A 113,473-nucleotide genomic window follows, 5' to 3' on the forward strand; every position below is an offset into this window, starting at 1 on the left:
GCAAGGGCGAAGCGGACATAGGCCCGCCCCGTCGCGCCGAATGCGCCCGGACCGCCGCCCGCCGATTCGGCCGCGGCGCGCTGTGCCTCGCCCAGTTTCTCGATCCCCGCGCCCGCCAGCGCCACCAGCAGCGCGCGCTTGTCGGGGAAGTGGCGATAGACCGCAGTGGCGGAAACGCCCACGTCGCGGGCGATCTGGCGCAGCGAAATGTCGCCGATTTCCGTGGTTTCCAGCGCGCGCAAGCCGGCCTCGACCAGCGCGCTGCGCAAGTCGCCGTGGTGATAAGTGCGGACCATTTCGGCTGATGTTGACACTGTTACCATTTGGGTTATGTTTACAGCATAAACATTAAAGGGAGATACGCGCCGTGGCAAGCAACGTCGAAACCGTCATCCGCGCCGTCGTGACCAAGGGGATCGAGAAGGTCGCCAATTTCAACCGCGCCCGCATGGACGAAACCCGCGCCCATCCGTTCCTGACCGGCATTCACGCGCCGATGACCGAGGAACGCACGCTGACCGATCTGGCCGTGACCGGCACGATCCCGCCGGAGCTGTCGGGCCGCTATGTCCGCATCGGGCCGAACCCGTTCAAACCGGATCCGCGCGGGCATCACTGGTTCATCGGCGATGGCATGGTCCACGGGGTGCGGATCGAGGGCGGCAAGGCGCTGTGGTATCGCAACCGCTACATCCGCTCGCAGATGCTGGAGGCCAAGGGCGGCCCGGCTGCCGCGCCTGGACCCCGGCGCGGGCGGCGCGATCTGGTCAATACCAACGTCATCCAGCATCGCGGGCAGACGCTCGCCATTGTCGAGGCCGGGTCGTTCCCGGCGCGGCTTAATGACGAGCTGGAAACGGTTGCCTACACCGATTTCGGCGGCACGCTGCAAACCTCGTTCAGCGCGCATCCGCATGAAGACCCGCTGACCGGCGAACTCCACGCGATCTGCTATGACGGCATGACGCAGGACACCGTGTGGCACGTGGTCGTCTCGCCCGAGGGCAAGGTCGTGCGGCAGGAGCCGATCCCGGTCGAGCATGGGCCGTCGATCCATGAATGCAGCATCACGCAGAAGTATGTGCTGGTGTTCGACCTGCCGGTGACGTTCTCGATGAAGGCGCTGATCGCGGGCGAGCAGTTCCCCTATCACTGGAACCCGGACCACCAGGCCCGCGTCGGCCTGCTGCCGCGCGCTGGCACGGCGGAGGACGTGATCTGGTGCGATGTCGATCCGTGCTATGTCTTCCACGTCGCCAACAGTTATGACACGGCGGACGGCAAGGTGATTGTCGATCTGTCGGCCTATCAGACGATGTTCGCGGGCGGGCCGGACGGGCCGAACGGCAAGTCGCTGGGGATGGAGCGCTGGGAAATCGACCCCGCCGCGCGCCGCGTGACGCGCACCACGGTCGATGCCGCGCCGCAGGAATTCCACCGCCCGGATGAACGCTTCTTCGGCCAGCCCTACCGCTACGCCTGGTCGCTGGGCCTGCCGGAACACGCCGAACAGGCGTTCCTGGGGACGACGCCGATCTATCGCTATGACCTGCACACCGGAGAGCGGCAGGCGCATGACTTCGGGCCGAACCGCGTGCCCGGTGAATTCGTGTTCGTGCCCCGCAGCGCCGATGCCCCGGAAGGTGACGGCTGGGTCATGGGCTATGTGATCGACGCCGCGAACGAGACGACGGACCTCGTTATCCTCGATGCGTCCGACATGGCCGCGCCCCCGGTCGCCAGCATCCATATCCCGCACCGCATCCCGCCGGGCTTCCACGGCAACTGGCTGCCCGACGCTGGTTGATGGGCGCGGTTTGATCGCGCGCAAGACAGGCCCCTCCGCGCCGTGCTAGCCCGTCACCGGGAAAACGGATGCGAGGAGGGGCCATGTCGCGCGAACGACAGGCGGCAGTCGATGCAGCGCTGGAACGCGCGGCCGAACGGCTGGGCGATGTGGTGCCACTCGTCATGGCCGAATTCTATGCGCACCACCCCGCTGCCCGCGCCGCGTTCGATCTGCATTCGCCGCACGGCAATCCGCACCGGCTGGAAGCGGAAATGGTCGATAACGCGCTCTATTTCGTGATGACCTGGTTCGAACGCCGCGCGGAGGTGGAGATCATCGCCTACACCTCGGTCCCGCACCATGCCGAAACGCTGCATGTGCCGGCCGCGTGGTATGCGGGGCTGCTGGATGCCACCATCACCGTCCTGCGCCGCGCCACCCCGCCGGACGATACGGCCGAACTCGCGCTGTGGGATGAACTGCGCGAAAAGCTGTGCGGGCTGGTTCTTTCCGCGCAAGACGGCTAACCGCACGGGCCATGACTGCCCCCCGCTTCCAGTTCACCATCCACGCCACCGATGGCAAGGCCCGCACCGGCACGATTGCCATGCGCCGGGGCGAAATCCGCACGCCTGCGTTCATGCCGGTCGGCACGGCGGCGACCGTCAAGGCGATGAAGCCCGAAACCGTCCGCGCGACGGGGGCCGATATCCTGCTGGGCAACACCTATCACCTGATGCTGCGCCCCGGCGCAGAGCGGGTGGCGCGGCTGGGCGGGCTCCACAAGTTCATGAATTGGGACCGCCCGATCCTGACCGACAGCGGCGGCTATCAGGTGATGAGCCTGTCGGACCTGCGCAAGATCACCGAGGATGGCGTGACCTTCAAAAGCCACCTCGATGGCTCGAAGCATTTGCTCACCCCCGAACGCTCGATGGAAATCCAGCGGCTGCTGGGCAGCGATATCGTGATGGCGTTCGACGAATGCCCGCGCGCCGACGCGCCCTATGACGTGATCGCCGCCTCTATGCGGATGTCGATGCGCTGGGCGCAGCGCAGCCGCGACGGTTTCGACAGCGGCGAGGAACACGCCGAACGCTCCGCCCTGTTCGGCATCCAGCAGGGCGCGCTCGACCAGACGCTGCGCGGCGAAAGCGCCGCCGCCCTGCGCGAGATCGGGTTCGATGGCTATGCCATCGGTGGGCTGGCTGTGGGCGAGGGGCAGGAGGCGATGTTCGCCACGCTCGACTTCGCGCCGGGCCAGCTGCCCGAAGACCGCCCGCGCTACCTGATGGGGGTGGGCAAGCCCGACGATCTGGTCGGCGCGGTGGAGCGCGGGGTCGACATGTTCGATTGCGTGCTGCCCAGCCGCTCTGGCCGCAATGGGCAGGGCTTTACGTGGAACGGCCCGGTCAACTTGCGCAACGCCCGCCATGCCGAGAATATGAGCCCGCTGGACGAGCGCTGCCCCGGCGATTGCTGCACCAAATACAGCCGCGCCTATATCCACCACCTGCACAAGAGCGGCGAGATCCTGGGCGCGATGCTGCTGACCGAACACAACCTGACGTTCTATCAGCAGCTGATGCAGGCGATGCGCGATGCGATTGCTGCGGGCACGTTCGCCGCGTTTTCGGCGGAGTTCCGGCGGGGGTATCTCAAGGGTTAGGTGGTTTGGGCAGATTTTGCCCGGGAAGGGTGGGCGCTTTTGGTAGGCGCTGATGTCAGGTGGGATGGCTGGAATGGCTGTCTGTTGGGATAGCGGAATGGAAAAGCCTTTCGCCCCTCCTCCCCGTCGCCCCGGACTTGATCCGGGGCTTGGCTTTGCGGTTCGCGCAGTGCTGGGGCAAATTTCGTTCCGTGCGGAATACCCGCCCGACCGAAAAATGCCGCGCGACCCAGCCGGTTGTTCTCCAAAATAATCCAGCTTTGACTTGCACTTGCTCACCCCGGCTGCATGATCTTCGCACGATTACGGGCAGGGGCATGGAATGAAGCGCAGGGTATTGGGTGTGGTGGCGGTGCTGATGGCCGGCGTTTCGGCGGTTCCGGCGGCCGCGCAGGATGGGCTCGCGCTGGCGCAGCGGTTTGGGGCGCTGGAGGCGATTCGCTCGATCAGCCTGTCGCCCGATGGTACGAAGATCGCCTATGTCACCCCGCATCCCACGGTCGGCACGGCGGTCTATGTCGCGGACCTGACGACGGGCGCGGCGCCGGTGCGGATCATTGCCTCGGCCAGCAAGGATGAGCAGATCTATTGGTGCGGCTGGCCCACGGCGGCGCGGCTGGTGTGCAAGGTCAGCGTCGATTTCAACCTGGCCGGGCGCTGGATCAAGGTTGCGCGGGCCTATGCGCTGAATGCCGATGGCAGCGATGCCAAGCTGCTGACAGCGGTCAACAGCCGCCAGCTGGGGCTGGATGGCAGCGGCGGGAACGTGCTGGACTGGGACGTGGCGAGCAAGCCCGGCGCGGTGCTGATGTCGCGCTACTTCATCCAGGAAGACCGCGCCGGATCGCTGAAGGCGGAGCAGCGCCAGGGGCTGGGGGTGGAGGAAGTCGATACCGTCACGCTCAAGCGCCGCAACGTCGAGCCGGCGCGCGGCGATGCGCGCGAGTACATCACGGACGGACATGGCACGGTGCGGATATTGGGGACGATTGCCTCCAACCCGGACGGCTACATCCGCGAGGAAATGAGCTATTTCTATCGCAAGCAGGGCGCGCGGGAGTGGCTGCCGCTGTCGAAGCTCAAGCTGGCTGACACCGGCGGGGTGGGGGGCTTCAACCCTTATGCGGTCGATCCGGCGAAGAACGTGGTCTATGGCTTTGACGATCACGAAGGCCGGGCGGCGCTGTTCAGCATTGCGTTGGACGGCACGGAAACGCGGCAACTGCTGCTTAGCCGTGACGACGTCGACGTGGACGGACTGGTGCGGATCGGGCGCGACAACCGCGTGGTCGGGGCCAGTTATGCCACCGAAATGCGGGTGGTCGATTACTTCGATCCGGAGCTGAAGAAGCTGGCGGGGGCGCTCAGCCGGTCCTTGCCGGGCAAGCCCAGCATCGGGTTCGTCGATGCCAGCAGCGGGGAAACCAAGCTGTTGATGGTCGCCGCCAGCGATGTCGATCCGGGGCGCTATTACCTGTTCGACAAGACCACCCGCCAGCTGGGTGAAGTGCTGCCGGTGCGCCCGGAACTGGCCGGGATCACGCTCGCGCCGATGAAGCCGGTGACCTATCCGGCTGCCGACGGTACGCAGGTGCCCGGCTACCTGACGCTGCCGCCGGGCAGCAGCGGCAAGGGGCTGCCCGCCATCGTCATGCCCCACGGCGGACCGGGATCGCGCGACGAATGGGGCTTTGACTGGCTGGTCCAGTTCTATGCCCAGCGCGGTTATGCGGTGCTGCAACCCAATTTCCGGGGCTCCACCGGCTATGGCTCGGCATGGTATCGCAAGAACGGGTTCCAGTCGTGGCGCGATGCGATTGGCGATGTGAACGACGCCGGGCGCTGGCTGGTGGCGCACGGCATCGCCGCGCCGGACAAGCTGGCGATCGTCGGCTGGTCCTATGGCGGCTATGCGGCGCTGCAAAGCCAGGTGCTGGACCCGTCGCTCTACAAGGCGGTCGTCGCCGTCGCCCCGGTGACCGATCTGGAGCGGCTGCGCGCCGGTGCGGCTGGCGCATATAACCAGACGTTGATCCAGAAATTCATCGGGCAGGGGCCGCACATCAAGGAAGGTTCGCCCGCGCAGAACCCCGGCAGCTTCAAGGCCCCGGTGCTGATGTTCCACGGCGACCGCGACCTGAATGTCGATATCGGGCAGGCGCGGTTCATGGCCGAGCGCCTGCGCGGCGCGGGCAAGCCGGTGGAACTGGTGGAGTTTCCGGGGCTCGCCCACAGCCTCACCGATGCCGCCGCGCGCACCCGTCTGCTCAGCGAAAGCGATGCCTTCCTGCGCAAGTCTCTGGGCCTGCCGGCGAACTGAACTTTCCTACACGGCGCGCGGCTGTCATGCTGGGCTTCGCTCCTTGACCGCGTGAACCCCGTTTCCCTTCAGGCCGCATTCCCCGGATGCGGCCTGATCTGCTTTCGCGCGCCCGCCAAAACTTTTCGGCAAAGACCCTCGCGGTTGCACTTCATCAACTAACGTCCGCCGGGCCCAAACGAAAAGGGCGGCCCCGAAGGACCGCCCTTTGCAATTTCGGTATGAAAACCCGAAACTTAGCGCGAATAGAATTCGACGACCAGGTTCGGTTCCATCTTCACCGGATAGGGCACTTCGTCCAGCGTGGGAACGCGAACGAAGGTGACCTTGTCGGTGCCGTCCTGCGCGACATAATCGGGCACTTCGCGTTCCGGCAGGCCCTGTGCTTCGGCGATCAGGGCCATTTCCTTGGCCTTCTTGCCCAGCGACACGACGTCGCCCGGACGCACGCGGCGGCTGGCGATGTTGCACTTCACGCCGTTCACATAGATGTGGCCGTGCGAAACGATCTGGCGGGCCGAGAAGATGGTCGGCGCGAACTTGGCGCGGTACACCACCATGTCCAGGCGCTGTTCGAGCAGGCCGATCAGGTTCTGACCGGTGTCACCCTTCATGCTCGACGCTTCCTGATAGGTGCGCTTGAACTGCTTTTCGGTGACGTCGCCGTAATAGCCCTTCAGCTTCTGCTTGGCGCGCAGCTGGATGCCGAAGTCCGACACCTTGCTCTTGCGGCGCTGGCCGTGCTGACCGGGGCCATAGCTGCGGCGGTTGACCGAGCTCTTGGGACGACCCCAGATGTTTTCGCCCATGCGGCGGTCAATTTTGTACTTAGACGACTTGCGCTTCGACATGACGCATCGTTCCTTCAATTTGCTGGGGGCTGGCGACAACCGCTGGCCCTACTGGTCCGGAACCGCACCATTCCGCCACTTGTGCGGAATGCGACCACCGCTTCACCGGAGTGCGAGGTCAATTGCGAAGGCGCGCCCTTGGCCGGGAATCGCCCGCAAGTCAAGCTTTCGGCGCGCGTTTCTCCAGCGTGGAGAGGATTCCGCGCATGGTCCGCACTTCCAGGTGGTTCCAGCCCGGCTTGGTCAGCATGTTGCGCACGGTCAGCCGCGTGGCCTCGGCGCGGGCCGGGGGGAAGAAATAGTTGCGGGCGTCCAGCATGGCCTCCAGCTGGCCCAGCATCCCCTCCAGCTCCTCCTGCGGGGCGGGGGGCAGCAGGTCCTCGGCCGTGGGCTGGACCAGATTGGCCTGTTTTGACCATTCATAGGCGCACAGGATCACCGCCTGCGCGAGGTTGAGGCTGGCGAAGTCCGGGTTGATCGGCACCGTCAGGATCGCGCGGGCGAGCGCGACGTCCTCGGTTTCCAGGCCGGAGCGTTCCGGGCCGAACACCAGTGCGGAGCGGCCCGCGTCGGCATGGATTGCGCGGGCGGCTTGCTCCGGCGTGACGACCGGCTTGGTCACCCCGCGCTTGCGCACGGTCGTTGCATAGACATGGGCGCAATCGGCCACGGCATCGGCCAGCGTTTCGAACACGGCGGCGTGTTCCAGCACTTCGTCTGCGCCGGCCGCCGCCGGACCGGCGCTGGGGTTGGGCCAGCCATCGCGCGGAGTGACCAGCCGCAGCTCGGTCAGCCCGAAGTTCAGCATCGCGCGGGCCGCCTTGCCGATATTCTCGCCCAGTTGCGGCCGGACGAGGACGATGACCGGCTTGCGCTCAGGACTTGTCGGCATCAAGCCCACCGACGTTCTGGCCACCGACGTCCTGAATCGTGCTGGCGAATTCCTCGAAGTCGCGCGCTTCGGTGAAGTCGCGATAGACGCTGGCGAAGCGGATATAGGCGACCGCGTCCAGCTGGCGCAGGCCGTCCATCACCATTTCGCCGATGTCGCGGGCCTGGACTTCGCTCTCGCCCAGCGTTTCGATCTGGCGCTGCACGCCGGAGACCAGCTGGTCGATCCGTTCCTGCGGCACCCCGCGCTTGCGGCAGGCAAGCGAGACGGACTGTTCGATCTTCCCCCGGTCGAACGGTTCGCGCTTATCGCCGCTTTTGACGACGATGACTTCGCGCAGCTGCACCCGCTCGAACGTGGTGAAGCGCGCGCCGCAGCCTTCGCACTGGCGGCGACGGCGGATCGCGGTGTTGTCCTCGGTGGGGCGCGAATCCTTCACCTGACTGTTGTCATGCGCACAGAACGGACAGCGCATTCAGGGGCGCAACCGCTTGTAAAGCGCGAACCCGGCCCCGGCGAGCAGGCCCAGCGGCCAGCTTACCACCGGGAGCACGGCCCCGGCCACCGCGCCAATGGCCGCGCCGGTCAGCACCGGCTTGGTCGACGGGTGGGCGAGCCCTTCCTTGGCCATGCCGACGATCTCCTCGCGGGCGTTGTCGATCAGGTTATCACCGCGCTTGGGATCGTTCATGGCGTCAAAGCTCCGGATAGATCGGGAATCGGCTGCACAGTTCCTCGACACGGGCGCGGACGCGGGCCTCAACCTGGCCATCGCCTTCCTCGCCGTTGCGCGACAGCCCGTCTACCACTTCCGCGATCAGCGCGCCAATCGTGCGGAACTCTTCCTCGCGGAAGCCGCGCGTGGTGCCGGCCGGAGTGCCAAGGCGGATACCCGAAGTGACGAACGGCGAGCGCGTGTCATACGGGATGCCGTTCTTGTTGCAGGTGAGGTAGGCCCGGTCGAGCCCCTTTTCGGCGGCCTTGCCGGTCACGTCCTTGGCGGTCAGGTCAACCAGCATCAGGTGGTTGTCGGTCCCGCCGGACACGATCCGCAGGCCATTGTCGGCCAGGCTGCTCGCCAGCGCGCGGGCGTTGGCGACGATCTGGGCGGCATAGGCCTTGAATTCTGGCTGGAGCGCTTCCTTGAAGGCCACGGCCTTCGCCGCGATCACGTGAACCAGCGGCCCGCCCTGCAGGCCGGGGAACACGGCAGTGTTGAACTTCTTGGCCAGCGCTTCGTCGTTGGTCAGGATGATGCCGCTGCGCGGGCCGCGCAGGCTCTTGTGCGTGGTGCTGGTGACGACATGGGCATGCGGGAAGGGCGAGGGGTGCGCGCCGCCCGCGACCAGGCCGGAGAAGTGCGACATGTCGACCAGCAGGTAGGCGCCGACCGCATCGGCGATCTCGCGGAACTTCTGGAAGTCCCACACCCGCGAATAGGCCGTGCCGCCGGCGATGATCAGCTTGGGCTTGTGCTCATGCGCCAGCCGTTCGACCGCTTCCATGTCCAGCTGTTCGTCGTCCTTGCGCACGCCATAGGCGACCGGGTTGAACCACTTGCCGCTCATGTTCACGGGGCTGCCGTGAGTCAGGTGGCCGCCGGAGTTGAGGTCCAGCCCCATGAAGGTATCGCCGGGATTGAGCAGTGCCAGGAACACCGCCTGGTTCATCTGGCTGCCCGAATTGGGCTGGACGTTGGCGAACTGGCAGCCGAACAGCTGCTTCGCCCGCTCGATCGCCAGGTTTTCGACGACGTCGGCATATTCGCAGCCGCCGTAATAGCGCTTGCCCGGATAGCCTTCGGCATACTTGTTGGTGAAGACCGAGCCGGTCGCCTCCAGCACGGCCAGGCTGGTGATGTTCTCGGACGCGATCAGTTCGATCTTGTGCTGCTGGCGGCCCAGTTCACCGCGAATGGCGGCGTGCACTTCGGGGTCGGTTTCGGCCAGATGCGCGGTGAAGAAGCCTTTCGACCGGATTTCCGGCTGGGCGTCGGCGATCACGGTCATGCGGTTGCTCCTTCAAGGTCAGGGTTGGATAGCTTGTCGACCCGGGGGCCATGGCGGCCACCGGCAAAATCGGTGTTCAGGAAGGCGTCGATACAGGCCTTGGCCATGTCGACGCCGGTCAGTCGGGCCCCCATGGCAATGGCGTTGGCATCGTTGTGTTCACGGGCCAGCGCGGCCGACAGCGGTTCCGACACCAGCGCGCAGCGCAGCGCCGGGTTGCGGTTGACCGCGATGGAAATGCCGATGCCCGAACCGCACAGCGCCACGCCGCGCTCTGCGGTGCCGTCAGCCACGATGGCGGCCAGCTTGTAGCCATAGTCCGGGTAATCGACCCGGTCGGCAGTATCGGGGCCAAGATCGGCCACCTGATGACCCAGGCCAATCAGGTACTCGCGCAATTCGGCCTTGAGGTCGATTGCGGCGTGGTCAGAGGCAATGGCAATGCGCATGGGCAGGCGCCGTCCTTCCGGGGGAGGGTAGAATCGCGTGCGCCCCCCTTAGTCGCGGATCGCCCGATTTGCCAGCGCCGAGGGCACCGTCCTTTGGTCCAGTGTCGCGGGTTTGACTTTCCGGCAGACGCAGCGCAGCTTTTCGGCAACACACGGTTTGCAGTGCTGACGAAATGCGGGGGAATGGATGAGCAAGGGCCTGGGAACGCTGGTGGCGCTGCTGGCCGCCGTGGTGCTGGCGATCATGGCTACCACCCCGCCGATGCCCCAGGGGCCGCAAACCCCGCCGAGCGAATTCGCCGTGGCCCGGGCGATGCCGGACGTGGTGGCCATCGCGCGCGAACCCCACATCACCGGCACGCCCGAAAATGCCAGGATGCGTGAATACATCGCGGCACGGATGCAGGCGCTGGGAATGGAAGTATCGACCAGTTCCGGCACGGTGGGAGAGCGCGGCACGGCCAAGCGCGACCGATGGACCGGACGCAGCGATCCGCCGCCGACCCTGACCAACGTGATCGGTGTGCTGCCGGGACGAAACCGCTCCCTGCCCGCCGTCCTGTTGATGTCGCACCACGATACGGTCTGGGGCTCGCCCGGCGCGGCTGACGATACGGCCGGAATTGCCGTCAGCCTGGAAGTCGCCCGCGCGATCAAGGCCGGGGGCGGGGCAGAGCGCGATCTGGTGGTGCTGGTCACCGATGCGGAAGAACTGGGTCTGGAAGGGGCAAAGCAGTTCTTCGCCGAACATCCGTTGCGCACCCGCGTTGGTGCCGTGATCAATATGGAGGCACGCGGGGGCGGCGGTCGCACAACCCTGTTCCAGACATCGAGCGACAATGGCAATGCGGTGGCCTTGTTCGCGGATGTCGCACGGCGGCCCGGTGGCAGCTCGCTCGCTGCTTATATCTACAGTGTCCTGCCCAACGATACCGATCTGACCCCGGTGCTGGCCGGATCTTATACGGCCTACAATTTCGCCTTTATCGGCCGGTCGGGCCTGTATCACTCGCCGCTGGCCACCCCGGCGCGGCTGGATCAGGGCGCGGTGCAGGACATGGGCGCGCAAGTGCTGGAGCTGTCGCGCGCGTTGCTCAATTCCCCCGCGATGCCCGCGCCCGCGCCCGATGCGGTGTTTTTCGACCTGTTCGGGCGGATCATGCTGACCTATCCGGTCTGGGCGGGATGGATCATGCTGATCGTGGCGGCGGGTGCGCTGGGGCTGACCGTGCGGGAGCAGCCGGATCTGCGCGCGCTGGGTAGCGGTGCCGGGCGGATGGCGGGCCTGCTGCTGGTGGCTGCTGCCCTCTATTACCTGCTCAACCTGCTGTCCGGCGCGGACGGTCCGACCAATTACTATGACCGGCTGGCCGCGATTCCCCGGCTCGAGGCGATGGCCGCGCTGGGCGGGATGGCAGCGGCACTGGTCCTGCTGGGCGGGGCGCTGTCTCCGGCCGGAAAGGTCGGCGCGGCGTTGCCATTGTTGCTGATAGCGGCAGCGGCGCAAGCGATTGCTCCGACAGCGGCCTACTTCATTGTGATCCCGGTCATGCTGGCGGCCTTGGCCCTGTTGTCGTTGCAGCGGTCAGGCGGCACGGCGGCTCGGGCCTTCGCGGGGGCCGTTGCCGCCTCGGTCGTGGGGTACATGCTCGCGCTGGGGCATCAGGTGATGCAGGGCGTGGGGCCGACCATGCCGATGGCGGCGGCCCTGCCGCTGGCGCTGGGCGCGCTGGGATTGCTGCCCGTCTGGCATGGGGTGACGAGCCGGACGGCACGCATTAGTGCGGCCGGTCTGCTGATCCTGGCCATGGCGGTGGCACTGTGGGTGCGGCTGGATCCGGTAGCGGAAACGGTCGCAGTTTATGCCGACACCAAGCGCTGATGCAGAAAGGCCCCGGATTTACCGGGGCCTTTCGCGTTACTGGTCGAGGAAACTGCGCATCTTGCGCGACCGGCTCGGGTGCTTGAGCTTGCGCAGCGCCTTTGCTTCGATCTGACGGATACGTTCGCGCGTCACCGAGAACTGCTGGCCGACTTCTTCCAGCGTGTGATCGGTGTTCATGCCAATGCCGAAACGCATGCGCAGCACACGTTCCTCACGCGGGGTGAGGCTGGCCAGCACGCGGGTGACCGTTTCCTTGAGGTTCGCCTGAATCGCGGCATCCACCGGGATGATCGCATTCTTGTCCTCGATGAAATCGCCGAGGTGCGAATCTTCCTCGTCGCCAATCGGCGTTTCGAGGGAGATCGGCTCCTTGGCGATCTTCATCACCTTGCGGACCTTTTCGAGCGGCATCGACAGACGCTCGGCCATTTCTTCCGGCGTCGGTTCGCGGCCCTGCTCGTGCAGGAACTGGCGGCTGGTGCGGACCAGCTTGTTGATCGTCTCGATCATGTGGACCGGGATGCGGATCGTGCGGGCCTGGTCGGCAATCGAGCGGGTGATTGCCTGACGAATCCACCACGTCGCATAGGTGCTGAACTTGTAGCCGCGGCGGTATTCGAACTTGTCGACCGCCTTCATCAGCCCGATGTTGCCTTCCTGGATCAGGTCGAGGAACTGCAAGCCGCGATTGGTGTATTTCTTGGCGATGGAGATCACCAGTCGCAGGTTCGCCTCGACCATTTCCTTCTTGGCGATGCGCGCTTCGCGTTCACCCTTCTGGACCATGTTGACGATGCGGCGGAATTCGGTGAGCGCCATGCCGGTGGCCGACGCGATGTCCGCCACTTCGGAACGGATACGTTCAACCGCATCGGCTTCGTTCTCGGCAAAGGCGGCCCACTTTTTGTCGCGCTTCGACATCGTGGCCAGCCAGGTGTCATCCAGCTCGTTGCCGACGTACGTGTCGAGGAAGTCCTTGCGGCTGACCTTGTGACGCTCTGCCAGGCGCAGCATCTGCCCGCCCAGCGCGGTCAGGCGGCGGTTGAAGGCGTAGAGGTTGTCGACCAGGTACTCGATCTTGCTGGCGTGGAACTGCACGCTTTCGACCTGTGCGGTGAGTTCCTCGCGCAGTTCCTGGTACTGCTTTTCCTTCGCAGCCGGGAAGTCCAGCCCCAGGCTCATGGATTCGAGGCGATTGGCCTGAAGCTTTTCGAACTTGCGGAACAGCTCCGTGATCAGCGCGAACTTTTCCAGCGCTTCCGGCTTCAGCTGCGCTTCCATCTGCGCGAGCGAGAGAGTGTTGTCTTCCTCTTCTTCCTCGGCCGGACGGCGGGCGCGGCGTTCGATGCCGTCCTCGTCCTCTTCGTCGGCGGATTCCTCCTCGACGTCTTCTTCTTCCTTGAAGGAGGGGCCGGCGGTGGCTTCGCTGATTTCGCCGTCGCCTTCTTCCTCACCGTCTTCGGTCAGGTTCTCGGGCGCCGGTTCCTTCGACAGCATCGCATCGAGGTCGAGGATTTCGCGCAGCTGCATTTCGCCCGCGTTCAGGGCCTCGGACCACTGGATGATCGCGTGGAACGTGATCGGGCTTTCGCACAGGCCCAGAATCATCGTGTCGCGGCCGGCTTCGATCCGCTTGGCGATGGCGATTTCGCCTTCGCGGCTGAGCAGTTCCACCGCGCCCATTTCGCGCAGGTACATGCGCACCGGGTCATCGGTCCGCTCGACCGTTTCCTTCTTCTTGATCAGGTCGGGGCGTTCGCCAACCGGATCCGGCTCGTCGATTTCATCGACTTCCCGCTCTTCCGGATCGACCGCGTCCTCGTCGCTCTCGACGATGTTGACGCCCATCTCGCTGATCGCGGCCATGATGTCCTCGATCTGCTCGGAGGTCATCTGGTCTTGCGGCAGCGCCTCGTTCAGCTCGTCATAAGTGATCACGCCGCGCTTCTTGGCGCGCGCGATCAGCTTCTTGATCGAGGCTTCGTTGAGATCGATCAGGGGGGCGTCGCCGCCTTCCTTTTCGCCGCCGTTCAGTTCTTCGTCCATCAATCCGCCATGTTCCGTGTTACGCCGCTCCCCCCGGAGCGGCGGATCGCGCGCTGGCCATTTGCCGCAGACGCGAATCGAATTCCAGCTTTCTCTTTAGCAAGCGCTGCTGTTCGGCATATGCCCCTTCCGAAAGGTCCTGCTCGAACCGGGCCGTGGCTGCCGCCAGCGCGGCTTCCAGCGCGGGGCGTTCGACCAGCAGACCAATCGCCTGGGCCAGCTCGGCGCGGGCCTGTTCGGGCGGAATCTCGTCGGCCAGAAAGCCAAATCGCAGCGAGGCGTATTCTTCGGGGGCCGGGGCTGCTAGACCCCGCCCGGCCAATATGGTGGCAAGCGCCGCCATTTCAAGCGGTTCGCCGTTTTCCGCCGCATCGACCAACGCATCAAAGCGCGGATCGGCCAGCTGGGCCTGCACAAGTGCATCGCCATTGCGCAGGATCTCATCCGGGAAACGCAGCAGTCCGGCAATAACGGCCGCCGCCAGTGCATCGCGCGCGCCGCCGGAAACAGAGCGCCGCAACCGCCCGGTCTGCTCTGGATCGGAGCGGGGGGGCGGGGCCTTGCCGCCAAAGCGCGGATTGCCGCCACCGCGCGCGGCAGGCTGCCATGCACGCTCCTCGCGCCGGGGAAAGGCGAAGGCGGAAAACTTTTCCATCAGGTCGCGGCGATAGAGCGCCTTGATGTCCGGGTCCTGGATTGTTTCCACGTGGGCCATCAGCCGTGCCTTGAGGCCTGCCTTGTCTTCCGGCGTTTCGAGGGGGGCGGCCTCGCGCTCGTGCTCCCACAAGAGGTCGAGCAGGGTCTGCGGGCTGGCGAGCAGCGCTTCCATCGCGCGCGCGCCGTCGCGCTTGATCAGATCGTCGGGATCCATGCCGGTCGGCAGGCGGACGATTCGCAGCGAATGGGCGGGGCGCAGCAGTGGCAGGGCGCGGGTCACGGCGCGCATTGCCGCGCGCTGCCCGGCGGCGTCGCCATCGAAACAGAGTACTGGCGTTTCAACCAGCCGCCACAGCATCTCGATCTGCCGCTCGGTCAGCGCGGTGCCCAGCGGTGCGACCGCATCCGCGATCCCCGCCGCCGCCAGCGCGATCACGTCCATATAGCCTTCGACCACCACGATCCGCCCGGTCTGGCGGCTCGCCGGTCCGGCCCGGTGCAGGTTGTAAAGCGTCCGCCCCTTGTCGAACAGCGGGGTGTCGGGGGAGTTCAGATACTTCGGCGCATCGGTCTTTTTCGCATCCAGAATGCGCCCGCCAAACGCGATCACCCGCCCGCGCGCATCCTCGATCGGCAGCATCAGGCGGCCCCGGAACCGGTCGTACGGCTCCTTTTCATCCACCGCGATTCGCAGCCCGGCCTCGATCAGCTTGGCTTCGGGAAATTTCTTCAGCGCCTCTTTCAGCGCCTGCCGCCCATCGGGGGCAAAGCCGAAGCCGAAGCGCTGCAACGTGTGCGCATCGAACCCGCGCGTGGCGAGGTAGGCGCGGGCGCGCTCACCCTCTGGAGCGGCGAGGCGCTCCACGAACCAGGCCTGCGCCGCCGCCATCACGTCGTGCAGCGAATCGCGAACTTGCGCCTGCAGGGCGGCGCGCGGATCGGGTGCGGGTACTTCCATGCCGGCTTCGGCCGCCAGTTCCTTCACCGCGTCCATGAACGACAGCCCGCGCTGGTCGGTCATCCAGCGAATCACATCGCCGTGCGCGCCGCAGCCAAAGCAGTGGTAGAACCCCTTGACGTCGTTGACGGTGAAGCTCGGCGATTTCTCATTGTGAAACGGGCAGCACGCCTTCCACTCATGCCCCGCCTTGATGAGCCGCGTCGTCCGCCCGATCACGCCGGACAGCGTGACGCGGGCGCGCAGTTCATCAAGCCATTGCGGGGTCAGCGCCACGTCAGGCCAGCGCCGCCTTCACCAGGCCGCTGGCCTTGCCCATGTCCAGTTGCGTGCCGTGGCGCGCCTTGAGCTCGGCGATGACCTTGCCCATGTCCTTGATCGAGGTCGCGCCAAGCTCGGCCTTGATCGCCTCGATCGCGGCCTTCGTCTCGTCCTCGCCCATCTGCTGGGGCAGGAATTCCTCGATCACGGCCAGTTCGGCCTTTTCCTGCTCGGCCAGCTCCTGGCGGCCGCCCTGTTCATAAAGCGTGATCGATTCGCGGCGCTGCTTCGCCATTTTCTGCAGGACATCGACGACAATGGCGTCATCATCGGGCAGCTGGCTGGCGGTGCGCAGTTCGATGTCCTTGTCCTTCAGCTTGGCCAGGATCAGGCGGACGGCGGCCAGGCGCGGCTTGTCGCCGGATTTCATGGACGAAATTTGCGCGGCCTTGATCGAATCGCGAAGCATTTTGCGGGGTTTCCTGTGAATACGGTTTCGGTGCTGGGGAAAGGAGACGCCCTAGCCGGAATTTTCCGGTTTTCATAGGTTGACGCTGCGGCTCGACAGGTCTAGCCGCGGAGCCTTAGCAACATCGCCAGAACACCTGCCAACGGAGCGCCTCCCCATGGCCGACGCCGCCACTTTGCACGCACCTCAACCACAGGGTGCGACGGGAGTCCTTGTGCTTGCCGACGGCCACGTGGCCTGGGGCCGCGGTTTCGGGGCCGAGGGCGAGGCCGTGGGCGAAGTGTGCTTCAACACCGCCATGACCGGCTATCAGGAAGTGATGACCGACCCGTCCTATGCCGGGCAGATCGTGACGTTCACGTTCCCGCACATCGGCAACGTCGGCGTGAACGACGAAGACCTGGAAGCCCGCGTCGACGGCGCGGTCGGCTGCGTGGTGCGCGAGGACGTGACGCAATCGTCCAATTTCCGCGCGCAGGGCGAATTCGGCGCGTGGCTGGCGGCCAAGGGCAAGATCGGCCTGGCCGGCATCGACACCCGCGCGCTGACCCGCCGCATCCGCCTGTCGGGCGCGCCCAATGCCGTGATCGCGCATTCGCCCAGCGGCAAGTTCGACATTCCCGCCCTGATCAAGCGCGCCGCCGCCTGGCCGGGGCTGGAGGGGATGGACCTTGCCCGCGTGGTCAGCCGCCACGAAGTGGAAAGCTGGGAAGGCGGTGTCTGGACGCTGGGCAAGGGCTATGCCCGCAGTCCGCGTGACGCGCGCCCGCACGTCGTGGCGATGGATTTCGGCGCGAAGGACAACATCTTCCGCAATCTGGTGCAGGCCGGTGCGCGCGTGACCGTCGTTCCCGCCCAGACCCCGCTCGACGGCGTGCTGGCGCTGGAGCCGGACGGCGTGTTCCTCTCCAATGGCCCCGGCGATCCCGCCGCGACCGGCGCCTATGCCGTGCCGGTGATCCAGGGCCTGCTGCAACGCGACATTCCGATTTTCGGGATCTGCCTGGGCCACCAGATGCTGGCGCTCGCCGCTGGCGCGAAGACCACCAAGATGCACCAGGGGCATCGCGGCGCAAACCATCCGGTCAAGCGGCTGGATGACGGCGTGGTCGAAATCACCAGCATGAACCACGGTTTCGCAGTCGATAACACCGCGCTGCCCGACACCGTGATCGAAACCCACGTCAGCCTGTTCGACGGCTCCAACTGCGGCATCGCGGTGAAGGGCAAGAAGGCGTTCAGCGTGCAATATCACCCCGAAGCCAGTCCCGGCCCGATGGATAGCTTCTACCTGTTCCAGAAATTCATCGAGAGCCTCGCGTAATGCCCAAACGCACTGACATCTCCTCGATCCTCGTCATTGGCGCCGGTCCGATTGTTATCGGGCAGGCTTGCGAGTTCGACTATTCCGGCACCCAGGCGATCAAGGCCCTGAAGGAGGAGGGCTACCGCGTGGTCCTCGTCAACTCCAACCCCGCCACGATCATGACCGATCCGGACATGGCCGACGCGACCTATGTCGAGCCGATCACGCCCGAAATCGTCGCCCGGATCATCGAGAAGGAGCGGCCTGACGCCGTGCTGCCGACGATGGGCGGGCAGACCGCGCTGAACACCGCGCTGGCGCTGTTTAACGACGGGACGCTGGAAAAGTATGGCGTGAAGATGATCGGCGCGGATGCCGATGCCATCGACAAGGCCGAAGACCGCCAGCGGTTCCGCGAGGCAATGGACAAGATCGGGCTGGAATCGGCGCGGTCGGGCGTCGCCCACACGGTGGAGGAAGCCTTTGCCGTGCTGGAACGCACCGGGCTGCCCTCGATCATCCGCCCCAGCTTCACGCTGGGCGGCACCGGCGGCGGCGTGGCCTATAACAAGGCCGAGTTCGAGGCGATTGTCCGTTCCGGCCTCGACGCATCGCCCACCACCGAAGTGCTGATCGAAGAATCGCTGCTGGGGTGGAAAGAGTATGAGATGGAAGTCGTGCGTGATCGCAACGACAACGCCATCATCATCTGTTCCATCGAAAACGTCGATCCGATGGGCGTCCACACGGGCGATTCCATCACCGTCGCGCCCGCGCTGACGCTGACCGACAAGGAATACCAGATCATGCGCTCGGCCAGCATTGCCGTGCTGCGTGAGATTGGCGTCGAAACCGGCGGGTCGAACGTGCAGTTCGCGGTCAATCCGGCGGACGGCCGCCTGATCGTGATCGAAATGAACCCGCGCGTGTCGCGTTCGTCGGCGCTGGCATCGAAGGCCACCGGCTTCCCCATCGCGCGCGTCGCGGCGAAGCTGGCCGTGGGCTACACGCTGGACGAGCTGACCAACGAAATCACCGGGGCCACCCCGGCCAGTTTCGAACCGTCGATCGACTATGTCGTTACCAAGATTCCGCGCTTTGCCTTTGAAAAGTTCAAGGGTGCGGAGCCGCTGCTCTCGACCGCGATGAAGTCGGTCGGCGAAGTCATGGCGATTGGCCGCAACTTCAAGGAATCGATGCAGAAGGCGCTGCGCGGGCTGGAGACCGGGCTGGACGGGTTCAACCGCGTCCTGCACCTGGAAGGCGCGGGCCGGGATGAAATCACCGCGGCGCTTTCACGCCAGACGCCGGACCGGCTGCTGATCGTCGGCCAAGCCTTCCGCGAAGGCTTCACTGTCGATGAAGTCCACGCGATCACGCATTACGACAAGTGGTTCCTGCGCCACATCGCCGAGATCATCGCTGAAGAAGCGAAGATCATGGAAGACGGCCTGCCGACCGATGCGGCCGGGCTGCGCCGCCTGAAGGCGATGGGCTTTTCCGACAAGCGGCTGGCAGTGCTGGCCGTGCGCGGCATCCACGTGGCGGGCGGTCTGGGTGAGACCAACGCGCGCCGTTCGGGCCTGCTCCACGATGCGCTCCGCGCGATGGCGGGCGCCACCAGCGAGGACGAAGTGCGCGCGCTGCGCCAGAAGCTGGGCGTCCACCCGGTGTTCAAGCGGATCGATAGCTGCGCGGCGGAATTTGAAGCCGTCACGCCCTATATGTATTCAACCTACGAAGCGCCCATGTTCGGCGCTCCGGAGGACGAGGCGCGCCCGTCCGACCGCCGCAAGATCGTGATCCTGGGTGGCGGTCCGAACCGGATCGGGCAGGGGATCGAGTTCGACTATTGCTGCTGCCACGCGTGTTTCGCGCTGGAAGACGCCGGGTTCGAAACGATCATGATCAACTGCAACCCGGAAACGGTTAGCACCGATTACGACACCTCGGACCGTCTCTACTTCGAGCCGCTGACGGCCGAGGACGTGCTGGAAATCCTGCGGGTGGAACAGCAGAACGGCGAACTGGTCGGCGTGATCGTGCAGTTCGGCGGTCAGACCCCGCTGAAGCTGGCGCAGGCGCTGGAAGATGCGGGCATTCCGATCCTCGGCACCTCACCCGACGCGATCGACCTGGCTGAAGACCGTGAGCGGTTCTCCGCCCTGGTCGAGAAATTGAACCTCAAGCAGCCGGCCAATGGCATTGCCCGCAGCCGCGACGAGGCCGTGGCGGTGGCGAACCGCATCGGCTTCCCCGTGCTGATCCGTCCCAGCTATGTGCTGGGCGGCCGCGCGATGGAGATCGTCGACAGCGTGGCGCAGCTGGATGACTACATCGCGACTGCAGTGCAGGTGTCGGGTGATTCGCCGGTGCTGATCGACCAGTACCTGCGCGATGCCATCGAGTGTGATGTCGATGCGCTGTGCGACGGTGAACAGGTCGTCGTCGCGGGCGTGATGCAGCACATCGAGGAGGCCGGCATCCACTCTGGCGACTCTGCCTGCACTCTGCCGCCCTACAGCCTGCCCGCCGAAGTGATCGCCGAAATGGAACGTCAGGCCGAAGCGCTGGCGCTGGCGCTGGGCGTCAAGGGGCTGATGAACATCCAGTTCGCGGTGAAGGATGGCGACGTTTACCTGATCGAGGTGAACCCGCGTGCCAGCCGCACGGTGCCGTTCGTCGCCAAGGCCATCGGCCAGCCGGTCGCCAAGATCGCCGCGCGGGTAATGGCGGGCGAAAAGCTCTCCACGTTCCCGCCGTTCAAGCGCGAACTGGATTACATGGCGGTGAAGGAAGCCGTGTTCCCGTTCGCCCGCTTCCCCGGCGTCGATCCGGTGCTGTCGCCGGAAATGAAGTCGACCGGCGAAGTGATGGGCATCGACCGCGATTTCGCGACCGCTTTTGCCAAGTCCCAGCTGGGCGCGGGCATGAAGCTGCCGCAGGGCGGGGTGGTGTTTGTCTCGGTCAAGGATACCGACAAGCCGGTGATCCTGCCGGCGGCAAAGAAGCTTGTGGAACTGGGCTTCCGCCTGATCGCCACCGGCGGGACGGCCAAGTTCCTCGCCGAAATGGGCGTGCCGGTGGAACCCGTGAACAAGGTGGCCGAAGGTCGCCCGCATATCGTCGACAAGATCATCGACGGCGATGTCGCGCTGATCTTCAACACCACCGAAGGCTGGCAGAGCCTGAAGGATTCGCAGTCGATCCGCGCCTCCGCGCTGTCGGGCAAGGTGCCGTACTTCACCACGGCGGCGGCATCGGTTGCGGCTGTGGAAGCCATCGCCGCGCTGCGCGGCGCCCCGCTTGAAGTGCGCTCGCTCCAGGCCTATTATGGATAAGTAATCGCGCTTTCCCCCCTGCCATCGCGATCGTCGCTGCCCGTTGCCATCCTGGCACTGGGGGGCGGGGTAGTCGCCAAGGGGGGCGGCGGAAGGAAGGAAGTGAAGACATGGCGAGCGTTGAAAAGCTGCCGATGCTGGCGGAAGGCTACGAACGGCTGGTCGCCGAGCTGAAGGCGCTGCGCGAGGAACGACCCAAGATCGTGGACGCGATCGAGGAAGCCCGTGCGCACGGCGACCTGTCGGAAAACGCCGAGTATCATGCCGCCAAGGAACGCCAGGGTCAGGTTGAGGCCACCATTGGTGACCTTGAGGACCGGATCAGCCGCGCCCAGATCATCGATCCGACCACCTTGTCGGGCGACAAGATCATCTTTGGTGCGACGGTGACCCTGCTGGACGACGATGACAAGCCGGTGCGCTACCAGATCGTCGGCCCTTACGAGGCTGACGCCAAGGTTGGCCGGATCAGCTACAACTCGCCGCTGGGCCGGGCCCTGATCGGCCGGCAGGTGGGGGACGAGGTGGAAGTCTCGGTCCCGGCCGGAGATCGTTGCTACGCGGTCGAGAAGATCGAGTTCATCTGATCCCGGTCTTTCCCAGACCCATAGCAAAAGGCCCCGCAATCGCGGGGCCTTTTTCGTTGAAGTCTCAGCGCTTCAGCATGTCGGGCTGGAGCAGGCGGTGCAGGTGCACCACCACGTACTTCATCTCCGCGTCGTCCACGGTGCGCTGGGCGGCGGCGCGCCAGGCATCTTCGGCGGCGGCATAATCGGGGAACACCCCGACGACTTCGATCTGGGACAGGTCGGCAAATTCAAGGCCCTGCGGATCCTTGACGCGCCCACCCATGACAAGGTGGAGTTTCTGTTCGCTCATGTCAGTTCCTGGGAGAGAGGAAGCCCGCCAATAGGCATAACGTTACGGCATCGCAAGGCTGCGCATGTCCGAAATCGTTACTTTTGTGCGGTGAGGCGAGTGTTACTTTCCGCGCGCGCGGGCCACCAGCCGAATAGCCTCGCCGGCCAGCATCATTCCGGTCGCACGCGCCGAACCGGCCGTGCGTGTGACGCCGTCCTTAAGCCGGTCGGCAGTGCTCCCACCGTGGGCCGTTTCGGCCGCTTCGGCCGGTCGCGGCGCTGTTCCGGCCTGCTTACTGATGGCCATGCCCAGTTCAGCAGCCAGCGCTGCGGCGGTCATCAGGCGTCCGCCCAGCTTGCTGCCGAACCGCTTGGGCACCAGCGCACCGGCCAGCATGCCCAGTCCGGCACCGGTCGCCACCACCAGCCAGGGATATTCCGCTGCCAGCGATCGATAGCTTTCCGGCGGATAGGCATCGGGCAAGACCGGACGGGCAGGGATCGGGGGCAGGGTATCGGCCCCTTGACGCAGCCGTTCCTGCGAAGCGGCAATTTTGCCGCGAATGCGTTCGCTGCGGGCCTTGGCTTCGCTCACTCGGACGGCTCCTCGGTTGATGGGCTGGTGGCGGTGCTAGCGGCATCATCCTGAACGGCGGCTGGCCGGAGCAAGGCACCAATGGTGCGGCTTACCTGATCGCGAAAGGTCCACAGCGCCAGCGCGCCAATCGCCCCGGCAATGATGCCCTTGCTGTTTTTCGCCACGGTCAGCGCCTGGTCGGCCAGATCCAGTGCATCGCCGGTGACCTTGTCGACCACCCGCCCGCCGACGCTGCGCGCGGCGAGGTCGGCCTTGATCTGGGCCACATGGCCATCGACCAGCTGGCGCGCGGCATTGCGGTTTGCCCGGTCTGCGGCGAGCCGTTCCTCGGCCTCGGTCATGGGGTTTCATCCGGCTGAGAGAGTTGCCCGGCCACATGCTTCCAGCGCCGGGCCGCCGCGGCACCGCACAGCGCAGCGGCGATCAGCAGCGCCACCACGGTCACCAGGGTCGCCAGCCACGGCCCGATCACGCTGGCCAGGCCCAGCACCAGCCCGAAGGTCAGCGCCATCAGCGCAAAGCAGACAAGCACCACCGCCAGCCCGCCCCAGGCCGCGACCGACTTCGCGCCTTGCCCAGCCACTGCCGCACGCGACTTCTGGTAGGCCAGTTCTGCCTCCAGCAGGGTACGGCCATCCGTGATCAACTGCTGGACATCATCCAGCAGTGATCGGTCTGCCGCGTCATCGGCGGCGGGCTTGACCAGCGGAGGGGCCTGATCTTCCATGAGCGGAGGCAACGCGGGCGATTGCGTGGTGATCAATCTTCCGACGAACCGCCCTTGAACAGGCGCGAAAGCATGAAGCCCGCGACAGCGGCGAGGCCAATCGCCAGGCCGGGGCTCTTGCGGACGAATTCCTTGGCGTCCTCGCCCAATTCGGCAAGCTCCTTGGATTCGATCTTCGCGGCGGTTTCCTGCATCGAACGCGCTGCGGTGCGGGCATAGTCGCCGTATTTCGCGCCAAGCTTTTCGTCGATGGTCGGCGCGCTGTCGGCCACCAGCTTGCCCAGGGTGCCGATCGCATCGCTGGCCTTGGCCTTGCCATCATGCGCCAGAACGGTCGCCCGCTCCTTTGCCTGACCGGCAAGATCCTTCGCCTCTTCCACCCAGTCGCCGCTGCGGGCGGCCAGCTGATCCTTGTATTCGCCGGCCCGGGCCTGCGCCTCTACCGTCAGGGCCTTGGCCCCGGCGCGGGCATCCTCGATCGCCTTGCTGAACTTTGCCTTGGCATCAGCGGCGGTGGTGGTTTCGGCTGCGGCAGCCGCGGCCTTGGGCTTGCGGGCGGCGGGCTTCTTGGCCGCAGGTGCCTTTTCGGTTGCAGTCGGGGTCTTCGCCATGGGTCATGCCCTCTTTTCTATGCCACGAAACGTGGGCCTTAAATCGATGTGGTGCCACAATAGACGGCGCGCAAGTGCCTGTCATGCCACAAAGCACGGTGTTTCCGTCCGTCATGCTGCATTGCAACTTGTCTGGCTGCCTTGCGCTGCTAAGGAACGCCGCAATTGACCCCGCAGGAGATGAACCCGCCATGACCGCGATCATTGATATTCACGCCCGCGAAATTCTCGACAGCCGTGGCAACCCCACTGTTGAAGTCGACGTGCTGCTGGAAGACGGCAGCTTTGGCCGCGCGGCGGTGCCGTCGGGCGCGTCGACGGGTGCGCACGAAGCGGTTGAACTGCGCGATGGCGACACGAGCCGCTACCTGGGAAAGGGCGTGCGCAAGGCCGTGGACGCGGTGAACGGCGAACTGCGCGAGGAACTGCTGGGCCTCGACGCTGAAGACCAGCGTGACATCGACCTGACGATGATCGCCATCGACGGGACCGACAACAAGGGACGCCTGGGCGCCAACGCGATCCTCGGCACTTCGCTGGCCGTGGCAAAGGCTGCGGCGGCCGCGCGCGGCCTGCCGCTCTATGCCTATGTTGGCGGGGTTTCGGCCCATGTGCTGCCGGTGCCGATGATGAACATCATCAACGGCGGCGAACATGCCGACAATCCGATCGATTTCCAGGAATTCATGATCATGCCGGTGGGCGCGCCCAGCCTGACGGAAGCGGTGCGCTGGGGCGCGGAAGTGTTCCACACCCTGAAGAAGGGCCTGCACGACAAGGGTCTGGCGACTGCGGTGGGCGATGAAGGCGGTTTCGCGCCGAACCTGTCGAGCACCCGGGCCGCGCTCGATTTCGTGATGGCATCGATCGAAAAGGCCGGCTTCAAGCCCGGCACCGAAATCGCCCTGGCGCTGGACTGCGCCGCGACGGAGTTCTTCAAGAACGGCAAGTACGAGATCAGCGGCGAAGGCCTGTCGCTCAGCCCGGTCGAAATGGCCGATTACCTGGCCGACCTGTGCGCCGGCTACCCGATCCGCTCGATCGAGGACGGGATGAGCGAGGATGACTTCGAGGGCTGGAAGGCGCTGACGGACAAGATCGGCGACAAGGTCCAGCTGGTGGGCGACGATCTGTTCGTGACCAATCCCAAGCGTCTGACGATGGGCATTGGCAAGGGACTGGCGAACTCGCTGCTGGTCAAGGTCAACCAGATCGGTTCGCTCTCTGAAACGCTGGACGCGGTTAGCATTGCCAACCGCAACGGCTATACCGCTGTCATGTCGCACCGTTCGGGCGAAACCGAGGACTCGACCATTGCCGATCTGGCGGTCGCCACCAACTGCGGCCAGATCAAGACCGGCAGCCTGGCCCGGTCCGACCGGTTGGCCAAGTACAACCAGCTGATCCGCATCGAGGAAGAGCTTGGCGATGCCGCCCACTATGCTGGCGAAGGTGCGTTTGGCCGCCTTTCGGCCTGATCGCGCCAAACTGGCCTGAACTAGCGGGGCGCGAGGGGATGACCTTCGCGCCCCGTTTCGTTTCAGATGGTGATCGTTTCGCGATGCAACTGAAGGAAATAGGTCGTCAGCCTGCGCAGCCCGTCTTCCGTCAGGTGCAGGAACACCCGGCGCGCGTCAGCCGGATCATTCTCGCGCCGGACAAGGCCGCGTGATTCCAGAATCACGATCCAGCGCAGCGCCGTGCTGGTCGGCACGGCCGCGCCGATGCAGGCGGCCGTAACCGACAGGCGCTTGCCTTCAACCTCGGCGATGAACAGGTCCAGCAACAAGTCCCACGCCGGTTCACCGAACAGGCCATCGTCACCCAGGATCTGGGCCCGCAGGCGGCGTCCGCGATAAATTGCGCGGGCCTGATCCGCCATTTGCATCAATTCATGGGATGAGACCGACGCTGCCGCATCTGCGAGTGCGACGTTCACATCATCGTCGGCAAACGCATACCCGCCCAGATCCTCGCGCTCGTTCGGGAACAGCGCGTTCTGGTCCAGATCTGCTTTCAGCGCGGATGCGATGGATTCCAGTTTATCGGCAATCGATCGCAATCGCAGCGCCTTGTTGTCACGCGCCACAGCTTCCCTTTCCGACCGGAATCGACCCTTCGACCCCAAAACATTGTGCGACCAAGGGTTAATATGGAACCGGTACGGCTACGTGTCTTTCCGCAAAACGTCGGAAATGAACCAAAGTGAAGCTGACTATACCATTTTGGATCAAGATTTTCTAGAGCTCCGCGGAGACTCCAGTGCCTGGATCGCGGCGTCGAGATGGGCGGCTGCAACAGTCGCGCCAAGCCGGTCCAGTTGGGACAGGCAGCAGACGAGGATAAATCTGACGAGTCTCACTTTTACCACTTCTGTCACTTAACGCCGTTAGCGCGTCACCCGGAAGAATGATTAACACGAAGTTACCCGTATTGACAGCGTTGTCAGCCCAATTTTCCGCCGTTTTCGCTCGTGCGCCATATCGGGACGCTCCGAGGCGGATTCATTGCTTCGCAATCCCGGTTTCACGGCAGTTGCCAGTCCTTCCGATCTGCTTTAACCGTTCGCTTAAATAATAACGGAAGAGGATCAGAATGGCGGATTTTCCGGCACATCCGGATGCCATTACGGCTGGCTGGCTGACCGAACGTCTGCGTGCCGCCGGACAGCTTGCCCAGGGTGAGGTCATCGCGCTGGCATGGCAGCCGATCGGCACGGGGCAAGTTGGCGACAGCGCCCGGATCAGCCTGACTTATGACCGGCCGGGTGCCGGACCAGCCACTATCGCGGGGAAGTTTCCCGCTGCGGATGCCATGAGTCGTCAGACGGCGGGGGCGTTCGGGCTCTATGCCAAGGAAGTGGGATTCTATCGCGAGATTGCACCACATCTTGGCGTGCGGGCACCGCAGGTGCTGGCCGCCGAAATAGCCTCAGACGGGGTCGATTTCATCCTGCTGTTCGAGGATCTGGGGCCGGCGCGCGGGGGGAACCAGCTGGCCAGCTGCTCGGCCGCGGATGCCCGCGCCGGGGTGAAGCAGGCCGCCGCGATCCACGCGCCCAGCTGGGACAACGCCGACCTGCTTGCCACGCCCTGGCTGCAGCCGAACCCGGCGCAAGTCGAGCAGATCAGGGCGCTTTATCCCAATGCTCAGGCGATCTTCCGCGAGCGCTATGCCGATACGCTGGAGCCTGAGTTCATGGCTGTCTGCGAGGCATTGAACGACGCAGGCGAGCTGTGGTTCGGGCGCGAGCCGCGCACGCGGTGCATCGTTCATGGCGATTTCCGGCTGGATAACATGCTGTTCGACATCAAGGGCGGGGCCGAGGAAATCGCGGTGCTCGACTGGCAGACCGTCGCCATCGGCAGCGGGCTGACCGATATCGGCTACTTCCTCGGCACCGGTATCGGCGACGCCCTTCGCCGGGCGCACGAGGGGGAGTTGCTGGACCTTTACTGCGCTGAAATGACGGCGCGCGGTGTGCCGCTGACGCGGGATGCGATCTGGGATGACTATGTGATTGGCGCGCTCCACGGGGTCTCCACCGCCGTGTTCAGTGCCGCCTATGTCGAGCGCACGGCGCGCGGGGACGAAAACTTCCTCTCCATGGCGCGCGGCGGTTGCGCGCTGGCGCTGCAACACGGCAGCATTGCCAAGCTGAAGGGATAAGACGCGATGACTTTGACCAAGGGCGACGATTATCCGCTGCACCAGACGCCCGAGCCGGTGGCCTACGCCGGCACGGACCGGAATTTCTATGACCGCTATTTCTTCAACGGGTATGCCCCGGACGGGTCCGGCTTCTTTGCCGTCGCGTTCGGGATCTATCCGCACCTGAACGTGGCGGACGCGCACTTTTCGGTGATCCGCGACGGGGTGCAGCACAACCTGCACGCGTCCAAGGAACTGGGCATGGAGCGGCTGGACCTGGTGGTTGGGGCGATCCGGATCGAGATCATCGAGCCGCTGAAAGTGCTGCGCGTGACGGTGGACGGGGAAGGGCTGAAGGCGGACCTGACCTTCACCGGCCGCGCGTTTCCAATTGAGGAGCCGCGCTTCATCCACCGGATCGGGCCGCGCACGTTCATGGATTACACCCGGATGACCCAGAACGGGCACTACACCGGCTGGATCGAAGTGGACGGCGTGCGACAGGATTGTGCGCCCGGCACCGCCGGAACGCGTGACCGCAGCTGGGGCGTGCGGCCCGTTGGTGCGCGCGATGAGCAGCCGCACGGCACCGGCGTGGTCCCCGGCTTTTTCTGGCAATGGACGCCGATCAACTTCGGGGATCGCAGCGTGTTCTTCCACGTCAATGCCGATGCCAAGGGCAACAAGTGGAACACCCGCGCCGTGATTGCGCCCGATGGCAGCACTGCCGACGGCTTGTTCGACACCGACGGCGAAATGGTTTCGCCGCTGGAGCCGGGCACCCGCTGGCCCAAGGACGGGATCCTGACCATCGACGGCCCAGATGGCCCCGAAACCCTGCGGCTGGAGCCGGTCGGCCGGTTCCAGATGCGCGGGATCGGCTATACCTCGCCCAAATGGGGGCATGGACTGCACCACGGCCCGCTGGATGTGGAACGCGAAGACTTCGGTCTGGCCCAGTGCAGCCCCGGCCAGATGGACAACTATCACGTCCAGCTGCCGTGCAAGGTCTATAGCGACAAGCACGGGGAAGGCTTTGGCGTGTTCGAGCAGCTGATCCTGGGGCCTTACAAGCCCTATGGCCTGAAGGAGTTCATGGATCTTGGCTAAGCACTGGAAACTGGCGCTGACCATCGTGGCAGGACTGGCGGTTGGCGCCGGGTCCGCCGCATGGAGCATGAAGCGCGGTGGGCTCAGCGGTGTGGGCGCAGGCGGCTGGTATGGCAATTCGGTGACGGGTTCGGTCGATGCCGATCCCTGGACCCGTGCGCGCGTGGCGCTGACCGGGCTGCTGGCGCTGAACAAGAGCCAGGCGATCTACTTCACCACCAACGTCGATGCGGCAGGCGCGCGGCTGCGCGAGGATTGCCGGTATCGTGTGGCGGGGGCGGCGCTGCCCGCGCGGTGGTGGTCGGTCACGGTCTATGCCGACGACGATTACCTGCCGCTCAACGATGACGACGCGCTGTCGTTTGACGCAACCGAAGTGAAGCCCGATGCAGCCGGCCAATGGACCGCGCTGGTCGCGCCGCAACGGGCGGGTGAGGGCGCGTGGGCCTCCAGCCGCAAGGCGGGTGATTACTCGTTGACGCTGCGGCTCTACCAGCCGGCCAAATCCGCGCAGGACGATTATGCATCGATCCCGATGCCCTCGGTCACGCGGATCGATTGTGGAGGTGCGGCATGAACGCGGGCCTGAAGTATGCGCTGGCCTTTGCGTTGGCGGCTGGTGCCGGGCATGTCGGCACGATTGTCGCGGCGCCCTTTGCCATCATGCACGTCGTGACCGGCAAGATGTCGCAGGACCGCACCGCGATAAACCGCTTCGTGTTTGGTGAACGGGTTACCCAGAATTCCCGCAACGTGGTCCGGCCATCGCCGGACCTGGCCTATTCCAGCTGCGTCTATGACCTGTCGGAAGGCCCGCTGCTGGTCACTGCGCCGCCGTCGCCAGACAATGGCTATGTCTCGCTATCGGTGTTCGACGCGCGGACGGACAACACCGCGGTGTTCGACAGCAGCCAGTTCCCGCAAGGCATCCGCTTCGTGCTGGCGCGCGAAGGCCAAGCCGTGGCGGGTGGCGACCCGGTCGTCCGCACAAGCCATGACACGGGCGTGATCCTTGACCGGCGTCTGGCGCCAACGGCGGAACGGTTCGCCGCGGTCGACAAGGCTCGCCGGATGAACAGCTGCGCGCCGCTTTAGGCTCCGCCTAGCCGCGCCAGCTGTTCTTCGCTGAGTTCGAGCGAGGCCGAGGCGCAGAGCTCGGTCACCTGGGCCGCGCTCGTCGCGCTGGCGATCGGCGCACTGATGCCGGGCTGGACCCGCAGCCACGCCAGCGCCACTTGCGCATGGGTTGCGCCGGTTTCGCGCACGATATCGTCCATGACAGCCAGCAGCGGCTGGCCAGTCTCGATCAGCTTGGCCATTTGCGCGCCGCGCACGGATTTGCCCATGTCGGCCGCAGTGCGATACTTGCCCGTCAGGAAGCCGGAGGCCAGCCCGAAGAACGGCAGCATCGGAATGCCCCGCGCTGTGCAGAGCTGTTGCAGGTCAGGCCCATAGGCCGTCCGCACCACCAGGTTGTATTCGTTTTGCAGCACGCTGAAGGGCATGGCCCCCTGTTGCTCCGCCGCATCGAGCGCGGCCGTCAGGCGGGCGGCTGAAAAGTTGGACGCGCCCAGCGCCCGCACCTTGCCAGTCTTCGCCGCCCCATCGAACGCGGCGACGATATCGGCCATCGCCAGTTCTTCGTAATCGCGGTGTGCGTAATAGAGGTCGACATAGTCGGTCTGGAGCCGTTCCAGCGAGGCGTCGAGCGAGGCCAGCACGCGGGCGGGCTGATACAGTTCGCTGCCCCCCAGCATCCCGGTCTTGGTGTGCAGCCGCATTTCGGCGCGCTTGCCGCTGGCGGCGAACCATTTGCCCAGCACCGTTTCACTCTCGCCACCCTTGTGGCCCGGCACCCACGCGGAATAGACGTCGGCGGTGTCGATCATCCGCCCGCCAGCCGCGTAGAACGCGTCGAGCACGGCAAAGCTGGCGTCCTCGTCCGCCGTCATGCCAAAGACGTTGCCGCCCAGAACCAGCGGAATGCCGGCGATTGCGGGGGCGGCTGCCGGGCTCAGGCTCATGCGAACTTTTCCCGCAGCTTGAGCAGGGCCAGCGCGGCGAGCGCCGCTTCCCCGCCCTTGTCCTTCTGCGCCGGATCTGCGCGGACGAGGGCCTGGGCTTCGTTTTCGACCGTCAGGATGCCGTTGCCGATGGCGAGGCCATCCATGGTCAGCGCCATGATCCCGCGCGCGCTTTCGCCCGCGACGATTTCGAAGTGATAGGTTTCCCCGCGGATCACCACGCCGATGGCGACATAACCGTCATAGATCTGCGCGGTGTCGGCCAGGTTGATTGCGCCGGGAATTTCCAGTGCACCGGGAACGGTGATGACATCCACTTCATGACCGGCCTTGGTCAGTGCGGCCTTGGCGCCCGCGACCAGCATGTCGTTGAGGTGGTCATAAAAGCGGGCTTCGACGATCAGGAACTTGGCCATGCGGAATTATCCTTCAAGGATGGGGCGTTCGCCCACGATGTTCAGGCCATAGCCTTCGATTGCGACGATGTTGCGGTGCGAATTGGTCAGCAGGATCATGTCGTGAATGCCCAGGTCCGCCAGGATCTGTGCGCCGATGCCATAGCTGCGCAAGTCCATCGTGGGGCCTTTCACGCCGCCGATCTCATCGGACAGCTGCTCGCCGCTCGACGGCATCAGCAGCACGATCACGCCGGAGCCTTCCTCGCCCACGGTCGCCATCGCGCGTTGCAGCACGCGCTTGCGCGGTCCCGGCTGACCGAGGACGTCCGAGAAGATCGACATCCCGTGCATACGCACCAGCGTCGGCTGGCCGGGTACGACATGACCCTTTTGCAGGACGATATGCGCGGACCCGTCGATCTTGTTGCGATAGGTCTTGGCCGTCCAGTCGCCGCCGTAGTCGGAGGTGAAGGGGGCTTCCGATACGCATTCGACCAGGTGGTCGTTGCGGCGGCGGTATTCGATCAGGTCGCGGATCGTACCCATTTTCAGGCCGTGGCGACGCGCGAACGGAATCAGATCGTCCATCCGGGCCATCGTGCCGTCGTCGTTCATGATCTCGCAGATCACGCCCGCCGGGTTGAGGCCAGCAAGGCGCGCAATGTCGACCGAGGCTTCGGTATGACCGGCGCGGACCAGTACGCCGCCATCGCGGGCGATCAGCGGAAAGACATGGCCGGGCGTGACGATGTCATCGCGGGTCTTGCCCGCATCGATGGCCACCGCGACGGTACGGGCGCGGTCACCGGCAGAAATGCCGGTGGTGACGCCTTCGCGCGCCTCGATTGAGACGGTGAAGGCGGTTTCGTGGCGTGTGCCGTTGTTGCGGCTCATCAGTTCCAGGCCCAGCTGGTCGGTCCGCGCCTTGGTCAGCGTCAGGCAGATCAGTCCGCGCCCGTGCGTGGCCATGAAGTTGACCGCATCGGGCGTGGCCATCTGCGCGGGGATCACCAGATCGCCCTCGTTCTCGCGGTCCTCGTCATCGACCAGGATGAACATCCGGCCATTGCGGGCTTCCTCGATGATGTCCTCGATCGGCACCAGCACGCGCTCGTCCTCGGCATCGGCGAGGAAGCGTTCCAGCTTGCGCAGGGTTTCCGCCGTGGGGTTCCAGTCCTCCTCGGTGCAGTCCCGCAAGGTATTGGCGTGAAGACCCGCAGCCCGCGCCAGTCCGGCGCGCGACATCCCCCCGTCATTCACGAGGCGGCGGACGCGATCAATGATGTTCGTGCTCATGATTCGCGAAGTATCACACTCCGATGTGATTTCCATAGCGGGAAATCACATCGGTGTGAAATTGCTGTGGATCAGTCGCCCTTGAACACCGGGCTGCGCTTTTCGAGGAAAGCACTGACGGCTTCTTCGTGGTCCTTGGTCGCGTGGGCCACGGCCTGCATCGCGGCGGACATTTCCAGCACGGTGGCCAGATCGCTGCGGCGGCCTTCCCACAGCAGGCGCTTGGTCATGCGCACGGCAAAGGGCGGATTGGCGGCGATTTTGGCGGCCAGCGCGCGGGCGGTTTCCATCAGCTGATCGTCGGGGACCACCCGCGAGACCAGCCCGCAGGCCAGCGCTTCGGCGGCGTCCAGCATGTCGCCCGTCAGCGACATTTCCGCCGCCTTGGAAAAGCCCACGACCCGCTGCAGCAGCCACGCGCCGCCATCGCCGGGGATGATCCCCAGCTTGACGAAGCTTTCGGCAAATTTCGCACTTTCGCCCGCGACGCGCAGGTCGCACATGCAGGCGAGGTCAAGCCCGGCGCCGATGGTTGGGCCGTTGACCGCAGCGATGACCGGCACTTCCAGCGCCGCGAAGGCGAGCGGAAGCAGCTGGATTCCGCGCTTGTAATTGCCGCGCGTTTTCGCCGGCAGGCCCGCATTCAGCCCTGCGCCGGGCTTCATCTTGTTGATGTTGCCGCCAGACGAGAACGCCTTGCCCGCGCCGGTCAGGATCGCCACGCGCGCGGTGGGATCGCCTTCCAGTCGGTGGAGCGCGTCCAGCAGCGCCTCGACCACGTCCTGATCGGAAATCGGATTGCGCATTTCCGGCTGGTTGAGCGTGATGGTGACAATGCCGTTGGCATCGGCGTCATACAGGACGGGGCTTTCCATTTGAGCGTTCTCCTGGGTCGGTTTGGCATCGCCATGCGGCGGAAGTACAGGCGCCATGCGGCGGGGTTGGGGCTTTGTCCAGCGTCAGGCGAGCATCCGCTCGATGAACCAGAAGCTGGAGACGATCCCGATGGCGTAAGTTGCGGCCAGTGTGGCGGGGCGCAATCCGCGCGGTGCGGCGCGGCGGATCAGCGCCAGCACTGCGAGCGTGGCCGCGATGATCACCAACTGGCCCAGCTCGACGCCCAGATTGAACGTCAGCAGCGCCAGCGGCACATCGGTTTCCGGCAGGCCGATCTCGCGCAGGGCACCGGCAAAGCCGAAGCCGTGCAGCAACCCGAACAGGAATGCGACGACCCACGGCAAGCGTTCCGATAGGCGCGGCGCGCCTTCGCGCTGCTTGGCAATCTCGACCGCGAGGAAGATCAGCGACAGGGCAATCGTCGCCTCGACCGGTTGCTGCGCCAGCCCGATCAGGCCCAAGCTGGTGCCGACCAGTGTGATCGAATGGGCGAGGGTGAAGGCGGTGGCAGCCTTCACGATCGGGCCCAGCCGGCCGAGCAGCAGCACCAGTGCCACGACGAACAGCAGGTGATCATACCCTTCAAGGATATGGATCACGCCGAGGTGCAGATAGGTCTGCGCCACCTGCCAGCGGTCCGGCACGGCCGTGACTTCGGCGGTCGGGCTGTCATAGGTCAGGCGATAGGCCTGCACCGGGCGGCCCAGCGGTGCAACGCGCAGCAGCGCGTCGGTCATGCTGGTTTCCATGCCCTTCAGGCCGATTACCTGCCCGTCGAGCGGGCGGGTGCAGGTGAAGGTGCCGGTGGCGATCACCGCCGCTCCGACCAGCCGGGTGTCGCCCGGTTCGAGAGAGCAGAAATCGGGCAGCAGCGGCTGGGCGCGGGTGGCGAGGCCGCCTAGCACCGGGGCCTTCCAGACCAGCTTCCACGTCGCCGCGTCCTGCTGGGTCAGTTCCAGATAGCCCGGGCGCAGGTCATCCGCCGCCGCCGGAGCAGCGGGCAGCAGCAGCGCCAGCAAGGCCAGCAGGCAGGCGCGCAGCAAGGTCATGGACGTTCGATCACCACATCGTAGCCTTCGAGCAGCTTCACGTAGGCTTCGCCCACCGCCTTTTGCGTTGCGGCGCTGCGCCAGTCGTTCTCCACCTTTTGGCGGACATCGGCCAGGCGGGGGGCGGGCGGGGGATCGCGCCGGTCGATCCGCACGAGGTGCAATCCGGCACCAGAGGCCACCGGCCCGCTCCACTGGCCGACCGGCAACTTGCCCAGCGCGGCCACGAAGTCATCGCCCAGCACGGCGCTGACGTCGCTGGCGGGAGTGCGGCTGAACGTGGCCGGGATCGGCGCGGGCTGGCGATAGGCATCCGCAGCCCCGCCACCTTGCAACGCCCCGAGTGCCTGAGCCGCTGCCGCGCGGGACGCCGGGGTGTCGCTGCCCAGATAGACCTGGGTGAAATCGAGCAGCGGTTCGGCGGCATAGCGTGCCGGATCGGCGTCAATCAGCGCCTGCAACTGCGCGTCGGTCGGTGTCGCGGCCTCGGCCTCGCTGGCGGCGAGTGCGACCATCTTGTTGCGCAGGCGGCGAATGATCACCTCGTCGTCCTGGTCCAGCCCCAGCCGCAGCGCTTCGCGGTAATAGACCTGGTCCATCACGTAATCGCGGATCAGGCCGTCGATCTCGTCGGCCGTGGGGGCGCGGCGAAAGCTTTGCATCCAGCGCTCGACCAGCCGGTTGGCGACCGCTTCGCTGACCACGATCCGGCGCTCGCCCGGGTCGGGTGGGCGTCCGGACAGGACGGCAAACACCAGCGCGCCCGCCAGCATGAAGTGCACCAGAGGCTCGCGCAGCAGCGTGGCTGCGCGGGATCGCAAGGTCATCGGCAGGGTCCTCAGGCCGTCGGCGTATACCAGATGGCCGAGCTGTAGGCGCGTTCCTGCTGCTTCACCCGCACATCCGGGTTCAGCTTCACCTTGAAGCGCACGGCGTCATAGGCCGGCCAGCTGGGCGTCGGGATCTCCAGCACGCGCACGTAATAGAACGCGCGCTGCTTGGGATCGAATTCCGGATCTGTCCAGACGGTTGCCAGTGTCGGTGCGCCGATGGTGTTCTGGTAGGTAGCGGTCGCCACGTTCACCGTATCGCCCACGGCCGGGACCTTGCCGCCCGCAGCCTTGCGCTTGCCGCCCATGTCGCTCCACACGACGTCGAAGACTTTTTCCTGCGCCTTGCCCGCCTTGTCGACCCAGCCCTTGACCACTTGCACCCGGTCAAGGTTGGCCCCCAGCGGGTCCTTCAGCGCCGAGACGATGAATGTGGGGCGCGCGCCCGGCTTGCCCGCCAGTTCGCCGCCCATGGGCACGCCGCGCTTGTAGCCGGCGCGAACCCAGTCGCCCTTCAGGTCGTCGGCCTTGAAATCCCAGCCGCCAAAGAAGCGCACGGTCATGCGCGGGCCGGTGGTGGCATAGACCTCGCGCCGGGCCATGGCATCCCAGATCGCGGCGCGGGTGTTGGCCTTGGCCCAGACGGCGGCATAACCGCCGGCCAGATAGTGCCAGCCGAACCGGCCCTTGCCGGTGCCCAGGTTCTGCGCCTCGTTCGCACGCAGCGCATTCGGTTCGTTGCCGGTATGCTTGCCGAAGAAGTTGTCCTCGTCGGCGGTGGCAAGGCCCGTATGGCTGTCGGTCGAACCGATCACGCCGAACTTGTAGGGGTTGGCACCGGTCTGCGCCTCGATCAGCAGGCCGCGCTTCAGCGCTTCGCGGACATACTCGCCCGCGAACATTTCGTTTTTCTTGGGCTCCTGCATCAGCAGGTTGTTGAGTTCCCACCCGGCCACGCCGAACCCGGCGAATTCATCGTTGGAAGACAGGAACGGATGGGCCTCGCTGTCACCCTTGATCTGGGTGATTTCGACCACCGGCTCCAGCCGCGCGCGCCGCCGGGCGTATTCAGCGGTCATCGGCCCGCCGCCGGGCGCGGTCAGTTCGAACATCAACCCGTTGGACAAGTTGGAATTGTGCGGAATGGCCAGCACCTTGCCCCCGGTGCTCTTTTCATAGGCCTCCATATAGGCCCAGATCTCGTCCGGGGTGTTCTTGTAGGTCGGGTCAATCGGGGCGACCTTGCCGACCTTGTCGATCCCATCGCGGAAAATGACGTTGCGGTGCAGGTTGTTGCCGCCCTGCATCAGCGTGTATTCGAACCCGGCAAAGGCGGTGAACTTGCCCGGTTCGTTATAGCGCTCGACCGTCTTGAGGTGATCCTTCCAGATCGACTGCGTGCGCTCTGCCGCGGCGTCGGCGTCGGTCAGTGCTTGCGGCAGGTCGTTGCGGCCGCGCGCGTCAAGCAGTTCGGCCATGGCCTGTTGCGATCCGGCCGGCCCTTCGTGCATCAGGTCGTACCAGCGCTTCATCCGTTCGTCGCGGATCAGCAGGCGCGGGGCATCATAGAGCGCCTTGGTTGCGCCCATCGCCTCGGCATGGTCGGCAATCACCAGGAAGTCGAGCGGGCGGGCCAGCTTGGCCTTCATGCCCGTGGTCGCGGTCACTTCCTCGCCCCGGGCAAAGCGCAGCGCTTCTTCCGGCCCAAGCCGCACGCCAAAGCCGAAGGCATCGACCGAATTGGATGTGTGAAGGTGCGTGTCGCCCCAGAACACACGCTCCGGAAACTCCGTTTCCTCGACTGCAACTTCGCTACCACCAGTGACCTGCTTGATCTGGTCGCAACCGGCGGTCAGCATGGTGCCCGCCAACAAGGCAGCCGCCAACGCGATCTTGTGCCGCATCCCGTTCCCCTCCATCACTTTGCCATCGACCCTTGAACGGGTTGTTTTCTGCAATGCGTTACAATGCCATGCGGGAAGCTGGCGTCAACCTGCGGTTTCCATGCCGTGATAAAGCTGATTGCGCTGGGCCGATTCCCCTGCCAATCGACCGGGCATGACTGTAACGCGCGTCCTTCCGCTCACCGGTATCCACAACTTCCGCGATTACGGGCTCTACCCGGTCGCGGGCGGCGGACGGGTGCGCCCCGGCTTGCTGTGGCGCTCTGCCCAGCATGGCGATGCCACCGATGCGGACCTGTCCGTGGTCAGGGATCTGGGGATCGGCACGGTGGTGGACCTGCGCGGCAACAGCGAGCGCGATGCCAAGCCCTGTCGCCGCTACCCCGGCTTTGCCGCCGAAGTGCTGTTCCACGATGGCGAGACGGCGGGGCTGCACGTGCAGGCCGCCGCCAGCAATCCATCCGCCGCCGAAGCCCGCGCCGCGATGCAGCGCCTGTATGAAGGGATCGCCTTCCGCCCCACGCTGGTGCCGATGATCCAGCGCTATTTCGCGGCCTTGCAGGATCGGGATGGGGCGAGCCTGGTCCACTGCGTCGCGGGCAAGGATCGCACCGGGTTTGCCGTGGCGCTGCTGCACCACGTGCTGGGCGTGCACCCGGACGACATCATGGCCGATTACCTGCTGACCAACGTTGCGGGCAACATCGACCAGCGGATTGCCACCGGGGCAGAGCAGATCCGCGCGAAATATGGCGCGATCGATGAGGACACGATCCGCACGCTGATGGGGGTGGAGCCGGAATACCTCGAAGCCGCGTTCGCCGCGATCCGCGACGCGCACGGCACCATGGACGCCTATTTGGCCGACGTGATCGGCCTGGATGACGCCGCGCAGGACAAGCTGCGCGCGCGGTTCATCGCGTAAGGATCCTTACAGGAACGCGCGGATTTCCGCCATGAACCGGTCAAACTGGTCATGGTGCAGCCAGTGGCCCGCGTTCTCGAACTCGATCACGCGCGGGTTGTTGGTAAAGGTCTGCAACCGGCCATCGCGCTCCGGGTTGGAAGCCCAGCTGTCCGCGCCATAGAGCAGCAGCATCGGGCAGGTAATCGCCCGCCACAGCTCGTCCGTGCGCTCTTGCGGCACATCCTCGAACGGCCAGTTGTTGAGGTAGGGGTCGAACTTCCAGCTGAAGGTGCCGTCCTCGTTCCGGCTGGCGCCGTGGATCGTCAGGTGGCGGGCCTGTTCATCGGTAAGGAACGCGTTTTCCTCTTTCATGCGGGCATAGGCCGCCTCGATGCTGGGATACTTGCGCGGCACGCGGCCAGCCGCCTTGCGGCGGTTTTCGATCCATTCGCGGAACCGGTTGGCATAGCCTTCCGCCTCGCGCTCGGCCCGGCGGGCGGGGGAGGGGCCAAGCCCTTCGATGTTGACGAACTTGCGGACCTTTTCCGGATACAGCCCGACGAACCGGGTGGAGATGTTGCCACCCAGCGAATGCGCGACGATCGTTACCTGATCGTGGCCCAGTGTGTGGACCAGCTGCGCGAAGTCATAGACGAACGCGGGCATTTCATAGTTGCCGTCCGGCGCCCAGGCACTGTCGCCATGGCCGCGCAGGTCTGGCGCGATCACGTGCCAGTCTTTCGCCAGCTCCTGCGCCACCCAGTCCCAGCTGCGGCAATGGTCGCGTCCACCGTGCTGCAGGATCAGCGGCGGGGCATCGGGGTTGCCCCAATCGACGTAGTGGAGCCGCAGGCGCTGCGAAATGAAGCTGTTCGATGTGGGTCCGTGTGCTTGCATGACATGGCTTTGCTACCATCGAGGCCCCTCGTCAACTTGTGGGCAACCCCGGCCAAACCGTTTGCAACTGCGGCCCCGCGTTCCTAGATGCCCCGGCAGTTTCTGGCAGGATATGGCAATGACCACGCATACCACGCGCATGTTGATCATCGGTTCGGGCCCGGCGGGCCTTTCGGCAGCGATCTATGGCGCGCGCGCCGGGATGCGGCCGATCGTGGTGCAGGGGCTTCAGCCCGGCGGTCAGCTGACCATCACCACCGACGTGGAAAACTATCCCGGTTTCCGCGACGTGATCCAGGGCCCGTGGCTGATGCAGGAAATGCAGGCCCAGGCCGAACATGTCGGCACGCGGATGCTGTGGGACACCATCACCGAGGTCGATTTCAGCGGCCCGCCGTTCCGCGCCATCGGGGATTCGGGCGATATCTATGAGGGCGAAACGCTGGTGATTGCCACCGGCGCGCAGGCCCGCTGGCTGGGCGCGCCGGGCGAACAGGAACTGTCGGGCAAGGGCGTTTCGGCCTGCGCCACGTGTGACGGGTTCTTCTATCGCGGCAAGAAGGTCGTCGTGATCGGCGGTGGCAACACCGCGGTCGAGGAAGCGCTCTACCTCACCAACCATTCGCAGGACGTGACCCTGATCCATCGCCGCGATTCGCTGCGCGCGGAAAAGATCCTGCAGGACCGTCTGCTGGCGCATCCCAACATCAAGGTGCTGTGGAACAAGGCGGTCGAACGCTTTGTCGGCGAAGGCACCGGCCTGACCGGCGTGGAACTGAAGGACACCGTTACCGGCGAAACGATGATCGAGCCGACCGACGGTGCGTTCGTCGCAATTGGCCACGCCCCCGCGACCGAGCTGTTCAAGGGCAAGCTGGAACTCGACGCGGGCGGCTATATTGTCGTCCAGCCCGGCACCCCCAAGACGGCGATCCCCGGCGTGTTCGCGTGCGGGGACGTGATGGACCACACCTATCGCCAGGCCGTGACGGCCGCCGGCACCGGCTGCATGGCGGCGCTGGATGCGGAACGGTTCCTCGCCGAGCGGGAATTCCTCGCCGCGCGCTAGGCGCGCAGGGCTGCCAGCAACTGCCCCTGCAGCCAGATCCGGGCCTGAGGCTCCACAAAGCTGTGGGTCGCATCCGGGCACGTGCGCAGGCGCGGGTCGGTCTTGTCCCAGTTGGCGCGGAAGGCTTGCGCGGTGCGGTCGCGCTCTGCCAGCAGGATCGTGACCGGGCCGGGAAACGCGGCCATTCCCTCCGCCATCTCCCGGGCGAGTGAGGTGGGGGCGGCATCGGCCTTCGCGGCCTGCGCCAGACTGCCCGCCAGTTGCCCGACCGCGACCTTGCCGGTCAGCAGCCGCCACACGGCGCGCGGGTCGGTCAGTCGCTTCAGGTAGTGGCGGCGCAGCACCGAAGGCGGCATCGGCGTGGGCTCGGGCGTGCTTGGCGCATCCTCGGTGGCTGGCGTTTCCGGCTCGAACGTCCAGGGGTTGGCCAGCACCAGCGCATCCGCGCCTCCGCCGCCCGCCAGCATCAGCGCGCTCGCCCCGTCGCAATTGCCGAAGGCCACCACCCGCTTCAGCGTCGGCACGTGAGACCGAAACGCCCGAAGCGCGGCCGCGATGTCATCGGCGCTGCCGGCAAACCCGGTGTTCTGCCCCTCGCTGTCCCCCACGCCGCGCCGGTCGAACCGCAGCACGGGAAAGCCCGCCGCCGCGATCCGCTCGGCCAGCAGGGCCTGGCTTTGCCAGGGGCCAGAGCGCACCTCGTTGCCACCGCTGACGATCAGCAACCCGGTCGTCGCCGGGGCCAGATCGACTGTCCCGGCCAGCATAGTGCCCTTGCAGCTGAAGGTGAAATGCCGCCGGGTCATGCGTTCAAACTCATCGCAATCACGGCGGCGAGCGCATCGGCTTGCCCCGCATCCTCATCCGGCTCGGCCCGCAGCCACAGCGGGCTGCCGCCCAGCAGGTCCTGATCGATCACTTGCACATTGCTGCGCGGAGTGGGGGCGAGTGCGGACAATTCGCGCACCATCGCGGCGGATAGCGGATAGCCGGCCAGTTCGATCCCGCGTTCGTTGGCCTCTGCCAGCAGCGCCTCAGCGGTTTCCTCGCGCCCCGCTTCGCGCGCGGCGATTACGCGGGCGCGCAGCAGCGTGCGCAGCAGGCTGGCGCCCTTGACCGCACCATAATGCCAGCCGGGCAAGTCCTCGGGCCACAGCAGCCCGCCGCCACGAATGGCCAGCACATGGGTTGCGCCGAACGCGCTGGCAGCGGCCGCGGTGGCGCTGTGCCAGTCTGACGGTGCGACGCTGGCCAGATCGACTGTGCTTTCGTTGGTGCCGGGCAGGTCGGGCAGGAAGCAATCGAACCCCGCGCCGTCCAGCCGCCGCATCACTTCCACGCTGAACCGGCGCATCCGGTTGCCCTCGTCCAGCAGCGCGGGGATCAGCAGGATCCGCCGCATCCGACCGGAATCGAATGCAAGCGCGTATTCGGTGGAACTGCCGCAATGCGGCAGCGGGCAGGGATAACTGGCTGCCTTCACCCGGCGCGCTTCGCCTCGGCAAAGGTGAGCAGCGCGCCATAGCTTTCCAGCAACTCGCCGTCGATTTCATCGTCTTCGATCACGATTTCGAGACGGTCCTCCATCTCGGTCAGCAGGCCGGCAACAGCCATCGAATCGAGTTCGGGCAGATGGCCGAACAGACCGGTATCGGCGTCGAACGAATCCGCCTGTCCGGGCTTGAGGCCCAGCACGTCGGTCAGGATCTTGCGCAGCAGGGTATCGGTTTCGGAACGCATCGTGTCCTCTGGTCAAATAGACGGGTTCGGCCCTACCCGCGCGAAGGGCGGGGGGCAAGCTTGCGCAGGCAATGCCGCGCGATGATCGGCCAGTTTCCCGGCCAGAGCGGGCGAACGGCCTCCAGCCGGAAGCGCGGACGAACCTCTTCCATCCAGTCGCGCTTGTAGCCATCGTTGCCGGTCCCGAAGTCGACGAGGTCCACGCCATCGCGGTCGATCACGTGCTCGAACAGCGCGGCGCTGAGCGTGGTGCCGGGGGAGAGGGGTTTTGATTCCTCGGTATGGGCCAGCTTGTGGATGAAGGCCGTGCCATGCTCCACGGTCCAGAACTGTGCGGCAACCGGCACGCCGTCTGCCCGCGCGATGCCCAGCCGTAGCCGGCCCGCCGCGCCTTCTTCCTGCGCAAAACGGCGCAGGAAGGCCGGGTTGCCCTCTTCGGGCTTCCAGCTGCTTGCGTAGATGGCTTCATACGCCGCCCAGCTTTCGGGATTGAAAGTGGTCTCAATGGTGACGGCCACTTTCGCGGCCTTGCGCTTCAGCGTGGTGCGCAACTGGCCGGGGCGGGTGGCGAGGTATTCGGCGTAGCGGCGCCCGCGCACGTGCAGCACGTGGTTGACGTCGCACGGTTCGATGAACACCAGCCACCCGGCGCGGCGGAATGACGCCGCCAGTTCGGCGGTTTCGCCCTGCTCATCGGGCAGCGGGGAGAGGGTGATGTGGGGCGCCTGTCCGGCGAGATCGGCGGCAAGCTCGCTCAGCAGTGCCACACGGTCCGCCCCCGGCGAAACGATCGGCGCGACACGGAACGAATACCAGTTCGCCAGCGCCTCCATCCGGCGCTTCACGCGGTAGAACGCCAGGGCGGCGCGCTCGTTCCCGTCGCGGGCAACCGCGATCACCGGAAAGTAACCGCATTCCTCCACCAGACCGCGCCACCAGTCCAGCCGGTCGAACGGCGCTGCGGCCGCAGGTGCGCAAAGCAGCGCGGCGAGGTGCGCGTCTTCTTGCACTTCCTTAAGATCATCGTGATAGTCGACGGCAACCAAACGCGAATTTCCCACCCCTGGAGTAAGCCCAACCCGTGCGTGCAGAGCCTGAAACCGCGATCCGGCCGCTTGACCATCTGGCCCTGACCGGGGCGGATGAAGCCCCCGCGCTCGTGCTGCGCGAAGGCACTCTTAACTACAAGGACTTAAGGGATCGTGTCGGTCGGCTGGCGGGCTGGCTGGCGGCGCAGGTGCCGGCGCCGGGCGCTCGCGTCGCGACCTGGGCGGCGAAAGGCGCGCTCACCTGCCTGATGCCGCTGGCGGCGGCGCGTGCCGGGCTGGTCCACGTCCCGATCAACCCCCTGCTCAAGCGCGCGCAAGTGGCGCATATCCTGGCGGATAGCGGCGCGGCGCTGCTGATCGGCACGCCCGCGCGGCTGGCCACGCTGGAGCCGGGCGACGCACCGTGTCTGGCGGTGGCCGAAGCAGATGCCATGACGGCGGCGCTGGGTGCCGATCCCCTGCCGCCCTCCGCAGCCGATCCGCAGGAACTGGCCGCGATTCTCTACACCAGCGGCTCCACCGGGCGGCCCAAGGGCGTGATGCTTAGCCATGCGAACATGTGGCTGGGGGCGGAAAGCGTCGCCAGCTATCTGGAGCTGGGGCCTGATGACCGCGCGCTGGCGGTGCTGCCGCTGTCGTTCGATTACGGCCAGAACCAGTTGCTGTCGCACTGGTTTGCGGGGGGCAGCGCCGTGCCGCTGGACTACCTGACCCCGCGTGACGTCGTGAAGGCGATTGAGCGGCACGATGTGACTACGCTTGCCGCCGTGCCGCCGTTGTGGGTGCAACTGACCGAGCTCGACTGGCCCGCCGAAACCGCCGCGAAACTGCGCCGCCTGACCAACAGCGGCGGAGCCTTGACGCCGGATCTGGTGGGGCGCCTGCGCGCCCTGTTCCCGGATGCCAGGCTGTTCGCGATGTACGGGTTGACCGAGGCGTTTCGTTCCACCTTCCTCGATCCCGCGCTGATCGACACCCATCCGACCTCGATGGGCAAGGCCATTCCCCACGCCGAAATTCTCGTGGTGGCCGATAATGGCGAAATCGCCGCGGATAACGAGGAGGGCGAACTGGTCCATTGCGGGCCGCTTGTCGCCCACGGGTATTGGCAGGACCCGGAGCGCACCGCCGAACGCTACAAGCCCGCGCCCGCCGCCTCGCGCTATGGCGGCATGGCGGTGTGGTCGGGCGACCGGGTGCGGCGCGATGCGGACGGGCTGCTCTATTTCGTCGGGCGGCGCGATGCGATGATCAAGAGCGCGGGGAACCGGATCAGCCCGGCCGAGATCGAGGAAGCCGCGCTGGCCAGCGGCCTCGTCGCCGAAGCGGTCGCGCTGGGCATCCCCGATGTGCGGCTGGGGCAGGCGGTGCATCTGGTCGTGCGCGCGGCCCCTACAGCTTCAGATGCAGTGGAAGCATTGCCGCGTATCCTTATGCAGGAATTGCCAAACTTTATGCAGCCGAAACAGATTCACTGGCGCGATGCGATGCCGATCTCGCCCAATGGCAAGATCGACCGGACCGGCCTCTACGCGGAGTTGACGGCATGAAACCGCTTGGCCCGATTCCCCCCGGTTTTGCGGCGCTGGACGGCGAACTGGCGATTGCCGGGCGCAAGGCGTCCGAACTGGTGGCGCAGGCGGGATCGACTCCGCTGTTCGTATACAGCGCCGATCTGATCCGCGCCCGCGTAACGCAGCTGCGCGCGGCGATGCCGCAGCGGCTGGCGCTGAACTATGCGATGAAGGCCAACCCCTATCAGCCGATTCTTCGGTTGTTCAATGGCTTGATCGATGGGTTTGACATCGCTTCGGGGGGTGAACTGGCGATGCTGCAAGCCGCCGGGATCGATCCGGCGAAAGTCAGCTTTGCCGGTCCCGGCAAGCGCGATGCCGAGTTGGAAGCGGCGATTGCTGCCGGGGTGACGCTCAACCTGGAGTCCGAAGGTGAGGCAGCCCGCGCGCTGACCATCGCGGAGCGGTTGGGGATCACGCCCCAGCTGGCAATTCGGGTCAATCCCGATTTCGACCTCAAAGGGTCGGGCATGAAGATGGGTGGCGGGGCCAAGCCGTTTGGGGTGGATGCCGATCGGGTGCCCGCACTGTCCCGGCAGATCATCGCCAGCGGCGCGGTGTGGCGGGGCTTTCACATTTTCGCGGGCAGTCAGGCGCTAGATGCAGAGGCGATTGCCGATACCCAGCGCCAGACGCTGGAACTGGCCGCGCGATTGGCCGAGGCAAGCGGCGCGGCGCTGCCGCATTGCAATCTGGGCGGCGGGATCGGCATTCCCTATTTTCCCGGCGATGTCCCGGCCGACCTGCCCCGGATCGGCGCGGCGCTGGCGGAACGGTTCGAGCAGCTCCCCGACGTGCTGGCTGACACCCATTTCTGCATGGAAATGGGCCGGTTTCTGGTCGGCGAATCCGGGGTTTACCTGACCCGGATCGTCGATCGCAAAGTCAGCCACGGCGAGGTCTATCTGGTCACCGACGGGGGCCTGCATCACCAGCTGGCCGCTTCGGGCAACTTCGGCACGGTGGTGCGCCGCAACTATCCGGTGGCCATCGCCTCGCGCTTTGACGCACCGGTGGAGGAGGAGGCCTCGGTCGTCGGGTGCTTGTGCACGCCGCTCGACCGGCTGGCCGACAAGGGCGGCTTCCCGCGCGCCGATGTGGGCGATCTGGTCGCGGTGTTCTGCGCCGGGGCCTACGGCGCCAGCGCCAGCCCGGCGATGTTCCTGGGGCAGGGTCCGGCGGCGGAAATGCTGGTTTAACCCATCGCTTGCCGCTCGTCCCGTTTCGAGACTGCGCCCAAGATTTCCGCTCGATTCCGGGAATCTGCGATCAAGGCTAACGCAATATTCACCCTTTTTACCGATAGCGGAGCCTGAATAGCCGGGCCTGCGTGCGGGATCGATGCCCTCAGCGGCGGCGCGGCGATGAATGAAGGACCGCCCGATGCCGATCGACCGCTTTTCCCGACTGCTGGCCGGAAGCGCCATGCTCAGCCTGACGCTGGGTGGCTGCGCGGGCAGCGCCGCCGGACCGCAGTTGCCGCCCGCGACCTTCGTGGCGATGCAGGAAGGGCCGGGCGAGGAATACGTGATCGGCCCGCTCGATGAACTGACGATCTTCGTCTGGCGCAACCCCGAACTGGGCGCGCAAGTGCAGGTTCGCCCCGACGGGCGGATCACCACGCCGCTGATCACGGATATGCCCGCCGTGGGCAAGACGCCGTCGATGCTGGCCGAAGACCTGAAGCTGCAACTGTCGCAGTACATCCAGGAACCGCTGGTGTCGGTGATCGTGAACAAGTTCGCGGGCACCTACAGCCAGCAGGTCCGCGTGGTCGGCGCGACGGAAAAGCCGGCATCGATCCCCTACCGTGCCAACATGACGCTGCTCGACGCGATGATCGCGGTCGGCGGTTTGTCCGAATACGCGGCGGGCAACCGCGCGCGGCTGATCCGGTTCGACAAGGAAAGCGGCAGCCAGAAGGAATACGCCGTCAAGCTGGCCGACCTGCTGCGCAAGGGCGACAGCAAGGCCAACGTGATGCTGATGCCGGGCGATGTGATCATCATCCCCGAAAGCTCGTTCTGATCGCGGGGCGGGGCCGGGGCACCAGATGAACAACATTTACGACGAACTGCGCTCGGCGCTCTATTCGGTCTGGCACCGCCGCTGGCTGGCGCTGGGGGTGGCCTGGGGCGTCTGCCTTCTCGGCTGGCTGGTCGTGGCGATGGTGCCGAACACGTATGAGTCCAAGGCGCGCATCTATGTGAAGCTGGACGACGTGCTGGCCGAACAGATCGGCATTCGCGGCAACCGCAAGGGCGACATCGAGCGCGTGCAGCAGACGCTGACCAGCGCGATCAACCTGGAAAAGGTGATTCGCGGCACCAGCCTGGGGCAGGAAGTGACCAGCCCCAAGCAGATGGAAGGCGCGATCCTCTCGCTCGGGCGCAAGATCAAGGTCGAAAGCGCGCAGGAAAACCTGTTCGAGATCACCGCGCACTATGGCGACGGCAGCAATTCCGATGCCGCCAATGCCAAGCTGGCGCAGGACATCGTCCAGAAGATGATCGACATCTTCCGTGAGGAAAACCTGGCCGGCAATCGCGGCGAAATGTCGCAGTCGCTGGAATTCATGGACCAGCAGCTGGCCCAGCGCCAAAAGGAGCTGGAAGCGGCCGAACAGAAGCGTCTGGCGTTCGAGGCGCAGAACCCCGAACTCGCGCAGGGCGGGATGTCGGTGATGCAGCGGCTGGAATCGAGCCGCGCCGAACTGCGCGGACTGGATGCTGATCTGGCGGCGGCGCAGAGCGCGCTCGCGGCGATCAATGGCCAGCTGGCGGGCACCCCGCGCACGCTGGCGGGCGGCGGCATGGCGGGCGGGGCGCGCGGCGCGCTGGCCGAGGCTCAGGCCGTGCTGGCGGGCATGCGCGCGCGCGGCCTGACCGAAAACCACCCGGACGTGATCGCGGCGAAGAACCAGGTCAACGCGCTGAAAGGCCCGGCGGCCGCACAGGGCGACGCGGGCGGGATGCCCAACCCGGCCTATACCTCGCTGGAATCGATCAAGGCCGAACGCGCCGCCAACGTCCAGTCGCTGATGGCGCGGCGCGCGGCGGTACAGGCAGAGCTGTCGCGCATCACCACCCAGCAGATTTCCAACCCGCAGGTGGCGGCCGAACAGCAGCGGATCAACCGCGACTATGACGTGCTGAAACAGCAGTATGACAAGCTGCTCCAGGACCGCGAACAGCTGCGCTTGCGCGGCGAAGTGGAAACCGAAGCCAACGCGGTGAAGTTCCAGGTCATCGACCCGCCGACGACCCCGCGCGCACCCGCCGCGCCCAACCGCCCGGTGCTGCTGTTTGGCGTGCTGGTAGTGGGGCTGGGCGCGGGCGTGGCGGCGGCCTTTGCGGTGGGCCAGCTGCGCTCCACCTTTGCGACCACGGCCAAGCTGGAACGGGCCATCGGCTTGCCGGTGCTGGGCGCGATCACCACGACGCTGACCGATGCCGGGCGCGAGCTGCGCAAGAAGCGGATGAAGCTGTTCTACGCGGCCACGGCGGCGCTGGGCGGCGTGTTCGTGCTGCTGCTGGTGGTCGAGATCATCCAGGTCAGCATGGTGGCTTGAGGGATATTGCAATGACCGAACACACCAAGATCCCCTTGCCGACCGGGACTGACGGAGCGACCGCAGCGGAGGGTGCGCCCGACAGCGCGACCCTGATCGAGCGCGTCGTGCGCAATTACGATCTGGTCAAGCTGGCCCCGGCGCCGATCCCGGAAAACCTGATTCCCCCAGCCAAGCAGCGCCGCCGCTATCGCAAGGCGCATGAGGTGGAGGATGCGGAAGTTTCGCCCGTGGCAGATGCGCCTTCCGCTTCGCCGCCACCGCCGCCCGCGGCTGCCCAGCCGGTGCAGGAACGGCCCGAAGTGGTCGTGCCCGAAGTGCTGCAGGATGCGCCTGCGCCAGTTCCCGCAGTGGCCGAGCAGCCTGCGCTGCCCGCCGCCCAGCCAGTGCAGTTCACGGGCAAGCGCCACCCGGTCAAGCGGGCGCACTTGCGCGAACAGGGCCTGATCGTGCCGGAAGGCAGCGTCACCGGGCTGCTGGAGGAGTTCCGCATCGTCAAGCGCACGCTGCTGCTCAACGCTTCGCAGCTGCGCCAACAGGGCATGGGCTATGAAAGCCAGCGCGTGCTGATCTGCTCGCCCCATCCGGGCGAGGGCAAGAGCTTTACCTCGGTCAACCTGGCGCTCGCCATTGCGGCCGAAAAGGAATGCGAAGTGCTGCTGGTGGACGCCGATTTCGCCAAGCCGTCGATCCTGTCGATGCTCGGCCTGCCGGGCGGTCCGGGGCTGATGGATGCATTGGCCAAGCCGGACATCGACGTCGCCGATTGCGTGATCGGCACCGACATTCCGGGCCTGTGGGTGCTGCCTGCCGGCAATGCCACCACATCGGACACCGAATGGCTGTCGCACACCCGCGCGCGGGAAGTGCTCGACCGGCTGGTCATGGGCGCGCCCAATCGCTTCGTCATTTTCGATTCACCGCCCGCACTGGCCGCGTCCCCGGCTGCGGAACTGGCCAAGTATGTTGGGCAGGCCGTGGTCGTCGCCCGCGCCGACCGGACCGGGCAGGGCGCGCTGGAAGACGCGATCTCGCTGCTCTCGGCCTGCCCGAACATCCAGTTGCTGCTCAACGCCGTTCACTTCAGCCCCAGCGGTCGCCGCTTCGGCTCGTACTATGGATATGGAGGCTGACCATGTCGTCACCCCGCCTTGCCCGTTATGCCGCGCTGGCCGCCGTGCTGGCGCTGTGGCCGCATGCCGGCCACGCGCAGTCGCTGCCTTATGGCGATGTCTCGGACGGCGACAGCGCGTCGTCTGCCGATAGCGCCGCACCGCGCGGCAGTGGCCGCGCGCCGCGCGTCAAGGTTACGCCCTATATCGAGGCGCAGCAGGTGGTCTTTGCCGAACTGCGGCCGGGTGACGAGGTCGTCACCTATTCGATCATCGCCGCCGGGGTGGATGCCGCGATCCGGGGGCGGAACAACGAAGGTTCCGTCTCGGTCCGGTATGAGCGCCGGTTCGGCTGGGGCAACAACGCGCAGGACAGCGACGCGATCAGCGGCGTGGCGCGGTTCTCCTCTGCCGTGATCCCCAACACCCTGTCGATTGAGGCCGGGGCGCTGGCCGCCCGCAATTCGATCGAAAACAACGGCGCCGCGCTCAACAACGGGCTGAACTTCGGCGATTCGGTGACCCAGATCTACTCGGTCTATGCCGGACCGTCGCTGCGCACGAATGTCGACGATGTGCAGGTCAGCGGATCTTACCGCCTGGGCTATTCGCGGGTGGAATCTCCCAATGCGATCCCTGTCGCGGCGGGGCAGCCGGCGATCGACCTGTTCGATGAAAGCGTGGTCCACAGCGCCGCGATCCGGGCTGGCACGCGCCCCGGCGATTACCTGCCGGTCGGCGTGGGCGTGGGCGCGGGTTATAACCGCGAGGACATTTCCAACCTCGACCAGCGGGTCGAGGACCTGCACGTGCGCGGCGATGTGACGCTGCCGGTGGGCAATGACCTGTCGCTGGTGGGCGGCGTGGGCTGGGAAAAGGTCGAGGTATCCAGCCGCGACGCGGTGCGCGATCCGGTCACCGGCGATCCGGTGGTCGGCAGCGATGGCCGCTTCGTGACCGACAAGTCGGCCCCGCGCATCCTGTCCTACCAGGCCGAAGGGCTGATCTGGGATGCGGGTGTGGTCTGGCGGCCCAGCCGCCGCACCGCACTGGAAGCGCATGTGGGCCGCCGCTATGGCTCCACCACCTATTACGGCAGCTTCGCCTACGCGCCCAGCGCGCGCACCAGCCTGAACGTATCGGTCTATGACACGATCTCCGGCTTTGGCGGGCAGCTGAACACCGCGCTGGCCAACCTGCCGACGCAGTTCCAGGCCCAGCGCAATCCGTTCAGCGGCAACGTTGGCGGTTGCGTCCAGGCCGAAGGCACGGTTGCGGCGGGGCAAGGCACCTGCCTGAATGGCGCGCTTGGCGGGGTCCGTTCGGCGGTGTTCCGTTCGCGCGGAGTGGCCGGCTCGCTGGCGGTGAGTGCCGGGCGGCTCTCCTACGGGATCGGCGCCGGGTATGACCGGCGCAAGTTCATGGCCGCACCGGGCACGGCGCTGGCCGCCGCAAATGGCGTGATCGATGAGAACGTCTGGCTTGCCGCGTTCCTCAGCGGGCGGATCGACCGCAATTCGAGCTTTTCCACCAATGCCTATGCCAACTGGTATCAAAGCGGCGACCCGCTGCTGGGCGATACCCGCGGGCTGGGCGCAACCGCTGCCTACTATCGCTCCATCACCAGCAAGCTGTCGGCCACGGCCGCGGTCGGCGTCGATGGCGTGACGCGCGAGAACCTGGTCGACATCTGGTCGGCGCAGGCGCTGGTCGGCGTGCGTTACTCGTTCTAAGCCTGTCGGAGGCACTGCAAGATGTTCAATGATTTCTATGGCCTGACCGGACGTCCATTCCAGCTGACGCCGGACCCGACGTTCTATTTCGAGAGCCTGACGCACCGCAAGGCGCTGTCCTATCTCTCCTATGGCCTCGCGCAGGGCGAAGGCTTCGTGGTCATCACGGGTGAGGTCGGCGCGGGCAAGTCCACGCTGGTTGCCCACCTGATGGCGACGATTGACCCGGCCCGCCTGACCGCCGCGCAGATCGTGACCAGCAAGCTGGACGGCGAGGAACTGGTCCACGTGGTCGCGCAGGCCTTCGGCCTGATCGTCGACGGGCATGACAAGGCCAGCGCACTGGGCGCGATCGAGGCGTTCCTGCATGACGAGGCCCGCGCCGGCCGCCGCTGCCTGCTGGTGGTGGACGAAAGCCAGAATCTGGAATTCGACGCGCTGGAAGAACTTCGCATGCTCTCGAACTTCCAGCTGGGTGCGCATCCGCTGCTGCAGACGTTGCTGCTGGGCCAGCCGGAATTCCGCGACATGATCCAGGATCATCCGCAACTGGAGCAGCTGCGCCAGCGCGTGATCGCCGCCCATCACCTGGAGGCGATGGAGCTGGGCGAAGTGCAGCCCTATATTGAACACCGGCTGAAGTGCGTGGGCTGGACCGGCAATCCGCAGTTCGACCAGCGCGTCTTTACCGAACTGTATGAAGCATCGGGCGGGGTGCCGCGCCGGATCAACCAGATCTGCAACCGGCTGATGATGCTGGGCGCGGTGGAGCAGCGCACCCGGATCGACGGCGCGATGCTGAGCGGCGTGCTGGAAGAACTGGAGCTGGACGGGACGCTGCAGCTCAAGCGGATCGAGCGCAAGGCACAGGCCGCGGTGCCGCCCGCACCGGCCGTTGCCGAGCCGGTGGCTGCCGTGGCGCCGGCCGCGCCGGTCGCGGTCCCGGCCGATGCCGTGGCGATGGAACAGCTGCTTGGCCTGCTGGCCGAGCGCGACGCCCAGATTGCCGAGTTGCAGCAGGCCGTGATCGAACTGGCGAACGAGCGGGAAGCCCCGGCCGTGCCAGACCAGAGCGCCGCGATGGCCGCGCTCGAGGCGAAGTTTGCCGCACTGGAAGCCCGGACGCAGGAGCAGGAGCGGACCATCCGCCACACCCTGACCATGCTGATCGAGTGGATCGAGGCTGACGACGCCGCGCGCGTGGCGGCCTGAGCGGGAGCCCGTTGGTCGCGCCATGACGCATTCCGCAAACACAGTGGTCAATGGCCTCTCGGTCGACGTCGAGGACTGGTTCCAGGTCGGTGCGTTCGAAGGCGTGATCGACCGGGGCAGCTGGGAATCGCTGTCTGACCGGGTCGAGCGGAACTGCGATGCGATCCTGCGGATGTTCGCCGCTGCCGATGTGAAGGCGACGTTCTTCACGCTGGGCTGGGTGGGGCAACGCCATCCCGCCCTGCTGCGCCGGATCGTTGAGGAAGGCCACGAGCTTGCCAGCCACGGCTGGGACCATGCCCGCGTCTTCACGATGGACAAGGCGGCCTTTGCCGCCGACATTGATCGTGCGCGCAAGGTGCTGGAGGATGCCTCTGGTGCTCGCGTGACCGGCTATCGCGCGCCGAGTTTCTCGATCGATGCGCGCACACCCTGGGCCTATGCCGTGTTGGCGGAGCAGGGCTATGCCTATAGCTCCAGCGTCGCGCCGATTACCCACGATCACTATGGCTGGCGCGATGCGCCGCGCTTTGCGTTCCGGCCGCTGCCGTGGGCCGATCTGATCGAAATCCCGGTCACGACTGCCCATTTCGCGGGCAAGCGACTGGCCGCAGGCGGAGGCGGGTTCTTTCGCGTGCTGCCCTATGCCTTTTCGCGCTGGGCGATCCGGCAGGTCAACACGCAGGACCGGCGCCCGGCCGTGTTCTATTTCCACCCGTGGGAAATCGATCCGGCCCAGCCGCGCGTTCCCGGCGCGCCGCTGCGTTCGAAACTGCGCCATTACACCAACCTCGATGTGATGGCCGAAAAGCTGGAGCAACTGGTGCGCGAATTTGCGTGGGGGCGGATGGATGTGCTGGCCCTGCGCGAAGCGCAACTGGCAACGGAACTGGCGGCGTGAACGCGCCGTTCCATCCGGTGGCTGCCGTGCGCGCAGTCGATCTGTCCGATCCCGGCGAGGTCCGGCGGCTGGAAGCTCATGTTGCGGAACAGCCCGGCGGCACGGCCTTTCACCGCCCGGCCTGGCTGAACGCGGTCGCGCGGGCGACCGACAACCGCGCGTTGGTGCTGGTGCTGGAACGGCGCGATGCCATCGCGGCCTATCTGCCGCTGCTGGAAGTCCATTCCCCGCTGTTCGGGCGGGTCATGGTGTCGAGCGGGTTCGGTGTGGATGGAGGCATTCTGGCGGATCGCCCGGCTGATGCCGAGGCGCTGTTCGGTGCGGTCGAGGAACTGGCGCTGCGCCGGTCCTGCCCGGCAATCGAACTGCGCGGCGGCCTGCTTCCGCAAGGCCGCACGGGGTGGAAGATCCGCCACGATTCGCACTGCGGCTTCAGCACCGATCTGGCGCCTGACGACGACGCCCAGCTGACCGCGATCCCGCGCAAGCAGCGCGCCGAGGTGCGCAAGGGGCTGGCTGGCGAACTGACCGTATCGGTCGGCACCGACGCCGCCCAGCGCGCTGCGCATTACGCGGTCTACGCCGAAAGCGTGCGCAACCTTGGCACGCCCGTCTTCCCCAAGGCGCTGTTTGGTGCCGTGCTGGATGCGTTCGGGGCAGACGCCGACATCCTGACCGTCAGCCAGGGCGAAACCCCGGTGGCGAGCGTCCTCTCGCTGTATCACAAGGGGGCGGTCATGCCCTATTGGGGCGGCGGGACGATGGCCGCGCGGCGGCTGCGCGCCAACGACCGGATGTATTTCGAGCTGATGCTCCATGCCCGGCGGCGCGGCTGCACCCGGTTCGACTTCGGCCGTTCCAAGACCGGGAGCGGCGCGTTCGATTTCAAGAAGAACTGGGGGTTCGAGCCCCAGCCACTGGGCTATGCCGCGTGGACCGCGCCGGGGGCTGAGGCCCGCGATGCCGATCCCACCAGCGCGAAGCACGCCGCCCGGATCGCCTTGTGGAAGCGCTTGCCGCTCCCTGTCGCCAACCTGCTTGGCCCGCATATCGCCAGGGGATTGGCATGACCATGAACGAGATCCTGTTCCTGTCGCACCGGATGCCGTTTCCGCCCGACCGGGGCGACAAGATCCGCTCACACCACATCCTGCGGCGGCTGGCGGGGCTGGCCCCGATCCACATTGCGACGTTTGCCGATGACGAACGCGACATGGCCGAGGAAGTGGAACTGGCGGCGATGGCGCGCAGCTATCGCCTCGTCCGCCGGGTCAAGCCGCTGATCGTGGCCGGGGTGCAATCGCTGCTGCAAGGCGCTCCGGTCAGCCTGCCCGCGTTCCATAGCCCCGAAATCGCGCGCTATGTCGAAGATGCGCTGGCGAACAACCGGATCGGGACGATCTATGTCTTCTCCGGCCAGATGGGCCAGTATGTGCCGGACGATTTCAAGGGCCGGGTAATCATGGATTTCGTGGACGTCGATTCCGCGAAGTTCGAAGCCTATGCCGAAAGCGATACCGGCCCGCGCCGCTGGATCAATGCGCGCGAGGCGCGGTTGCTGCGCGCGGTGGAGGCCCGCATGGCCCGGCGCGCCACGCAAAGCCTGCTGATCTCGCCTGAAGAAGCCGCGTTGTTCCGGGCGCGCCTGTCGCCCGAAGACGCGGTGACCTGCGATGTGCGCGTGCTGCGCAACGGGATCGACAGCCGCCATTTCGATCCGGCCGTCGTGCGGCCCGAGCCGCGCCTGCTGGATTGCGAGGGGCCGCGCCTGATCTTTACCGGGCAGATGGATTATGCGCCCAATGTTACCGCCGCGCTGCGGGTGATGGACCGCCTCCTTCCGCGCGTGCGCGACTTGCTGCCCAAGGCGACGTTCCATGTGGTCGGGCGCAATCCGGCTGACGAACTGCTGGCCCGTGACGGGCGCGACGGCGTCCATGTCTGGGGCGGGGTCGAGGACATGCGCACCTGGCTGAGCGCGGCGGACCTGGCGCTGGTGCCGCTGGAAATCGCGCGCGGGGTCCAAAACAAGGTGCTGGAAGCCATGGCCATGAACCTGCCCGTGGTGCTGAGCAGCGCCGCCGCCACCGGAATCGGCGGGACGGATGGATTGCACTATGCCGTTGCCGACAGCGATGCCGACCTGGTTGACCGCGTGGCGGCCTTGCTGGCCCATCCGCGGCAGGGCTGGACCCTGGGGTTGGAGGCGCGGCGCTTCGTGGTGGACAACCTGAGCTGGCAGGCCACGCTCGCGCCGCTGGCCGAGCTGGTTGGCTATCCGGGCGGGGCGGCCCGCCATGCCGCCTGATCTGGCTGTTCCGGCTCCGACTGCTGGCACAGCCGCCATCCCGGCGCACTGGCGTCCGGCACTGGGCTGGCTGGCGCTGGGTTGGGTCGCGCTGATCGGGCTGTTCGCGGCAGACTGGGCGGCGATGCTGGACCAGTGGTGGAACAGTTCCACCTACAATCACATCCTGCTGATCCCGCCGATCCTGGGCTGGTTGGTCTGGTTGCGCTGGCCGGAATTGCTCAAGCTGGCGCCGCAGGCCTGGTGGCCCGCGCTGGTGCTGGTCGGGGCGGCACTGCTGGTGTGGGTGGCGGGCGCCTTTGCCGGGTTCAATCTGCTGCGGCAGGCCGGCGCGGTGGCGCTGCTGCCGGCGCTGGCGCTGTTGCTGCTGGGGCCGCGCGTGGGGGCGGGGCTGGCCTTTCCGCTGGGCTACAGCCTGTTTCTGGTGCCGTTCGGAGACGAACTGGTGCCGCCGCTGCAGATGATCACTGCGGAAATCACGATTGCGCTGGTGCAACTGTCCGGCATTCCGGCGCGGATCGAGGGGGTGTTCATCGACACCCCGGTCGGGCTGTTCATCGTGGCCGAGGCCTGTTCGGGGGTGAAGTTCCTGATCGCCATGGTCGCGCTGGGCGTGCTGGTCTGCAACGTCTGCTTTCGCAGCTGGAAACGGCGCGCGGGGTTCATGGCGCTGTGCATCGCCGCGCCGATCCTGGCGAACGGCGTGCGCGCATGGGGCACGATCTATGCCGCGCAGTATGTGGGCGTGGAGAAGGCCGCCGGGATTGACCACATCATCTACGGCTGGGTGTTCTTCGCGGTGGTGATCGCCGCCGTTCTGGGGCTGAGCTGGAAGCATTTCGACCGCGCCATCGATGATCCGATGATCGACGCAAAAGCCATCGCAGCGCATCCGCTGCTCACGCGCCTGGCCGCACGTCCGGCCGCGCCGCTGCTGGTGCTGGCTGGCGCGCTGGTGTTGGCGGTGGCCGGGCAGGGCTGGGCGAGGGCGGCCGAAGCGCTCGCCGCGCCGCTGCCCGCGCGCATCGACCTGCCGCTTGTGCCGGGATGGACGCGGGTCGATTACGCCCCGCGCGTCTGGTGGGAACCGCGCGCGGCGGGAGCCGATCATCGCCTGCTGGGACGTTACCGCGACGGGCGCGGGCGGACGGTGGACGTATTCTACGCGCTCTATGCCAGCCAGACCGATGGCAAGGAGGCCGGGGCCTATGGCGAGGGTGCCTTGCGCCCTGACAGTGGCTGGGTGTGGCACAGCGCGGGCGGGTCTGTCGCCGGGGCCAAGACCGACTGGCTGCGCGCGGGCACGGACGTCAACCGCCTTGCCCATACCTATTACCGCACCGGCGATCTGCTGGCGGGCAGCAATGTCCGCCTCAAGCTGGCGAACATCGCCGACCGGCTTCTGCTCCGCCCCCGGCCAACGATGCTGCTGATCGTGTCGGCCGAACAGACGGGCGATCAGGATGCCGCTGCCGCTCTGGCGTCGTTCCATCAGTCCACCGGCGATCCGGGGGAATGGATGGACCGCATCGCCCAGCTTCGTTAAGCGCCTGAAGCCATGTGCGGAATTGCCGGAATCTTTCATCTGACCACGCCCAAGCCGGTCGATCCTGCCCGGCTTGAACGGATGTGCGAAGTCATGGCCCATCGCGGGCCGGACGGGCAGGGCACCTGGACCGCGCCGGGCGTCGGGCTGGGCCATTTGCGCCTGTCGATCATCGACGTGGCCGGATCGCCCCAGCCGATGGCCGCCACCGATGGCCGGGCGATGCTGGTGTTCAACGGCGAGATCTACAACTTCCGGGAGCTGCGCGAGGAACTGCGCGGCGCGGGCGCGACGTTCCACACCGATGGCGACAGCGAGGTCATTCTGGCCGCCTGGCAGCGCTGGGGGCCAGATTGCCTGCCCCGCCTGCACGGGATGTTCGCCTTCGCGATATACGACCTCGATCAGCGCACCCTGTTCCTGGCGCGCGACCGGATGGGCGTGAAGCCGCTGTTCTATGCCCCATTGAGCGACGGCAGCATTGCGTTCGCCTCGGAACTGAAGGGCCTGACCGCACACCCCCTGCTGCGGCGCGAACTCGATCCGCTGGCGGTGGAGGATTACCTCGCCTGGGGCTATGTCCCCGATCACCGCTCGATCCTGCAGGGCGTCCACAAGCTGCCCGCCGGGCATTCGCTGCTGCTGCGCCACGGCGCGCCGCTGCCCGCGCCCAGCCAATGGTGGGACGTCTCGTTCGCGGATCGCCGCGCGGGCCGGGCCGCCGATCTGGAAGCGGAGCTGCTCCACCTGCTGCGCCAGGCCGTATCGTCGCGCATGGTGGCGGACGTGCCGCTGGGCGCGTTCCTGTCGGGCGGGGTGGACAGCTCCAGCGTGGTCGCGCTGATGGCGGAAATCAGCGGCGATCCGGTCAAGACCTGTTCCATCGGATTCGATGTCGCCGCGCTGGATGAAAGCAATTACGCGGCGCAAGTGGCCCGCCAGTTCGCTACCGATCACCGCGCCCGCAATGTCTCGCCCGATGATTTCGACCATGTCGATACGCTGGCGGGAATGTTCGACGAACCCTTTGCCGATGCATCGGCCTTGCCAACCTGGCGGGTGTGCCAGCTGGCCCGCGAATCCGTGACTGTGGCGCTATCGGGCGACGGCGCCGACGAAGCCTTCGCCGGATACCGCCGCCACGCGTTCCAGCATGGCGAGGACCGGCTGCGCGCGATCCTGCCGCAGGCCTTGCGCGGGCCGGTGTTCGGCGGGCTGGGGGCGATCTATCCCAAGGCTGACTGGGCCCCGCGCCCCTTGCGGGCCAAGACCACGCTGCTCAGCCTCGCCGCCAGCAGCGAGGCGGGGTATGCCCGTGCGATCAGCGTGTTGCCGCCGGAACTGCGCGACAGCCTCTATTCACCCGAATTCCTGCGCCTGCGCGGCGATTACCGGGCCGAACAGCCTTTCGAGGAGCTGATGCGCCGTGCGCCCGCCTGCTCTGGCCTGGACCGCGCGCAATATGCCGACATCAAGTTCTGGCTCCCCGGCGATATCCTGACCAAGGTTGACCGCACCAGCATGGCGGTCAGCCTTGAGGCGCGTGAGCCCCTGCTCGATCACCGCCTGGTCGAATTCGCCGCCAGCCTGCCCGAAAACCTCCGGCTCAGGCGGGGCGAGGGCAAGTGGCTGCTGAAGAAGACGATGCAGCGCTATCTGCCGGACAACATCCTGTATCGGCAGAAGCAGGGCTTCGTGACCCCGATTGCGCAATGGTTTCGCGGGCCACTGGCCGAAACGGCACGATCTATCGGGTCGAACGCCGCCTTGGCACGCGCCGGGTGGTTCGACGCACGGGCGATTTCCGCGATGGCCGAGGCACATATTGCCGGCCATTCCGACCATTCGCGGCTGCTTTGGCAGCTGGTCATGCTGGACCGGTCGCTGTCCCGATTGGGGATCGCGGCCTGACCGCGCTTGACCGCGCGGTGACTTTGATTAGCCTCTCCGAATAAGTAATTGAACGGAAACGCCGGGGGAGGGGATACCATGGGCGAAGAGGCCGAACCGCAAGGCAGGCGGACCACGCTGCGCAAGATCGCGGTGGTGCTGGCGGTGCTGGCGGCGCTGTTCTTCGGCGGCAAGGCGCTGGGCTGGTGGGGTTCGGCCGACGATGGTGCCTTCAAGCTCTACGGCAATGTCGAGATTCGCGAGGTTCAGCTGGGCTTTCGCGTGGGCGGGCGGATCGAACGGCTGCTGGTGGATGAAGGGGACAAGGTTACCCCCGGACAGGTGCTGGCCGAACTGGATACCCGTCCCTTGCAGGACAAGCTGGCCCAGGCCGAGGCCCGGCTGGCCGGGGCTGCCGCGCTGGCCAGCCGTGACATCAACGGATCGCGTCCGCAGCAGATTGCCGAAGCGCGGGCCGCGCTGGCCAGCGCCGAGGCCGCGCTGGTCGAGGCGCGCCGCCAGCTGGAGCGGCGCCAGTCGCTCGTCGGCAAGGGCTTTATCAGCCGTGCCGAAGTCCAGACCGCCGAGGCCGGAGTGGACGCTGCCCGCGCCCGCGTGGACGCCGCCCGCGCCGCGCTCTCGCTGGCGCAGGAAGGTGTGCGGGATGAGGAACAGGCCGCCAGCCTCGCCAACCGCAGCGCGATCGAGGCCGAGCGCCGGGCCGTGACCACCGATCTGACCGACGCGGTGATCCGCGCGGCCGAACCGGGGCAAGTGCTGACCCGGGCCCGCGAAGTCGGGGCCATCGTCCAGCCGGGGCAGACCGTGCTGACGCTGGCGCTGACCCAGCCGGTGCGGGTGCGCGCCTATATCGCGGAGCCGGACCTGCCCAAGATCCGGCCCGGACAGGCCGTGAAAGTTCGCGTCGATGGCAGCGACCGGGAATGGGATGGGCGCATCGGCTTCATCTCCTCGGTCGCGGAATTCACGCCCAAGACCGTGCAGACCGAGCAGCTGCGCACCGATCTGGTCTATCGGGTGCGGCTGACGGTCAACGATCCCGGCGGGCAATTGCGACAGGGACAACCGGTAACCGTGATCCTGCCAAGCGGCCGGAACTGAGGCGCAGGGCGTGACCGCGCCACCGCTCCTCCGGCTTGACGGCGTGTCCAAGCGCTTCAAGGGCGCGCGCCGCGGTGCGCCGCCGGTGCAGGCGCTGGATGGAGTCAGCCTTACGCTGGCGCCGGGGCGCTTGCTGGGGCTGGTCGGCCCCGATGCGGGCGGCAAGACCACCTTGATGCGGATCATGGCCGGCCTGATCGAACCGGATGCCGGCGTGGTAGAGGTGCTGGGCGCCCCGGTGGCCGCGCTCGACCGGGGGCGGGTTGGCTATATGCCGCAGGGCGGGGCGCTCTATGCCGAACTGTCGGTGCAGCAGAACCTGGAACTCTATGCCCGGCTGCGCGGAGTGGAGCCGCAAGAGAACCCGGAACGGATGGAGCAACTCTATGCCCTCACCGGACTGGCTGCGTTCCGGGATCGCCCTTCGGGCAAGCTATCCGGGGGGATGCGCCAGAAACTCGCGCTGGCATGCGCTGTCGTGGCCGCGCCGCCGCTGATGCTGCTCGATGAACCTTCGGTTGGGGTCGATCCGGTCTCGCGGCGGGAAATCTGGCAATTGGCGCAGGAACTCGCCGGTCCGGGCAGCAGCATTGTCTGGACGACCTCGATCCTCGAGGATGCGGAGCGCTGCGACGACGTGCTGCTGCTGCATGACGGGCAGGTCCGCTATGCCGGGCCGCCTGCGGGTCTGGCGGAGCGGGCGGCGGGCAAGGTCTGGTTCACGCCGCTGCCCGATGCGGGCCGCCGCCAGTCGCTGCAATCCGCGCTGGAACGGCCGGATGTCGTTACCGCCTCGATCACCGGGGCGGGTCTGCGCGTTGTCAGCCGGACCGGGGCCGCGCCAGCGGGGGCGGGCTGGGAGCCGGTTGCCGCCAGCGCCGAGGAAGGCTTTGCCGCCACGCTCGACGATGGCCTGCCCTTGGCCCCCAGCGCGCTTGCCGCCGGGTTCCCGCTGCGCGGAACGGGCGCGAACAAGGCGGCGATCGCGGCCGTGGGCCTGACCCGGCGTTATGGCAGCTTCACGGCCGCGCAGGACATTTCCTTCACGGTCGCGCCGGGTGAGATTTTCGGCCTGCTTGGCCCCAATGGCGCGGGCAAGTCGACCACGTTCCGGATGCTCTGCGGATTGCTCGCGCCCAGCAGCGGTCGGGGGACCGTGGCCGGGCGCGACCTGTTGACCGCCCGTGCCGCCGCGCGCGAGGCCATGGGCTATATGCCGCAGAAGTTCTCGCTTTATGGCGACCTGACCGTCGCGGCGAACCTGAAATTCATAGCCGGAGCCTATGGCCTGAATGGCAGCGCGGCGAGCGAGGCGATCGAGCGGGTGGTCGGCGCGCTGGGGCTGGAGGAATACTGGGCGAGCGGGGCCGGGCTGTTGCCGCTGGGGATCAAGCAGCGCCTCGCGCTGGGCGCGGCAGTGCTGCACACCCCGCCGGTGCTGTTCCTGGATGAGCCGACCTCGGGCGTTGATCCGCTGGTCCGGCGCGAGTTCTGGCACCACATCAACGCCATCGCCGCGCGGGGCACGGCGGTGCTGGTGACCACGCATTTCATGGACGAGGCCGAGAATTGCGACCGGTTGCTGCTGGTCAACCAATCCGAAGCCATCGCCCAGGGCACACCGGCCGACCTGAAGCGTCACGCCAGCCAGCGTGGCGGCGCGGCCATGCTGGAGGAGGCGTTCATTGCCCTGATCATGGCCCAGCGCGCCGAAGCGGCGGACGCGGCATGAGCGCGGGCGATCCCTTGCTGTGGCGCCGCGCTGCCGCGATCCGGCGCAAGGAATGGGCGCAGGTCTGGCTCGATCCGTCCACCTTCGGGCTGGTGGTGCTGATGCCGCTGATCCTGATGTTCCTGTTCGGCAGCGCGGTGACACTCGACGTTCACGGCACCCGCACCGGCGTAGTCGATCAGGATCACACCCGCGCCTCGCGCGAGTTCATCGCCACGCTCTCGCGCAATTCCTATTTCACGGTCGAGGAAGGCCCGTCCGTCGCCGCGCTGGAGCAGGGGCTGCGCACCGGCGACGTGCGCGGGATCGTGGTGATTCCCGATGGCTTTGAAACCGGCCTTGCCCGCTTGCAGCCGATTGACGTCCAGCTGATCACCGACGGCAGTCAGGTGAATACGGCCACGTTCCTCACCGGCCACTTGCGCGGCGCGCTGAAGGAATGGGTGGAGGCGGAGGCGGGGGAACTGGACATCCCGGTCACGCCGGTGCTGAAGATCCTGCCGCGCTATACTTACAATCCGGGGCTGGAGAGCCGGTTCATGCTGGTGCCGGGCGCCATCGGGATCGTCATGGCGATGATCGGCAGCCTGCTGACCGCGCTGATCATGGCGCGCGAGTATGAACGCGGGACGATGGAGGGGCTGCTGGCCACGCCCATCGCGATTCCCGCGCTCGTGCTGAGCAAGCTCATTCCCTATTACGTGCTCGGCCTCGCCTCGACCGCGCTGTGTGTCGTGGTGGCGGTGTTCGGGTACGGTCTGCCCTTTCATGGCTCGGTGCTGGCGCTGTTCCTCATTGCCTCGGCGTTCCTTGCGGCGGTGCTGGGGCAGGGGCTGCTGATTTCGGCGGGAACGAAGAACCAGTTTGTCTCCACCCAGTTCGCGCTGCTCTCGGGCTTCCTGCCCTCGCTGCTGCTGTCCGGCTTCCTGTTCGAAATCGATTCGATGCCGACGGCGATCCAGTGGCTGACCTACATCGTCCCGGCGCGCTACCTGATCCCCTCGCTGCAGAGCGTATTTCTGGTGGGGGACGTATGGCAACTGTTCCTGCCAAACATCGCGATCCTGTTGTTATTCGGTGCTTTCTTCTTCCTGCGCGTCACCCGCGCGATCACGCGGAGGATCGCGTGAGCTGGTGGACCCGCGTCAAGGCCATGGCGCTGAAAGAGCTGAAGGTCGTCCTGCTTGACCGGCGGGTGCTGACCACGCTGGTCATTTCGCCCATCGTCCAGCTCATCCTGTTCGGCTTTGCGACCACGCTGGAAGTGCGCAATATCGACATCGGCGTGGTCAACCGCGACAATGGCGTTGCATCCGAACAGTTCCTCTCGGCCCTGGCGGGCAGCCGCAACGTCCGGGACATTGCCTTCTATCCCAGCGAAGCGGCGTTGCGCGAGGGAATCGAACAGCGCGAAATTCTGGCCGGACTGGTGATTCCGCCAGACCTCTCGGCCCAGTATGTCAGGCGGGAAACGGCGGAAATGGGCCTGCTGCTGGATGGACGGCGGATCAATGCCGCACAGATCGTGGCCGGATACCTGGCCGATATCGCCAACGATACCGGCACGATGCTGCGACCCGAAAGCGCCCATCCCGAACCCGAAGTGGTCGCCCGTCATTGGTGGAATCCGAACCTGGAGTATCGCTGGTTCACTCTGCCGGGGATGATCACCCTGATCACCACGGTGATCGTCCTGTCGGTTTCGGTCCAGGCGATCGCGCGGGAACGCGAATTTGGCACATATGACGAATTGATGGCCTTGCCGATGCGGCACTGGGAAATCCTGCTGGGCAAATGCGTTCCCGCCTTTTGCGTCGGGCTGTTTAACAGTGGGCTGTATGTGCTGATCATCCCGCTGGTGTCGGATGTGCCCTTCAACGGGTCACTGCTGGTGATGCTGGCCGCGCTCGCCAGCTTCAGCCTCGCCATAACCGGCATCGGGCTTGCGATCTCCACCGTATCGCAAAACCAGCAGCAGGCGTTTCTGGGCGGGTTCCTGGTGATCGTGCCGATGATGCTGCTGTCGGGCTACGCCAGTCCGGTCGATGGCATGCCGCAGTGGCTGCAACTGGTTTCGCGGATTGATCCGCTGAGCCATATGTTGACCATCTGCCATGGCCTCTTTCTGAAGGGGTTGCCGCCAGCGCTCGCGTGGCCGCATATCTGGCCGATGCTGTCCGTGGCGCTGATCGCGCTCGGCGCCGCACTGGGATTGCTGCGGTTGCGGTCCGACTGACCGGAAATGGGACTCACGGGTTGCAAACCGGTTAATATTTCCTTTGCCAACCGACTCCCGCGTAGCATACTCTCCGTTGTGTTGCGGCTCGAAAGTCCCGTCACGGATGGAAATTAGTTTTATTTCAGAGGGGTATATGGATCGTATCTCAAGCGATCTTGGAGATGGCGTTCGCTCCTCTGGCGACCACGCGCAGCCGGCTATCGCCTTGCCGGAAGATCACGAGGAGCTACTTGCCCAATCGGCCCAGCGACTTGCGGTTCCAGCGGAATTGCTCGGCCTGGACGAGCTGGACGTGCTTTACGACGCGTCGGCTGAAGCGCTCTGGACGTTCATGCGGCCAGCTGTCCGGCCCAGTTTTACCCCCACGATGCTGGGCGATTTCGCGGCCTGGCAGCGCCTTATCGCCAGTCATTTCGGGCCGACCGGAGTGCCGTTGAAATACCTCGTGCTGGGCAGCCGCGCGCCTGGGGTGTTCTGTTTCGGGGGCGATCTGGAATTGTTCCAGGGCCTGATCCGCAGCGGCAACCGCGAAGGCTTGGCTGCCTATGGCTATCGCTGCGTGGAAATCCTCTATCGCAACATCACCGCGCTGGATCTGCCGATCCTGACCATCGGGCTGGTTCAGGGACAGGCGCTTGGCGGCGGGTTCGAGGCGCTGCTCTCGTTCGATCACATCATTGCCGAGCGGGGTTCGACCTTCGGTTTGCCCGAGGTCATGTTCGGGCTGTTCCCCGGCATGGGCGCACACGCGATCCTGTCGCGCAAGCTGGGTGCGGCCATGGCCGATCGGGTCATCCTCAGCAACGAAACCTATTCGGCCGAACAGATGTACGATCTGGGGATCGTGCATCAGCTGGCCGAACCCGGCGAGGGGATGGCCGCGGTGCGCGACTTCATGGCGAAGTCCAGCCGTCGTCATGCCGGTCTGATCGGCGCGCGCCGGGCCAGCCGCCGGGCCAATCCCATCACGCTCGAGGAACTGCGCGATATCGTTGATCATTGGGCCGACGCGGCCCTGCAACTGCGGGAACAGGACCTCAAGCTGATGCAGCGGCTCGCCAGCGCTCAGGCGCGGCTTCCGCGCGCCGCCAGCGCCGCCTAGGATCCTGTTCCTCGCGGGTGTCGACCAGCACCACTTCGGCCGGGTCCACGGCTTCGACCGTGATGGCGGCCTCGCCGGTGATCGCAACGCCGTCACGCGGCTGGGCCAAATGGCCATTCACGCGGATCCGTCCGGTCGGGGCAACCAGGTACTGGCGCCGGGCAGGATCGGCTTGATAGGTCACCGTGTCTCCCGCCGCGATCGTTGCGGCCAGCACGCGCGCATCGCAGCGGATCGGCAAGGCGTCATCCTGTTCAGGCGTGCCACTGGCCATGATCTCCCAGCGCCCGGCGCGCTCGCCGCGCGGGAATTCGCGCTGGCCCCAGCCGGGTTGCTCACCCGCCCGGTCGGGCAGGATCCAGATCTGGAACAACGTCGTCGTCTCGTCTTCCAGGTTGTATTCGGCGTGGGTGATCCCTGTTCCCGCGCTCATTACCTGGACGTCGCCCGCACCGGTCCGGCCCCGGTTGCCCAGGCTGTCCTGGTGGGTGATCGCCCCGGTGCGCACGAACGTGACGATCTCCATGTCGCGGTGCGGGTGGGGCGGAAATCCGCTCTTTGACGCAATGACGTCATCGTTCCAGACGCGCAGCCGGCCCCAGCCCATCCGGGCAGGATCGTGATAGTCGGCGAAGCTGAAGTGGTGGGTGGCCTCCAGCCAGCCGTGATTGGCGTGGCCCAGCGTGGCGAACGGTCGAATTTCAATCATGTCTGCAATCCACCTCGGCGGGGTGTTGCCGCCGGAATGGTGTGCAGATGGGGATTGCGCCGGGACGTTCAAGGGAACCGACAAACGTCAACGGATGCTGGAATGTGATGTTGTAACATCTTGCTTCCTGCGCTAGGAGCCTGCGGGACATGGTCGCGCGCTGGATCCTGCGGCCGTTCGGGAGTTACGATGAATACGCAGTTTTTGCTTGGAACGAGTGTTGGTCTGGCGCTGCTGGCGGTTGCTTCGCCGGCACGGGCGCAGGCCGTCGATCACGACGATGCAAACGACATTTATCACACCCATGACGACCGTGACATTGTCGTTACCGGGGCGGTGCAGGTTTCCCGCAAGGACGTGCTGTCGGGTGTTGCGGTCCTGCGCGGTGAGGAACTGACAGCAGCGCTGCGCGCTTCGATCGGCGATACGCTGGCCCACACGCCGGGCGTTTCGGCCACATCGTTCGGTCCCAGCGCTTCGCGGCCCGTCCTGCGCGGTTTGCAGGGGGAGCGGGTGCGCGTGCTCTCCAATGGGATTGGCTCGATCGACGTATCGAACACGTCGGCAGACCATGCGCCTGCCATCAATCCGCTGCTGGCCCACCGGATCGAAGTGCTGCGCGGTCCGCAGTCACTGCAATATGGGTCGGCGGCGATTGGTGGTGTCGTCAACGTGATCGACCACCGCATTCCCGTTGCCGAGCCGGACGAGCCGGTGCACCTGGCCATGCTGGGCAGCTATGGCTCCGCCGCGGATGAGCGCTCGCTCAGCGGTTCGGCCGATATCGCGCTTGGTGGCGGCCTCGTGGCGCATTTCGATGGGTCATACTTCAAGTCGAACGACCTGCGGATCGGGGGCTATGCGCTGACCCCGGCACTCCGGGCGGAAGCCCTCGCGTCGAGCTTGCTCCCGCACGAGGAGGACGAGCACGAGGAGGAAGGGCATGACGAACATGACCATCATGACGAGGAGATCGATTTCGCCGCGAACGCTGGCGTAAAGGATCGCCTGCCCAACAGCGCCGCGCGCACCTGGACCGCCGGGGCGGGGCTGGCCTACATCAACGAGGGCGACAGCATCGGCGTGGCATACAGCCGCTACGACAGCCGCTATGGCATTCCGATCCGCCTGGCGACGCAGCCCGGCCAGCATCAGGAAGCGCCTGTTCTGCATCTCAAGCAGGATCGCATAGACGCCAAGGCGGAAGTGCTGGTCAGCAGTGACCTGCTTGAAAAGGTCGCGTTCCGCTATGCCTACGGCAACTACAGCCACGCCGAAATCCTGCCGGACGGCACGACCGGAACCACCTTTTTCAACAAGGGCATGGAAGGCCGGTTCGAACTGGTTCAGGCTGATCGCAATGGCTGGACGGGTGCCAGCGGCATCCAGTTCGTGATGCGCGATTTCAATGTGGTGGGTGACGAGGCCTATCTGCCGCGCAACGATACGCGACAGTTCGGATTGTTCACCGTCCAGCAATTGCAGCGCGGGCCGTTGCGGCTTGAGGCTGGTCTGCGGTTCGAACGTTCGCGCCTGGAATCCAAGCCGCTGCCCGATCAGGCGCAGTTCGTCCCCACGTCGCTGACGTATGAATCCTATTCCGGCTCGATTGGCGCGGCCTATGATGTGGCGCCGGGCTGGAAGATCGGCGCGAATCTGTCCCGCGCGGAGCGGTCACCCTCTGCCGAGGAGCTGTTCGCCAACGGGCCGCACCATGGCACCGAGACCTATGAAATCGGCAACCTGGCCCTGCGCAAGGAGCGGGCGACCAGCGTCGAGGCGATCCTGCGCGGCAGCGGGAACGGCTTCGATGTGGAAGCATCGGTCTATCACAGCTGGTTCGGCAACTTCATCTACGAATCGCGCACGGGCGCGTTCGAGGATGGCATGCCGGTCTATCAGATCAGCCAGGCGGACGCGAAACTGTACGGGTTTGAAGTGCAGGGCGAAGTGACGCTGGCCAAGCCCGGCATCTGGACGATCAAGGCCGACGCCCTCGCCGACTGGGTCCATGCCGAAATTACCGGACAGGGGCCGGCGCCGCGCATTCCGCCGCTGCGGGTGCTGGCCGGTTTGTCCGCCCATTCGCCCAGGCTGGATCTGCGTGCCGAAGTCGAACGGGTGAGCCAGCAGGACCGGGTGGCCGCGTTCGAGACGGTGACGCCCGGCTACACGACCGTGAATGCCGAAATCGCCTATCGCCCGTGGGGCAAGGAACGGCCGCTCAGCTTCACGCTGGCTGCGCACAACCTGTTCGACGTGACGGCGCGCCGCCATGCCTCGTTCCTGAAGGATTATGCGCCACTGGCAGGCCGCGACATTCGCCTGACGGCCCGGCTCGAATTCTAAGCGAAAGCTGCCTATTCCTCGCCGTGGCCGGCGGCGAGGTAATCGGCGCTCTGCATTTCCATCAGGCGGCTGATGGTGCGGTCGAATTCGAACCGCCCGTCACCGCTTGAGTAGAGTTCCTCCGGTGCTGCATCGGCCGTGGCCAGCAGCTTGACCTTGTGTTCATAGAGCGCGTCGATCAGCGTCACGAAGCGCGCGGCCTCGTTGCGGTTTTCCGGCCCCATGCGCGGAATGCCGACCAGGATCACCGTGTGATAGGTCTGGGCAATGGCCAGGTAGTCGGACGCTCCGCGGGCCTCTGCGCAAAGTCGCTTGAAGCTGAACACGGCCACGCCCTTCAGGCTTTTGGGCACGTGAAGGATCCGGCCGCCGCCGGCGTCCAGATCGGCCGAGGGAACGTGCGCGCTGTCTTCCGGAGGATAGTCGGTCAGCCGGAAGAATGCCTCGCGGACCTGGGCCGTGGCGGCATCGCCCAGCGGGGTGTGCCAGGTGCCAATCCCGCCAAGCCGCTCCAGCCGGTAATCGACCGGACCGTTCAGCGCCATGACGTCCAGTTCACGCTCGATCAGGGCAATGAACGGCAGGAAGTGCTCGCGGTTGAGCCCGTCCTTGTAGAGTTCCGACGGTGCGCGGTTGGAGGTGGTGACGATCGTCACGCCGTGGACCGTGATCAGCGCCGTGAACAGGCGCGACATGATCATCGCATCGGCAGAATTGTTGACCACCATCTCGTCAAAGGCTAGCACGCGCAGGCCTTGCGCCAGCGCGGCGGCCACGGGGGGAATCGGGTCGCCCGTCTCGCCCTTGCGAGCTTCGCGCAGCCGGGCATGCACTTCCAGCATGAACGCGTGAAAATGGGCGCGGCGCTTTTCCGGGATGACCAGGCTGTCATGGAACAGGTCCATCAGCATCGATTTGCCACGCCCGACGCCGCCCCACAGGTAGAGGCCACGCGGGGAGGGGGGCTTCTTCTTGCCGAACAGCTTGCCGATCAGTCCGGTCGGGGCAGGGGCTTCCAGATCCTGTTGCAGGCGATCGAGCCGCGCCGCGGCTGCGCGCTGCTCCGGGTCAGGCCGGAGTTCGCCAGCCGCAACCAGGTCCTCGTACCGCGCCAGGACGCGTGTCATCGGGCCGATGGCTTGCGCACGATCCCGGTGAACGAGGCGACCAGATGTTCGTCCGCTTCGCCCTGCACGACCGTGCCGCGCAGGAACACCAGTCGCTTCGTCTCGCGCATCACTTCAACCACCGCGTCGAGCGGAACGCCGGGTTTGCCCGCGCCGATGAACTGGCTGGAAAGCTCAAGCGTGACCGAACCGCCCGCATCGCCGCCGGTCAGCATCCGCATCGAGGCGAACAGGGCGACGTCGATCAGGGCCAGCGTGATGGCCCCGTGAACCATGTCCAGCAGATTGGTGTGCCGCCGTTCGGGAAACATCCGCACCCGGCACAGCGTGTCACTGTCCTTGCGCACCAGCATGTGGCCCATGGTCTGGGCGTTGAAGCGGGTGTTGTCTGCCAGGTTCCAGGTGTGCCAGCCCGGATTGTCCGGGTCTGGCTCATGCCGGATATGCGGGAATTCGCTCACTTAGACGTGGCGCTCCGCCTGCATCTTCTTGATTTCCGCAATGGCACGCGCCGGGCTCAGACCCTTGGGGCAGACGTTGGCGCAGTTCATGATCGTGTGGCAGCGGTAGAGGCGGAAGGGATCTTCCAGCTCGTCCAGGCGCTCGCCGGTCATTTCATCGCGGCTGTCGGCCAGCCAGCGATAGGCCTGAAGCAGGATCGCCGGACCCAGGAACTTGTCGCTGTTCCACCAGTAGCTCGGGCACGAGGTGGAGCAGCAGGCGCACAAGATGCACTCATAGAGGCCGTCCAGCTTCTCGCGCTGTTCAGGCGACTGCAGGCGCTCCTTGCCCGAAGGCGTGGTCGAGACGGTCTGCAGCCAGGGGCGGATCGAGGCATACTGGGCATAGAAGTGCGTGAAATCGGGAACGAGGTCCTTGATCACTTCCATGTGCGGCAGCGGCGTGATCCGCACCTTACCCTTGAGGTCTTCGATGGCGGTGGTGCAGGCCAGGCCGTTGCGGCCGTTCATGTTCATCGCGCAGGACCCGCAGATCCCCTCGCGGCAGGACCGGCGGAAGGTCAGAGTCGGGTCCATTTCCGACTTCATCTTGATCAGCGCGTCGAGCACCATCGGCCCGCAGTTGTCGAGGTCGATCTCGAACGTGTCGTAGCGCGGATTTTCACCGCTGTCGGGATCATAGCGATAGACGGTGAACTTCTTCACCCGGGCGGCGCCATCGGCCTTGTGGTGAATGCCCTGGCCCTTGATCTTGCTGTTCGCGGGAAGAGTGAAGGTTGCCATATCAATCCCTGTCGCTGCGCGGCGCGTTCAGCCGCTTTGCGCCTCTCTCTAGCGATTCATCGCGCTGGGGCAAGCTAGTCCTTGGGGGAAAATTTGCGTCTCAGCCAAGCCAGCTGGTGATCAGGGCGGCGATTGCCATGCCGGTCATGATGATCGCGGTGATTGCCACGCCCCGCACGAGCGCCGTCCCCCGGGTGTCCCGGGTCAGCCATGACGACTCACCCGGGACAGATGCAGGGGAAAGTTGCGACCCATTTCGTCCAGGCCCATCACCAGAGTGCGACCCGACAGGACCCGACGACGAAATACTTTCCGCGCCTTTCCCCTCGCCGTCGGAGGCCTGTTCGGGAAGCTGGATTTTCTGCCATGTTGGCGGAAAAGTGGCGGAAATCCGCTGAAAATTCTCCAATTCCTGGCGATAGAGCCGCGCCAGTTCGCCGCGCGGGATTCCTCCAAGGCGGCCCCGGATCATCTCGATCCGCTGGTTTACGGCCGACTCGGAAATGCCAAGCAGCGCCGCGATTTCCTTGCTGGTGCGATTGTCGGCCACAAGCGCCAATACTTCGCGCTGCTTTTCAGTCAGCTGCGGCAATAATTTCAAGTCAGTTGAATGGCTTGTCGGCGCTTCCATGCGGTAAGACCTTAGACCCGCCATCGCGCATGCACAATTGCCGGAATGTCGATGCTGTCATTTATGCATGTAATTCCAGAGAGTCCTGGCGGAGCGTAATCCGCCCGGCCGAGGGGGGCTTGCGCGTGTCAGCGCCGGGCATGGACCAAAGGGGGCATGGCGGCGCACCGGGATCAGCTTCACTATGCCGCAATGACAAGGCGTGCGGTAGTGATCGGGGCGAGTGGCGGGATTGGCAGCGCTATGCTGGCAGAGCTGCGGCGACGGCATGATGGCATCATGTTGTATGGTCTGGCGCGTGCGCCCGATCGCGTCGCTCACGCCGGTTGCCAGATTCTGTTTGCCGACCTGGAGGATGAGGGCAGCATTGCCCGCGCCGCGCAGCGCGTTGCCAGCGAAGGCCCGCCGGATCTGGTGCTGGTGGCCACGGGCGCCCTGACGCTGGACGACGGCACCGGCCCTGAAAAATCGCTGCGGGCGCTGGATGCCTCCGCCATGGCCCGGTCCTACGCCGTCAACGCCATCGGACCGGCATTGGTGGCGAAGCACTTCCTGCCCATATTGCCGCGCGACCGGCGCGCGGTGTTTGCCGCCATTTCGGCGCGGGTGGGGTCGATATCGGACAACCGGCTGGGCGGGTGGCACAGCTACCGCGCCTCCAAGGCGGCGCTCAACATGCTGGTCCGGGGTGCCGCAATCGAACTCGCGCGCACGCACCCCCGGGCCCTGGCGGTGACATTGCATCCGGGAACGGTCGATACCGGCCTGTCCGCCCCGTTCCAGCGCGCGGTCGCGCCGGAAAAGCTGTTCAGTCCAGCCCAGAGCGCCGGGCATCTCCTTGATGTGATCGAGGGGCTGGGGCCGGAAGACAGCGGCCATTGCTTTGCATGGGATGGAGCGCGCATCCCATTCTAACTTTCCCTCCTGCCGGAATCTGGCATCATGCCCGGCAACAAGAGCTGAACGAGGGGGCGTCGATGGGACTGGGCAGCTGGTACGAGGAACATGTCGTCCCGCGCTTCATCCAGTGCGCGTGCAGCGCGCCGGGTATCATGAAACTGCGGGAACAGGTGGTGCCGCTGGCCAGCGGAGCCGTATTTGAAATCGGCTGCGGCGGCGGGATCAACCAGCCGTTCTACGATCCCGGCAAGGTCACGTCGTTTTCGGGCATGGACCCGTCTGCCAAGGGGCTGGAGTATGCCCGCGCGGCGGCGTCGGCAAAGGGCTGGGCTGCGGACATCCGCCCCGGTTTTGGCGAGGCCATTCCGTTTGGCGACGCCAGTTTCGACAGCGTGGTCTGCACCTTCACGTTGTGCTCCGTGCACGACCAGGCCCAGACCTTGCGGGAGCTGCGCCGGATTCTGAAACCGGGCGGGCGGCTGCTCTACGCCGAGCATGGGCGTGCACCCGATGCGGGGGTGCGCAAGTGGCAAGGGCGTATCGAGCCGGTGTGGAAGCGTCTTGCCGGCGGATGCCACCTGACGCGTCCAGTCAACGGTGCGGTCGATCAGGCCGGCTTTGCGGTGCATGCACTGGGGCAGCGCTACACACCCAAAGTTCCGAAATGGGCGGGCTGGATGGAGTGGGGCGAAGCCGTCCGGGCCGAATAGGCCATTCCGATTCGAGCAAATGGAAAGGCCGCCGAAGCGTCTGCTTCGGCGGCCTTGTCATCAGGTTCGAACCTGGCGGCGATCAGTCGCCGAAGGTGCGCTGCCACCAGCCGCGACGCGGCGGTTCGGCGGGGGATTCCTCGGCGGGTACCTCGTCCGCGGCGGCAGGCTCGGCGACTGGCTCGGCAGCAGCTTCGGTTGCGGTTGCGGCAACCGGCTCGGCTTCCGCCGCGACATCCGCCTTCTTCTTGCGGGTGCGCTTGGGCTTGGCCGGCGCTTCCTCGGCAGCGGCTTGAGCAGCGACCTCAGCCACCGGTTCAGCAGCAGCTTCGGCCACCGGTTCGGCTTCGACTGCGGCATCCGCCTTCTTCTTGCGGGTGCGCTTGGGTTTGGCCGGCGCTACCTCGGCAGCGGCTTCAGCGGCGACTTCCGCCACCGGTTCAGCAGCAGCCTCCGTCACCGGTTCAGCTTCGGCTGCGGCATCCGCCTTCTTCTTGCGGGTCCGCTTGGGCTTGGCCGGCGCTTCCTCGGCTACGGGAGCCGGGGCATCCGCCGCGTCAGCCACCGGTGCGGCATCGGCTTCGGCGGTTTCGGCAGCAGCGACTTCCGACTGCTCGTCAGCGGATTCGCCTTCGGCCTGCTCGCCGTTCTCGCCTTCACCGCGACCACGGCCCCCACGCCGACGACGACCGCGACGGCGACGCTTGCGCGGCGCTTCACCGTTGTCGCCTTCGTTTTCGGCCTGCTCACCATCGGCGTCTTCGTCGGATTCGCCTTCGCCTTCGGTTTCTTCGCGTTCACCGCCTTCTTCGGCGCCACGATCCTCGTCGCGGCTGCGACCACCCCGGCGGCGGCGCTTGCGACGACGCTTGCCGCGATCCTCGCCTTCGTCCGAATCCCGCTCACGGCGCTCTTCCGCTTCGATTTCGTCGTCGAAATCGTCCTCGATCACCTCATCCTCGACGTCGTCGACGATGGGTTCGAACCGGGGCACGAATTCCGGACGCGGACCGGACGAAACGACGCGCATTTTCGCGCCTTCGTTCTCGCCCTCGGGCAGGACTTCCACGCGCACGCCATAGCGTTCCTCGATCTCGGCAAGATCGGCGCGCTTGGCGTTGAGCAGGTAGACGGCCGCTTCGGTCGACGCATAGAGCGAGATGACCGAACCCTTGCCCTTGGCGGCTTCGTCCTCGATCAGGCGCAGGGCCGAAAGGCCGGCGCTCGACGCGGTGCGGACCAGGCCGGTGCCGTCGCAGTGCGGACAGCTGCGGGTGGTCGCCTCCAGCACGCCGGTGCGCAGGCGCTGGCGGCTCATTTCCATCAGGCCAAAGCTGGAGATGCGGCCAACCTGGATACGGGCGCGGTCGTTCTTGAGCGCGTCCTTCATCGCCTTCTCGACCTTGCGGACGTTGGAGCTGTACTCCATGTCGATGAAGTCGATCACCACCAGCCCGGCCATGTCGCGCAGGCGCAGCTGGCGGGCGATTTCACGGGCAGCTTCGAGGTTGGTCGACAGCGCCGTCGCCTCGATCCCGTGCTCCTTGGTGGAACGGCCGGAGTTGATGTCGATCGACACCAGCGCTTCGGTCGGGTTGATGACGATATACCCGCCGCTCTTCAGCTGGACGACCGGATCGTACATCGCGGTCAGCTGGTCCTCGGCGCCATAGCGCTGGTAGAGCGGCACCGGATCGGAATAGGCCTTCACCCGCTTGGCGTGGCTGGGCATCAGCAGCTTCATGAAATCGCGGGCGGCGCGGTAACCCTGCTCACCCTCGACCACGACTTCCTCGATCTCGCGGTTGTAGATGTCGCGGATCGCGCGCTTGATAAGGTCGCTGTCCGAATGGATCAGCGCCGGCGCAGAGGATTTCAGCGTGTTCTCGCGGATCTCGTCCCACAGGCGGGCAAGATAGTCGAAGTCACGCTTGATTTCGGTCTTGGTGCGCTGGAGCCCGGCGGTGCGGACAATGCAGCCCATCGACTTGGGCAGATCCAGTTCCGCGATGATCGACTTCAGCCGCTTGCGGTCCGAGGCCGAGCTGATCTTGCGCGAGATCCCGCCGCCGTGGCTGGAGTTCGGCATCAGCACGCAATAGCGGCCCGCGAGGCTGAGATAAGTGGTGAGGGCGGCGCCCTTGTTGCCGCGTTCTTCCTTCACGACCTGCACCAGCAGCACCTGGCGGCGCTGGATCACGTCCTGGATCTTGTAGCGGCGACGCAGGGCCATGCGCTTGGCGCGCAGCTCATCGGCTTCCTTGGCGTGGCCGCGGCCATTGCCGCCCTGACGGCGGCGACCGCGCCCGCGGCGGCGGTTGTCGCCCGCGTCGCCTTCGGCTGCTTCTTCGCCTTCGTGGTCGAACGCGTTTTCGATCTGGCCATCCTCAATGGTGGCCACTTCGTCCTTTTCGGCCGTGTCGACTTCGGTCACGCCGCCGAAGTCATCGTCATGATGCGCTTCGTGGCTGGTGCCGGCCATGTCGTCGGCCAGGCTTTCGCCCAGTTCGTCGTCACCGACGAAATCTTCCTCACCCTCGGCGATGGCGCGCAGAGCGGCTTCTTCCTCGGCGTGAGCGGCTTCTTCGGCCAGCAGGGCTTCCCGGTCTTCCTTCGGGATCTGGTAGTAATCCGGGTGGATTTCGCTGAAGGCCAGGAACCCGTGGCGATTGCCGCCGAAATCGACGAAGGCCGCCTGCAGCGACGGTTCGACGCGGGTTACCTTGGCGAGGTAGATGTTGCCTTTGATCTGCTTGTGTTCAGCGGATTCAAAGTCGAATTCTTCAATCCGGTTGCCCTTCAGCACCGCCACCCGGGTTTCTTCCTGGTGGCGCGCATCGATCAGCATGCGCTGCGTCATTATAAATTCTCCGTGCGCGCGGCGGCCGCTTCGGCCTTGCGAAAAGGCCTGAGGCTGGCTGGCCGGCGCGATTGTATGCGAAACAGCCGCATCTGGCCGGGATCATCCCTGGCTGGCGCGCGGCGGTGTGTGACAAGCCGCTGCCTGCAAGAGGCGTTGCGGCGGCGTGTTGCGTGTCTGCGGGAATGACAAGGCGCGGCGATTGCGGCAGCGCAGGACCAGCCATCCACATCGTCCAGCCCGAGGCGGGCTGAGACGGACAGGACGGCAAACGGCTTCTCATTCCAGCATCAACCTGTGTGATTCCGGGGAAACAATCCCGGAATTCTCCCTTGCCGAAGGTCCCTGCCTCCTCAAGATCGAGGGGGTTCTGTCTTCGGTGCGATCGTGCCTAGCACCCGATCGCAATTGCGGCAAGTTCATTACAAAGCGATGAAGATGAAGCGCGAAAGATTGCGCAGGGCGCGCCCTGACTCTAAGTCACCTCGTGATGCGCCGCGCCGTTCTTTTGCTGCTGTTGTTTCTGGCCCCCGTCGCGGTGTTCGCTGGCATGGTTGCGGTCGATCGCATTTACGGCGCGCCGGGGAGGGGCTGGGACTATGTCGTCACGGTCCTGCTACCCTCGACTGAAAACGGCGGCAACCTGCCTGAAATCCTGGGGCCGGCCGATGCGAGCCGCCCCCTGGTGGTCATCGATGCCGGACACGGCGGCAAGGACCCCGGCGCCGGTGCGGGCGAAATCAAGGAAAAGCAGCTTACTCTCGCGCTGGCGCTGGCGCTGCGCGACGAGTTGCTGCGCGGCGGCGGCGTGCGGGTCGCGCTGACCCGTTCCGACGACCGGTTTCTGGTGCTGAGTGACCGCAACAACATTGCACGACGCCTGGGGGCGGACTTGTTCATTTCGCTCCACGCAGACAGTACCGAAGTGGGCAGCAGCGCGCGGGGGGCGACGGTTTACACGCTGTCAGAGCGTGGCAGCAACGAAACCGCCGAGCGCATGGCCGCGCGGGAAAACGCCGCGGACGAAGTCAACGGCGTCAGGCTGGAAACGCAAAGCGCCGCCGTCAACGCGGCGCTGGTCGACCTGTCGCAGCGCCTGGCCAATGCCCGGTCCGAGGAGTTTGCCGCCCTGATCCTGCGCGAGGGCGAGGGCAAGCTGCCGTTTCGGGAGCGCGCCGGCCAGTCCGGCGCATTCGTGGTGCTGAAATCGCCGGATGTGCCCTCGGTGCTGTTCGAAACCGGGTATATCAACAATCCCGAGGATCTGGCCCGGCTCAGTTCCCGCGCTGGCCAGGCGGCGATTGCCGAAGTGCTGGCCAGCGCCATCCGGGTCTATTTCGCGCGGCAGGCGGTGCCGCAGATCGGAACATGAGCCGCCACGCGCGGTTCGTCCCGGCCAGTGGGTAACCGTGGAAGGCGCTGGCAAAACGCGCTTTCGCCGTGCTAGAGGCCGCTGGAGATGTCGGAATCCGAACCCCCTGAGCACCCTGAGCGGGAATCCGTCCGCCTGCGTATCCGGCGCGATGCCCGGAACCTGTTCACGCGGGTGCGCGACTGGCTGGGCGACCTTGCCATCGGCCACTGGGCGCGTGAACAATGGCGCGGCAGTAAGTGGTTCCGCATCGGTGGCTATGCGCTGGGCGCGCTGCTGGCCTTCAATCTGCTGCTCTGGGCGCTGGTTACACGGTCGCTGCCGTCGGCGGACACCCTGCTGACCTATCAGCCGCCGCTGCCTACGATGGTGCGCGGGATCGATGGCGAAATCGTCTATTCCTACGCCCGTGAACGCCGGGTGCAGCTGCGGTATGTCGATTTCCCGAAGCCGCTGGTGAATGCCTACCTTTCGGCGGAGGACAAGACGTTCTGGACGCATGGCGGGGTGGATTACACCGGGCTGGCTGGCGCCGTGATCGACTATGTGACCAAGTTCGGATCGGGTGAGCGGGCCAAGGGCGGTTCGACCATTACCCAGCAGGTCGCCAAGAACATCCTGATCGGGGACGAGTATTCGATCACCCGCAAGCTCAAGGAAATGATCGTCGCGCGCCGGATCGAGGGCGTGCTGACCAAACAGCAGATCCTTGAGCTCTATCTCAACGAAATCCCGCTTGGCCGTCAGAGCTTTGGCGCACAGGCGGCCGCGCGGGCCTATTTCGGCAAGGACGTTGCCGACCTCCAGTTGCACGAGGCGGCATTCCTGGCGATCCTGCCGAAGGCGCCGGAACGCTATGGGCGCGCGCAGTATGCCGATCAGGCACTGGAACGGCGCAATTACGTGCTGGGGCAGATGGTCGACAACGGCTGGGCCACTCCGGCGGAGGCGGCCGCCGCCAAGGCGCAGCCACTCGGCGTGATCCCGCGCCGGGCTGACAGCTACGACGCGTCGGTCGGCTATTTCGTCGAGGAAGTTCGCCGCACCCTGATCGAGAAGTATGGCGAAAAGGCCGAGGACGGCCCGAACAGCGTGTATGCGGGCGGGCTGTGGGTGCGCACGTCGCTGGATACGCAATTGCAGAAATCCGCGCAGGACGCCCTGCGTGCGGGCCTGATGCGCTATCACGCCGGGCGCGCGTGGACCAAGCCGATCGAGCATGTGGACCTGAGCGGGGACAAGTGGCTGGGGCCGCTCGTTTCGCTCAACAAGTCGATCAACTATCAGGACTGGCGCGTGGGTATCGTGGTCAGCCGCAGCGGATCGCAGGCGACCATCGGGTTTGCTGATGGCAAGACCGCGCCGCTTACCGGCTTGCCGCCCGCGCTGAAGGCCGGTGACGTGATTGCCGCCGCACCGGTGGGCAATGCCTGGGCCGTGCGAACCATCCCCGAAGTGTCCGGCGGCATGGTCGCGCAGGACCCGCGCACGGGCAGGGTGCTGGCCATGCAGGGCGGGTTCGACAGCGGCCTTGCCAGCTTCAACCGCGCCACGCAGGCCCAGCGCCAGCCGGGTTCGACGATCAAGCCGTTTGTCTATGCCACCGGGCTGGACCAGGGGATGACCCCGGCCAGCGAAGTGCTGGACGGGCAGTTCTGCGTCTATCAGGGCGCGAAACTGGGGCAGAAGTGCTTCCGCAACTTTGACATGCGCGGAGCGGGGGGCACTCACACGATGCGCTGGGGGCTGGAACAGTCGCGCAACCTGATGACCGTGCGGATCGCCAATGACGCGGGCATGGACAACGTGGTCAAGACCATCTCCGACGTTGGCATCGGCAAGTACCAGCCGTTCCTGTCGTTTGCGCTGGGGGCGGGCGATACCACCGTGTTGCAGATGACCAATGCCTATGCCGCGCTGGCGAACAACGGGGTGCAGTTCACCCCGACGCTGATCGACTTCGTGCAGGATCGTAACGGCAAGGTGATCTGGCGCGCCGATACCCGGCGCTGCAACCAGTGCAACATGGCGCAGTGGGATGGCAAGCCGATGCCGCGCCTGGGCCAGCGGGGCAAGCAGGTGCTCGATCCGCGCACGGCCTATCAGGTGGTGCACATGCTGGAAGGCGTGGTGACGCGCGGAACCGCCGTGGTGCTGCGCGATCTCGGCCTGCCGCTGTTCGGCAAGACCGGGACGACGACCGGGCCGACCAACGTGTGGTTCGCGGGTGGTTCGCAGAACATCGTCGGGGCGGTCTATATCGGGTTCGATCAACCGCGCTCGCTGGGTGGCTACGTGCAGGGCGGCACGTTCGCCGCGCCGATCTTCAAGCAGTTCGTGCAGGGCAGCCGTTCGCGCTGGAGCAGCGTGCCGTTCGTCGCGCCGCCGGGCATCCATATCGTCAAGGTCGACCGGGTGAGCGGCAAGCAGGTCTTTGCCGGCAATCCCACGGACGAGCCGAAGGCCGCGATCATCTGGGAAGCGTTCAAGGCCGATACCGAAGCGAAGCGGACCACGCGGCGCGACGAACTGGCCGCCCAGCGCGACCAGTTGCTGGCCGCGATCCGGCGGGGTTCGGCGCCAAGCGAGGATATCGTGACCGACGGGGAAACCCCGGTCACGTCGCCCAGCATTGCCGCCGACAGCAGCGTTACCGTGCAATAATCACGGCCTTTGGGCGGTCTGGACAAGACGCACGCATGCGCGCAATCTGTGCCGCATGATGAACCTGCGCATGCTGCTCGCCGCTCCCGTCGCCGTCGTGATGGCCCTGTCCGCTCCGGCCTCCGCCGAATTGCCGCAGGGTGCGAAGGCACCGGGCTTTGCCACGCAGGGCGCGTTGGCGGGGAAGGTCTTTGGCTTCAACCTCAGCGCCGCGCTGCGCAAGGGGCCGGTCGTCCTCTATTTCTATCCCAAGAGCTTCACCCAGGGCTGCACGCTGGAAGCACACGGCTTTGCCGAGGCGATGCCGGAATTCCGGAAGGCCGGGGCCAGCGTGATCGGCCTGTCGGCGGACACGATCGATACCCAGGTCCGCTTCTCGACCGAGGCGTGCCGCGATGCTTTCCCCGTTGGCGTTGCCACGCCCGCGATCATCCAGGGCTACAAGGTGGCGCTGACCAAGCCGGATGGTTCGGCAACTGGCCTGACTTCGCGCACCAGCTATGTCATCGGCCGCGATGGCACGGTGAAGATGGTCTACACCAACATGAACTATGCCGAGCACGTGAAGCGCACGCTTGAGGCGGTGCGATCGCTCCAGCCCAAGCGCAAGGGCTGAACTGTCCCGCGATGCGACACTGAAAACTTAAATATTGCAATAATTTGCGGGTGATTGACGCTGGGCTTCCTGACTTATGGGGAGGCAAGCATGAAGGGTCGCATCCTGGTGTTGCTGGCAATGGCGTCACTATCCGCTGGCGCCGCCGCGCAAACGGCACCGATTTCGCGGACGGTTCCGGTCATTTACACGGGAACCGTTACGTCCTCTGCCAGCGACACGATCATGGTGCGACAGCCGGATGGCACACTGGCGCGCTATACCGGTCCGTTGCCAGACTTTCCCTACAAGGTCGGGGATCAGGTCACGATCAGTTTCGACGCGACGCTGCCGACCCGCGCTTTCTATGACAGCGGGGTCTATCAGGGGCAGATCGCGGCCGATGGCATTTATCGCATCGGGATCAGTTCGCCCTATTACAACGGTGGATTGACGCCGGGTGGCGTGGGTTCGGGCTCCATTCCCGAAGTCAGCGGTCCGATCGGGGGCGCGCTCAATGCCGGGCAGCCGACCAATCTCAACATGACAATCGTCTACGATTACAATGCCGATACCTACTCGATTGTCGCGGCTGGCGATTTCAGTTCGGGGGCATACGCGGGCCCCGGCTACAAGTTCGACGCCGCAAGCGGCAGCTATGTTGGCTGCGCGGGTGGTGCCGCTTGCACCACCTATGCCGGGGCGGACCCCATCCTGTTCGGTCTTCGCCAGAACGCGGATGGCTCCATCGCCACGGGCAATGTCGGCATCATGTCGACCGATCCGGGCAGCGGCACCGGCACCGGGTTTTTCAGCCTGTTGTTCAGCGGATCGTGGAACCTGCCATCATTCGGCGGCGGGGGCGGGGCGACCCCGGTTCCCGAACCGGGCATGCTGGGGTTGTTTGCCGGAGCGGTGGCGCTTGTGTTTCGCCGGCGGCGCAAGCGGCCCGACCCTGCCTGAGCGCTGCCTCCGCCCCTTTACTTTGCAGGCAATCCGGCTAGTGCGCTGGTTCGCGATTTGTCGGAGAGTGACCCCATGCGTGCCGAAGGGCAGGCCCATATTGACCGCATCAACGCCGCGCTGGCGCTGGTCCGCAAGTTCCTTGACTGGGAGCGGGCGCTGCGCCGCTTTGACGAGTTGAACGCGCGGGTCGAGGACCCGAAGCTGTGGGATAACCCCAAGGAAGCCGAAGCCGTGATGCGCGAGCGGCGCCGCCTTGAAGCGTCGATCGGCACGGTCAACCAGATCAGCCAGGAAATGGCCGACGCCATCGAATACGTCGAACTGGGCGAGGCCGAGGGCGATGATGCGACCGTGCAGGAAGGCCTGTCGGCGCTGGCCGCACTGGCCGAACGCGCCGATGCCGACAAGGTCCAGGCGCTGCTGGCGGGCGAGGCCGACGCCAACGATGCCTATCTCGAAGTCCATGCGGGCGCGGGCGGGACGGAAAGCCAGGACTGGGCGGAGATGCTGCAGCGGATGTACACCCGCTGGGCGGAGCGGCATGGCTACAAGGTCGAACTGGTCGACTACCACGCGGGCGAACAGGCCGGGATCAAGAGCGCGACGTTGCTGATCAAGGGCGAAAACGCCTATGGTTATGCCAAGACCGAAAGCGGGGTGCATCGTCTGGTGCGGATCAGCCCGTACGACAGCTCCGCCCGCCGCCACACCAGCTTCAGCTCGGTCTGGGTCTATCCGGTGATCGATGACGACATCGACATCGAGATCAATCCCGCCGACCTCAAGATCGACACCTACCGTGCATCGGGCGCGGGCGGGCAGCACGTGAACACCACCGATTCGGCCGTGCGCATTACCCACGTGCCGACCGGCATCGTCGTCGCCAGCCAGAACGACCGCAGCCAGCACAAGAACCGCGCGACCGCGATGAACATGCTGAAGGCGCGCCTCTATGAAGCCGAACTGGCCAAGCGCGAGGCGGAAGCCTCGGGCGAATACCAGGCCAAGACCGAAATCGGTTGGGGCCACCAGATCCGCTCCTACGTGCTGCAGCCCTATCAGCTGGTGAAGGACCTGCGCACCGGCGTGACCTCTACCTCGCCCGACGATGTGCTCGACGGGGCGCTCGATCCCTACATGGCTGCCGCGCTGGCGCAGCGCGTGACCGGTGAAAAGGTGCAGGTGGAGGACGACGATTGAGGCCGCTTGCAGCCTTGCTGGGCGCTGTTCTGGCCCTGGCCGGCTGCACCCAGTCCCCGGACGACAACGCGGATCGGCCGGAAACCTCGCGCGAGTTCCCGCGCGCCTATCGGCCGGTCTCCGCGCTGGGCGCTTATGAGGTTTCGACCGAGGACCAGCGCGATGACCGGGGCGAGGCGCAGGTGGTGATGGACCTGGCGCAGATCGGCGCGGGCACGACCGTTGCCGATATCGGCGCGGGCGAAGGGTACTACACCGTGCGTCTGGCGGAACGGGTGGGGGCCAAGGGCCGCGTACTGGCGGTGGACATCGATCCCGGCGCGATCCAGCGGCTTGGCCAGCGGATCGAGCGCGAGCGGCTCGACAACGTCTCGATCAAGACCGGCGCGCCAGACGATCCACGCCTGCCGGAATCCAGCTTTGACCGGATTTTCCTGGTCCACATGTATCACGAAGTGGGCGAACCATACGCCTTCCTGTGGCGGCTGCGCCCTGCGCTGCGCCCCGGCGGGCAAGTGATTGTGGTGGATATCGACCGACCTACCGACCAGCACGGCATACCACCGGCGCTGCTTTTCTGTGAATTTCAGGCGGTGGGCTTTCGCTTGGTGGAATTTGTCCGTAAACCGGAGCTGAAGGGTTATTACGCGCAGTTCGAGGCGATCGGCGACCGGCCGGAGCCCGCTGCGATCAAGCCGTGCAACACGGCCCAGGGGAAGACGGGAGCGCAATGAGTTTCAAGGGTTTGAAGCCAATCCTTTACGGTGGCCGGGAAGTGTGGCCGCTGGTCGAAGGGGGCAAGGGCGTGGCGGTTTCGAACCACGCCAGTTCCGGCGCGTGGGCGGCCGCCGGCGGCATCGGGACGGTCAGCGCGGTCAACGCCGACAGCTACGATCCCGAAGGCAAGATTGTTCCGCAGGTCTATGATCAGCTGACCCGCAAGGAACGGCACGAACAGCTGATCCAGTACGGGATCGCGGGCGCGGTCGAACAAGTGAAGCGCGCGTTCGAGATTTCGAATGGCAAGGGCGCGATCAACATCAACGTGTTGTGGGAAATGGGCGGGGCCCAGCAGATCCTGGAGGGCGTGCTGGAACGCACCCGCGGGATGGTCGCGGGGGTCACGTGCGGCGCGGGCATGCCCTACAAGCTGTCGGAAATCGCCCAGCGCTACAACGTCAACTACCTGCCGATCATCAGCTCCGCGCGCGCTTTCCGGGCGCTGTGGAAGCGGGCCTATCACAAGGTGTCCGACCTGATGGCCGCCGTGGTCTATGAAGATCCCTGGCTGGCGGGCGGGCACAACGGCCTGTCGAACGCGGAAGACCCGCGCAAGCCAGAAGATCCCTATCCCCGCGTCAAGGCCCTGCGCGACACCATGCGCGCCGAGGGCGTATCGGACAGCGTGCCGATCGTCATGGCGGGCGGCGTGTGGTTCCTGCGGGAATGGGAAAACTGGATCGACAACCCGGAACTGGGCAGCATCGCCTTCCAGTTCGGCACGCGGCCGCTGCTGACGCAGGAAAGCCCGATCCCGCAGGCGTGGAAGGACCACTTGCGCACGCTGGAGCCGGGTGACGTGCTGCTGCACCGCTTCTCGCCCACGGGGTTCTACAGCTCGGCCGTGCGCAACCCCTTCCTGCGCGAGCTGGAAGGGCGTTCGGAGCGGCAGATTCCCTATTCCAAGGTCTCTGCCGGTGAACATACCGCCCAGCTCGATGTGGGCGTGCGGGGCAAGAACTTCTGGGTGGCACCGGCCGATCTGGACCGGGCGCGGGCCTGGTTCGGCGCCGGGTTCACCGAAGCGCTGCGCACCCCGGACGATACCGTGGTGTTCGTCTCGCCAGAGGAACGCGCGGTGATCCAGCAGGACCAGAAGGACTGCATGGGTTGCCTGTCGCACTGCGGCTTCTCGTCGTGGAAGGATCATGACGATTACACGACCGGGCGGCTGGCCGATCCGCGCAGCTTCTGCATCCAGAAGACCCTGCAGGAAATCGCGCACGGCGGCGACATCGACCGGAACCTGATGTTTGCGGGCCACGCGGCCTATCGCTTCAAGCAGGACCCGTTCTATTCGAACAATTTCACCCCGACGGTGAAGCAACTGGTCGACCGGATCCTGACCGGCGACTGATCGTCATCTTCGCGGGACAAACAGAAGGGCGGCGGAACACCGGGTTCCGCCGCCCTTTCTTGTGTGCCCGCTGGCGGTGTGCCTGGACTCAGTCGAGTTCCCAGGCCCGCTCGCCATGGCTGGCCAGGTCGAGACCTTCGCGTTCCTCGTCCTCGCTGACCCGCATCGGCAGGACAAGGCTGACCAGCACGGCGATCACCGCACTGATGACCGCCGACCAGATCGCGACCACGCCCACGCCCACGAACTGCGCGGCGACTTGCGAAGCCATCGTCGTGCCTTCGGCATAGCCGGTTCCGCCGAAATCGGTCGAGAGGAACACGCCCAGCAAGAGCGAACCGATAATGCCGCCAACACCGTGGACGGCAAAGACGTCGAGCGAATCGTCGACGCCCAGCCGCTGCTTGATGATCTGGATCATCGGATAGCAGGCCAGCGCCGCCAGCACGCCGAACAGGATCGCCGCGCCGGGCGAGATGAACCCGGCCGCCGGGGTGACTGTTGCCAGCCCGGCAATGGCGCCGGTGGCAAAGCCGACGCTGGTCGATTTCTTCACGGTCAGCTTTTCGATCAGCAGCCACACCAGCGCGGCCGTTGCCGCCGCGGCATGGGTGTTGATGATTGCGCTGGCGGCGTCATCGTTGGCGGCGAGTGCCGATCCGCCGTTGAACCCGAACCAGCCCACCCACAGCAGCGCCGCGCCAGCCATCGTCAGCGAGGGACTGTGCGGCAGCATCAGGGTCTTGGGAAAGCCCTGTCGCTTGCCCAGCAGCATCGCGGCCACCAGTGCCGAAACGCCCGCCGTGGTGTGAACGACGATCCCGCCTGCGAAATCGAGCGTGCCCATGGTGGAGGCCAGCCAGCCACCGCCCCAGACCCAATGGGCGACCGGGGCATAGACCAGCAGGCTCCACACCGCGCAGAACGCCACGACCCAGCCGAACCGGGCGCGATCGACCCACGCGCCGACCATCAGGGCGGGCGTGATCGCCGCGAACGTCAACTGGAACAGCGCAAAGGCGCTTTCCGGAATGGCGGTGCCATCGCGGACATTGCCCAGATCGATCAGCATCCATGCATTGCCAGCGCCGAACCAGCCATTCGTGACGCCCCCGAAGGCCAGCGTGTATCCGCACACGATCCACAGCAGCGAGCCGATGGCGGCGATGGCGCCGACCTGCACCAGCACCGACAGGAAGTTCTTGGCGCGCACCAGGCCGCCATAGAACAGGGTCAGGCCCGGCATGGTCATCATCAGCACCAGCGCAGAGGAAATCAGGATCCAGGCGGTGTCGCCGGTATCGGCCACGTCCTCCGCGGTTACTTCCACGCCTTGGGCGCGTGCGGCCACGGGTAGCAGGGTGGCAGCGAGGGCAAGCCCTGGAGCCATAAGGTTACGCATCTGGATTGTTCTCCCCCGGTCGCCCTGCCAGCCGCAGGGGCGAACCCTCAGGGCAATGGCTTAGAGCAACGATTGCAGTGTGCGCAAGCCGCGTTTCGACGGGATATTTCAAAACGGCGCGCCACGGCGCACGCGTTGCGCCTTGGGGCCTGATTCTAGGCCCAGCCTTCCAGCACCTGATCGGGCGGACGGTGTCCATCCGCCCAGAAGCGGATGTTGGCCACGACCTTTTCCCCGGCGTGGGCGCGTCCCTCGATCGTGGCGCTGCCCAGGTGGGGCAGGGTGATGACGCTGGGCAGGGCAATCAGACGGGGATCGACTTGCGGTTCACTGGCATAGACGTCCAGCCCCGCGCCGCCGAGGCGGCCGTTCTCGAGAGCCTCGATCAGGGCGGCTTCGTCGATCAGGTCGCCGCGCGCGGTGTTGATCACGCAGGCGTCGGGCTTCATCAGCGCGATCCGCCGTGCATCGAGGATATGGTGGGTATCGCGGCTGGCCGGGCAGTGCAGAGTAAGAATGTCGGATTCCGCGATCATCCGGTCCAGATCGGCCTGGTGGCGGGCACCCAGCATGTTCTCGACGCTGGCGGGCAGGCGGTGGCGGTTGTGATAGACGATGTCCAGCCCGAAGGCGCGGGCGCGGTGGGCCACGGCCTGGCCGATGCGGCCCATGCCGATGATGCCCAGTTGCCGGCCCGCGATACGGTGGCCCAGCAGGCGCGAGGGCGCCCAGCCGGTCCAGCGTCCGTCGCGGACCAGGCGGCTGCCTTCGCCCACGCGGCGCGGAACGGACAGGATCAGCATCAGCGTGATGTCTGCCGTGTCATCGGTGAACACGCCGGGGGTGTTGGTGACGATGACCTTGCGCGCCCGCGCGGCGGCCAGGTCGATATGTTCGATCCCGGCACCGAAATTCGCGATCAGCCCGGTGCGCAGGCCGTCCGCACCATCGGCAGCCTCGGCCAGCATCGCGGCATCGATCCGGTCAGTCACGGTCGGCACCAGCACATCGGCCGTGCGCATCGCAGCGACCAGTTCCGCGCGCGACAGCGGGCGATCTTCCTCGTTGAGCGTAACATCGAACAGTTCCGCCATCCGCGCCTCGACCGAAGGCAGCAGGCGGCGGGTCACGTGGACGCGCGGCTTACCCGCGACGCGGCGGGTGGCGGGAGTATCGGTTACGATCGGCATCACCAATTCGCTAGGCCGGGCAGGGGGGATGGGTCAAGCGGCTTGAACGGCAGGCCATCCGGGGGCTATCTGCATCGCATGTTCAAACCTCGTTTCCTGGCCCTGATGCTGGCTGGCTCAATCCTTCCCGCCGCACCTGCCTTCGCGCAGGATGCCGAAGTTCCCTATTGGGCGTCGATCCGCGCGCCGGAAGTCAACATGCGGGCCGGTCCGGGTGAGGATTACCGCATCAGCTGGGTCTATCGCCGCCCGCAACTGCCGATCAAGGTGCTGCGGCTGAAGGAAGGCTGGCGCCTGGTGCAGGACCCGGACGGGGCGCAGGGCTGGATGCTGGCCCGGTTCCTGACCCGCCAGCGCGGCGGTTACATCACGGGAAAAGGAACGGCCGACATGCGCGAGAGCGGCGAGGCGGGAGCCAAGCTGCTGTGGCGGCTTGAACCCGGCGTAACCGGGCTGCTGGGGGATTGCCAGAATGGCTGGTGCGCGTTCAGCGTCGGTGAACGCAAGGGCTTTGTCGAGCAGGCCCGGATCTGGGGGGCGGGGGAGCCCTGAGGCCCCACCCGCCAACCCGGCGGTCTGATCAGACCAGTTCCACCGCAACGGCCGTGGCTTCGCCGCCGCCGATGCACAGGGCGGCCACGCCCTTGGTCTTGCCGTAAGTCTGCAGCGCGGAAATCAGCGTTGCCAGGATGCGCGCGCCCGAAGCGCCGATCGGGTGGCCCAGCGCGGTCGCGCCGCCGTGGACGTTCACCTTGTCGTGCGGGATGCCCAGGTCGTGCATCGCGAACATGGTGACACAGGCGAAGGCTTCATTGACTTCGAACAGGTCCACGTCCGCCGCGCTCCACCCGGCCTTGTCCAGCACCTTGGTGATCGCACCGACCGGAGCGGTGGTGAACTTGGCCGGTTCATGCGCATGCGCGGCCATGGCGACGATCCGGGCGACGGGCTGCTGGCCCTTGGCGGCGGCCACCGACTGGCGGCTGATGACCAGCGCGGCCGCCCCGTCAGAGATCGACGAGGCGTTGGCGGCGGTGATCGTGCCGTCCTTGGCGAACGCGGGCTTCAGGGCCGGGATCTTGTCCGGGCGGCCCTTCTTGGGCTGCTCGTCCTCGGTCACGGTCACTTCGCCGGCGCGGGTCTTGATCGTGACGGGCACGATTTCGCGGGCGAACTTGCCGGTCTTGGTCGCTTCCTGCGAACGGGTGAGCGAAGCGATCGCGAATTCGTCCTGCGCTTCGCGGGTCAGCTGGTATTCGTTGGCGGTCACCTGGGCAAAGCTGCCCATCGCGCGGCCCGGTTCATAGGCGTCTTCCAGCCCGTCAAGGAACATGTGGTCATAGGCGGTGTCGTGGCCGATCCGCGCGCCAGACCGGTGCTTCTTCAGCAGATAGGGGGCGTTGGTCATCGATTCCATGCCGCCCGCGACGACATAGTCCACGCTGCCCGAAGCCAGCGCTTCCGCGCCCATGATCACGGCCTGCATGCCCGATCCGCACATCTTGTTGACAGTGGTGGCCTCGACCGAAGTGGGCAGGCCGGCCTTCAGCGCGGCCTGGCGGGCCGGGGCCTGGCCCAGACCGGCGGACAGCACGCAGCCCATGTAGATGCGCTCGATCGCCGCGCCATCCACGCCCGCGCGCTCGACCGCGCCCTTGACCGCGATAGCGCCCAGTTCAGGAGCCGGAACATCGGCCAGTTCGCCCTGCATGCCGCCCATCGGGGTGCGCGCATAGGACAGGATGACGACGGGATCGTTTGCCGAGAAAGTGGCCATGTTCGTACCTTTCGCTGATACTGAAAGCGGGATTGCGCGCGGGCATAATGCTGCACTGCGGTAAAGGCAATCGTGCTTGCGCCAGTCCGCCGCTTGCCAAGCTGCGGGCTATCGGCAAGAACGGTGGCAAATCAAAACTGGAGAGCGACCCGTGTCCGATACCGAAATCGCCCGCATGCAGGCTGTTCTGGCCAAGCAGCGCACCGCCTTTACCGCTGCCATGCCCGAAGCGCTGTCCGTCCGGCGTGACCGGATCGACCGCGCGATCGCGTTGCTGATCGATCACAAGGATGCCTTTGCCAAGGCGGTTTCGGCCGACTTCGGGCATCGCAGCACCGAACAGACGCTGATGACCGACATCATGCCGTCGGTCAGCGCGCTCAAGCACGCCCGCAAGCATTTCGAGGCATGGTCACGCGATGAAAAGCGCAAGCCCACGTTTCCGCTGGGGCTGTTGGGGGCACGGGCCAACGTGGTTTACCAGCCCAAGGGCGTGGTTGGCGTGATCGCGCCGTGGAACTTCCCGGTCGGCATGGTCATGGTGCCGATGGCGGGGATCCTGGCCGCCGGCAACCGGGCGATGGTCAAGCCTTCCGAGTTTACCGAGCGGGTGGCCGATCTCATGGCCGAAGTCGTCCCGCAGTATTTCGCCGAGGACGAAATGGCCGTGTTCACGGGCGGGGTCGAGGTCGGCACGGCGTTTTCCAGGCTGCCGTTCGATCACATGATCTTCACCGGCGCGACCAGCGTGGGCAAGCACATCATGCGCGCGGCGGCGGACAACCTGGTGCCGGTGACGCTGGAACTGGGCGGCAAGTCGCCAACGTTCGTCGGGCGCAGTGCGAACAAGACGCTGACCGGGGAACGCATCGCGCTCGGCAAGATGCTCAACGCCGGGCAGATCTGCCTTGCGCCCGATTACCTGCTGGTCGCGAAGGAGCAGGAAGGCGAGGTGATCGACAGCATCACGCGCGGGGTCACCACGATGTACCCGACCCTGCTCCAGAACGATGACTACACCTCGGTCGTCAACGGCCGCAATTACGAGCGGCTCCAGGGCTACCTGGCCGACGCGAAGGAGAAGGGCGCCGAGCTGATCGAGGTCAACCCCGGCGGCGAGGACTTTGCCGCGTCCAACGGCAACAAGATGCCGCTGACCATCGTGCGCGGCGTAAACGATGACATGAAGGTTATGCAGGAGGAGATCTTCGGCCCGATCCTGCCGGTGATGACCTATGATAGCATCGATCAGGCGATCGATTACGTGAACGCGCACGATCGCCCGCTGGGCCTCTATTATTTCGGGCAGGACAAGGCCGAGGAATCCAAAGTGCTGGGCCGGACGATCTCCGGCGGCGCGACGGTGAACGATGTGGTGTTCCACAACGCGATGGAAGACCTGCCGTTCGGCGGGGTCGGGCCATCGGGGATGGGCAACTATCACGGGATGGATGGCTTCAAGACGTTCAGCCACGCCCGCGCGGTCTATCGCCAGCCCAAGCTCGACGTGGCCAAGCTGGCCGGGTTGAAACCGCCCTATGGCAAGTCCACCCATGCCACGCTGGCGCGAGAGTTGAAGAAGTGATCCCGCGCCTGCTCCCCCGGCCGGGTCCGGGGGAGCAGGGCCAAATACGGTAACTTTTGCGGGAATATCCGGGCTTCACCCACTTGCGCCGGGGCCATGCCGGGACTAGGGCGCGGTCAACCGTTTGCAACGCCGAGTCAGGCTCCCAAGAGGGTTATCCGTGGTCGACCTCTCGCAATATCTGCCGATCCTGATCTTCCTGGGGATCGCGCTCGCCCTGTCGTCGCTGTTCGTGTTCCTGCCGATGGGCGTGGCCCGGCTGACCGGCACGCACAACCCGAACGCGGAAAAGCTCAGCGAGTATGAATGCGGCTTCCCCGCGTTCGAAGACCCGCGCAGCCAGTTCGACGTGCGGTTCTACCTCGTCGCCATCCTGTTCATCATCTTCGATCTCGAAGCCGCGTTCCTGTTCCCCTGGGCGGTCAGCCTGGGTGAAACCGGCTGGGCGGGCTGGGTGACGATGATGGTGTTCCTGGCCGAACTGGTGATCGGCTTCATCTATGCATGGAAGAAAGGGGCGTTGGATTGGGAATGAGCACGCCAATGACCACTCCTCTCGTCAACGCTGCGGGTCAGCCGCTGGGCGGTCCTGCCACTGGCGGGGCCGTGACTGCGCCCGATCAGGGCTTTTTCAACGACCTTAACGCCGAAGTGCATGACAAGGGCTTCCTCGTCACCAGCACCGAGGAACTGTTCCAGTGGGCCCGCACCGGCTCGCTGTGGTGGATGACCTTCGGCCTGGCCTGCTGCGCGGTGGAGATGATCCACGTGAACATGCCGCGCTATGACATGGAACGCTTTGGCGTCGCCCCGCGCGCGTCTCCGCGCCAGTCGGACGTGATGATCGTGGCGGGCACGCTGTGCAACAAGATGGCTCCGGCGCTGCGCAAGGTCTATGACCAGATGTCGGACCCGAAGTACGTCATCTCGATGGGTAGCTGCGCCAATGGCGGTGGCTATTATCACTACAGCTATTCGGTGGTGCGCGGGTGCGACCGCATCGTGCCGGTGGACATCTATGTCCCCGGCTGCCCGCCGACTGCCGAGGCGCTGCTCTATGGCGTGATGCAGCTGCAGCGGAAGATCCGCCGCGCCGGCACGCTGGAACGCTGAGGGGGCCGGACCGATGGCAGTACTCCATTCCGCCCCGAAGTTCGCTTCGAACGAAGGCGTGCTCGATGCGCTGACGGCGGCGCTGGACGGCAAGTTCGTCGCCGGCCGCGAAGAACACGGCGAAGTCGTGATCACCGTTGCACGCGCCGAAATCGCCAACGCGCTGCGCATCCTGCGCGACGAGCATGAATACCAGCAGCTGATGGAAATAGCTGGCGTTGACTATCCTGACCGGGCCGAACGGTTCGAGGTGGTCTATTGCCTGCTCTCCGTCACCAAGAACCACCGCGTGATCGTCAAGACCTGCGCCGCCGAGGATACCCCGGTGCCGACCGTGACAACGCTCTGGCCGGTCGCTGGCTGGCTGGAACGCGAAGTGTTCGACATGTTCGGCGTCATTTTCGACGGCAACACCGATCTGCGCCGCATCCTTACCGACTACGGTTTCGAAGGGCATCCCTTCCGCAAGGACTTCCCGCTGACCGGCTATGTCGAGCTGCGCTATTCCGAGGAAGACAAGCGCGTGGTCTATGAACCCGTCCAGCTGGCCCAGGACTTGCGCCAGTTTGACTTCATGAGCCCGTGGGAAGGTGCGGATTACGTGCTGCCGGGCGATGAAAAGGCAGAAGGAGCCAAGTCGTGAGCCTTCAGCTGGAACAGTCGCCGACCACCGGCGACGAAGTCATCACCAACTACACGATCAACTTCGGGCCGCAGCACCCGGCGGCGCACGGCGTGCTGCGCATGGTGCTGGAACTGGACGGCGAGATCATCGAGCGCGTCGATCCGCACGTCGGCCTGCTGCATCGCGGCACCGAAAAGCTGATCGAGCACAAGACCTACCTGCAGGCGCTGCCCTATTTCGACCGGCTCGACTATTGCTCGCCGCTGGGGATGGAGCACAGCTACGTCCTGGCGGTCGAAAAGCTGCTCAACGTCGAAGTGCCGCTGCGCGGGCAATACCTGCGCGTGCTGTTCGCGGAACTGACCCGCATCTGCAACCACATGCTCAACATGGGGTCGCACGTGATGGACGTCGGCGCGATGACGCCGAACCTGTGGCTGTTCGAAATCCGCGAGGATTGCCTCAACTTCTTCGAACGCGCATCGGGCGCGCGCATGCACTCCGCGTGGTTCCGCCCCGGCGGCGTGCACCAGGACGTCCCGGAAAAGCTGCTGGTCGATATCGGCGAATGGCTCGACACGCGTCTGCCGACGCTGTTCGAGGACGCGATGAGCCTGGTGGTCGACAACCGCATCTTCAAGCAGCGCAACGTCGATATCGCCGTGGTTAGCAAGGAAGATGCGCTGGCGTGGGGTTTCTCCGGCCCGATGATCCGCGGCGCGGGCATCCCGTGGGACATCCGCAAGTCGCAGCCTTACGACGTCTATGACCGCATGGAATTCGATATTCCGGTGGGCACCAACAGCGACTGCTATGACCGTTTCATGGTCCGCGTCGAGGAAGTGCGCCAGTCGGCCCGGATCATGAAGCAGTGCCTGGCGCAGATGCCGTCGGGCCCGGTGGCCAGCACCGACCGCAAGGTTTCGCCGCCCAAGCGCGCCGAGATGAAGCAGTCGATGGAAAGCCTGATCCACCACTTCAAGCTCTATACTGAAGGCTTCCACGTTCCGGCCGGTGAAGTCTACGTGGCGACCGAAAGCCCCAAGGGCGAGTTTGGCGTCTACCTGGTGTCGGACGGCTCGAACAAGCCGTACCGCTGCAAGATTCGGCCGACCGCGTTCTCGCACCTGCAGGCGATGGATTTCATGTGCAAGGGCCACATGCTGCCCGACGCCACGGCCATCCTCGGCGCGATCGACGTCGTGTTCGGGGAGTGTGACCGGTGATCCTGCGCGACGCAGCGATCTATGTGGCGGTGTTCGCGGCCTTCGCTTCGGCGGTGGCAGCGTATCTCTATGCGTTTCACGGCACATCGTCGCTGAAGGAAGTATTGTCGACCGCCTTTACCGGCACGGTCGGGGTGGCCCTGGGCCGCATGATTGAACGGAGAATGGCCCGTGGCTGATCTGATCGCCATCGCCGAAGCAATGATTGCCGCGTACAACGCGCAGGATGTCGATACCTATGTGTCGTACATGACCGACGATGCCTGCGAGGCGAACTATCGCGGCGCGGTCGTGCGCGAAGGCAAGGAAGGGACGCGTTCGGGCCTTGCTGCCGCGTTTGCCAAGTGGCCGCAGAACCACGCGGAAATCCGCGAAAAGCAGGCCATCGGCAACTATGTCCTGTTCCGTGAATACGTAACTCGCGGCCCCGCCTCCGATGGATCGGAACTGGTGGAGCCGTTCGAAGTCGTGGCCGTCTATTCGTTCGAGGGCGACAAGTGCTCTCGCGTGGAGTTCATCCGCTAATGGCTGATCGTCATCTCGAACCCGATACCCCCGAACTGCGCGCGCGCTGGGGGAACTTTGCCTGGACCAAGGAAAACGCGGCCAAGGCCAAGGAAATCATCGCGCGTTACCCGGACGGGCGCCAGCGCTCGGCGGTGATGCCGCTGCTCGATCTGGCGCAGCGCCAGGTCGGTGCGGAAACCAATACGCAGGGCTGGCTGCCGATCCCGGTGATGGAATACATCGCCGCTCAGCTCGACATGCCGGTCATCCGTGTGGTCGAGGTCGCCAGCTTCTACACGATGTACAACCTGGTGCCCGTTGGCCGCTTCCATGTGCAGGTCTGCGGCACCACGCCGTGCATGCTGCGCGGCTCGGATGACATCCTGGCCGCGTGCAAGGCGCGCGGGATGCACAAGGGCCATACCACCGACGATGGCCTCTGGACGCTGACGGAAGTCGAATGCATGGGCAACTGCGCCTCCGCGCCGATGGTCCAGATCAACGACGACAACTACGAAGACCTGACCCCGCAGCGGCTCGATGCCGTGCTGGACGCGCTGGCTGCGGGCAAGACGCCCAAGGCCGGGACGCAGGAGCCGGGCCGTCACACGGTGGAGCCGCTGGGCGGGCCGACCACGCTGACCGAAATGGTCAGCGCCAATCACGATTATCGGAAGGAGTGGTAAGCCATGCTCGCCGATAAGGACCGCATCTTTACCAACCTCTACGGCTATCAGCCGTGGAACCTGAAAGCCGCGCAGGCGCGCGGGGACTGGGACAACACCAAGGATCTGCTCGCACGCGGGCAGGACGCGATCATCGACGAGATCAAGGCGTCGGGGCTGCGCGGCCGGGGCGGGGCAGGGTTCCCGACCGGCATGAAGTGGTCGTTCATGCCCAAGGAAAGCAAGGATGGCCGTCCCAGCTTCCTGGTCATCAACGCCGACGAATCCGAACCGGGCTCGTGCAAGGACCGCGAAATCATCCGCCACGATCCGCACAAGCTGATCGAAGGCGCGCTGGTGGCAGGCTTCGCGATGCGCGCGCGCGCCGCCTACATCTACATTCGCGGTGAATACATCCGCGAAGCCGAAACGCTGATGGCGGCCGTGCAGGAAGCCTATGCCGCCAAGCTGCTGGGCAAGAACGCCTGCGGTTCGGGCTATGACTTCGACGTCTTCGTCCACCGCGGCGCGGGCGCTTACATTTGCGGCGAAGAGACCGCGATGATCGAGAGCCTGGAGGGCAAGAAGGGCCAGCCGCGCCTGAAGCCGCCGTTCCCGGCGGGCGCAGGCCTCTATGGCTGCCCGACCACCGTGAACAACGTGGAATCGATCGCGGTTGCCCCCACGATCCTGCGGCGCGGGGCGGCGTGGTTCTCCAGCTTCGGGCGGGACAACAACAAGGGCACCAAGCTGTTCCAGATCAGCGGGCACGTGGAAAAGCCCTGCGTGGTCGAGGAAGCGATGTCGATCCCGTTCCGCGAGTTGATCGAAAAGCACTGTGGCGGCATTCGCGGCGGGTGGGACAACCTGCTGGCTGTCATCCCCGGCGGCTCGTCGGTTCCGCTGGTCCCGGCGGCGCAGATCATGGACGCGCCGATGGATTTCGACGGCCTGCGTGAACTGGGTTCGGGCCTTGGTACCGCCGCCGTGATCGTGATGGACAAGTCGACCGACATCGTCCGCGCGATTTCGCGCCTGTCCTACTTCTACAAGCATGAAAGCTGCGGCCAGTGCACGCCCTGCCGCGAAGGCACGGGCTGGATGTGGCGGGTGATGGAGCGCCTGCGCACCGGTGATGCCGATGTGTCGGAAATCGACATGCTGTGGGACGTGACCAAGCAGGTCGAAGGCCACACCATCTGCGCGCTGGGCGATGCGGCGGCCTGGCCGATCCAGGGCCTGATCCGTCACTTCCGCCCGGAAATCGAACGCCGGATCGCTGAAAATGTGCGCGAGGCCGCCGAATGAAGCCGGTGGTCGCCTTGCTGGCGGTTGCGGTGCTGGCTGCTGGTCAGCCGGCGGCCGCGCGTCAGGCGCGGGCTGCCGATCCGGCGGAAATCCGCGCGGCGCTGGGCTTTTATGGCACCTGCATCGTCAAGCGTGAGGGCGAAATCGCCAGCAAGACCGTGCTGTCGGGCGAATTTCTCGATACCCGCAGCGACGAGGGCAAGCGCCTGGTCCAGAAGGAATGCCTGGCGGACCGCGTGACGGTGGCCCGGTTCAACGATGCGGCGCTGAAGGGCGCGATGGCGGATGCGCTCGTTGCGCGTTCGCTGGACCGGCTGACCGCCACCAGTTTCGACGGCGTTCCGGCGCTGACCTATGCCGAACCCTGGCCGGTGCGCCTGACCGACCGCAACGGCAGCGACCTGTCGCCTGAGCGGATTGCCGCCCAGCAGCGCAAGTATGACGAAAAGCTGGGTGAAGTCGCCCGCGCGAAAATGGCCGAGTGCGTGACCCGCACCGCCGGGACGCAAGTCCGCGCCATGCTGGCCACGCCTGCCGCTTCCGCGGCCGAACTGGCCGCATTGCAGGCCGTTGCGCCTTCGCTTTCTGGCTGCCTTCCGGCTGGCCAGACCATTGGATTTGATCGCATGACCCTGCGGGGCGCACTGGCGGTGGCCTACTACCGCCTCGCCAGCGCCGCGCAGCCCACGGGAGCCGCCCAGTAATGCCCAAGGTTACCGTCGACGGCGTTGAACTCGAAGTCCCCGCAGGCGCCACCGTCCTGCAGGCCTGCGAGCTTGCCGGCAAGGAAATCCCCCGTTTCTGCTATCACGAACGGCTCAGCATCGCCGGCAATTGCCGGATGTGCCTGGTCGAGGTGAAGCCCGGACCGCCCAAGCCGCAGGCTTCCTGCGCGTTGCCCGCCGCCGAAGGCCAGGAAATCCGCACGGATTCGCCGATGGTCAAGAAGGCCCGCGAAGGCGTGATGGAATTCCTGCTGATCAACCATCCGCTCGATTGCCCGATCTGCGATCAGGGCGGGGAGTGCGATCTGCAGGATCAGTCGGTGGCCTATGGCCGGGGCGCCTCGCGCTATCACGAGCACAAGCGTGCCGTGACCGAAAAGTACATGGGCCCGCTGATCAAGACCGTGATGACCCGCTGCATCCACTGCACCCGCTGCGTGCGGTTCAGCGAGGAAGTCGCCGGTGTCGATGAAATCGGCGCGCTGTATCGCGGCGAAGCCACCCAGATCACGACCTATCTGGAACACGCCGCCAAGCACGAGATGTCGGCCAACGTGATCGACCTCTGCCCGGTTGGCGCACTCACCAGCCGTCCCTACGCGTTCGAAGCGCGCCCGTGGGAGCTGAAGAAAACGCTGTCGATCGACGTCTCCGACGCGGTCGGGGCGAACATCCGGATCGATAGCCGGGGCCGCGAAGCCCTGCGCATCCTGCCGCGCGTCAACGATGACGTGAACGAGGAATGGCTGTCGGACAAGGGCCGTTTCCAGGTCGATGGCCTGACCCGCCGCCGTCTGGACCGCCCGTGGATCCGCCGTGACGGCAAGCTGGTTGCGGCCAGCTGGGACGAAGCGTTTGCCGCCGTCGCCAAGGTCAATCCGGGCAAGGACATCGCTGTCATCGCGGGCGATCTGGTCGATTGCGAAACGATGTTCGCGGCCAAGGCACTGGCTGGCGCGCTGGGTTCCACCCTGCTCGAAGGCCGCCAGACCGGCCTGTCCTATGACTGCTCGAACCTTGCTGCGGTCAATTTCAACTCGACGCTGTCGGGCATCGAAACCGCCGATGTCGTCCTGATCGTCGGCAGCCAGGTGCGCTGGGAAGCCCCGCTGGTCAACTCGCGCCTGCGCAAGGCGGCGAAGGCCGGGGCGAAGTTCTTCGTCGTCGGGCCGGAATGGGAAACCACGTTCCCGGCGACTTTCCTTGGCAACGATCTGTCGGTGCTCGACAAGCTGCCCAAGGCGGCAGCCGATGCGCTGAAGGGCGCAGAGCGGCCGGCACTGATCCTCGGCGGGGCCGGGCTTGGCAAGGGCGCGCTGAATGGCTGTCTGGCGCTAGCGGAAAAGTACAAGCTGATCCGGGATGACTGGAACGGCTTCAACGTGCTGCACATGGCCGCCAGCCGCATGGGCGGACTGATGCTGGGTTATGCCCAGCCGGGCGGGATCGCCGATCTGGTCGCGGCCAAGCCGAAGCTGGTGCTGGCACTGGGCGCGGACGAAGTGGACTTCACGAAGTTTGCGGACAGCATCGTCGTCTATATCGGCCACCACGGTGACAAGGGCGCGCACGCGGCGGATATCATCCTGCCGGCGGCGGCATTTAGCGAAAAGCCGGGTACTTACGTCAATACCGAAGGCCGCGTTCAGCGCGCCGACAAGGCCGTGTTCGCGCCGGGTGACGCGCGTGAGGACTGGACGATCCTGCGCGCACTGGCCGATGCGCTGGGCGTTTCGGTCGGCTTCGACAGCTTCGACGAACTGCGCGGCGCGATGGCGACGGCGGTTCCGGCGCTGGGCCATGAAGGCCTGGCTGACTATGGCGCGCTGCCAAAGGCCGCAAAGGCCAAGTCGGAAGGCGTGATCGAAGCCTATCCGATCAAGGATTTCTACCTCACCAACCCGATCGCCCGCGCGAGCGAGACGATGCAGCGCTGCTCGGCCGAGCTGCTCCACGGTGAAGAGTTCGCGGAGGCCGCGGAATGACCGAGTTCTTCCAGACCATTGGGATGACCTATGAGTGGGCGTGGTTTGTCGCCACGATCTGCGGCATCCTGCTGATTGCCCTGCCGCTGATGCTGGCGGTGGCGATGATCATCTATGTCGACCGCAAGATCTGGGCGGCGATGGCGCTGCGGCGCGGGCCCAACGTGGTCGGCCCGTTCGGCCTGCTCCAGTCTTTCGCGGACGGGCTCAAGGTGTTCCTGCAGGAAACCATCATCCCGTCGGCAGCGAACAAGGGCCTGTTTCTGATCGCGCCGATCATCACCTTCACCGTCGCGCTGCTGGCCTGGGCGGTGATCCCGTTCAACTCGGGCGCGATCCTGGCCGATATCAACGTCGGGCTGCTCTATGTCCTCGCGATCTCGTCGCTGGGGGTTTACGGCACCGTGATCGCGGGTTGGGCGTCGAACTCGAAGTATCCGTTCTTCTCGGCCATGCGCGCCTCGGCGCAGATGATTTCGTATGAAGTCTCGATCGGCTTCATCCTGATCTGCGTGGTGCTGTGGGCGGGCTCGTTCAACATGGGCGAGATCGTCGAGGCGCAGAAGTCGCACGTATGGATCATCAACGGCTTCGTCGCGAACCCGCTGCTGTTCCCGATGTGGGTGATGTTCCTGATTTCCGGCATGGCCGAAACCCAGCGCGCGCCGTTCGACCTGACCGAGGCGGAATCCGAACTCGTCGCCGGTTACCAGACCGAATACTCGTCGATGAGCTTCGCGCTCTACTGGCTGGGCGAATACGCCAACGTGCTGCTGATGTGCGCGCTCAACGCCACGCTGTTCTTCGGTGGTTACCTGCCGCCGCTCGACATTCCGGTGCTCTACCTGGTGCCGGGCTGGCTGTGGCTGTTCGCCAAGATCTTCTTCTTCTTCTTCGTGTTCAGCTGGGTGAAGGCGACGGTTCCGCGCTATCGCTATGACCAGCTGATGCGCCTTGGCTGGAAGGTGTTCCTGCCGGTTTCGCTTGGTTTCGTGGTCGTCGTCAGCGGCTACCTTATGTACACGGGGCACTTCGCATGACCGTCGCACAGCTCATCAAGAGCTTTACGCTGTGGGAGTTCGTGAAGGCGCATTGGCTGACCTTGAAGTATTTCTTCAAGCCCAAGGCGACGATCAACTATCCCTTCGAGAAGAACCCGCTGAGCCCGCGCTTCCGCGGTGAACACGCGCTGCGCCGCTATCCCAACGGCGAAGAACGCTGCATCGCGTGCAAGCTGTGCGAGGCGACCTGCCCGGCGCAGGCGATCACCATCGAGGCCGAACCGCGCGAGGACGGCAGCCGCCGTACCACGCGTTACGACATCGACATGACCAAGTGCATCTTCTGCGGCTTCTGCCAGGAAGCCTGCCCGGTCGATGCCATCGTCGAGGGGCCGAACTTCGAATACGCGACTGAAACGCGCGAAGAACTGCTCTATGACAAGGCCAAACTGCTGGCGAACGGGGACAAGTGGGAGCGGGCGATTGCCGCGAACCTTGAAGCCGATGCGCCGTATCGATAGGGGCGCGCTTCCATGATTCAGGTCATTGCCTTCTATCTCTTCGCCACGCTGACCATTGCGGCCGGTGCGCTCACCATCCTGGCGCGCAACCCGGTCCATTCGGTGCTGTGGCTGATCGTAGCCTTCTTCAACGCTGCCGGCCTGATGGTGCTGGCGGGGGCTGAATTCATCGCGATGCTGCTCGTCATTGTCTATGTCGGCGCGGTCGCGGTGCTGTTCCTGTTCGTCGTCATGATGCTGGACATCGACTTCGCCGAACTGCGCGCCGGTTTCGTCAAGAACTTCCCGCTGGGGCTGCTCCTGGCGATTGTGCTGGTCTGCGAACTGGTGCTGGGCATCGGCGCCGAGCGCGCGGGCGGCATCCAGCTGGGCACGCCCGACGGCACTGCCGCGACCGCCGCTGGCGCGTCCAATATCGAGGCGATCGGGGCGCTGCTCTACAGCAAGTACCTGTTCCTGTTCGAAGCGGCAGGGATCATCCTGCTGGTGGCGATGATCGGTGCGATCGTGCTGACCCACCGCCAGCGCGGCGGCGTGCGCGGCCAGAACATCTCGCGTCAGGTCGCCCGCCGGCCTGAGGACGCGACCGTCAACATGCAGCCGGAAGTGGGCAAGGGGGTCCAACTGTGATTGGCGTCGAACACTATGTCGTCGTCAGCTCGATCCTGTTCGTGCTGGGCGTGCTGGGGATTTTCCTCAACCGCAAGAACGTCATCATCATCCTGATGGCGATCGAACTGATCCTGCTGTCGGTGAACCTCAACCTGGTTGCGTTCAGCAGCTTCCTCGGCGACCTGACCGGTCAGATCTTTGCGATGTTCGTGCTGACCGTGGCAGCGGGCGAGGCGGCGATCGGCCTGGCGATCCTGGTCATCTATTTCCGTGGCCGCGGCACGATCGCGGTCGACGACGTCAACCGGATGAAGGGGTAAGCCGTCTTGGATCCGATCCTTTTCATCGTTTTCCTGCCGCTCCTGGCCGCGCTTGTCGCGGGCCTTGGCAACCGGCAGCTTGGAAACGTCCCCGCCAAGGCGATCACGACGGGCGCGCTGTTCATCAGCTGCGCGCTGTCGTGGCCGATCTTCATCGGTTTCCTGAGCGGCAGCGCCGAAGCGCACGTCGTGCCGGTGCTGCAGTGGGTCCAGTCGGGCACCCTGTCGTTCGACTGGGCGCTGCGCGTGGACACGCTGACGGCGATCATGCTGGTGGTCATCACCTCGGTCTCGGCGCTGGTTCACCTCTATAGCTGGGGCTACATGTCGGAAGACCCGGATCAGCCCCGGTTCTTCGCGTATCTCTCGCTGTTCACCTTCGCCATGCTGATGCTGGTGACGGCGGACAACCTGGTCCAGATGTTCTTCGGTTGGGAAGGGGTGGGGCTTGCCTCGTACCTGCTGATCGGGTTCTGGTTCCGCAAGCCGTCGGCCAGCGCCGCCGCGATCAAGGCCTTCGTGGTCAACCGCGTCGGCGACCTTGGCTTCATGCTGGGTATCTTCGGCACGTTCCTGGTGTTCGGCACGGTCTCGATCTCCGAAATCCTTGCCGCTGCGCCGGGCATGGCCGGTTCGACCATCGGGTTCCTCGGCTATCGCTGGGACACGATGACTATCCTGTGCGTGCTGCTGTTCATCGGCGCGATGGGCAAGTCGGCGCAGCTTGGCCTGCACACCTGGCTGCCCGACGCGATGGAAGGCCCGACCCCGGTGTCGGCGCTGATCCACGCGGCGACGATGGTCACCGCCGGTGTGTTCATGGTCTGCCGCCTGTCGCCGATGTTCGAAACCAGCGAAGCGGCGATGAACCTGGTCACTTACGTTGGCGCGGCGACCTGCCTGTTCGCGGCGACCGTCGGCACGACACAGTGGGACATCAAGCGCGTCATCGCCTATTCGACCTGTTCGCAGCTGGGCTACATGTTCTTCGCGGCGGGCGTGGGTGCCTATAACGCGGCGATGTTCCACCTGTTCACGCACGCCTTCTTCAAGGCGCTGCTGTTCCTCGGCGCGGGCAGCGTGATCCATGCGATGCACCACGAGCAGGACATGCGCTATTACGGCGGCCTGCGGAAACACATCCCCCTGACCTTCTGGGCGATGATGGCCGGCACGCTGGCGATCACCGGGGTTGGCGTTTACTGGCTCCATGCCGGGTTCGCGGGCTTCCACTCGAAGGACGCGATCCTTGAAGCCGCGTTCGCCAATGGCGGCGAGGCCGGGCGCACCGCGTTCTGGGTGGGTGTCACCGCCGCGCTGCTGACCAGCTTCTATTCCTGGCGCCTGATTTTCCTGACGTTCTATGGCAAGCCGCGCTGGAACCAGTCGGAGCATATCCAGCACGCCGTGCACGACGATCATGGCCACGGGCATGCGGCACACGGTCATGACGATCACGCGCACGGCCATGCCAAGGATGATGACGGTACCGCCGGTTATCACCCGCACGAAAGCCCGCTGCCGATGCTGGTGCCGCTGGGCGTGCTGACGCTGGGCGCGGTGTTTGCCGGCTATGTGTTCAGCCACGGCTTCCTCGAAAGCGCGGAGTTCTGGGGCAGTTCGCTGGCCTATGACGCGCACCTGATGCACGCGATGCATGAAGTGCCGCTGTGGGTGAAGCTGTCGGCCAGCATCGTGATGCTGCTGGGCCTGGCGACCGCATGGCTTGCCTACATCCGCAAGCCCTCTCTACCCGCCGCATTCGTCGAGCAGTTCGGCGTGCTGCACAGGTTCCTCTACAACAAGTGGTACTTCGACGAGCTCTACAACTTCCTGTTCGTCCGCCCCGCGTTCTGGCTGGGGGACAAGCTGTGGAAGCTGGGTGACATCGGCCTGATCGACCGGTTCGGTCCCAATGGCGCGGCCTGGGCCGTGGTGCAGGGCAGCCGCTTTGCGAAGAAGGTCCAGTCGGGCTACCTCTATAGTTATGCGCTGGTGATGCTGCTGGGCCTGACGGCGGCAATCAGCTGGGTGATGGTGAAGTGATGGCCGATTTTCCCATCCTCTCGGCAATGCTGCTGGTGCCGCTAGTGGCAGCGGTCGCCTGTCTGCTGGTCGAAGCCAAGGCGGCGCGGACCATCGCGCTGGTCGCCACGCTGATCGACTTTGCGCTGGGCGTGCTGCTCTGGGCGAACTACGACATCGGCGGCGCGCAGTGGCAGTTCGTTGAAAAGGTTCCGCTGTTCGCGGGCTTCAGCTGGGCGCTGGGCATCGATGGCATCGCGCTGATGCTGATCATGCTGTCGGTGTTCCTGATGCCGATCTGCATCCTGGCGAGCAATTCCATCGACAAGCGCGTGGGCGAATACATGGCCGCGTTCCTGCTGATGGAAACGCTGATGATCGGCGTGTTCGCGGCGCAGGACCTGTTCCTGTTCTACATCATGTTCGAAGCCGGCCTGATCCCGATGTACCTGATCATCGGCATCTGGGGCGGCGCCGACCGGATCTACGCCAGCTACAAGTTCTTCCTCTACACGCTGCTCGGCTCGGTGCTGATGCTGATCGCGATGCTGTGGATGGTGAACGAGGCCGGCACCACCGACATCCCGACGCTGATGGCCTATGACTTCCCGGTCGAGGCGCAGAAGCTGCTGTGGCTGGCCTTCTTCGCCAGCTTCGCGGTCAAGATGCCGATGTGGCCGGTTCACACCTGGCTCCCCGATGCGCACGTGCAGGCCCCGACCGCCGGGTCGGTGATCCTGGCGGGCGTGCTGCTGAAGATGGGTGGCTATGGCTTCATCCGCTTTTCGCTGCCGATGTTCCCGGAAGCCTCGGCGCATTTCGCCTGGCTGGTCTTCGTGCTGTCGATGATCGCGGTCGTGGTGACGTCGCTGATCGCGCTGATCCAGCACGACATGAAGAAGCTGATTGCCTATTCGTCGGTCGCGCACATGGCGATCGTCACGGTCGGGCTGTTCGCCTTCAACGTGCAGGGCCTCGAAGGCACGATGATCGTCATGCTCAGCCACGGGCTGGTCGCTGGTGCGCTGTTCCTGTGCGTCGGCGTGATCTATGACCGCCTGCACACGCGGGAAATCAGCCGGTACGGCGGCCTGTCGATCAACATGCCGAAGTACGCGCTGTTCTTCATGCTGTTCACGATGGCATCCGTCGGCCTGCCGGGCACCAGCGGTTTCGTGGGTGAATTCCTCGCGCTGGTCGGCATCTACCAGGTCTCGAGCCTGGTGGCGCTGGTTGCCGGGACGGGCATCATCCTGGGCGCGGGCTACATGCTCTACCTCTATCGCCGGATCTGCTTTGGCGAACAGAAGAACGCCGATGCCGCCGCGATGCCGGATCTCGACCGCCGGGAATTCTGGATGCTCGGCGCGATCGGTGCGGTCGTGCTGTGGATGGGCGTCTATCCCGAAAGCTTCATTGCCCCGATGCGGGCGGACATTGCCGCGCTCGATGCGCGCCTTGCCCGCGCCCGTCCGGCTGGCGATGCCGAACTGACTGCCGGCAAGCCGCAAGCTGCCGCGCATTCCCATGAACCTGCTGCCGCGCAACACGAGGGGGCGCATTAATGGACTGGTCGCAGTCACTGCGCCTTGTTGCGCCTGAACTTCTGCTGAGCATTGCCGGGCTGGTCCTGCTGCTCGGTTCCGCCTGGGCCAAGGCCGAGCGCGATGCCCGCGTGATCACCTGGCTGGCGGTGGCCGTGCTGGCGGGATGCGCCGCGCTGGTTGCGCCCGCATTGTGGGATGGCGCGCATGGGCCGGATCGCCTGGCGTTCTCCGGGCTCTACTCGGCCGATGCCTTTGCTTCGTTCGCCAAGTTGCTGATCTATGCTGCGGCGGGCGCCTCGCTGCTGGTCGCCCCGGCCTTCTTCGATCGGGTGCGCGCCTATCGTCCGGAATATCCGGTGCTGGTGCTGTTCGCGGCGATGGGCATGGGGATCATGGTTTCGGCCACGAACCTGCTGACGCTTTACATCGGTCTCGAACTCAACTCGCTTGCCGCATACGTGCTGGCCGCGTTCCTGCGGACCGATGACCGTTCGGCGGAAGCGGGCCTGAAGTATTTCGTGCTCGGTTCGCTCGCCAGCGGCATCCTGCTGTTCGGGATCAGCCTGACCTATGGCTTCACGGGGACCATCGGCTTCACCGGGATTGCCAGCGCGCTGCAGGGCGGGTTGTCCACCGGCGCGATGTTCGGGCTGGTGTTCGTGCTGGCGGGCCTTGCGTTCAAGATCAGCGCCGTGCCGTTCCACATGTGGACGCCCGACGTCTATGAAGGTGCGCCGACCCCGGTGACCACCTTCTTCGCCTCCGCGCCCAAGGTTGCGGCGCTGGGCCTGACGATGATCGTCGCGCTGCAGGCATTCGGCACGCAGGTTGCCGCCTGGCAGCCGATCGTGATCTTTGCCGCGCTGGCCTCGATCGTGGTGGGTGCGCTGGGGGCCATCGGTCAGACCAACCTCAAGCGCCTGCTGGCCTACTCGTCGATCAACAACGTCGGCTTCCTGCTGATCGGCCTTGCCGCCGCGACGCCGCAGGGCGCGGCGGGAATGCTGGTGTATCTGGCGATCTATGTCGCGATGACCATCGGGGGCTTCGTGGCCGTGCTGATGCTCAAGGACGCGGACGGCAATCCGGTTGAGGAACTGGCCGACATCGCGGGCCTCTCGCGCCACCGCAAGGTGCTGGCGGCGTGCCTCGCCATGGTCATGTTCAGCCTGGCCGGCATTCCGCCGCTGTTCGGGTTCTGGGGCAAGTTCGTGGTGTTCCAGGCGGCGGTGCAAGCGGGCCTCATCCCGCTGGCAGCCATCGGGATCGCGGCCAGCGTGATCGGTGCGTTCTATTACCTCAAGGTCGTCAAGGTGATGTACTTTGACGAGCCGGCGAACAAGGCCGTGGGGCAGAGCGACTGGGTCCATCAGGCGTTGCTGGCGCTGTGCGCGCTGTTCATCTCGCCCGCCGGCTACCTGCTGACCAAGTGCCTTGGCGCGCTGGCGGCATCGGCCGCGGCGGTGCTGTTCCACGCCTGACCGGGTGACAACTTTAGAAGTCCTGCCCGAAACCGGATCGACCAACGCGGACCTGGCGGCGCGGATTGCCGCCGGGACCCTGGTTGCCGAGGGACACTGGCTGATCGCGGACCGGCAGACCGCCGGGCGCGGTCGGCAAGGACGGCAATGGTTTGACGGCGCGGGCAACTTCATGGGTTCGACCGTGGTGGAGCGCCGCGCCGGTGATCCACCCCCCGGCACGCTGGCGTTGGTCGCCGGATTGGCGGTGCTGGATACCGTCAGCCCGCTGATCCCGCCGCCACACCGGCCGGAACTGAAGTGGCCGAACGATGTGCTCATTGGCGGGGCGAAGCTGAGCGGCATCCTGCTGGAGGCTGCCGGAAACGGGGTGATCGTCGGCATCGGGGTCAATCTGGCCGCTGCGCCTGATTTGCCGGATCGCGCGACGATTGCACTGGCCCGGTTCGGCCCGGCACCGGACCGCGATGTGTTCGCTGCCGCGCTGGCCCGCCAGTTCGACGCCGAAGTGGAACGCTGGCGCACGTTCGGGCTGGAACCGCTGATCCGGCGCTGGCAACTGGCGGGGCATCCGCCCGGCACACCGCTGCTGGTGGGCGAACCGGGTGAGGAGCCACTGCGCGGCACATTTGCCGGGCTGGCACCGGACGGGGCCTTGCAACTGCGCTTGGCGGACGGCACGACCCGTGCCATCCACGCGGGCGAGGTTCGGCTCGCGGACTAATTGAGGGACAGGATATGCTGCTCGCCATCGATGTCGGGAACACCAATGTCGTTTTCGCCCTGTTCGAAGGGCGCACGATCAAGTCGCGCTGGCGGATCGCCACCGATCCGCGCCGGACGGGCGATGAATATGCCGTGTGGCTGATGCAGCTGATGGACATCGAAGGCTTCGCGCGCGGGGCGGTCGATCAGATCATCATTTCCACGGTCGTTCCGCGCGCGCTGCACAACCTGCAGGTGCTGGCCGACAAGTATTTCAAGGTGCCCGCGCTGGTCGCGGGGCAGGCGCCGGCCGATTACGGTATGGAGATCGATGTCGATGAACCGCGCTCGCTCGGCGCGGACCGCGCGGTCAACGCGATTGCGGCCCATGCCAAGTATCCGGGCGACCTGATCGTCGTCGATTTCGGCACGGCCACCACGTTCGATGCGATCGACTTCAATGGAGCCTACAAGGGCGGCTCGATCGCGCCGGGGATCAATCTCTCGCTGGACGCGCTGGTCGGCAACACGGCCAAGCTGCCGCGGATCGCCATCGAAAGCCCGCGCAGCGATAGCGTGATTGGCCGCAACACCGAAGATCAGATGCTGATCGGGGTGTTCTGGGGCTATGTCGCGATGATGGAAGGCCTGATTGCGCGGATGCGCGCCGAGATCGGCCGTCCGGCCAAGGTCATCGCCACTGGCGGCCTGGCCATCCTGTTCCAGAAACACACCAGCCTGTTTGATGCGGTCGATCCGGACCTCACGCTGGAAGGCATGGCGATCCTCGCCGAAAAGGCCCGAAAGGCGTAAAATTGATATGAAACCCGGCAACGAATTGCTGTTCTGCGCACTCGGCGGCTCCGGGGAGATTGGCATGAACGTCAATCTCTATGGCTGCGAGGGCAAGTGGCTGATGGTCGACCTCGGGATGACCTTCGGCGCCAACGAATACCCCGGCACCGAACTGGTCTTCGCCGACCTCGACTTCATCGAGGAGCGCGCCAAGGACCTGATCGGCATCGTGCTGACCCACGCGCATGAGGACCACATCGGGGCGGTGCCTTACTTTGCCGCCGATCTGGGGGTGCCGCTCTACGCCACGCCGTTCACCGCCAAGCTGGTGAATGAAAAGCTGGAAGAAGCCGGGATCGCCAAGGAAGTGGAACTCAACGTCATCGATCACCTCGATGCGTTCCAGTTGGGGCCGTTCGGCATCCGCTATGTGCCGCTGGCGCACTCGATTGCCGAGGGCAACGCGCTGCTGATCGAAACTCCGTATGGCCGGGTATTCCACACCGGTGACTGGAAGCTGGATGACGAGCCGCTGGTCGGCGTGCCCGCCACCGCTGCGGAACTGACCGAAATCGGCAACCAGGGCGTGCTGGCGCTGGTCTGCGATTCGACCAACGTGTTCAACCCCAAGGCATCAGGGTCCGAAGGCGGCGTGCGCGATGCGCTGATGGCGGAAGTGGCGAAGCATCATGGCAAGCGGGTGCTGGTCACCACGTTCGCGTCGAACGTGGCGCGGCTGCAGACGCTGGGGGAAGTGGCGCGGGCGAGCAATCGCAAGCTCTGCGTTGCCGGGCGCTCGCTTGACCGGATCATCCGCACGGCACAGTCATGCGGCTATCTGGGCGATCTGCCCGATGTGATCGATTTCGACAGCGCGATGAACCTGCCGCGCGGCGAGGTGCTGATCGTCGCCACCGGCGGACAGGGGGAGCCGCGCGCGGCGCTGTCCCGCATTGCCGAGGACAACCATCCGATCTCGCTGGAATCGGGCGATGTCGTGCTGTTTTCCAGCCGCCAGATTCCGGGCAACGAGATCGCCATCGGGCGCATCCAGAACCGCCTGGCAGCGCGCGGGGTGAAGCTGGTGACGGACCGCGAGAGCGGCATTCACGTCTCCGGTCATCCAGGACGGCCGGAGCTGGAAGCGCTCTATAGCTGGATCCGGCCGGAGATCCTGGTGCCGGTGCACGGCGAAGTGCGGCACATGATGGAGCAGGGCCGGTTCGGCAAAGCCTGCGGGATCAAGCAGGCGGTGAACCAGCGCAATGGCGATCTGGTGCGTCTTGCTCCGGGCAAGCCCGGCAAGTTCAGCGAAGTGCGCGCCGGTCGTCTGGTGCTGGATGGCGACATCATCACTCCGGCTGATGGCGAAGCGATCGTCATGCGGCGGCGACTGGCCCAGAACGGGCTGGTCATCGTGGTGCTGGACGGCAAGGGCCGCCCGCAGGTCGAAGGCGTCGGTCTGCCGCTGGACGAGGATTATGACGAGTTCGTGGCCGAAGCGAAGCAGGATGTGTCGGCCGCGCTGGCCAAGCTGAAGGGCGGGGCGCGCCATGATCGTGAAGCGATTACCGAGGCCGCACGGCTCGCGGCCCGCCGCGCCGCGACCCGGTGGTGCGGCAAGAAGCCCCAGGTTCGTGTGATCCTGCCAGAGGTGTGATGCAATGCAGTGGACTTCGATCATCGTCATCTACCCGCTGTTCTGGGTGATGAGCGCGTTTTTCGTGCTGCCGTTCGGGGTGCGCACCCACGACGAGGCGGGGGTTGCGAAGATCCCCGGCCAGGCCGACAGCGCCCCGGTGCGGTTCGAGCCGCGCAAGATCGTGCGGCGCACCACGGTCGTGTCGCTGATCCTGTTCGGGCTCTATTACGCCAACTACGTCAACGGATGGATCACGACAGACGATATCAACATCGTCGGCAAGCTCGCCGGGGTCTGAGCCAACCGCCTATTTGCGCAGGCGCTCAATCGCCTGCGCCAGCGCGACGTAGAGCTTGCCCATGTCGGATGACAGCAGGGTCACGCTCAGCGCATGGCCGTCGCGCGTGGACAGCAACTGGCGCAGCATTGCCTCGAAATCGTGGATGTAGCGGCTGACGTGATCGCGGAAATCGCGGTCCCCTTCGTACAGGCTGGTGATCGCCTTGGCGTCGGGGTTGTCGATCAGGCGAACGGCGCGGCGCGTGAACACGCCGCGATCGCCCTTCAGGTAAGCGGACCACGCCGTGTCGGTTACGTCGGCATCCAGTGCGCGGGCAATGTCGATGGCATTGGAGTTGAGCGATTCGGTGATCAGCGCGACCCGCCGGGCAAAGTCGTTGTCGACCTGCTCTTCGGCGCGGGCGCGGGTCTGGGCCACGCGGCGCTCCAGGTTGTTGGCCAGCTCGTTGACCTTGGCCAGCTGATCGCGCAGCTGCACCGCCGCCTCGCGGCTGATCCCGGCAGCATGGGCAGCGGCCTGTTCCAGTTGTCCGGCGATTTCCGCGGAACGGGTGCGCATGGCCTGTTCGATGGCGTTGCCGCTTTCCTCGCCAAGCCGGGCGGCAAGTTTCGCGATGGCGTCTGCGCTCATCGTTTCGATGCCGCTGACGGCGTCCTGCGCCGCGCCAGACAGTGCCGCAATTGCCTCGCGCAGCTCGCCCTGCGCCTGGCGGGCAAGGGCTTCGCTATCGTCCCGGACCGTCGTCAGCAGGGTGGACAGTTCCGCCAGCGTTGCCGTCTGTTCGCTGCCCTGAGCCCGCAGCGCATGCTGCAATTGGTCGGTTGCGCTGACGGCCTCCGACAGTTCGGCCTTGCTCTGCCGGACATAGCTGTGGAGCGCTTCGCCGCGGCTTTCGGCGACTTCCAGCGTTGCGCGCAGTTCGATTGCCCGGGCTTCCAGTTCTGCCAGCCGGTTGCTGCTGATGCCAATGGCACCGGGCAGGTCGTGCGTGGTCTGCTGCACGCTCGCCTGAAGCAGTTCGAGCAGGCGGACGCTGCTATCGGTAAGCCCGGCAATCGCCGTGTCGGTGCCGGAAAGCGCCTTGCGGCTGTCGGCCAGACGGTCGGTCAGGGTCTGCAGGGCTGCCTCGATCTCGGCCCGGGCATCGCCGCCCTGGCGGGCGATTTCGGCCATGCGCTCCGCGAAGGTCGCCAGTTGCGCGCCAATGGCATCCGCGTGTTCCAGCAACTGGCGCGACTGGGCCTCGTGTTCGGACCGGCGGGTTGAGATTTCGGCATCCAGCTGGGCCATCTGCGCCTGCAGCGCCGTGACAAACTGCGCCTGCCGATCTTCCAGTTCGGTTCGCCGCCGCTCCAGCTCGTCCGCGAACAGCTGGTCGCGCTCCGCCATGCGGCGGTCGACCCCTTCGGCCTCTTCGGCCAGTTGGGCGAGGCGCGAACGGGCGGATTCCATCGCCCGTTCGTCGATCGCCCCGACCCGGTCGATGGCTTCGCGCAGGTCGGTTTCCAGACGGGTGATCGCTTCTGCCCATGCCCCGGTCGCAGCGCTTTCGCCGTCGCGCAAGCTGCGGGCGATGGCCGCGCTTTCGTCGCGCATGGCCGTCAGGCGGGCGCGCAGCGATGTCAGGCTTTCCGCCTCGTGCGTGTCGAGCAGCGCGCGCGTCGCTTCCAGTTCGTCGCCCAGCGCCTTGGCCCGGCTGCGGATTGCCGCCAGCGCTTCCACTTCGGCGGTTTCCAGTTCGGTCCGGAACTGCGCGCCGTTGGCGTTGAGCGTGGCGAACCGCTGCGCCGCGATGGCTTCCATCTGTTCGGCCTGCCGGGTGAATTCCGAAAGCGTGGCTTCGACCAGCTCGCGCAATTGCCGCACCTGCCGCTCGCTGGCCTGGCCGAACTGGTTGAGCTTGTTGAACCCGGCGATCATTTCTTCCAGCTGGGCATGTGCGGTGCGCCCGGCGGTGCCGATGTTGTTGGTTACGTCCTTGGCCGAACTGGCAATGACCGGCAGCTGGTTGCGCAGCTTTTCCATGTTGTCGAGCGCGGCTTCGCTGACGGTGCCAATGGTATCGATTCGCGTTCCGTTGTCCTGGATCAGGCTTGCCAGTTGCGCGGCGTTCTCGGACAGGCGCTCGGCCGCGATCCGCCCCAGCGCTTCAAGATCGCGGGATTGCGCGGCAATGAATTCGCGGGCCAGGCTGAGCTCGCGGTTGACCGCCGTCAGCCGCAGTTCCAGCCGTGCGGATTCATCTGCCAGCAGCCGCGCGGTATCGCCAAAGCGGCTTGCTTCGCGGCGGCTGTTGCGCATCGCCACCAGCCACAGCACGGCCACCAGCAAGACCGGAATGGCCCAATCCCGGATCAGCATGCTCCACTGGGCAAGGGGCGCTCCACCGGTCAACGCGCCCTGATTGACGGAGAAGAACAGGACGCTCCAGCCGATCACGGCGGATAGCGCCAGCACGCCGGCGGTCAGCCCGAACCAGTCACGCCGGGGTGGATGGGGGGTGTCCTCGTCCCAGTCGGCAGCGTCCACTGCGGTGTCGTCGGCACCCGCCATGACAGCAAGGTCTTCTCCAGGTTGGGAATTATCCCCCCCTGCGTCGATCGCAACAATGCGTGTTCCCCCGGACATGACGTCAGTTTACCACGCTCCGCTTGTGGATAAACCCCAGTTTAACCACTTTGGTCTAAACCGTTCGCATGGCCTACGAATCCGGAGCCCTCGACGCGACCCTTGCTGCTGCTGCCGGCGAGGATTCCGCCCTGTTTGCCGAGTTGCGGCAAGCCTTCATCGACAGCCTTGGCAGGCAGGTCGATCTGCTGCGCCGCTCGCGCTGCGATGGAAACTGGCAGATGGCTGCCATGCGCCTGAAAGGCCTGGCTGCCAGCTTTCATGCGGAACCGTTGATCGTGCTGGCGGACGAAGCGCTGGAAGCGGCCCCCGGCGAGCCCACCGTCGTGCGGCGGATCCAGTCCTTTCTGGATGATTTTGCCGCGGCCTGAGCCGATTTGATCCGCAGGGCGGTTTGGCTTGGCACAACCGGGCCGAGCCTCTACAACGCGCGCCTGTTTACCGGAACGCGCGGAGAAGGACGCTGCGGGTCGCCCTGCTATCGATGATGGAACCAGCCGTCCCGGACGGCTATCCGCGCGCATTTGTGCGGGTTGGCGGGCTGACGGTCGCGCGCCAGCAACTGAACCTGGCGCTTTCGTTGCAGGCAGAGCGAGTGGTCTGTCTGGCTGGCCAGATGGCTCCGGAAATCGTCGAATTGCAGCATGATGCCGAAGGGGCCGGTGCCAGCTTTCATGTGATACCCAACGCCCGCGCGTTGCTGGGCCTGGTCACCGCCGGTGACGAGGTGATTGCGCTTGGTGACGGGCTGTTCGCGTCCGCTCCGGCGGCGGCCGCCTTGCTGGGTCAGGGGCCGGCCGTGCTGGTGCAGCCGATCGAGCAAGGACTGGCTGCCGGGTTCGAGCGGATCGACATCAACCACGCCGCTGCCGGCGCGATGCGTCTGCCGGGCCGGTTGGTCGAGCGGATCGCGGAACTGCCGGTGGATTGCGATGCAATTTCCGCCCTGCAGCGGATCGCGCTGCAGGCGGGTGTGCCGCAGCGTCTGTTGCCGCCGTTGGGCCAGGATGGCACGTTCTGGACCCTGGTGCGCGGCGAAGCGGATGCCCATGCGCTTGAGCCGGTGTGGATCCGGCAGCGGTCTGGCGGCGGCGAGCCGCTCAACCTGTCGCGCGGGCTGGCGCGGATGGCGGTGCACAGCTTCGGGCCGGGCCTGTTGCATGCCGGGAGCGGGGCGGGATCGGTGGTTGCCGCTGCGGCAGTAGCGGCGCTGCTGGGCCTGGGGGCGGGGTGGTTCCAGTTCGTCGCGCTGGGCCTGATCTTCTGCGCGATTGGCTGGATCCTGCGCGAAGCGGGCGTGATGCTGGCGAGAATCCAGAGCGATTCGCCGGACCGTGGCCGGATCGGCCTGGGGCGCAGGACAGCTTATGCGTGGCTGATCGACGCGATCATGGTGCTGCTGCTGGCGTGGGACGCGATGCGCGTTCCCGGTGCGCCGGGCTGGTCGCAGTTCTTCGCACCGGTCATGCTGTTCTCGCTGCTGCGGCTCTTGCCGCGCGCCATTAACCATCGCTGGACCGTCTGGCTGAAGGACCGCGCTCTGGTTGGCCTCGCGCTGGCCGTAGCGGTCACCTCCGGCGCCGGAAGTGAGGCGGTTCATATCGCTGCGCTGGCACTTGCCGCGGGCGGGCTTGTCGCCAGCAGTTTGCAGTCGCGGATAACGCCGCCTTAACCAAGGCGCGCTATGGCGTCGCAATGAACGAGAATACTGCCACCGCTCCGGCCAGTCCGCAGGTCGAAATCGCGTTGAGCGATGATCTGG

General features: G+C 65.7%; 106 protein-coding genes (2 of these 106 only partly in view). 68 read left to right on the forward strand and 38 right to left on the reverse strand.

Annotation, left to right across the window (positions count from 1 at the left end):
- Positions 1-296: the 5' portion of a TetR/AcrR family transcriptional regulator gene (locus IE113_RS06835; protein WP_229822176.1), read on the reverse strand. 268 nt of this gene lie to the left of the window's left edge; only the first 296 of its 564 coding nucleotides appear in the window; it begins with the start codon at positions 294-296; the stop codon falls past the left edge of the window.
- A 71-nt stretch (positions 297-367) separates the two neighbouring features.
- Between IE113_RS06835 and IE113_RS06840 the strand changes: the two genes are divergently transcribed.
- From IE113_RS06840 to IE113_RS06855, 4 genes are all read left to right on the forward strand, one after another.
- Complete coding sequence (locus IE113_RS06840) at positions 368-1,807, forward strand: 8'-apo-carotenoid 13,14-cleaving dioxygenase (RefSeq protein ID WP_308430043.1); 1,440 nt, start codon at positions 368-370, stop codon at positions 1,805-1,807.
- Between the two features lie 83 nt (positions 1,808-1,890).
- Positions 1,891-2,316 (forward strand): hypothetical protein, encoded by a 426-nt coding sequence (locus IE113_RS06845; protein ID WP_189539819.1) that lies wholly within the window; start codon positions 1,891-1,893, stop codon positions 2,314-2,316.
- Between the two features lie 11 nt (positions 2,317-2,327).
- Positions 2,328-3,458, forward strand: coding sequence for a tRNA guanosine(34) transglycosylase Tgt (tgt, locus tag IE113_RS06850; protein WP_189539821.1), 1,131 nt, complete (start codon positions 2,328-2,330; stop codon positions 3,456-3,458).
- Positions 3,459-3,780: 322 nt separating this feature from the next.
- A complete protein-coding gene (locus tag IE113_RS06855; protein ID WP_189539824.1) occupies positions 3,781-5,778 on the forward strand; it encodes an alpha/beta hydrolase family protein in 1,998 nt (665 codons plus the stop codon).
- A 236-nt stretch (positions 5,779-6,014) separates the two neighbouring features.
- On the opposite strand, the gene rpsD is transcribed toward IE113_RS06855, so the two are convergent.
- The 6 genes from rpsD to rpiB all read right to left on the reverse strand — a co-directional run bounded on the left by rpsD (position 6,015) and on the right by rpiB (position 9,979).
- Positions 6,015-6,629, reverse strand: coding sequence for a 30S ribosomal protein S4 (rpsD, locus tag IE113_RS06860; RefSeq protein ID WP_189539832.1), 615 nt, complete (start codon positions 6,627-6,629; stop codon positions 6,015-6,017).
- A gap of 160 nt (positions 6,630-6,789) precedes the next feature.
- Positions 6,790-7,521 carry an RNA methyltransferase gene (locus IE113_RS06865; RefSeq protein WP_189539834.1) on the reverse strand — a complete coding sequence of 244 codons (732 nt, stop codon included), beginning with the start codon at positions 7,519-7,521 and terminating at the stop codon, positions 6,790-6,792.
- The gene (nrdR, locus tag IE113_RS06870) at positions 7,505-7,996 is read right to left on the reverse strand and encodes a transcriptional regulator NrdR (RefSeq protein ID WP_189539836.1); all 492 of its coding nucleotides are present in this window, start codon (positions 7,994-7,996) and stop codon (positions 7,505-7,507) included. The genes IE113_RS06865 and nrdR overlap by 17 nt, the downstream gene beginning before the upstream one ends.
- Complete coding sequence (locus IE113_RS06875; protein ID WP_189539838.1) at positions 7,997-8,212, reverse strand: hypothetical protein; 216 nt, start codon at positions 8,210-8,212, stop codon at positions 7,997-7,999.
- A gap of 4 nt (positions 8,213-8,216) precedes the next feature.
- The gene (glyA, locus tag IE113_RS06880) at positions 8,217-9,530 is read right to left on the reverse strand and encodes a serine hydroxymethyltransferase (protein ID WP_189539840.1); all 1,314 of its coding nucleotides are present in this window, start codon (positions 9,528-9,530) and stop codon (positions 8,217-8,219) included.
- Positions 9,527-9,979 (reverse strand): ribose 5-phosphate isomerase B, encoded by a 453-nt coding sequence (rpiB, locus tag IE113_RS06885; RefSeq protein ID WP_189539842.1) that lies wholly within the window; start codon positions 9,977-9,979, stop codon positions 9,527-9,529. The genes glyA and rpiB overlap by 4 nt, the downstream gene beginning before the upstream one ends.
- Positions 9,980-10,166: 187 nt before the next feature.
- Here rpiB and IE113_RS06890 point away from each other — a divergent pair, with 187 nt between their 5' ends.
- On the forward strand, positions 10,167-11,861 hold the full coding sequence (locus IE113_RS06890; RefSeq protein WP_229822178.1) for a M20/M25/M40 family metallo-hydrolase: 1,695 nt from the start codon (positions 10,167-10,169) through the stop codon (positions 11,859-11,861).
- A 36-nt stretch (positions 11,862-11,897) separates the two neighbouring features.
- Here the strand turns inward: IE113_RS06890 and rpoD are convergent, their stop codons facing one another.
- Genes rpoD through IE113_RS06905 form a run of 3 tightly spaced genes read right to left on the reverse strand, consistent with a single transcriptional unit; the run spans position 11,898 to position 16,255 of the window.
- Complete coding sequence (gene rpoD, locus IE113_RS06895) at positions 11,898-13,910, reverse strand: RNA polymerase sigma factor RpoD (RefSeq protein WP_189539843.1); 2,013 nt, start codon at positions 13,908-13,910, stop codon at positions 11,898-11,900.
- 19 nt (positions 13,911-13,929) lie between these two features.
- Entirely contained in the window at positions 13,930-15,801 is a 1,872-nt protein-coding gene (gene dnaG, locus IE113_RS06900; protein ID WP_189539845.1) for a DNA primase, read from the reverse strand.
- A gap of 1 nt (position 15,802) precedes the next feature.
- Positions 15,803-16,255, reverse strand: a complete 453-nt coding sequence (locus IE113_RS06905) for a GatB/YqeY domain-containing protein (RefSeq protein WP_189539847.1) — start codon at positions 16,253-16,255, stop codon at positions 15,803-15,805.
- A 157-nt stretch (positions 16,256-16,412) separates the two neighbouring features.
- On the opposite strand from IE113_RS06905, the gene carA reads away from it, so the two are divergent.
- The 3 genes from carA to greA all read left to right on the forward strand — a co-directional run bounded on the left by carA (position 16,413) and on the right by greA (position 21,489).
- Entirely contained in the window at positions 16,413-17,579 is a 1,167-nt protein-coding gene (gene carA, locus IE113_RS06910; RefSeq protein ID WP_189539849.1) for a glutamine-hydrolyzing carbamoyl-phosphate synthase small subunit, read from the forward strand.
- Positions 17,579-20,902: a carbamoyl-phosphate synthase large subunit gene (carB, locus tag IE113_RS06915; protein ID WP_189539851.1), complete on the forward strand. Its 3,324-nt coding sequence runs from the start codon at positions 17,579-17,581 to the stop codon at positions 20,900-20,902. Before carA ends, carB begins: the two co-directional genes overlap by 1 nt.
- A gap of 110 nt (positions 20,903-21,012) precedes the next feature.
- Positions 21,013-21,489 (forward strand): transcription elongation factor GreA, encoded by a 477-nt coding sequence (gene greA / locus IE113_RS06920; RefSeq protein ID WP_189539853.1) that lies wholly within the window; start codon positions 21,013-21,015, stop codon positions 21,487-21,489.
- Between the two features lie 64 nt (positions 21,490-21,553).
- Here the strand turns inward: greA and IE113_RS06925 are convergent, their stop codons facing one another.
- From IE113_RS06925 to IE113_RS06945, 5 genes are all read right to left on the reverse strand, one after another.
- The gene (locus IE113_RS06925; protein WP_189539855.1) at positions 21,554-21,781 is read right to left on the reverse strand and encodes a DUF4170 domain-containing protein; all 228 of its coding nucleotides are present in this window, start codon (positions 21,779-21,781) and stop codon (positions 21,554-21,556) included.
- A 102-nt stretch (positions 21,782-21,883) separates the two neighbouring features.
- Positions 21,884-22,357 carry a hypothetical protein gene (locus tag IE113_RS06930; RefSeq protein WP_189539857.1) on the reverse strand — a complete coding sequence of 158 codons (474 nt, stop codon included), beginning with the start codon at positions 22,355-22,357 and terminating at the stop codon, positions 21,884-21,886.
- Positions 22,354-22,701: a hypothetical protein gene (locus IE113_RS06935; RefSeq protein ID WP_189539859.1), complete on the reverse strand. Its 348-nt coding sequence runs from the start codon at positions 22,699-22,701 to the stop codon at positions 22,354-22,356. Before IE113_RS06935 ends, IE113_RS06930 begins: the two co-directional genes overlap by 4 nt.
- Entirely contained in the window at positions 22,698-23,087 is a 390-nt protein-coding gene (locus IE113_RS06940) for a phage holin family protein (RefSeq protein ID WP_189539861.1), read from the reverse strand. Before IE113_RS06940 ends, IE113_RS06935 begins: the two co-directional genes overlap by 4 nt.
- A 32-nt stretch (positions 23,088-23,119) precedes the next feature.
- The gene (locus tag IE113_RS06945) at positions 23,120-23,698 is read right to left on the reverse strand and encodes a hypothetical protein (RefSeq protein ID WP_189539864.1); all 579 of its coding nucleotides are present in this window, start codon (positions 23,696-23,698) and stop codon (positions 23,120-23,122) included.
- A 191-nt stretch (positions 23,699-23,889) separates the two neighbouring features.
- Here IE113_RS06945 and eno point away from each other — a divergent pair, with 191 nt between their 5' ends.
- Positions 23,890-25,176: a phosphopyruvate hydratase gene (gene eno / locus IE113_RS06950; protein ID WP_189539866.1), complete on the forward strand. Its 1,287-nt coding sequence runs from the start codon at positions 23,890-23,892 to the stop codon at positions 25,174-25,176.
- Between the two features lie 62 nt (positions 25,177-25,238).
- Here eno and IE113_RS06955 read toward each other — a convergent pair whose 3' ends face one another.
- Positions 25,239-25,787, reverse strand: coding sequence for a helix-turn-helix domain-containing protein (locus tag IE113_RS06955; RefSeq protein WP_189539868.1), 549 nt, complete (start codon positions 25,785-25,787; stop codon positions 25,239-25,241).
- A gap of 506 nt (positions 25,788-26,293) precedes the next feature.
- On the opposite strand from IE113_RS06955, the gene IE113_RS06960 reads away from it, so the two are divergent.
- From IE113_RS06960 to IE113_RS06975, 4 genes are read left to right on the forward strand one after another with little or no spacing between them, the layout of a single operon-like run.
- Complete coding sequence (locus IE113_RS06960) at positions 26,294-27,367, forward strand: phosphotransferase family protein (RefSeq protein ID WP_189539870.1); 1,074 nt, start codon at positions 26,294-26,296, stop codon at positions 27,365-27,367.
- Between the two features lie 6 nt (positions 27,368-27,373).
- A complete protein-coding gene (locus IE113_RS06965) occupies positions 27,374-28,459 on the forward strand; it encodes an Rv3169 family protein (RefSeq protein WP_189539872.1) in 1,086 nt (361 codons plus the stop codon).
- On the forward strand, positions 28,452-29,036 hold the full coding sequence (locus IE113_RS06970) for a DUF1214 domain-containing protein (protein ID WP_229822180.1): 585 nt from the start codon (positions 28,452-28,454) through the stop codon (positions 29,034-29,036). Before IE113_RS06965 ends, IE113_RS06970 begins: the two co-directional genes overlap by 8 nt.
- Positions 29,033-29,554 (forward strand): DUF1254 domain-containing protein, encoded by a 522-nt coding sequence (locus IE113_RS06975; protein WP_189539874.1) that lies wholly within the window; start codon positions 29,033-29,035, stop codon positions 29,552-29,554. The genes IE113_RS06970 and IE113_RS06975 overlap by 4 nt, the downstream gene beginning before the upstream one ends.
- Here IE113_RS06975 and IE113_RS06980 read toward each other — a convergent pair.
- The 7 genes from IE113_RS06980 to IE113_RS07010 all read right to left on the reverse strand — a co-directional run bounded on the left by IE113_RS06980 (position 29,551) and on the right by IE113_RS07010 (position 36,857).
- Complete coding sequence (locus IE113_RS06980; RefSeq protein ID WP_189539876.1) at positions 29,551-30,483, reverse strand: aldo/keto reductase; 933 nt, start codon at positions 30,481-30,483, stop codon at positions 29,551-29,553. The genes IE113_RS06975 and IE113_RS06980 overlap by 4 nt on opposite strands.
- The gene (gene ribH, locus IE113_RS06985) at positions 30,480-30,899 is read right to left on the reverse strand and encodes a 6,7-dimethyl-8-ribityllumazine synthase (RefSeq protein ID WP_189539879.1); all 420 of its coding nucleotides are present in this window, start codon (positions 30,897-30,899) and stop codon (positions 30,480-30,482) included. Before ribH ends, IE113_RS06980 begins: the two co-directional genes overlap by 4 nt.
- A 6-nt stretch (positions 30,900-30,905) precedes the next feature.
- Positions 30,906-32,177, reverse strand: a complete 1,272-nt coding sequence (gene ribB, locus IE113_RS06990; RefSeq protein ID WP_189539881.1) for a 3,4-dihydroxy-2-butanone-4-phosphate synthase — start codon at positions 32,175-32,177, stop codon at positions 30,906-30,908.
- A gap of 71 nt (positions 32,178-32,248) precedes the next feature.
- Positions 32,249-33,052 (reverse strand): crotonase/enoyl-CoA hydratase family protein, encoded by an 804-nt coding sequence (locus IE113_RS06995; RefSeq protein WP_189539883.1) that lies wholly within the window; start codon positions 33,050-33,052, stop codon positions 32,249-32,251.
- Between the two features lie 84 nt (positions 33,053-33,136).
- Positions 33,137-34,123 (reverse strand): HupE/UreJ family protein, encoded by a 987-nt coding sequence (locus IE113_RS07000; protein WP_229822182.1) that lies wholly within the window; start codon positions 34,121-34,123, stop codon positions 33,137-33,139.
- Positions 34,120-34,950 carry a peptidylprolyl isomerase gene (locus IE113_RS07005; RefSeq protein WP_189539884.1) on the reverse strand — a complete coding sequence of 277 codons (831 nt, stop codon included), beginning with the start codon at positions 34,948-34,950 and terminating at the stop codon, positions 34,120-34,122. The genes IE113_RS07000 and IE113_RS07005 overlap by 4 nt, the downstream gene beginning before the upstream one ends.
- An 11-nt stretch (positions 34,951-34,961) precedes the next feature.
- Positions 34,962-36,857, reverse strand: a complete 1,896-nt coding sequence (locus IE113_RS07010; protein WP_189539886.1) for a DUF3604 domain-containing protein — start codon at positions 36,855-36,857, stop codon at positions 34,962-34,964.
- 154 nt (positions 36,858-37,011) lie between these two features.
- Here IE113_RS07010 and IE113_RS07015 point away from each other — a divergent pair, with 154 nt between their 5' ends.
- Positions 37,012-37,782 (forward strand): tyrosine-protein phosphatase, encoded by a 771-nt coding sequence (locus tag IE113_RS07015; protein WP_189539888.1) that lies wholly within the window; start codon positions 37,012-37,014, stop codon positions 37,780-37,782.
- A 6-nt stretch (positions 37,783-37,788) separates the two neighbouring features.
- Here the strand turns inward: IE113_RS07015 and IE113_RS07020 are convergent, their stop codons facing one another.
- Positions 37,789-38,661 (reverse strand): alpha/beta fold hydrolase, encoded by an 873-nt coding sequence (locus tag IE113_RS07020; protein ID WP_189539890.1) that lies wholly within the window; start codon positions 38,659-38,661, stop codon positions 37,789-37,791.
- A 118-nt stretch (positions 38,662-38,779) separates the two neighbouring features.
- On the opposite strand from IE113_RS07020, the gene trxB reads away from it, so the two are divergent.
- A complete protein-coding gene (gene trxB / locus IE113_RS07025) occupies positions 38,780-39,730 on the forward strand; it encodes a thioredoxin-disulfide reductase (RefSeq protein ID WP_189539892.1) in 951 nt (316 codons plus the stop codon).
- Here trxB and IE113_RS07030 read toward each other — a convergent pair.
- The 4 genes from IE113_RS07030 to IE113_RS07045 all read right to left on the reverse strand — a co-directional run bounded on the left by IE113_RS07030 (position 39,727) and on the right by IE113_RS07045 (position 42,480).
- Entirely contained in the window at positions 39,727-40,536 is an 810-nt protein-coding gene (locus tag IE113_RS07030; protein WP_189539894.1) for a hydrolase 1, exosortase A system-associated, read from the reverse strand. The two genes, trxB and IE113_RS07030, sit on opposite strands and share 4 nt — an antisense overlap.
- On the reverse strand, positions 40,533-41,132 hold the full coding sequence (locus IE113_RS07035) for a hypothetical protein (RefSeq protein WP_308430044.1): 600 nt from the start codon (positions 41,130-41,132) through the stop codon (positions 40,533-40,535). The genes IE113_RS07030 and IE113_RS07035 overlap by 4 nt, the downstream gene beginning before the upstream one ends.
- Before the next feature lie 77 nt (positions 41,133-41,209).
- Positions 41,210-41,470 (reverse strand): acyl carrier protein, encoded by a 261-nt coding sequence (locus IE113_RS07040; RefSeq protein WP_189539898.1) that lies wholly within the window; start codon positions 41,468-41,470, stop codon positions 41,210-41,212.
- A 32-nt stretch (positions 41,471-41,502) separates the two neighbouring features.
- Positions 41,503-42,480 (reverse strand): GNAT family N-acetyltransferase, encoded by a 978-nt coding sequence (locus IE113_RS07045; protein WP_229822183.1) that lies wholly within the window; start codon positions 42,478-42,480, stop codon positions 41,503-41,505.
- A gap of 71 nt (positions 42,481-42,551) precedes the next feature.
- Between IE113_RS07045 and IE113_RS07050 the strand changes: the two genes are divergently transcribed.
- The 17 genes from IE113_RS07050 (at position 42,552) to IE113_RS07130 (ending at position 64,561) form a co-directional block, all read left to right on the forward strand.
- Positions 42,552-44,069 (forward strand): acyl-CoA ligase (AMP-forming), exosortase A system-associated, encoded by a 1,518-nt coding sequence (locus IE113_RS07050; RefSeq protein ID WP_189539903.1) that lies wholly within the window; start codon positions 42,552-42,554, stop codon positions 44,067-44,069.
- Complete coding sequence (locus IE113_RS07055) at positions 44,066-45,292, forward strand: pyridoxal-dependent decarboxylase, exosortase A system-associated (protein WP_189539904.1); 1,227 nt, start codon at positions 44,066-44,068, stop codon at positions 45,290-45,292. Before IE113_RS07050 ends, IE113_RS07055 begins: the two co-directional genes overlap by 4 nt.
- Before the next feature lie 184 nt (positions 45,293-45,476).
- Positions 45,477-46,121: an XrtA/PEP-CTERM system exopolysaccharide export protein gene (locus IE113_RS07060; RefSeq protein ID WP_189540663.1), complete on the forward strand. Its 645-nt coding sequence runs from the start codon at positions 45,477-45,479 to the stop codon at positions 46,119-46,121.
- 25 nt (positions 46,122-46,146) lie between these two features.
- Positions 46,147-47,664 carry an XrtA system polysaccharide chain length determinant gene (locus tag IE113_RS07065; protein WP_189539905.1) on the forward strand — a complete coding sequence of 506 codons (1,518 nt, stop codon included), beginning with the start codon at positions 46,147-46,149 and terminating at the stop codon, positions 47,662-47,664.
- 11 nt (positions 47,665-47,675) lie between these two features.
- Entirely contained in the window at positions 47,676-48,797 is a 1,122-nt protein-coding gene (locus IE113_RS07070; protein ID WP_229822184.1) for a P-loop NTPase, read from the forward strand.
- A 2-nt stretch (positions 48,798-48,799) separates the two neighbouring features.
- Positions 48,800-50,509, forward strand: a complete 1,710-nt coding sequence (locus IE113_RS07075) for a preprotein translocase subunit YajC (RefSeq protein ID WP_189539907.1) — start codon at positions 48,800-48,802, stop codon at positions 50,507-50,509.
- Between the two features lie 21 nt (positions 50,510-50,530).
- The gene (locus IE113_RS07080) at positions 50,531-51,721 is read left to right on the forward strand and encodes an XrtA/PEP-CTERM system-associated ATPase (RefSeq protein WP_189539909.1); all 1,191 of its coding nucleotides are present in this window, start codon (positions 50,531-50,533) and stop codon (positions 51,719-51,721) included.
- Positions 51,722-51,743: 22 nt separating this feature from the next.
- Positions 51,744-52,622, forward strand: a complete 879-nt coding sequence (locus IE113_RS07085) for an XrtA system polysaccharide deacetylase (RefSeq protein WP_189539911.1) — start codon at positions 51,744-51,746, stop codon at positions 52,620-52,622.
- Positions 52,619-53,692, forward strand: coding sequence for a FemAB family XrtA/PEP-CTERM system-associated protein (locus tag IE113_RS07090; RefSeq protein ID WP_189539913.1), 1,074 nt, complete (start codon positions 52,619-52,621; stop codon positions 53,690-53,692). The genes IE113_RS07085 and IE113_RS07090 overlap by 4 nt, the downstream gene beginning before the upstream one ends.
- On the forward strand, positions 53,689-54,930 hold the full coding sequence (locus IE113_RS07095; protein ID WP_308430045.1) for a TIGR03087 family PEP-CTERM/XrtA system glycosyltransferase: 1,242 nt from the start codon (positions 53,689-53,691) through the stop codon (positions 54,928-54,930). Before IE113_RS07090 ends, IE113_RS07095 begins: the two co-directional genes overlap by 4 nt.
- Positions 54,920-56,476, forward strand: coding sequence for an exosortase A (gene xrtA, locus IE113_RS07100; protein WP_189539915.1), 1,557 nt, complete (start codon positions 54,920-54,922; stop codon positions 56,474-56,476). The genes IE113_RS07095 and xrtA overlap by 11 nt, the downstream gene beginning before the upstream one ends.
- A gap of 12 nt (positions 56,477-56,488) precedes the next feature.
- Positions 56,489-58,387 (forward strand): XrtA/PEP-CTERM system amidotransferase, encoded by a 1,899-nt coding sequence (locus tag IE113_RS07105; protein ID WP_189539917.1) that lies wholly within the window; start codon positions 56,489-56,491, stop codon positions 58,385-58,387.
- Positions 58,388-58,465: 78 nt separating this feature from the next.
- Positions 58,466-59,488: an HlyD family secretion protein gene (locus tag IE113_RS07110; protein ID WP_189539919.1), complete on the forward strand. Its 1,023-nt coding sequence runs from the start codon at positions 58,466-58,468 to the stop codon at positions 59,486-59,488.
- A gap of 10 nt (positions 59,489-59,498) precedes the next feature.
- Complete coding sequence (locus IE113_RS07115; RefSeq protein ID WP_189539921.1) at positions 59,499-61,220, forward strand: ATP-binding cassette domain-containing protein; 1,722 nt, start codon at positions 59,499-59,501, stop codon at positions 61,218-61,220.
- Entirely contained in the window at positions 61,217-62,350 is a 1,134-nt protein-coding gene (locus IE113_RS07120) for an ABC transporter permease (protein WP_189539923.1), read from the forward strand. The genes IE113_RS07115 and IE113_RS07120 overlap by 4 nt, the downstream gene beginning before the upstream one ends.
- Entirely contained in the window at positions 62,347-63,456 is a 1,110-nt protein-coding gene (locus IE113_RS07125) for an ABC transporter permease (protein WP_189539925.1), read from the forward strand. The genes IE113_RS07120 and IE113_RS07125 overlap by 4 nt, the downstream gene beginning before the upstream one ends.
- Before the next feature lie 136 nt (positions 63,457-63,592).
- Positions 63,593-64,561, forward strand: a complete 969-nt coding sequence (locus IE113_RS07130) for a crotonase/enoyl-CoA hydratase family protein (protein WP_189539927.1) — start codon at positions 63,593-63,595, stop codon at positions 64,559-64,561.
- On the opposite strand, the gene IE113_RS07135 is transcribed toward IE113_RS07130, so the two are convergent.
- Positions 64,497-65,270 (reverse strand): pirin family protein, encoded by a 774-nt coding sequence (locus IE113_RS07135; RefSeq protein WP_189539929.1) that lies wholly within the window; start codon positions 65,268-65,270, stop codon positions 64,497-64,499. The genes IE113_RS07130 and IE113_RS07135 overlap by 65 nt on opposite strands.
- Positions 65,271-65,459: 189 nt before the next feature.
- Between IE113_RS07135 and IE113_RS07140 the strand changes: the two genes are divergently transcribed.
- Positions 65,460-67,619 (forward strand): TonB-dependent receptor, encoded by a 2,160-nt coding sequence (locus IE113_RS07140; protein WP_189539931.1) that lies wholly within the window; start codon positions 65,460-65,462, stop codon positions 67,617-67,619.
- Positions 67,620-67,630: 11 nt separating this feature from the next.
- On the opposite strand, the gene zapE is transcribed toward IE113_RS07140, so the two are convergent.
- From zapE to IE113_RS07160, 4 genes are all read right to left on the reverse strand, one after another.
- Entirely contained in the window at positions 67,631-68,746 is a 1,116-nt protein-coding gene (zapE, locus tag IE113_RS07145; RefSeq protein WP_189539933.1) for a cell division protein ZapE, read from the reverse strand.
- Positions 68,743-69,207 (reverse strand): PaaI family thioesterase, encoded by a 465-nt coding sequence (locus IE113_RS07150; protein ID WP_229822185.1) that lies wholly within the window; start codon positions 69,205-69,207, stop codon positions 68,743-68,745. Before IE113_RS07150 ends, zapE begins: the two co-directional genes overlap by 4 nt.
- Complete coding sequence (locus tag IE113_RS07155; protein WP_189539935.1) at positions 69,208-69,990, reverse strand: succinate dehydrogenase iron-sulfur subunit; 783 nt, start codon at positions 69,988-69,990, stop codon at positions 69,208-69,210.
- 100 nt (positions 69,991-70,090) lie between these two features.
- The gene (locus tag IE113_RS07160; protein ID WP_229822186.1) at positions 70,091-70,621 is read right to left on the reverse strand and encodes a helix-turn-helix transcriptional regulator; all 531 of its coding nucleotides are present in this window, start codon (positions 70,619-70,621) and stop codon (positions 70,091-70,093) included.
- Positions 70,622-70,777: 156 nt separating this feature from the next.
- Here IE113_RS07160 and IE113_RS07165 point away from each other — a divergent pair, with 156 nt between their 5' ends.
- Together IE113_RS07165 and IE113_RS07170 are read left to right on the forward strand one after the other, a co-directional pair.
- Positions 70,778-71,536, forward strand: coding sequence for an SDR family NAD(P)-dependent oxidoreductase (locus tag IE113_RS07165; RefSeq protein WP_229822187.1), 759 nt, complete (start codon positions 70,778-70,780; stop codon positions 71,534-71,536).
- 62 nt (positions 71,537-71,598) lie between these two features.
- Positions 71,599-72,231 carry a class I SAM-dependent methyltransferase gene (locus IE113_RS07170; protein WP_189539938.1) on the forward strand — a complete coding sequence of 211 codons (633 nt, stop codon included), beginning with the start codon at positions 71,599-71,601 and terminating at the stop codon, positions 72,229-72,231.
- An 82-nt stretch (positions 72,232-72,313) separates the two neighbouring features.
- Here the strand turns inward: IE113_RS07170 and IE113_RS07175 are convergent, their stop codons facing one another.
- Positions 72,314-75,091: an Rne/Rng family ribonuclease gene (locus IE113_RS07175; protein ID WP_189539940.1), complete on the reverse strand. Its 2,778-nt coding sequence runs from the start codon at positions 75,089-75,091 to the stop codon at positions 72,314-72,316.
- Positions 75,092-75,581: 490 nt separating this feature from the next.
- On the opposite strand from IE113_RS07175, the gene IE113_RS07180 reads away from it, so the two are divergent.
- From IE113_RS07180 to IE113_RS07210, 7 genes are all read left to right on the forward strand, one after another.
- Complete coding sequence (locus IE113_RS07180) at positions 75,582-76,463, forward strand: N-acetylmuramoyl-L-alanine amidase family protein (protein WP_189539942.1); 882 nt, start codon at positions 75,582-75,584, stop codon at positions 76,461-76,463.
- Between the two features lie 87 nt (positions 76,464-76,550).
- Positions 76,551-79,127 carry a penicillin-binding protein 1A gene (locus tag IE113_RS07185; RefSeq protein ID WP_189539944.1) on the forward strand — a complete coding sequence of 859 codons (2,577 nt, stop codon included), beginning with the start codon at positions 76,551-76,553 and terminating at the stop codon, positions 79,125-79,127.
- Positions 79,128-79,182: 55 nt separating this feature from the next.
- The gene (locus tag IE113_RS07190) at positions 79,183-79,743 is read left to right on the forward strand and encodes a peroxiredoxin (RefSeq protein ID WP_308430046.1); all 561 of its coding nucleotides are present in this window, start codon (positions 79,183-79,185) and stop codon (positions 79,741-79,743) included.
- Between the two features lie 90 nt (positions 79,744-79,833).
- Positions 79,834-80,685, forward strand: coding sequence for a PEP-CTERM sorting domain-containing protein (locus tag IE113_RS07195; protein WP_189539947.1), 852 nt, complete (start codon positions 79,834-79,836; stop codon positions 80,683-80,685).
- A 75-nt stretch (positions 80,686-80,760) separates the two neighbouring features.
- On the forward strand, positions 80,761-81,888 hold the full coding sequence (gene prfB, locus IE113_RS07200; RefSeq protein WP_189539949.1) for a peptide chain release factor 2: 1,128 nt from the start codon (positions 80,761-80,763) through the stop codon (positions 81,886-81,888).
- A complete protein-coding gene (locus IE113_RS07205) occupies positions 81,885-82,622 on the forward strand; it encodes a class I SAM-dependent methyltransferase (protein ID WP_229822188.1) in 738 nt (245 codons plus the stop codon). The genes prfB and IE113_RS07205 overlap by 4 nt, the downstream gene beginning before the upstream one ends.
- Entirely contained in the window at positions 82,619-84,025 is a 1,407-nt protein-coding gene (locus IE113_RS07210; RefSeq protein ID WP_189539951.1) for an NAD(P)H-dependent flavin oxidoreductase, read from the forward strand. Before IE113_RS07205 ends, IE113_RS07210 begins: the two co-directional genes overlap by 4 nt.
- An 88-nt stretch (positions 84,026-84,113) precedes the next feature.
- Here IE113_RS07210 and IE113_RS07215 read toward each other — a convergent pair whose 3' ends face one another.
- Both IE113_RS07215 and IE113_RS07220 read right to left on the reverse strand, forming a co-directional pair.
- Entirely contained in the window at positions 84,114-85,415 is a 1,302-nt protein-coding gene (locus IE113_RS07215; RefSeq protein ID WP_189540676.1) for an ammonium transporter, read from the reverse strand.
- Positions 85,416-85,582: 167 nt separating this feature from the next.
- The gene (locus IE113_RS07220) at positions 85,583-86,617 is read right to left on the reverse strand and encodes a 2-hydroxyacid dehydrogenase (RefSeq protein ID WP_189539953.1); all 1,035 of its coding nucleotides are present in this window, start codon (positions 86,615-86,617) and stop codon (positions 85,583-85,585) included.
- A 78-nt stretch (positions 86,618-86,695) separates the two neighbouring features.
- On the opposite strand from IE113_RS07220, the gene IE113_RS07225 reads away from it, so the two are divergent.
- A complete protein-coding gene (locus IE113_RS07225; protein WP_189539955.1) occupies positions 86,696-87,169 on the forward strand; it encodes an SH3 domain-containing protein in 474 nt (157 codons plus the stop codon).
- A gap of 28 nt (positions 87,170-87,197) precedes the next feature.
- On the opposite strand, the gene IE113_RS07230 is transcribed toward IE113_RS07225, so the two are convergent.
- The gene (locus IE113_RS07230; protein WP_189539957.1) at positions 87,198-88,394 is read right to left on the reverse strand and encodes an acetyl-CoA C-acyltransferase; all 1,197 of its coding nucleotides are present in this window, start codon (positions 88,392-88,394) and stop codon (positions 87,198-87,200) included.
- Between the two features lie 175 nt (positions 88,395-88,569).
- Here IE113_RS07230 and IE113_RS07235 point away from each other — a divergent pair, with 175 nt between their 5' ends.
- The 22 genes from IE113_RS07235 to IE113_RS07340 all read left to right on the forward strand — a co-directional run bounded on the left by IE113_RS07235 (position 88,570) and on the right by IE113_RS07340 (position 109,080).
- Positions 88,570-89,979, forward strand: coding sequence for a coniferyl aldehyde dehydrogenase (locus IE113_RS07235; RefSeq protein WP_189540678.1), 1,410 nt, complete (start codon positions 88,570-88,572; stop codon positions 89,977-89,979).
- Between the two features lie 160 nt (positions 89,980-90,139).
- The gene (locus IE113_RS07240; protein ID WP_189539959.1) at positions 90,140-90,514 is read left to right on the forward strand and encodes an NADH-quinone oxidoreductase subunit A; all 375 of its coding nucleotides are present in this window, start codon (positions 90,140-90,142) and stop codon (positions 90,512-90,514) included.
- Positions 90,511-91,092, forward strand: a complete 582-nt coding sequence (locus tag IE113_RS07245) for a NuoB/complex I 20 kDa subunit family protein (RefSeq protein WP_373297849.1) — start codon at positions 90,511-90,513, stop codon at positions 91,090-91,092. The genes IE113_RS07240 and IE113_RS07245 overlap by 4 nt, the downstream gene beginning before the upstream one ends.
- Before the next feature lie 13 nt (positions 91,093-91,105).
- The gene (locus IE113_RS07250) at positions 91,106-91,735 is read left to right on the forward strand and encodes an NADH-quinone oxidoreductase subunit C (protein ID WP_189539963.1); all 630 of its coding nucleotides are present in this window, start codon (positions 91,106-91,108) and stop codon (positions 91,733-91,735) included.
- The gene (locus IE113_RS07255; protein WP_189539965.1) at positions 91,732-92,943 is read left to right on the forward strand and encodes an NADH-quinone oxidoreductase subunit D; all 1,212 of its coding nucleotides are present in this window, start codon (positions 91,732-91,734) and stop codon (positions 92,941-92,943) included. Before IE113_RS07250 ends, IE113_RS07255 begins: the two co-directional genes overlap by 4 nt.
- Positions 92,940-93,122 (forward strand): hypothetical protein, encoded by a 183-nt coding sequence (locus IE113_RS07260; protein WP_189539967.1) that lies wholly within the window; start codon positions 92,940-92,942, stop codon positions 93,120-93,122. Before IE113_RS07255 ends, IE113_RS07260 begins: the two co-directional genes overlap by 4 nt.
- A gap of 22 nt (positions 93,123-93,144) precedes the next feature.
- Complete coding sequence (locus tag IE113_RS07265) at positions 93,145-93,468, forward strand: nuclear transport factor 2 family protein (protein ID WP_229822245.1); 324 nt, start codon at positions 93,145-93,147, stop codon at positions 93,466-93,468.
- Complete coding sequence (locus IE113_RS07270) at positions 93,468-94,136, forward strand: complex I 24 kDa subunit family protein (RefSeq protein ID WP_189539971.1); 669 nt, start codon at positions 93,468-93,470, stop codon at positions 94,134-94,136. The genes IE113_RS07265 and IE113_RS07270 overlap by 1 nt, the downstream gene beginning before the upstream one ends.
- 3 nt (positions 94,137-94,139) lie before the next feature.
- On the forward strand, positions 94,140-95,423 hold the full coding sequence (gene nuoF, locus IE113_RS07275; protein WP_189539973.1) for an NADH-quinone oxidoreductase subunit NuoF: 1,284 nt from the start codon (positions 94,140-94,142) through the stop codon (positions 95,421-95,423).
- Entirely contained in the window at positions 95,420-96,127 is a 708-nt protein-coding gene (locus IE113_RS07280; protein ID WP_189539975.1) for a hypothetical protein, read from the forward strand. The genes nuoF and IE113_RS07280 overlap by 4 nt, the downstream gene beginning before the upstream one ends.
- Positions 96,127-98,133, forward strand: coding sequence for an NADH-quinone oxidoreductase subunit NuoG (nuoG, locus tag IE113_RS07285; RefSeq protein ID WP_189539977.1), 2,007 nt, complete (start codon positions 96,127-96,129; stop codon positions 98,131-98,133). The genes IE113_RS07280 and nuoG overlap by 1 nt, the downstream gene beginning before the upstream one ends.
- On the forward strand, positions 98,130-99,173 hold the full coding sequence (gene nuoH, locus IE113_RS07290) for an NADH-quinone oxidoreductase subunit NuoH (protein WP_189539979.1): 1,044 nt from the start codon (positions 98,130-98,132) through the stop codon (positions 99,171-99,173). The genes nuoG and nuoH overlap by 4 nt, the downstream gene beginning before the upstream one ends.
- Positions 99,170-99,655 (forward strand): NADH-quinone oxidoreductase subunit NuoI, encoded by a 486-nt coding sequence (nuoI, locus tag IE113_RS07295; RefSeq protein ID WP_189539980.1) that lies wholly within the window; start codon positions 99,170-99,172, stop codon positions 99,653-99,655. The genes nuoH and nuoI overlap by 4 nt, the downstream gene beginning before the upstream one ends.
- A gap of 12 nt (positions 99,656-99,667) precedes the next feature.
- Positions 99,668-100,285, forward strand: coding sequence for an NADH-quinone oxidoreductase subunit J (locus IE113_RS07300; protein WP_189539982.1), 618 nt, complete (start codon positions 99,668-99,670; stop codon positions 100,283-100,285).
- A complete protein-coding gene (gene nuoK, locus IE113_RS07305) occupies positions 100,282-100,587 on the forward strand; it encodes an NADH-quinone oxidoreductase subunit NuoK (protein WP_189539984.1) in 306 nt (101 codons plus the stop codon). The genes IE113_RS07300 and nuoK overlap by 4 nt, the downstream gene beginning before the upstream one ends.
- Positions 100,588-100,593: 6 nt before the next feature.
- Complete coding sequence (gene nuoL, locus IE113_RS07310) at positions 100,594-102,633, forward strand: NADH-quinone oxidoreductase subunit L (RefSeq protein WP_189539986.1); 2,040 nt, start codon at positions 100,594-100,596, stop codon at positions 102,631-102,633.
- On the forward strand, positions 102,633-104,177 hold the full coding sequence (locus IE113_RS07315; protein WP_189539988.1) for an NADH-quinone oxidoreductase subunit M: 1,545 nt from the start codon (positions 102,633-102,635) through the stop codon (positions 104,175-104,177). The genes nuoL and IE113_RS07315 overlap by 1 nt, the downstream gene beginning before the upstream one ends.
- The gene (gene nuoN / locus IE113_RS07320) at positions 104,177-105,640 is read left to right on the forward strand and encodes an NADH-quinone oxidoreductase subunit NuoN (protein ID WP_189539989.1); all 1,464 of its coding nucleotides are present in this window, start codon (positions 104,177-104,179) and stop codon (positions 105,638-105,640) included. The genes IE113_RS07315 and nuoN overlap by 1 nt, the downstream gene beginning before the upstream one ends.
- Positions 105,641-105,644: 4 nt before the next feature.
- Positions 105,645-106,364, forward strand: coding sequence for a biotin--[acetyl-CoA-carboxylase] ligase (locus IE113_RS07325; protein WP_189539992.1), 720 nt, complete (start codon positions 105,645-105,647; stop codon positions 106,362-106,364).
- Between the two features lie 14 nt (positions 106,365-106,378).
- Positions 106,379-107,158 carry a type III pantothenate kinase gene (locus IE113_RS07330; RefSeq protein WP_189539993.1) on the forward strand — a complete coding sequence of 260 codons (780 nt, stop codon included), beginning with the start codon at positions 106,379-106,381 and terminating at the stop codon, positions 107,156-107,158.
- Between the two features lie 7 nt (positions 107,159-107,165).
- Positions 107,166-108,800: a ribonuclease J gene (locus tag IE113_RS07335; protein WP_189539995.1), complete on the forward strand. Its 1,635-nt coding sequence runs from the start codon at positions 107,166-107,168 to the stop codon at positions 108,798-108,800.
- Positions 108,801-108,804: 4 nt separating this feature from the next.
- The gene (locus IE113_RS07340) at positions 108,805-109,080 is read left to right on the forward strand and encodes a DUF1467 family protein (protein WP_189539997.1); all 276 of its coding nucleotides are present in this window, start codon (positions 108,805-108,807) and stop codon (positions 109,078-109,080) included.
- 9 nt (positions 109,081-109,089) lie between these two features.
- On the opposite strand, the gene IE113_RS07345 is transcribed toward IE113_RS07340, so the two are convergent.
- Positions 109,090-111,636: a coiled-coil domain-containing protein gene (locus IE113_RS07345; RefSeq protein WP_229822192.1), complete on the reverse strand. Its 2,547-nt coding sequence runs from the start codon at positions 111,634-111,636 to the stop codon at positions 109,090-109,092.
- A 143-nt stretch (positions 111,637-111,779) separates the two neighbouring features.
- On the opposite strand from IE113_RS07345, the gene IE113_RS07350 reads away from it, so the two are divergent.
- From IE113_RS07350 to IE113_RS07360, 3 genes are all read left to right on the forward strand, one after another.
- Positions 111,780-112,082 carry an Hpt domain-containing protein gene (locus IE113_RS07350; protein WP_189540001.1) on the forward strand — a complete coding sequence of 101 codons (303 nt, stop codon included), beginning with the start codon at positions 111,780-111,782 and terminating at the stop codon, positions 112,080-112,082.
- Positions 112,083-112,198: 116 nt separating this feature from the next.
- On the forward strand, positions 112,199-113,383 hold the full coding sequence (locus IE113_RS07355) for a hypothetical protein (RefSeq protein WP_189540002.1): 1,185 nt from the start codon (positions 112,199-112,201) through the stop codon (positions 113,381-113,383).
- 23 nt (positions 113,384-113,406) lie between these two features.
- A protein-coding gene (locus IE113_RS07360) for a hypothetical protein (RefSeq protein ID WP_189540004.1) crosses the window boundary here: on the forward strand, positions 113,407-113,473 show its 5' end (the start). The gene runs 893 nt beyond the window's last position; only the first 67 of its 960 coding nucleotides appear in the window; its start codon is at positions 113,407-113,409; its stop codon lies off the right edge, out of view.

This window comes from Novosphingobium arvoryzae, assembly GCF_014652615.1.
Lineage (GTDB): Bacteria > Pseudomonadota > Alphaproteobacteria > Sphingomonadales > Sphingomonadaceae > Novosphingobium > Novosphingobium arvoryzae.

Excerpts from the sequence above, each read along its gene's own strand:
- IE113_RS06845 (WP_189539819.1), top strand. The coding sequence starts at position 1,891 with ATGTCGCGCGAACGACAGGCGGCAGTCGATGCAGCGCTGGAACGCGCG.
- tgt (WP_189539821.1), top strand. The coding sequence starts at position 2,328 with ATGACTGCCCCCCGCTTCCAGTTCACCATCCACGCCACCGATGGCAAG.
- IE113_RS06855 (WP_189539824.1), top strand. The coding sequence starts at position 3,781 with ATGAAGCGCAGGGTATTGGGTGTGGTGGCGGTGCTGATGGCCGGCGTT.
- rpsD (WP_189539832.1), bottom strand. The coding sequence starts at position 6,629 with ATGTCGAAGCGCAAGTCGTCTAAGTACAAAATTGACCGCCGCATGGGC.
- IE113_RS06865 (WP_189539834.1), bottom strand. The coding sequence starts at position 7,521 with ATGCCGACAAGTCCTGAGCGCAAGCCGGTCATCGTCCTCGTCCGGCCG.
- nrdR (WP_189539836.1), bottom strand. The coding sequence starts at position 7,996 with ATGCGCTGTCCGTTCTGTGCGCATGACAACAGTCAGGTGAAGGATTCG.
- IE113_RS06875 (WP_189539838.1), bottom strand. The coding sequence starts at position 8,212 with ATGAACGATCCCAAGCGCGGTGATAACCTGATCGACAACGCCCGCGAG.
- glyA (WP_189539840.1), bottom strand. The coding sequence starts at position 9,530 with ATGACCGTGATCGCCGACGCCCAGCCGGAAATCCGGTCGAAAGGCTTC.
- rpiB (WP_189539842.1), bottom strand. The coding sequence starts at position 9,979 with ATGCGCATTGCCATTGCCTCTGACCACGCCGCAATCGACCTCAAGGCC.
- IE113_RS06890 (WP_229822178.1), top strand. The coding sequence starts at position 10,167 with ATGAGCAAGGGCCTGGGAACGCTGGTGGCGCTGCTGGCCGCCGTGGTG.
- rpoD (WP_189539843.1), bottom strand. The coding sequence starts at position 13,910 with ATGGACGAAGAACTGAACGGCGGCGAAAAGGAAGGCGGCGACGCCCCC.
- IE113_RS06905 (WP_189539847.1), bottom strand. The coding sequence starts at position 16,255 with ATGCTTCGCGATTCGATCAAGGCCGCGCAAATTTCGTCCATGAAATCC.
- carA (WP_189539849.1), top strand. The coding sequence starts at position 16,413 with ATGGCCGACGCCGCCACTTTGCACGCACCTCAACCACAGGGTGCGACG.
- carB (WP_189539851.1), top strand. The coding sequence starts at position 17,579 with ATGCCCAAACGCACTGACATCTCCTCGATCCTCGTCATTGGCGCCGGT.
- greA (WP_189539853.1), top strand. The coding sequence starts at position 21,013 with ATGGCGAGCGTTGAAAAGCTGCCGATGCTGGCGGAAGGCTACGAACGG.
- IE113_RS06925 (WP_189539855.1), bottom strand. The coding sequence starts at position 21,781 with ATGAGCGAACAGAAACTCCACCTTGTCATGGGTGGGCGCGTCAAGGAT.
- IE113_RS06935 (WP_189539859.1), bottom strand. The coding sequence starts at position 22,701 with ATGACCGAGGCCGAGGAACGGCTCGCCGCAGACCGGGCAAACCGCAAT.
- IE113_RS06940 (WP_189539861.1), bottom strand. The coding sequence starts at position 23,087 with ATGGAAGATCAGGCCCCTCCGCTGGTCAAGCCCGCCGCCGATGACGCG.
- IE113_RS06945 (WP_189539864.1), bottom strand. The coding sequence starts at position 23,698 with ATGGCGAAGACCCCGACTGCAACCGAAAAGGCACCTGCGGCCAAGAAG.
- eno (WP_189539866.1), top strand. The coding sequence starts at position 23,890 with ATGACCGCGATCATTGATATTCACGCCCGCGAAATTCTCGACAGCCGT.
- IE113_RS06960 (WP_189539870.1), top strand. The coding sequence starts at position 26,294 with ATGGCGGATTTTCCGGCACATCCGGATGCCATTACGGCTGGCTGGCTG.
- IE113_RS06965 (WP_189539872.1), top strand. The coding sequence starts at position 27,374 with ATGACTTTGACCAAGGGCGACGATTATCCGCTGCACCAGACGCCCGAG.
- IE113_RS06975 (WP_189539874.1), top strand. The coding sequence starts at position 29,033 with ATGAACGCGGGCCTGAAGTATGCGCTGGCCTTTGCGTTGGCGGCTGGT.
- IE113_RS06980 (WP_189539876.1), bottom strand. The coding sequence starts at position 30,483 with ATGAGCCTGAGCCCGGCAGCCGCCCCCGCAATCGCCGGCATTCCGCTG.
- ribH (WP_189539879.1), bottom strand. The coding sequence starts at position 30,899 with ATGGCCAAGTTCCTGATCGTCGAAGCCCGCTTTTATGACCACCTCAAC.
- ribB (WP_189539881.1), bottom strand. The coding sequence starts at position 32,177 with ATGAGCACGAACATCATTGATCGCGTCCGCCGCCTCGTGAATGACGGG.
- IE113_RS06995 (WP_189539883.1), bottom strand. The coding sequence starts at position 33,052 with ATGGAAAGCCCCGTCCTGTATGACGCCGATGCCAACGGCATTGTCACC.
- IE113_RS07000 (WP_229822182.1), bottom strand. The coding sequence starts at position 34,123 with ATGACCTTGCTGCGCGCCTGCCTGCTGGCCTTGCTGGCGCTGCTGCTG.
- IE113_RS07005 (WP_189539884.1), bottom strand. The coding sequence starts at position 34,950 with ATGACCTTGCGATCCCGCGCAGCCACGCTGCTGCGCGAGCCTCTGGTG.
- IE113_RS07010 (WP_189539886.1), bottom strand. The coding sequence starts at position 36,857 with ATGCGGCACAAGATCGCGTTGGCGGCTGCCTTGTTGGCGGGCACCATG.
- IE113_RS07015 (WP_189539888.1), top strand. The coding sequence starts at position 37,012 with ATGACTGTAACGCGCGTCCTTCCGCTCACCGGTATCCACAACTTCCGC.
- IE113_RS07020 (WP_189539890.1), bottom strand. The coding sequence starts at position 38,661 with ATGCAAGCACACGGACCCACATCGAACAGCTTCATTTCGCAGCGCCTG.
- trxB (WP_189539892.1), top strand. The coding sequence starts at position 38,780 with ATGACCACGCATACCACGCGCATGTTGATCATCGGTTCGGGCCCGGCG.
- IE113_RS07030 (WP_189539894.1), bottom strand. The coding sequence starts at position 40,536 with ATGACCCGGCGGCATTTCACCTTCAGCTGCAAGGGCACTATGCTGGCC.
- IE113_RS07035 (WP_308430044.1), bottom strand. The coding sequence starts at position 41,132 with ATGCGGCGGATCCTGCTGATCCCCGCGCTGCTGGACGAGGGCAACCGG.
- IE113_RS07040 (WP_189539898.1), bottom strand. The coding sequence starts at position 41,470 with ATGCGTTCCGAAACCGATACCCTGCTGCGCAAGATCCTGACCGACGTG.
- IE113_RS07055 (WP_189539904.1), top strand. The coding sequence starts at position 44,066 with ATGAAACCGCTTGGCCCGATTCCCCCCGGTTTTGCGGCGCTGGACGGC.
- IE113_RS07060 (WP_189540663.1), top strand. The coding sequence starts at position 45,477 with ATGCCGATCGACCGCTTTTCCCGACTGCTGGCCGGAAGCGCCATGCTC.
- IE113_RS07065 (WP_189539905.1), top strand. The coding sequence starts at position 46,147 with ATGAACAACATTTACGACGAACTGCGCTCGGCGCTCTATTCGGTCTGG.
- IE113_RS07070 (WP_229822184.1), top strand. The coding sequence starts at position 47,676 with ATGACCGAACACACCAAGATCCCCTTGCCGACCGGGACTGACGGAGCG.
- IE113_RS07075 (WP_189539907.1), top strand. The coding sequence starts at position 48,800 with ATGTCGTCACCCCGCCTTGCCCGTTATGCCGCGCTGGCCGCCGTGCTG.
- IE113_RS07080 (WP_189539909.1), top strand. The coding sequence starts at position 50,531 with ATGTTCAATGATTTCTATGGCCTGACCGGACGTCCATTCCAGCTGACG.
- IE113_RS07085 (WP_189539911.1), top strand. The coding sequence starts at position 51,744 with ATGACGCATTCCGCAAACACAGTGGTCAATGGCCTCTCGGTCGACGTC.
- IE113_RS07095 (WP_308430045.1), top strand. The coding sequence starts at position 53,689 with ATGACCATGAACGAGATCCTGTTCCTGTCGCACCGGATGCCGTTTCCG.
- xrtA (WP_189539915.1), top strand. The coding sequence starts at position 54,920 with ATGCCGCCTGATCTGGCTGTTCCGGCTCCGACTGCTGGCACAGCCGCC.
- IE113_RS07105 (WP_189539917.1), top strand. The coding sequence starts at position 56,489 with ATGTGCGGAATTGCCGGAATCTTTCATCTGACCACGCCCAAGCCGGTC.
- IE113_RS07110 (WP_189539919.1), top strand. The coding sequence starts at position 58,466 with ATGGGCGAAGAGGCCGAACCGCAAGGCAGGCGGACCACGCTGCGCAAG.
- IE113_RS07120 (WP_189539923.1), top strand. The coding sequence starts at position 61,217 with ATGAGCGCGGGCGATCCCTTGCTGTGGCGCCGCGCTGCCGCGATCCGG.
- IE113_RS07130 (WP_189539927.1), top strand. The coding sequence starts at position 63,593 with ATGGATCGTATCTCAAGCGATCTTGGAGATGGCGTTCGCTCCTCTGGC.
- IE113_RS07135 (WP_189539929.1), bottom strand. The coding sequence starts at position 65,270 with ATGATTGAAATTCGACCGTTCGCCACGCTGGGCCACGCCAATCACGGC.
- IE113_RS07140 (WP_189539931.1), top strand. The coding sequence starts at position 65,460 with ATGAATACGCAGTTTTTGCTTGGAACGAGTGTTGGTCTGGCGCTGCTG.
- zapE (WP_189539933.1), bottom strand. The coding sequence starts at position 68,746 with ATGACACGCGTCCTGGCGCGGTACGAGGACCTGGTTGCGGCTGGCGAA.
- IE113_RS07155 (WP_189539935.1), bottom strand. The coding sequence starts at position 69,990 with ATGGCAACCTTCACTCTTCCCGCGAACAGCAAGATCAAGGGCCAGGGC.
- IE113_RS07160 (WP_229822186.1), bottom strand. The coding sequence starts at position 70,621 with ATGGAAGCGCCGACAAGCCATTCAACTGACTTGAAATTATTGCCGCAG.
- IE113_RS07165 (WP_229822187.1), top strand. The coding sequence starts at position 70,778 with ATGGCGGCGCACCGGGATCAGCTTCACTATGCCGCAATGACAAGGCGT.
- IE113_RS07170 (WP_189539938.1), top strand. The coding sequence starts at position 71,599 with ATGGGACTGGGCAGCTGGTACGAGGAACATGTCGTCCCGCGCTTCATC.
- IE113_RS07175 (WP_189539940.1), bottom strand. The coding sequence starts at position 75,091 with ATGACGCAGCGCATGCTGATCGATGCGCGCCACCAGGAAGAAACCCGG.
- IE113_RS07180 (WP_189539942.1), top strand. The coding sequence starts at position 75,582 with ATGCGCCGCGCCGTTCTTTTGCTGCTGTTGTTTCTGGCCCCCGTCGCG.
- IE113_RS07185 (WP_189539944.1), top strand. The coding sequence starts at position 76,551 with ATGTCGGAATCCGAACCCCCTGAGCACCCTGAGCGGGAATCCGTCCGC.
- IE113_RS07190 (WP_308430046.1), top strand. The coding sequence starts at position 79,183 with ATGATGAACCTGCGCATGCTGCTCGCCGCTCCCGTCGCCGTCGTGATG.
- IE113_RS07195 (WP_189539947.1), top strand. The coding sequence starts at position 79,834 with ATGAAGGGTCGCATCCTGGTGTTGCTGGCAATGGCGTCACTATCCGCT.
- prfB (WP_189539949.1), top strand. The coding sequence starts at position 80,761 with ATGCGTGCCGAAGGGCAGGCCCATATTGACCGCATCAACGCCGCGCTG.
- IE113_RS07210 (WP_189539951.1), top strand. The coding sequence starts at position 82,619 with ATGAGTTTCAAGGGTTTGAAGCCAATCCTTTACGGTGGCCGGGAAGTG.
- IE113_RS07215 (WP_189540676.1), bottom strand. The coding sequence starts at position 85,415 with ATGGCTCCAGGGCTTGCCCTCGCTGCCACCCTGCTACCCGTGGCCGCA.
- IE113_RS07220 (WP_189539953.1), bottom strand. The coding sequence starts at position 86,617 with ATGCCGATCGTAACCGATACTCCCGCCACCCGCCGCGTCGCGGGTAAG.
- IE113_RS07225 (WP_189539955.1), top strand. The coding sequence starts at position 86,696 with ATGTTCAAACCTCGTTTCCTGGCCCTGATGCTGGCTGGCTCAATCCTT.
- IE113_RS07230 (WP_189539957.1), bottom strand. The coding sequence starts at position 88,394 with ATGGCCACTTTCTCGGCAAACGATCCCGTCGTCATCCTGTCCTATGCG.
- IE113_RS07235 (WP_189540678.1), top strand. The coding sequence starts at position 88,570 with ATGCAGGCTGTTCTGGCCAAGCAGCGCACCGCCTTTACCGCTGCCATG.
- IE113_RS07245 (WP_373297849.1), top strand. The coding sequence starts at position 90,511 with ATGAGCACGCCAATGACCACTCCTCTCGTCAACGCTGCGGGTCAGCCG.
- IE113_RS07250 (WP_189539963.1), top strand. The coding sequence starts at position 91,106 with ATGGCAGTACTCCATTCCGCCCCGAAGTTCGCTTCGAACGAAGGCGTG.
- IE113_RS07265 (WP_229822245.1), top strand. The coding sequence starts at position 93,145 with ATGATTGCCGCGTACAACGCGCAGGATGTCGATACCTATGTGTCGTAC.
- IE113_RS07270 (WP_189539971.1), top strand. The coding sequence starts at position 93,468 with ATGGCTGATCGTCATCTCGAACCCGATACCCCCGAACTGCGCGCGCGC.
- nuoF (WP_189539973.1), top strand. The coding sequence starts at position 94,140 with ATGCTCGCCGATAAGGACCGCATCTTTACCAACCTCTACGGCTATCAG.
- IE113_RS07280 (WP_189539975.1), top strand. The coding sequence starts at position 95,420 with ATGAAGCCGGTGGTCGCCTTGCTGGCGGTTGCGGTGCTGGCTGCTGGT.
- nuoG (WP_189539977.1), top strand. The coding sequence starts at position 96,127 with ATGCCCAAGGTTACCGTCGACGGCGTTGAACTCGAAGTCCCCGCAGGC.
- nuoH (WP_189539979.1), top strand. The coding sequence starts at position 98,130 with ATGACCGAGTTCTTCCAGACCATTGGGATGACCTATGAGTGGGCGTGG.
- nuoI (WP_189539980.1), top strand. The coding sequence starts at position 99,170 with ATGACCGTCGCACAGCTCATCAAGAGCTTTACGCTGTGGGAGTTCGTG.
- IE113_RS07300 (WP_189539982.1), top strand. The coding sequence starts at position 99,668 with ATGATTCAGGTCATTGCCTTCTATCTCTTCGCCACGCTGACCATTGCG.
- IE113_RS07315 (WP_189539988.1), top strand. The coding sequence starts at position 102,633 with ATGGCCGATTTTCCCATCCTCTCGGCAATGCTGCTGGTGCCGCTAGTG.
- nuoN (WP_189539989.1), top strand. The coding sequence starts at position 104,177 with ATGGACTGGTCGCAGTCACTGCGCCTTGTTGCGCCTGAACTTCTGCTG.
- IE113_RS07330 (WP_189539993.1), top strand. The coding sequence starts at position 106,379 with ATGCTGCTCGCCATCGATGTCGGGAACACCAATGTCGTTTTCGCCCTG.
- IE113_RS07335 (WP_189539995.1), top strand. The coding sequence starts at position 107,166 with ATGAAACCCGGCAACGAATTGCTGTTCTGCGCACTCGGCGGCTCCGGG.
- IE113_RS07340 (WP_189539997.1), top strand. The coding sequence starts at position 108,805 with ATGCAGTGGACTTCGATCATCGTCATCTACCCGCTGTTCTGGGTGATG.
- IE113_RS07345 (WP_229822192.1), bottom strand. The coding sequence starts at position 111,636 with ATGGCGGGTGCCGACGACACCGCAGTGGACGCTGCCGACTGGGACGAG.
- IE113_RS07350 (WP_189540001.1), top strand. The coding sequence starts at position 111,780 with ATGGCCTACGAATCCGGAGCCCTCGACGCGACCCTTGCTGCTGCTGCC.
- IE113_RS07355 (WP_189540002.1), top strand. The coding sequence starts at position 112,199 with ATGGAACCAGCCGTCCCGGACGGCTATCCGCGCGCATTTGTGCGGGTT.